Annotated in this window: 83 protein-coding genes; 36 read left to right on the top strand and 47 right to left on the bottom strand. The window is 54.8% G+C overall.

The genetic code is table 11. The features are described from left to right. Positions 1–197: hypothetical protein (locus tag BC440_RS23065; protein ID WP_175484458.1), on the top strand; the 197-nt coding region annotated here is incomplete at its 5' end. Between the two features lie 671 nt (positions 198–868). Here the strand turns inward: BC440_RS23065 and BC440_RS03545 are convergent. Both BC440_RS03545 and BC440_RS22335 read right to left on the bottom strand, forming a co-directional pair. After that, the gene (locus BC440_RS03545; protein WP_278360419.1) at positions 869–2,809 is read right to left on the bottom strand and encodes a propionyl-CoA synthetase; all 1,941 of its coding nucleotides are present in this window, start codon (positions 2,807–2,809) and stop codon (positions 869–871) included. A gap of 405 nt (positions 2,810–3,214) precedes the next feature. Next, positions 3,215–3,379, bottom strand: coding sequence for a DUF465 domain-containing protein (locus BC440_RS22335; RefSeq protein WP_007091085.1), 165 nt, complete (start codon positions 3,377–3,379; stop codon positions 3,215–3,217). A 115-nt stretch (positions 3,380–3,494) separates the two neighbouring features. Here BC440_RS22335 and BC440_RS03535 point away from each other — a divergent pair, with 115 nt between their 5' ends. Next, entirely contained in the window at positions 3,495–4,112 is a 618-nt protein-coding gene (locus BC440_RS03535) for a UbiX family flavin prenyltransferase (protein ID WP_071239520.1), read from the top strand. A gap of 16 nt (positions 4,113–4,128) precedes the next feature. Here the strand turns inward: BC440_RS03535 and BC440_RS03530 are convergent, their stop codons facing one another. Both BC440_RS03530 and BC440_RS03525 read right to left on the bottom strand, forming a co-directional pair. Beyond that, on the bottom strand, positions 4,129–4,602 hold the full coding sequence (locus BC440_RS03530; protein WP_071239519.1) for a TIGR02444 family protein: 474 nt from the start codon (positions 4,600–4,602) through the stop codon (positions 4,129–4,131). A 46-nt stretch (positions 4,603–4,648) separates the two neighbouring features. Next, positions 4,649–5,755, bottom strand: coding sequence for an ATP-dependent 6-phosphofructokinase (locus tag BC440_RS03525; RefSeq protein WP_071239518.1), 1,107 nt, complete (start codon positions 5,753–5,755; stop codon positions 4,649–4,651). 119 nt (positions 5,756–5,874) lie between these two features. On the opposite strand from BC440_RS03525, the gene BC440_RS03520 reads away from it, so the two are divergent. After that, the gene (locus BC440_RS03520) at positions 5,875–6,081 is read left to right on the top strand and encodes a DUF465 domain-containing protein (RefSeq protein ID WP_007091089.1); all 207 of its coding nucleotides are present in this window, start codon (positions 5,875–5,877) and stop codon (positions 6,079–6,081) included. A 75-nt stretch (positions 6,082–6,156) separates the two neighbouring features. On the opposite strand, the gene BC440_RS03515 is transcribed toward BC440_RS03520, so the two are convergent. Further along, complete coding sequence (locus BC440_RS03515) at positions 6,157–6,999, bottom strand: diguanylate cyclase (RefSeq protein ID WP_071239517.1); 843 nt, start codon at positions 6,997–6,999, stop codon at positions 6,157–6,159. Positions 7,000–7,263: 264 nt separating this feature from the next. On the opposite strand from BC440_RS03515, the gene purE reads away from it, so the two are divergent. The 3 genes from purE to BC440_RS03495 all read left to right on the top strand — a co-directional run bounded on the left by purE (position 7,264) and on the right by BC440_RS03495 (position 9,770). Then, on the top strand, positions 7,264–7,764 hold the full coding sequence (purE, locus tag BC440_RS03505; protein WP_071239515.1) for a 5-(carboxyamino)imidazole ribonucleotide mutase: 501 nt from the start codon (positions 7,264–7,266) through the stop codon (positions 7,762–7,764). 98 nt (positions 7,765–7,862) lie between these two features. After that, positions 7,863–8,957, top strand: a complete 1,095-nt coding sequence (locus BC440_RS03500) for a 5-(carboxyamino)imidazole ribonucleotide synthase (RefSeq protein ID WP_071239514.1) — start codon at positions 7,863–7,865, stop codon at positions 8,955–8,957. A 165-nt stretch (positions 8,958–9,122) separates the two neighbouring features. Beyond that, positions 9,123–9,770, top strand: a complete 648-nt coding sequence (locus tag BC440_RS03495; RefSeq protein WP_071239513.1) for a thermonuclease family protein — start codon at positions 9,123–9,125, stop codon at positions 9,768–9,770. 98 nt (positions 9,771–9,868) lie between these two features. Here BC440_RS03495 and BC440_RS03490 read toward each other — a convergent pair whose 3' ends face one another. Genes BC440_RS03490 through BC440_RS03475 form a run of 4 tightly spaced genes read right to left on the bottom strand, consistent with a single transcriptional unit; the run spans position 9,869 to position 12,897 of the window. After that, the gene (locus BC440_RS03490) at positions 9,869–10,564 is read right to left on the bottom strand and encodes a COQ9 family protein (RefSeq protein WP_071239512.1); all 696 of its coding nucleotides are present in this window, start codon (positions 10,562–10,564) and stop codon (positions 9,869–9,871) included. A gap of 1 nt (position 10,565) precedes the next feature. After that, entirely contained in the window at positions 10,566–11,168 is a 603-nt protein-coding gene (gene def / locus BC440_RS03485) for a peptide deformylase (RefSeq protein WP_071239511.1), read from the bottom strand. A gap of 57 nt (positions 11,169–11,225) precedes the next feature. Continuing rightward, positions 11,226–12,458, bottom strand: a complete 1,233-nt coding sequence (locus BC440_RS03480; RefSeq protein ID WP_071239510.1) for a biotin/lipoyl-binding protein — start codon at positions 12,456–12,458, stop codon at positions 11,226–11,228. Further along, positions 12,451–12,897 (bottom strand): hypothetical protein, encoded by a 447-nt coding sequence (locus BC440_RS03475; protein WP_007091097.1) that lies wholly within the window; start codon positions 12,895–12,897, stop codon positions 12,451–12,453. Before BC440_RS03475 ends, BC440_RS03480 begins: the two co-directional genes overlap by 8 nt. A 367-nt stretch (positions 12,898–13,264) precedes the next feature. On the opposite strand from BC440_RS03475, the gene rpsU reads away from it, so the two are divergent. Together rpsU and BC440_RS03465 are read left to right on the top strand one after the other, a co-directional pair. Next, complete coding sequence (gene rpsU, locus BC440_RS03470) at positions 13,265–13,468, top strand: 30S ribosomal protein S21 (RefSeq protein WP_007091098.1); 204 nt, start codon at positions 13,265–13,267, stop codon at positions 13,466–13,468. Between the two features lie 271 nt (positions 13,469–13,739). Then, on the top strand, positions 13,740–15,221 hold the full coding sequence (locus tag BC440_RS03465) for a Na+/H+ antiporter NhaC family protein (protein WP_083379293.1): 1,482 nt from the start codon (positions 13,740–13,742) through the stop codon (positions 15,219–15,221). A gap of 89 nt (positions 15,222–15,310) precedes the next feature. On the opposite strand, the gene BC440_RS23470 is transcribed toward BC440_RS03465, so the two are convergent. The 7 genes from BC440_RS23470 to BC440_RS03435 form a co-directional block, all read right to left on the bottom strand. Continuing rightward, positions 15,311–15,526, bottom strand: coding sequence for a hypothetical protein (locus BC440_RS23470; RefSeq protein ID WP_247643522.1), 216 nt, complete (start codon positions 15,524–15,526; stop codon positions 15,311–15,313). Next, positions 15,477–15,794 (bottom strand): hypothetical protein, encoded by a 318-nt coding sequence (locus tag BC440_RS03460; protein WP_071239509.1) that lies wholly within the window; start codon positions 15,792–15,794, stop codon positions 15,477–15,479. Before BC440_RS03460 ends, BC440_RS23470 begins: the two co-directional genes overlap by 50 nt. 113 nt (positions 15,795–15,907) lie before the next feature. After that, positions 15,908–17,305 (bottom strand): NAD(P)(+) transhydrogenase (Re/Si-specific) subunit beta, encoded by a 1,398-nt coding sequence (locus BC440_RS03455; RefSeq protein ID WP_007091102.1) that lies wholly within the window; start codon positions 17,303–17,305, stop codon positions 15,908–15,910. A 12-nt stretch (positions 17,306–17,317) separates the two neighbouring features. After that, positions 17,318–17,773: an NAD(P) transhydrogenase subunit alpha gene (locus BC440_RS03450; RefSeq protein WP_007091103.1), complete on the bottom strand. Its 456-nt coding sequence runs from the start codon at positions 17,771–17,773 to the stop codon at positions 17,318–17,320. After that, entirely contained in the window at positions 17,766–18,926 is a 1,161-nt protein-coding gene (locus tag BC440_RS03445) for a Re/Si-specific NAD(P)(+) transhydrogenase subunit alpha (RefSeq protein WP_071239508.1), read from the bottom strand. The genes BC440_RS03450 and BC440_RS03445 overlap by 8 nt, the downstream gene beginning before the upstream one ends. Before the next feature lie 719 nt (positions 18,927–19,645). Next, entirely contained in the window at positions 19,646–21,025 is a 1,380-nt protein-coding gene (locus BC440_RS03440) for an AarF/ABC1/UbiB kinase family protein (protein ID WP_071239507.1), read from the bottom strand. 1 nt (position 21,026) lies between these two features. Then, positions 21,027–22,802 (bottom strand): M3 family oligoendopeptidase, encoded by a 1,776-nt coding sequence (locus BC440_RS03435; protein WP_063092380.1) that lies wholly within the window; start codon positions 22,800–22,802, stop codon positions 21,027–21,029. 435 nt (positions 22,803–23,237) lie between these two features. Between BC440_RS03435 and BC440_RS03430 the strand changes: the two genes are divergently transcribed. Together BC440_RS03430 and BC440_RS03425 are read left to right on the top strand one after the other, a co-directional pair. Next, positions 23,238–25,058 carry a long-chain fatty acid--CoA ligase gene (locus BC440_RS03430; RefSeq protein ID WP_063092379.1) on the top strand — a complete coding sequence of 607 codons (1,821 nt, stop codon included), beginning with the start codon at positions 23,238–23,240 and terminating at the stop codon, positions 25,056–25,058. A gap of 9 nt (positions 25,059–25,067) precedes the next feature. Next, positions 25,068–25,490, top strand: coding sequence for an ATP-binding protein (locus BC440_RS03425; protein ID WP_082822644.1), 423 nt, complete (start codon positions 25,068–25,070; stop codon positions 25,488–25,490). A gap of 5 nt (positions 25,491–25,495) precedes the next feature. On the opposite strand, the gene BC440_RS03420 is transcribed toward BC440_RS03425, so the two are convergent. Both BC440_RS03420 and clpB read right to left on the bottom strand, forming a co-directional pair. Further along, positions 25,496–26,299: a DUF4197 domain-containing protein gene (locus BC440_RS03420; protein WP_223305190.1), complete on the bottom strand. Its 804-nt coding sequence runs from the start codon at positions 26,297–26,299 to the stop codon at positions 25,496–25,498. A 112-nt stretch (positions 26,300–26,411) separates the two neighbouring features. Then, a complete protein-coding gene (gene clpB / locus BC440_RS03415) occupies positions 26,412–29,003 on the bottom strand; it encodes an ATP-dependent chaperone ClpB (RefSeq protein WP_063092377.1) in 2,592 nt (863 codons plus the stop codon). A 386-nt stretch (positions 29,004–29,389) separates the two neighbouring features. Here clpB and BC440_RS03410 point away from each other — a divergent pair, with 386 nt between their 5' ends. Next, on the top strand, positions 29,390–30,154 hold the full coding sequence (locus BC440_RS03410) for an MOSC N-terminal beta barrel domain-containing protein (RefSeq protein ID WP_007091112.1): 765 nt from the start codon (positions 29,390–29,392) through the stop codon (positions 30,152–30,154). Between the two features lie 2 nt (positions 30,155–30,156). Here BC440_RS03410 and BC440_RS03405 read toward each other — a convergent pair whose 3' ends face one another. The 11 genes from BC440_RS03405 to BC440_RS03355 all read right to left on the bottom strand — a co-directional run bounded on the left by BC440_RS03405 (position 30,157) and on the right by BC440_RS03355 (position 45,172). Beyond that, on the bottom strand, positions 30,157–31,740 hold the full coding sequence (locus BC440_RS03405; RefSeq protein WP_223305192.1) for a type IV secretory system conjugative DNA transfer family protein: 1,584 nt from the start codon (positions 31,738–31,740) through the stop codon (positions 30,157–30,159). 281 nt (positions 31,741–32,021) lie between these two features. After that, positions 32,022–32,858 carry a DUF4167 domain-containing protein gene (locus tag BC440_RS03400; RefSeq protein WP_037990215.1) on the bottom strand — a complete coding sequence of 279 codons (837 nt, stop codon included), beginning with the start codon at positions 32,856–32,858 and terminating at the stop codon, positions 32,022–32,024. Positions 32,859–33,148: 290 nt separating this feature from the next. Next, positions 33,149–34,069, bottom strand: a complete 921-nt coding sequence (gene prmC / locus BC440_RS03395) for a peptide chain release factor N(5)-glutamine methyltransferase (protein ID WP_007091115.1) — start codon at positions 34,067–34,069, stop codon at positions 33,149–33,151. A gap of 4 nt (positions 34,070–34,073) precedes the next feature. Continuing rightward, positions 34,074–35,156: a peptide chain release factor 1 gene (prfA, locus tag BC440_RS03390; RefSeq protein WP_007091116.1), complete on the bottom strand. Its 1,083-nt coding sequence runs from the start codon at positions 35,154–35,156 to the stop codon at positions 34,074–34,076. After that, positions 35,153–36,502: a glutamyl-tRNA reductase gene (gene hemA / locus BC440_RS03385; RefSeq protein WP_063092374.1), complete on the bottom strand. Its 1,350-nt coding sequence runs from the start codon at positions 36,500–36,502 to the stop codon at positions 35,153–35,155. Before hemA ends, prfA begins: the two co-directional genes overlap by 4 nt. A 7-nt stretch (positions 36,503–36,509) precedes the next feature. Beyond that, positions 36,510–37,751, bottom strand: coding sequence for a histidine--tRNA ligase (gene hisS / locus BC440_RS03380; RefSeq protein WP_063092373.1), 1,242 nt, complete (start codon positions 37,749–37,751; stop codon positions 36,510–36,512). Positions 37,752–37,878: 127 nt separating this feature from the next. After that, entirely contained in the window at positions 37,879–39,003 is a 1,125-nt protein-coding gene (gene ispG / locus BC440_RS03375) for a flavodoxin-dependent (E)-4-hydroxy-3-methylbut-2-enyl-diphosphate synthase (RefSeq protein ID WP_063092372.1), read from the bottom strand. Between the two features lie 182 nt (positions 39,004–39,185). Then, positions 39,186–40,313: a RodZ domain-containing protein gene (locus BC440_RS03370; protein WP_063092371.1), complete on the bottom strand. Its 1,128-nt coding sequence runs from the start codon at positions 40,311–40,313 to the stop codon at positions 39,186–39,188. Between the two features lie 167 nt (positions 40,314–40,480). Beyond that, complete coding sequence (gene ptsP / locus BC440_RS03365; RefSeq protein WP_007091121.1) at positions 40,481–42,763, bottom strand: phosphoenolpyruvate--protein phosphotransferase; 2,283 nt, start codon at positions 42,761–42,763, stop codon at positions 40,481–40,483. A 5-nt stretch (positions 42,764–42,768) separates the two neighbouring features. Continuing rightward, entirely contained in the window at positions 42,769–43,797 is a 1,029-nt protein-coding gene (locus tag BC440_RS03360; RefSeq protein WP_037991039.1) for a nitronate monooxygenase, read from the bottom strand. 154 nt (positions 43,798–43,951) lie between these two features. Beyond that, positions 43,952–45,172: an aspartate kinase gene (locus BC440_RS03355; protein WP_063092370.1), complete on the bottom strand. Its 1,221-nt coding sequence runs from the start codon at positions 45,170–45,172 to the stop codon at positions 43,952–43,954. Between the two features lie 430 nt (positions 45,173–45,602). Between BC440_RS03355 and ubiG the strand changes: the two genes are divergently transcribed. Next, positions 45,603–46,367: a bifunctional 2-polyprenyl-6-hydroxyphenol methylase/3-demethylubiquinol 3-O-methyltransferase UbiG gene (gene ubiG / locus BC440_RS03350; RefSeq protein WP_063092369.1), complete on the top strand. Its 765-nt coding sequence runs from the start codon at positions 45,603–45,605 to the stop codon at positions 46,365–46,367. A gap of 68 nt (positions 46,368–46,435) precedes the next feature. On the opposite strand, the gene BC440_RS03345 is transcribed toward ubiG, so the two are convergent. Further along, positions 46,436–46,870, bottom strand: coding sequence for a DUF1178 family protein (locus tag BC440_RS03345; RefSeq protein WP_037991038.1), 435 nt, complete (start codon positions 46,868–46,870; stop codon positions 46,436–46,438). 121 nt (positions 46,871–46,991) lie between these two features. On the opposite strand from BC440_RS03345, the gene BC440_RS03340 reads away from it, so the two are divergent. The 6 genes from BC440_RS03340 to BC440_RS03315 all read left to right on the top strand — a co-directional run bounded on the left by BC440_RS03340 (position 46,992) and on the right by BC440_RS03315 (position 53,932). Further along, positions 46,992–47,513, top strand: coding sequence for a class I SAM-dependent methyltransferase (locus BC440_RS03340; protein WP_223305194.1), 522 nt, complete (start codon positions 46,992–46,994; stop codon positions 47,511–47,513). 133 nt (positions 47,514–47,646) lie between these two features. After that, positions 47,647–49,560 carry a PhoX family phosphatase gene (locus BC440_RS03335; protein WP_063094876.1) on the top strand — a complete coding sequence of 638 codons (1,914 nt, stop codon included), beginning with the start codon at positions 47,647–47,649 and terminating at the stop codon, positions 49,558–49,560. 326 nt (positions 49,561–49,886) lie between these two features. Further along, positions 49,887–51,377 carry an alkaline phosphatase gene (locus tag BC440_RS03330; RefSeq protein WP_063094874.1) on the top strand — a complete coding sequence of 497 codons (1,491 nt, stop codon included), beginning with the start codon at positions 49,887–49,889 and terminating at the stop codon, positions 51,375–51,377. Positions 51,378–51,442: 65 nt separating this feature from the next. Beyond that, on the top strand, positions 51,443–51,883 hold the full coding sequence (locus tag BC440_RS03325; RefSeq protein WP_063094872.1) for a hypothetical protein: 441 nt from the start codon (positions 51,443–51,445) through the stop codon (positions 51,881–51,883). Continuing rightward, positions 51,861–52,598, top strand: coding sequence for an ATP-binding cassette domain-containing protein (locus tag BC440_RS03320; protein WP_063094870.1), 738 nt, complete (start codon positions 51,861–51,863; stop codon positions 52,596–52,598). The genes BC440_RS03325 and BC440_RS03320 overlap by 23 nt, the downstream gene beginning before the upstream one ends. After that, positions 52,595–53,932, top strand: a complete 1,338-nt coding sequence (locus BC440_RS03315; protein WP_063094868.1) for an ABC transporter permease — start codon at positions 52,595–52,597, stop codon at positions 53,930–53,932. The genes BC440_RS03320 and BC440_RS03315 overlap by 4 nt, the downstream gene beginning before the upstream one ends. A gap of 53 nt (positions 53,933–53,985) precedes the next feature. Here the strand turns inward: BC440_RS03315 and BC440_RS03310 are convergent, their stop codons facing one another. Further along, entirely contained in the window at positions 53,986–54,525 is a 540-nt protein-coding gene (locus BC440_RS03310) for a YHS domain-containing (seleno)protein (RefSeq protein ID WP_223305196.1), read from the bottom strand. 206 nt (positions 54,526–54,731) lie between these two features. Here BC440_RS03310 and BC440_RS03305 point away from each other — a divergent pair, with 206 nt between their 5' ends. Further along, complete coding sequence (locus tag BC440_RS03305; RefSeq protein WP_063094864.1) at positions 54,732–55,115, top strand: VOC family protein; 384 nt, start codon at positions 54,732–54,734, stop codon at positions 55,113–55,115. Between the two features lie 22 nt (positions 55,116–55,137). Here the strand turns inward: BC440_RS03305 and BC440_RS03300 are convergent, their stop codons facing one another. Continuing rightward, complete coding sequence (locus BC440_RS03300; protein ID WP_063094862.1) at positions 55,138–55,962, bottom strand: carbon-nitrogen hydrolase family protein; 825 nt, start codon at positions 55,960–55,962, stop codon at positions 55,138–55,140. Positions 55,963–56,160: 198 nt separating this feature from the next. Between BC440_RS03300 and BC440_RS03295 the strand changes: the two genes are divergently transcribed. From BC440_RS03295 to BC440_RS03285, 3 genes are all read left to right on the top strand, one after another. Further along, positions 56,161–56,832: a GntR family transcriptional regulator gene (locus tag BC440_RS03295; RefSeq protein ID WP_063094860.1), complete on the top strand. Its 672-nt coding sequence runs from the start codon at positions 56,161–56,163 to the stop codon at positions 56,830–56,832. 80 nt (positions 56,833–56,912) lie between these two features. Beyond that, the gene (locus tag BC440_RS03290; protein WP_063094858.1) at positions 56,913–57,722 is read left to right on the top strand and encodes a phytanoyl-CoA dioxygenase family protein; all 810 of its coding nucleotides are present in this window, start codon (positions 56,913–56,915) and stop codon (positions 57,720–57,722) included. Between the two features lie 24 nt (positions 57,723–57,746). Then, the gene (locus tag BC440_RS03285; RefSeq protein ID WP_063094856.1) at positions 57,747–59,084 is read left to right on the top strand and encodes a flagellar biosynthesis protein FlgA; all 1,338 of its coding nucleotides are present in this window, start codon (positions 57,747–57,749) and stop codon (positions 59,082–59,084) included. 81 nt (positions 59,085–59,165) lie between these two features. Here the strand turns inward: BC440_RS03285 and grxC are convergent, their stop codons facing one another. The 3 genes from grxC to BC440_RS03270 all read right to left on the bottom strand — a co-directional run bounded on the left by grxC (position 59,166) and on the right by BC440_RS03270 (position 61,293). Beyond that, positions 59,166–59,423 carry a glutaredoxin 3 gene (gene grxC / locus BC440_RS03280; protein WP_037991032.1) on the bottom strand — a complete coding sequence of 86 codons (258 nt, stop codon included), beginning with the start codon at positions 59,421–59,423 and terminating at the stop codon, positions 59,166–59,168. A gap of 126 nt (positions 59,424–59,549) precedes the next feature. Next, positions 59,550–60,341, bottom strand: a complete 792-nt coding sequence (locus BC440_RS03275; protein ID WP_065702107.1) for a ComF family protein — start codon at positions 60,339–60,341, stop codon at positions 59,550–59,552. A 55-nt stretch (positions 60,342–60,396) separates the two neighbouring features. Next, entirely contained in the window at positions 60,397–61,293 is an 897-nt protein-coding gene (locus tag BC440_RS03270) for a LysR family transcriptional regulator (RefSeq protein ID WP_063094854.1), read from the bottom strand. 141 nt (positions 61,294–61,434) lie between these two features. Here BC440_RS03270 and BC440_RS03265 point away from each other — a divergent pair, with 141 nt between their 5' ends. The 7 genes from BC440_RS03265 to BC440_RS03235 all read left to right on the top strand — a co-directional run bounded on the left by BC440_RS03265 (position 61,435) and on the right by BC440_RS03235 (position 68,253). After that, positions 61,435–61,869, top strand: coding sequence for a glutathione S-transferase (locus BC440_RS03265; RefSeq protein WP_348769611.1), 435 nt, complete (start codon positions 61,435–61,437; stop codon positions 61,867–61,869). 293 nt (positions 61,870–62,162) lie between these two features. Next, complete coding sequence (locus tag BC440_RS03260) at positions 62,163–64,289, top strand: pyridoxamine 5'-phosphate oxidase family protein (protein ID WP_063094850.1); 2,127 nt, start codon at positions 62,163–62,165, stop codon at positions 64,287–64,289. 84 nt (positions 64,290–64,373) lie between these two features. Beyond that, on the top strand, positions 64,374–65,291 hold the full coding sequence (locus BC440_RS03255) for a methyltransferase domain-containing protein (protein WP_063094848.1): 918 nt from the start codon (positions 64,374–64,376) through the stop codon (positions 65,289–65,291). A 51-nt stretch (positions 65,292–65,342) separates the two neighbouring features. Beyond that, complete coding sequence (gene sfsA / locus BC440_RS03250) at positions 65,343–66,071, top strand: DNA/RNA nuclease SfsA (RefSeq protein ID WP_063094846.1); 729 nt, start codon at positions 65,343–65,345, stop codon at positions 66,069–66,071. Positions 66,072–66,168: 97 nt separating this feature from the next. Continuing rightward, positions 66,169–66,975: a type I methionyl aminopeptidase gene (gene map / locus BC440_RS03245; RefSeq protein ID WP_007091145.1), complete on the top strand. Its 807-nt coding sequence runs from the start codon at positions 66,169–66,171 to the stop codon at positions 66,973–66,975. A gap of 28 nt (positions 66,976–67,003) precedes the next feature. Further along, positions 67,004–67,837, top strand: coding sequence for a DNA repair protein RadC (gene radC / locus BC440_RS03240; RefSeq protein ID WP_063094878.1), 834 nt, complete (start codon positions 67,004–67,006; stop codon positions 67,835–67,837). Between the two features lie 23 nt (positions 67,838–67,860). Beyond that, positions 67,861–68,253: a VOC family protein gene (locus tag BC440_RS03235; protein ID WP_063094844.1), complete on the top strand. Its 393-nt coding sequence runs from the start codon at positions 67,861–67,863 to the stop codon at positions 68,251–68,253. 261 nt (positions 68,254–68,514) lie between these two features. Here the strand turns inward: BC440_RS03235 and BC440_RS03230 are convergent, their stop codons facing one another. The 5 genes from BC440_RS03230 to BC440_RS22330 all read right to left on the bottom strand — a co-directional run bounded on the left by BC440_RS03230 (position 68,515) and on the right by BC440_RS22330 (position 73,500). After that, positions 68,515–69,369, bottom strand: a complete 855-nt coding sequence (locus tag BC440_RS03230) for a MipA/OmpV family protein (protein ID WP_063094842.1) — start codon at positions 69,367–69,369, stop codon at positions 68,515–68,517. Between the two features lie 129 nt (positions 69,370–69,498). After that, on the bottom strand, positions 69,499–70,692 hold the full coding sequence (locus tag BC440_RS03225; protein ID WP_065702108.1) for a helix-turn-helix domain-containing protein: 1,194 nt from the start codon (positions 70,690–70,692) through the stop codon (positions 69,499–69,501). A 72-nt stretch (positions 70,693–70,764) separates the two neighbouring features. Beyond that, entirely contained in the window at positions 70,765–71,985 is a 1,221-nt protein-coding gene (locus tag BC440_RS03220; RefSeq protein WP_065702109.1) for a helix-turn-helix domain-containing protein, read from the bottom strand. 83 nt (positions 71,986–72,068) lie between these two features. Next, positions 72,069–73,292: a helix-turn-helix domain-containing protein gene (locus tag BC440_RS03215; protein ID WP_063094915.1), complete on the bottom strand. Its 1,224-nt coding sequence runs from the start codon at positions 73,290–73,292 to the stop codon at positions 72,069–72,071. Between the two features lie 28 nt (positions 73,293–73,320). Next, complete coding sequence (locus BC440_RS22330; protein ID WP_223305197.1) at positions 73,321–73,500, bottom strand: helix-turn-helix domain-containing protein; 180 nt, start codon at positions 73,498–73,500, stop codon at positions 73,321–73,323. Between the two features lie 640 nt (positions 73,501–74,140). On the opposite strand from BC440_RS22330, the gene BC440_RS03205 reads away from it, so the two are divergent. The 5 genes from BC440_RS03205 to BC440_RS03185 all read left to right on the top strand — a co-directional run bounded on the left by BC440_RS03205 (position 74,141) and on the right by BC440_RS03185 (position 79,662). Further along, positions 74,141–75,775, top strand: a complete 1,635-nt coding sequence (locus tag BC440_RS03205; protein WP_063094911.1) for a peptide ABC transporter substrate-binding protein — start codon at positions 74,141–74,143, stop codon at positions 75,773–75,775. A 78-nt stretch (positions 75,776–75,853) separates the two neighbouring features. Further along, positions 75,854–76,780 carry an oligopeptide ABC transporter permease OppB gene (gene oppB / locus BC440_RS03200; protein WP_037989890.1) on the top strand — a complete coding sequence of 309 codons (927 nt, stop codon included), beginning with the start codon at positions 75,854–75,856 and terminating at the stop codon, positions 76,778–76,780. Further along, positions 76,777–77,685, top strand: a complete 909-nt coding sequence (locus BC440_RS03195; RefSeq protein ID WP_110252834.1) for an ABC transporter permease subunit — start codon at positions 76,777–76,779, stop codon at positions 77,683–77,685. Before oppB ends, BC440_RS03195 begins: the two co-directional genes overlap by 4 nt. 4 nt (positions 77,686–77,689) lie before the next feature. After that, positions 77,690–78,661 (top strand): oligopeptide/dipeptide ABC transporter ATP-binding protein, encoded by a 972-nt coding sequence (locus BC440_RS03190; protein ID WP_037989888.1) that lies wholly within the window; start codon positions 77,690–77,692, stop codon positions 78,659–78,661. Then, on the top strand, positions 78,658–79,662 hold the full coding sequence (locus BC440_RS03185) for a dipeptide ABC transporter ATP-binding protein (protein ID WP_063094908.1): 1,005 nt from the start codon (positions 78,658–78,660) through the stop codon (positions 79,660–79,662). The genes BC440_RS03190 and BC440_RS03185 overlap by 4 nt, the downstream gene beginning before the upstream one ends. A 74-nt stretch (positions 79,663–79,736) precedes the next feature. On the opposite strand, the gene BC440_RS03180 is transcribed toward BC440_RS03185, so the two are convergent. The 6 genes from BC440_RS03180 to ada all read right to left on the bottom strand — a co-directional run bounded on the left by BC440_RS03180 (position 79,737) and on the right by ada (position 87,944). After that, positions 79,737–81,290, bottom strand: coding sequence for a trypsin-like peptidase domain-containing protein (locus BC440_RS03180; protein WP_063094906.1), 1,554 nt, complete (start codon positions 81,288–81,290; stop codon positions 79,737–79,739). Between the two features lie 62 nt (positions 81,291–81,352). Then, a complete protein-coding gene (locus tag BC440_RS03175) occupies positions 81,353–84,124 on the bottom strand; it encodes a TonB-dependent receptor (RefSeq protein WP_065702110.1) in 2,772 nt (923 codons plus the stop codon). 282 nt (positions 84,125–84,406) lie between these two features. Then, positions 84,407–85,492: a FecR domain-containing protein gene (locus BC440_RS03170; protein ID WP_082822642.1), complete on the bottom strand. Its 1,086-nt coding sequence runs from the start codon at positions 85,490–85,492 to the stop codon at positions 84,407–84,409. Continuing rightward, on the bottom strand, positions 85,485–86,018 hold the full coding sequence (locus BC440_RS03165) for an RNA polymerase sigma factor (protein ID WP_082822641.1): 534 nt from the start codon (positions 86,016–86,018) through the stop codon (positions 85,485–85,487). Before BC440_RS03165 ends, BC440_RS03170 begins: the two co-directional genes overlap by 8 nt. A 127-nt stretch (positions 86,019–86,145) precedes the next feature. Then, on the bottom strand, positions 86,146–86,859 hold the full coding sequence (locus BC440_RS03160; RefSeq protein WP_063094900.1) for a 2OG-Fe(II) oxygenase: 714 nt from the start codon (positions 86,857–86,859) through the stop codon (positions 86,146–86,148). Then, positions 86,856–87,944: a bifunctional DNA-binding transcriptional regulator/O6-methylguanine-DNA methyltransferase Ada gene (gene ada / locus BC440_RS03155; protein WP_063094898.1), complete on the bottom strand. Its 1,089-nt coding sequence runs from the start codon at positions 87,942–87,944 to the stop codon at positions 86,856–86,858. Before ada ends, BC440_RS03160 begins: the two co-directional genes overlap by 4 nt. A 235-nt stretch (positions 87,945–88,179) precedes the next feature. Here ada and BC440_RS03150 point away from each other — a divergent pair, with 235 nt between their 5' ends. Next, the gene (locus BC440_RS03150) at positions 88,180–88,950 is read left to right on the top strand and encodes an SDR family oxidoreductase (RefSeq protein ID WP_063094896.1); all 771 of its coding nucleotides are present in this window, start codon (positions 88,180–88,182) and stop codon (positions 88,948–88,950) included. A 37-nt stretch (positions 88,951–88,987) separates the two neighbouring features. On the opposite strand, the gene BC440_RS03145 is transcribed toward BC440_RS03150, so the two are convergent. Continuing rightward, positions 88,988–90,718 carry an HD domain-containing phosphohydrolase gene (locus BC440_RS03145; protein ID WP_306460234.1) on the bottom strand — a complete coding sequence of 577 codons (1,731 nt, stop codon included), beginning with the start codon at positions 90,716–90,718 and terminating at the stop codon, positions 88,988–88,990. 330 nt (positions 90,719–91,048) lie between these two features. On the opposite strand from BC440_RS03145, the gene purB reads away from it, so the two are divergent. Continuing rightward, complete coding sequence (purB, locus tag BC440_RS03140) at positions 91,049–92,359, top strand: adenylosuccinate lyase (protein WP_063094892.1); 1,311 nt, start codon at positions 91,049–91,051, stop codon at positions 92,357–92,359. Positions 92,360–92,523: the final 164 nt, after the last annotated feature.

Here is a 92,523-nt window from a genome sequence, read left to right as displayed (position 1 = left end):
GGGTTGGGTTGGGCTGGGCTGGGCTGGGTTGGGTCGGATCGGCTCTGCTATGCTCGGTTCTGGCCCTGCCATGCCTGCCCCGCCATTCCGATGCCGCCCTTGCCACACTGACCGGGCTTGGCGGACGTGATGCAGGACGGGCAAATCTCCTGCCCGGCGTTCGCATGGCTTGGCGGTCTGGCAGTCTCGCGGCCTGACGGTTTCGTAGCTCCGCCGTCTGGCGATCTGGCAATCGACGGAGCTGTCGCACCTGCCGATCTGATCCAGTCGCAATTCGGCCCTGCTGCAACCATCACCGTCACCATCGCCCCCCTTTCGGGTTTGCCTCTTTCGCCTTCCCGACACTTCCGGCACGTCCCCCTGCCCGAAGGACACATTTCTCCCGTCATGACTAACAACCGTTTTTCGCCAATGCTCCCCGAAACTTATCGAGGCTGTCGGGCATCACCGCCCGGACGCACGTCCCCCGTAATGACTTTTCCATCCGCCATCAATACCCCTGTGGCAACGTCGTCGTCGCCCTCTCAGCCATTCATATCGCTGAACAATCATCGTCACTTTCCTGTCTTTCCGGCCCGAAACGCAAAAACCCGCAAAAGCGCATCACGCTTTGCGGGTTTTTGATCCGGGTGCATTTGTCCCGTTGACTTTGTCTTTATGGCACAGACAAAGGAACAAATCAAGAACATTTTACCGAAAACTCGAAAAAACTTCCGGTGAAAACTCACTCTCCAGAAAATGATTTGTTTTTCAATATGTTATGAACCGCATCCCCGGCCCCAATAAAAGCCGCCCGCAGGATAAATCCGGCGGGCGGTCAAGTTGGCCCGTGCTTATCCGGGCATCAGGAGTTTGCGTTACTCGCTGCTTACGCCGATTTGGCGTAACCGATATCTTTCAGGGCTTCGGCAATTTCCGGCAAAATGCCCGGATCATCAATGGTTGCCGGGGCGTTATATGCCTCCCCATCCGCGATGGATCGCATGGTTTTACGAAGGATTTTGCCAGACCGGGTTTTGGGCAGGCGGTCCACGATGGTGGCCTGCTTAAACGCCGCAACCGGCCCGATCTGATCGCGCACCATCGCAACCACTTCCTTGATGATCGCCTCATGCGGGCGGTCCACCCCGGATTTCAGAACCACAAAGCCAAGCGGTAATTGTCCCTTAAGGTCATCATGCACCCCGATCACCGCACATTCGGCGACATCGGGATGCCCCGAAAGCACTTCTTCCATTGCCCCGGTCGACAATCGATGCCCTGCGACATTGATGATGTCATCCGTCCGCGACATCACATAGACATAGCCGTCCTCATCGATAAAACCGGCATCCCCGGTGGCGTAATAGCCCGGAAATTCTTCAAGATAGGCCGATTTGAACCGATAATCATTCTGCCAAAGGGTCGGAAGCGTCCCCGGCGGCAGGGGCAGCTTGGCGACCAGTGCGCCGATCTTGCCGCGTTCAAGCGGCTTGCCGCCCTCATCCACCACCTGCACGTCCCAGCCACAGGCTGCGACCGTCGGCGAACCATATTTGATCGGCAGCATTTCAATACCGCGCGGATTGGCACAGATCGACCAGCCGGTTTCGGTCTGCCACCAATGGTCAATCACCGGTACGCCAAGGCTGTCTTCGGCCCAGTGCAGCGTATCGGGGTCGGACCGTTCGCCCGCAAGATAAAGCGCCTTCAGGCATGAAAGATCATAATTGGCCATCAACGCGGCCTTGGGATCATCGCGCTTGATCGCGCGAAACGCGGTTGGTGCGGTAAACAGGACCTTGACGCGATGCTGCGATATCACCCGCCAGAAGGCCCCGGCATCCGGCGTTCCGACCGGTTTGCCTTCATACATCACCGTCGTGCATCCGGCCAGAAGCGGCGCATAAACGATATAGGAATGCCCAACAACCCAGCCGACATCGGATGCCGCCCAATAGACATCACCCGCCTCGACGTCATAGATATTTTTCATCGACCAGTTAAGCGCCACCATATGGCCGCCATTGTCGCGCACGACCCCTTTGGGCTGGCCGGTGGTGCCCGATGTATAAAGGATATAAAGCGGGTCGGTCGCGGCCACCGGCACACAATCAGCCGGGGCGGCCTTGGCGCATTCCGCCATCCAGTCAAAATCACGCCCGTCAATCAGCGGGGCCGAACATTGCGCGCGCTGGAACATCAGGACCGTTTCGACCTTGTGCTTCGCCTGATCAATCGCCCGATCCAGAAGCGGCTTGTATTCGATCACCCGCGATCCCTCGATACCGCAACTGGCACTCAGGATCAACTTGGGCTTTGCATCATTGATCCGGGTCGCAAGCTCGTTGGATGCAAATCCACCAAACACGACGGAATGGATCGCGCCAATGCGCGCACAGGCCAGCATCGCCATCGCCGCCTGCGGGATCATCGGCATATAGATGATCACCCGGTCGCCCTTGGTCACTCCCTTGGCATGCAACGCCCCGGCAAGGCGCGCAACCTCATCACGCAACCGGTTATAGGTGAATGTTTCGACCGTATCGGTGACCGGGCTGTCATAAATCAGGGCTGCCTGCTCACCGCGACCGTTTTCGATATGACGATCCAGCGCGTTAAAACAGGTATTGACCATTCCGCCTTCGAACCAGCGATAAAATGGCGCGTTGCTGTCATCAAGCACCCGGTCCCATTTCTTGTACCAGGACAGACTTTCCGCAGCTTCTGCCCAGAAACCTTCCTTGTCCGCGATCGAACGATCATAGATTTCCTGATAGCGACCCGTCATTTGTGAAACTTCCTCCCGCGCGTCTGGATCTTTGCCCAAATATACGCGTCTGGCTTGTGTGCTGCGTTACCGCGACATCATCATCCGCAAATGTTGTGACATCGCCTGCCCGATCTGCGTCAAGGACCGGATCAAAGACCGGACCTTAATTCGGCATCATAATACCGATTTAAGTTTCCAATGCCCCTTAGACATTGGTAGAGGGCAGAAAACCGGGGTTTTGCGGATTTAAATCAATCCAGAAAACATCTTTCCACGTATGCTGCTTTATGAAGGTCGGAACGCAGAAGGATGCTTACAAGAATGCCGCCTCTCGTTGTGGGCGACAAGCGGAGGCGGCAAAAAATGAAGGAACTGATCCTGTCGTCAGGAGATGCATTTTTCAGGCAATCGGCGCAGCCTTACCATCACGCTATGCGGATTTTGCCAGCATCCTCTTGACGGCTAATGGGTTATTCGACTTATCTCGTCCTTGATTTCGAGCTTGCGGCGTTTAATGTCTGCGACACGGGAATTGTCTGGCGCCGGGCGGCGCTGCTCGTAATGGAGTTCCTGCTCAAGTGCAGCATGTTTGGCAGTGAGAGCTTCGACATGGGATTGAACACTCATTCGCCTACTCCTCAGTTCTGACTTTGCCCACACAAAGATGGTAGTAATTCTGTAATATGATTTCCAGTCTTTCGACGACGCAATCGTTCAAATAGTGACCCGGATAACACATAAAATGTCTCAAAAGGATCGACTTATCATTGGCATAACCGGCGCGTCCGGGGTGATTTATGGCATCCGTTTTTTACAGCTGCTGAAAAATTCGCCAATCGAGACTCACCTGATCCTTTCAAAGGCGGCAGAGCGCACAATCGCTTATGAAACCGATTTTAAAATCCGCGATATCAAAGAGTTGGCAGATGTTGTCCATGACAATCCGGATATCGGTGCCTCAATCGCATCCGGTTCTTTTCGCGCACGCGGCATGGTCATCGCCCCCTGCTCGATGAAGTCCCTGGCCGAGGTCGCAAGCGGAGTCGCAGACAACCTGATCGCACGCGCCGCCGATGTGATGCTCAAGGAACGGCGCCGACTGGTTTTGATGGCACGTGAAACGCCGTTGCATGCCGGCCATATCCGCAATATGGCACTGGCAACTGAAAACGGTGCGATCATCGCGCCGCCGGTGCCCGCCTTCTATGCGCGCCCGCAATCACTTGATGAAATGGTCACGCAAAGCTGCGGCCGGATCCTTGATCTGTTTGATATCGATCTTCCGGAAACCGCACGCTGGGGTGATCCGGATGCCAAAAACCACATTCCCGTCACCGGCAAACCGCGCAAAATGGATTAATATCCGCTGCCTGCGCCTACGTACCTTGATTTAACATCATAAGACCGCACAGCCGATCCAGCGTTGCATCGCATTCTGACTGGCTCAGTTTGAAACGTGTCGGCGATAGATAAGCCCGTGCCGGCGCCATCGGATCACCGGCCGGGATGGTTTCAACCGCCTTGCAAAGCAGTTCCTGTTCGATACGTTCGGCTGCAAGCTCGTCATTCTTGACCTTGCCACGCAGTTTTTGCGCACTATCCCAATCGGCATTGCGCAAAAAGCGGCGCGTATTGCGCAACGGTACGATCACCTGTTCACGCCAGTCCCGCACCGCATTTTCAAGGGCGGATATGCTATGCGGTGCCTGCCCCTTCTGGCCAAGATAGAACATGAACAGCAACATGTTCACATCCAGATCACAACGTTCCTGCAATTCCAGACAAAGCGGCGCAACGCCGTCCCGCCCATACATCTCGACCGTAAAGGCCCAGACTTCCTCTGCATTCATATCCAACCTGTCTGTTTTTCGTTTTTCTAAGCATGCGATCTTTTGATCAGACCGTCTTTGCCGTCCGCGCTGTTTTTGGCGGGTGGCCCAGGTAGGCACCAAGCCCTTTTGCGGTCGATACCATGGTTCCATTGGTATCAACAAGTCGCGGCCCGACAATCACATCGGCCATCGCAACATCGATCACCTTGCGCTTTGACCAGGCGACGACACGGTCAAAACTTTTCTGCGCAATCAGGTCCACCGCATGCACCCCGAAGGCCGATGCAATGACCCGGTCGCGCGGCGATGGAATCCCGCCGCGCTGCACATGGCCCAGCACGGTCACACGGGTTTCCCAGCCGGTTCGTGCGCCCAACTCATCGGCCAGCCAATGACCGATCCCGCCATAACGTATTTTCTGGCCATCATCGCCTTGCGTTACCGCCGCACCGTCATCACGCTTGACCGCCTCGGCAACGATCACCAGCGCATGATTGCGTCCACGCTTGCGAATGTTCAGGCAATGCTCGGTCAGGGCATCCAGATCATAATCCATTTCCGGGATAAGGATAGCATCCGCCCCACCGGCAACCCCGGCAAAAAGGGCAATATGCCCGGCATCGCGCCCCATGACTTCCAGGATCATGATACGGTCATGCGACGCGGCTGTCGGCTGCAACCGATCCAATGCCTCGACCGCAACATTGACCGCCGTGGTAAAGCCGACCGAATATTCCGTCAGAGCCAGATCGTTATCGATGGTTTTGGGAATCCCCACCAGATTGATGCCACCCATTTCGGCCAACCGATGCAGGATCGCCATACTGCCATCCCCGCCAACCCCGATCAGGGCATCAAGGCCAAGCTTGCGATACCCGGCAATCACTTCGGCCGAACGGTCGGCAAAACTGCCATCGGGCATCGGATAATGGAACGGATCACCCTTATTCACGGTGCCAAGAATCGTACCACCCAAACGCAACATTCCGTCATTATTGACGTAATCGTTCAGATCAATCGCCTGCGGCGGGTCCTGCATCAAACCGTGTGTTCCCTGCCGGATGCCAACCACGTCCCAGCCATAACCAAGTACCGCACGGCGCACAACCGCCAGAATAACCGCATTCAGGCCCGCACAATCGCCACCACTGGTCAGAATTCCGATCCGCATCCGTATCCTCCGTCCTGTCAGATCTTATTCACTCGTCAGATTACAAATCATATGGGTTGCCAACCCGAATTCTGATAGTATTACAGGCTCTTCGCGTCGCTAACCAAGCTGGATCAAAAATGGACGAAATCAATCAGATCGCAGTCGAAAAAAGACTGCTGTTTCTGCGCGAGGAACATCGTGATCTCGATATCGCAATCGAACAACTGGCCCACGGGGCCCATCACGATCAATTGCGTCTGGGCCGCATGAAAAAGCGCAAACTCGCCCTTAAGGACGAGATTCTCTATCTCGAGTCGCAACTCGTCCCCGACATTATCGCCTGATAGACAATCCGGCGTTTCCGGCAGAACAACCCTTTTGGAAAGACACGAGGGGCGCGGCAGGACGCCGTTATCGCCTCAAAGGCCACTTGGAATACGTTGCAGCTGTGCTGACTTCATTTCTTTTTCAGCACGCAGGGCATAATCGACAGATGCCAGCGCTTCTTCGGCGGTTTCCCCCGATTTGACGTGATAAATGCCAAATACCGGAACGATGGTGATGTATTTTCCGTTCCAGAAATAGGGATGCTTTTTCAGCCGACGCGTAATCGCGTCTGCCCGCTGCCAGGCATCCTGTTCATCCATGTTGTAAAGCAGCGCAATGAAATCGTTGCACCCAAGATAACCGACCTGATGGGGCGGCATGATGAATTCGGTAATCGTGCGATACAAAAAGGTAAACACACCTTCCTTGCAGCCATGCCCGTGACGCTGCAATACATCGTCAAGATTGGCTATCTCGCACAGCAAAAGTGCGCGCGTCGTCCGATCCGACCCAACCAGCACCATTTCATTTTCAACGATCTGCATGAAACTGTTGCGGCTGAGCGCGCCGGTAAACGGATCACGTCCCTCTGCGCGGGCCAGTTCGACCTGATGGCGCTGCAATTCGCTCAGATGGTCCGAAAGCCCGTTCACACGCAGCATCAAACGCGAAATCGCCCGCTCCACCGCCGGGGTAACCTGTTCATCCGGTATACCCAACACATCGGCTATGTCATGAATATTGGGCGTCACCGCCGGTTCGGCGATCAGGATATCGCGATTGATGATGTCAACCTTATGCTGATCGGCGTCGGACGCACCCTTCTTGCGCACCTGCTTGCCATAGGTGTACGCAGCATAAGGATTGGATGGATACCGTCCATCGCCCGCCCCCATGGAAGATGGGGTTGCGGAACCGGGTCTCGTGACTTTCATGTCTGCCCTCTCTTGTGCTACCTGCACAGAGATAAAAATTAAGATGAATAACTATAAACCCAAAATACTTATACTTCACTCAAATTATCAACTGTAAGCAAGGATAACATCCCTACCCTTATAGCTACCTGCACGCAATATTGCGGGTCATGCAAAATGATGTCCGGAATGGCGTCGTGTCGGGCCACTGGCGGGCTTGCATGATCACCCTTCCTGCCTATAATGCGGGCCTTCTGATAACGCCCGAAAAACGGAGCCGCCAGCATGAGCGATCAACGCCCGGTCATCGGCATTATCATGGGCAGCCAGTCCGACTGGGAAACCATGAAAAATGCAGCAGATGTCCTCGATGCGCTGCAAGTCCCCTACGAAACCAAAATCGTATCGGCCCATCGCACCCCGGATCGCCTGTATGACTATGCCAAATCCGCAAAGTCGCGTGGCCTCAAGGTGATTATCGCCGGTGCCGGTGGTGCGGCCCACCTTCCGGGCATGGCTGCGGCCATGACCCCGCTTCCGGTTCTGGGTGTTCCGGTACAAAGCCGTACACTTAAAGGCCTTGATAGCCTTCTGTCGATCGTTCAGATGCCGGGCGGCGTTCCTGTCGGAACACTGGCAATCGGTTCGGCCGGGGCAAAGAATGCCGGTCTGATGGCCGCCGGGATCATGGCGCTGATCGATAATGCGCTGGCCGGGCGTCTTGATGACTGGCGCGCACAGCAGACTGACGCAGTCGCCGAAGAACCGGTTGATCCCGCACCGTAATGCATCAGGCGCGCCCGAATGGGCGCGTTTTTCTTTGGCATCGTCCAAATCAACGGTGCCCGTCCCACTTGGGGAATGAAAAGGAATTCGAGGAATAAATGACGCAGGATTTCGCGACACGCATCATCGCACCGGGCAGCACGATTGGCATCATGGGTAATGGCCAGCTTGGCCGTATGGCTGCCCTTTGCGCTGCCGAACTCGGCTATAAGGTCCATGTTTTCGGCCCCGGAACCGACAGCCCGACCGAACAGGTCTGTGCCAAGGCAACGGTGGCTGATTACACCGATCTGGATGCGCTTCGTGCCTTTGCCGCCGATGTTGATGTCGTGACGTTTGAATTTGAAAACGTGCCCCATGACAGCGTGAAACTGCTATCCGAACTGGTGCCGGTCCGTCCGGGCTGGAAATGCCTGCATCTGTCGCAGAACCGCCTGCGTGAAAAGACCTTCTGCAATAAAAACGATATCGGCACGGCACCTTTTGCCGCCGTCCGCTCACTTGCCGATCTTGAAGCCGCCGTTGCCAAACTTGGCCGCCCATCCGTGCTTAAAACCACCGAAATGGGTTATGACGGCAAGGGTCAAGTCAAAATCACCGGTGAAACCAGCCTTACCGACGCATGGGCGGAAATGAACGGTGCCGAAGCCATCCTCGAAGGCTTCATTTCGTTCGAACGCGAAATCTCGGTCATTGTCGCACGCGGGGTCAAGGGGGACACCGCCTGCTTCTGCCCGGTTGAAAATGTGCATACCAATCACATTCTTGATGTCACCATCGCCCCGGCGAAAATTCCCGCCGATCTTGCCCGAAAGGCCGAGGACATCGCCACCCGTCTGGTCGAGGCGATGGAATTTGTCGGCTTGCTGGCGGTCGAGATGTTTGTGACCACCGATGGCGACGTTCTGGTCAACGAAGTCGCCCCACGTCCGCACAATTCCGGCCACTGGACGATTGATGCCTGTGTCACCAGCCAGTTTGAACAGTTCATCCGTGCTGTTTGCGGATTGCCACTGGGCAATCCGGCCCACCATTCAAATGCCCGGATGAAGAACCTTCTGGGCCATGATATTGATGACTGGCAGGCAATTTTGGCCGAGCCGGATGCAAAACTGCACCTTTATGGCAAGGCCGAAGCCAAAGCCGGTCGCAAGATGGGTCACGTCACCTGGGTCCTCCCCAAAAAGGACTGATATCCATCCGAATGCAATTTATGCCAATGCCCCGAACCATGCTGGTTTCGGGGCATTTTTCATTGGATCACAGACACTTCGCCCGACAGGCAGTTTCTTCCTGCCAAACTGGCATTGCGCTTGCTGATTATCCCTTCAGGAAATACTTTTCGGGTAACAGGCGTGATGAAAAAACTTCTTCTCATCCTTGCAGTCATAACCGGCTTTGCATCAGCCACCGGCACAAACAATGCTGCCCATGCCGCACCGGGGGCCGCCGGCTTCCCGGATGTACTGCAAGGCGACCAGCTTCGGTTTGGCAATATGATTGTCGAACTGTTTGGCATCCGCGCCCCGCGACCGGGCATGATCTGCCGGGCGGGCAGTGTCGAGTTTCAATGCGGGGCCGCCGCCGCACAGGCGCTTGACCGCATCATTGAAAATTATGCTGTCGCCTGCCAGCAGGTCTCAGACTCCCAGCTGTTCCCGATGCTGACCGAATGCCGCATGGGGCAGACCGACATCAACCGTTTGCTGCTGCGTGCCGGTTGGGCGATTGTCGACATGAACAGCTGCGATGGCAACCCGAACTGCCTGACCTATTTGGCCGACCAGGCCCATGCCCAGGAAAACCGCAAAGGCATGTGGATGGGTGACCTGCCCTACGAACTGGTTGCATTGGCCGCCAAACCAAAGCCGATTGATATCGACAACGCCAATGGCGAAACGGAAGTCGCCAACAACAACGGTGCACCGTTCAGCATCAATCTTGCCGCCGAAATGGAACAGGCGAACAAGCCCGATGAAACGCTGCTAAGCTTCCTGATGCGCTAAACGCAATCGCGCCAGCTTCGTCAAGAACTCCTCCCCAACGCAAAACGCCGCCCGATGCAGGGCGGCGTTTTGTCTTTGAAATATAAATCTGTATCGAGCTATGCGCCGAACTGGCGACGAACACGCCCCGGGGTTGGCATGCATTTGGCCAGCTTCGCACCAAGCTTGAACGGGGTTGCGGCGAATTTCCCGGCCTTTTTGACCGTTCCGGTGATTTTCGGGATCTGCATGACATTGCCGATCCGGCGATCCAGAAAGGCCCAGCTGTCCGCGTGGCCTTCGGATTTGTCATCCAGCCAGTAGGCAAGGGTTGAACCATAAACCCCCGCCAGCAACATCCGTTTGGTGTACCAATTGTGATCTGTCGATGTATCACCGGCCGCAACCCACATCTTGTCCACCGTGCCATGCGTCAGCTTAAGGCTAAGCGGTACGTTTTGCGGCAGGGTCAGATAGGAAAGGGCGGCGCGCACCGTATCCTTTTCGTGCTCCACCAGCGACAGACGGGTTTTGACCGCAGTCGCGATCCGTTCACGGATTTTCATCGATGGCAGATCAAGCTTGTCGAGTTCCTCGACCATTTTGCAATCCGTCATCTCGACATAGGTAATGATGGCCTGACGAATGCCGCCGGGCAAAAGACGATCCACCTCGCCCGGTGCAAGTTCAAGGTTCTCGGCACCGCTGCGAAGGGCGGCCATGCTCCAGCCGTCAAACGGGATATGTTGAAGTGCCGCCGCAACCAGCGCCTCGCGCTGCGTACGCAGGCGGTTCATGCTTTCGGAAACGGTCATTTCAGGCCTCCTTGCTTTCGTCATTGGCACCATCATCGGAACTTTCAGCAGATGATGCCCCCTGTCTAAGGGGCGTCTCGGGCGGGTTGTCGCGCAACTCGTCGGCAAAGCCCAGCAACGTCATGTCTTCCATACGTTCGGGATACATCACCCCGATCAAATGATCATATTCATGCTGAACCACGCGCGCATGGAATCCACCGGCAATGCGTTCAACGTCCTTGCCATATTCATCTAACCCGCGGTAACGGATTTTGTTCCAGCGCGGCACCACGCCCTGCAACCCGGGAATCGAAAGGCATCCTTCCCAGCCATCAACGATTTCATCGCCAATCGCCTCTATTTCCGGATTGATCAGCACGCTTAACGGCACTTCCGCATCATCGGGATCATCGCTTTTGCGAAAGGCCGGGACATAAAAAACCATGATCGCCTTTGACTGAAACACCTGTGGCGCCGCAAGGCCTACGCCTCCGGCATCCTTCATGGTTTCCTTCATATCCGCGATCAAACGCTGGATTTCGGGATCAAGCGGGTTTTCGACCCGGTCCGCGACCCTGCGCAAAACCGGGTGGCCCATCCGGGCAATTTTAAGGATCGACATGGCTCTATATCCAACCAAAACGCCCCGACTGTAAAGCCCCTACGCATGATCCGCCGCCTAATGAGCCGACAAAACCAGCGTCTGTAGCGGCCAGAGCAGCGCCTGAATACGCAGGAGTAAGGCATGCACGATCCCGACCGTCTGTACCATATGCAGGAACAACCATTCGCCCGTACCGATTTCCGGGTTTTCAAGCTGATCATGGGTATTGGTATAGGCATTGGCAACGCACTGGCTGCCCCTTGGCACATCCTTGATCTGCTCAGGATAAAGCGGGATCATTTTGGCAAGGAACGTACCCGGTACGGCCCGTTCCGAGATATCTAGCAATCTGTCTGTCGGGCGGAACTGACCGGCAGCAATCACCGGTTGCACGCTGGTTACCAACATCGGGATGACTTCAAACGGCAGCGACGCACACGACATTTCCGCAAGAATCCCGGCTTTGACAACCTGGGCGGAAACCTGCTGAAAACCGGCTTGGAATATGACCTCCTCGGGTTCGGCTGGTATAAGGATACCGGCCGGGCGTAACAACGGATTGACGATATCACCGATCTGCAATGCAAATTGCTGTATCTCGCCATCGACACCAGCCCGGACAACGGTTTTGCCAAGGGCAACCTCGGCCGAACGAAGCGACGCTTCCGCGCTGGCAAGCTGGGCTGGCAGAAGGGTTTCCATTCTGGTTTCGACGGCATTGACATTGGCCTTGGCCGCATTGACTGATCCCTGACGCGTCGTCAGTGCAACTTCAAGCCGTTCGACCTCTCGCCGGGAAACCGCATTGGTGCCGCGTGACAAAAGATCAGCCTTGACCGCCAATTCCTCGCGCACCTGCTCATAGGCCCCTTGCGCTTCTTCAAGATTGCCGTTCGCCACCGCAAGATCAGCCTGCGTTACCGCCATCTGCGCACGGATTTCCTGTACCTGTTGCTGGGCAATTTCAACCGCTTCGGTTTCCGTGCGATCATCAAGGCGGAATAACGGTTCGCCCGATTTTACCTGGTCATCATTATCGACATAGATTTCGACCACCCGGCCATTTTTCTCCGGCAAGATGGTCAGGGTCCGATAGAAGGACGCAACGTTCTGGCTTGATGGGTGGTAATAAAAAATCAGCGTGATCAACGAAATTGTCAGGATCGCACAGCCGACAATCCCGTAGCGCAGCTCATACCAGACCGAAAACAGCGTAATTTCCTTGCCAATGCGCTTGCCTTGCCGATATCGGCGAATCAAGTAATCAGGCAGGATCGTAAAAATGGAACATAGCATAAGTTCAAACATCTTTACGGCCCTCCTGCACATTCATATCGGCGGAGATCGTCGATGCGTCACCATCGGTGACCGGCTTTGGCCCGGTGGATTCGCTCATTACCCCCTTTTCCCGTGCCATGGCCTTCACGGCATCAGCAATCGCATTAATCGGGGTGTAAAAATCGGGAACCTGAACCACGGCAATCACCAAAGCCGCCAGCCAGAACAGGTTGTTATGGGTAAACAGCGCCAGAAGCGTCAGGATACTGATAAGCTGGATCTGGGTGTGATTGGCATGATGGGCCAACCGTTCAGGCAGGGCATGCAGGCTCAGATAAAGAGCCCCCAACCCAAACACCCCCAGAACGACAGACCAGACAACAATCATGAACAACACATCCGACTGTCCGGGCCCGGTAATGAAGAACGGCGCATGTGCAATTGCCGTCTCTCGCAATGAGCTTTCCATGTGCAAATATCCCACCGTTATGAGGGCTCTGCGCGGATGCAAACCTACGCCACCGGCGGCATACCCAAACTCACCCCCAGCGATAAGCCCAATTTTGTCAAAGCATTATATCAACTTTTGAGATTTTTTCGGCCATACAATTCGCGCAAAGCGCAACACCACAAACCCAGAGTCTGGAAATGCGGGTTTTGCCTTGGCGTTTTGCGCCTTTGGCTCAACAAACGCCAAAGGCGAATATCTCCTTCCCTCTTTTCTTTTGCACCGCTTTACACTATATAAAGCCCACGGTCATACAGGCCGTGTAACCAACCGGAAAGCATGATGCTCTTCCGGGTGTTTTTGTTTTTTTGAAAGGAGCGTGGTTTCCGTGCAGGTAATCGTTCGCGACAACAATGTCGATCAGGCTCTGAAAGCGCTTAAGAAAAAGATGCAGCGCGAGGGCATTTTTCGTGAGATGAAACTCCGCCGCCACTTTGAAAAGCCGTCGGAGAAGAAAGCTCGCGAAGGGGCGGAAGCAGTCCGCCGTTCCCGCAAGCTGGAGCGCAAGCGCATCGAGCGCGAAGGCTTCTAGTCTTTTTCACTTTCGGGGTTCCTCGAACGTGACTGTACGATCGGTTTTGGCTTGCTAAAACCGGACCCGTGCGCCAAGCCCGCCTCGGAGCAATCCGGGCGGGTTTGGTTTTTTATACCCCTTTTCCAAATGTCTCCCCGGATCGCATAGCTGTCATTCCTGCTAAGTTTTTTGCCTTGGCATCGGATTGTTTTAAACAATTCCCCGGCAGGTCTTCACCCGCCATGCGCAAACACCTTTGCGCCACCACCAACCAGTCAATCGGGGAGACATGACTGTGAACACACAAACCGATACCGGCAACGCCCCCGCCGGATCCGACTTCAATGGATATTACCGACTGACCCGCGTTTTGCCTGTCATCGCTGTGATGGCCGCGATCTATGGCATTGCCGCACTGGTCGATTACCACATCAATGCTGTCTTGCTGACCATCGTTGTCATGATCGCGCTGTGTCTTTTGCGCGTGCCCGTACCTATCGCATTGATTTCCGCAGCCTTACTGGGTGCACTGCATGCCGGGATGGATACAACTACCGCCATCGGCGCGCTTAATGACAACCTTCTGGTCGGTGCCCAGGTCGGCATGACCTATGTGATGATCGGTGCCTTTGCGGTTGCGATTGCGCGTTCGGGCATTCTTGATCTGTTTGCCCAAAAGATCGCCGCCCGTGTCGGAAGCGATGCGCAAAGTACCTCAAAGGGCCTTAAGTGGTTCCTGTTTGCGATCTTCATTTTCTGTTCGTTGATTTCACAGAACCTGGTGCCGGTTCATATCGCCTTTATCCCGGTGATGATCCCGCCGCTTCTGGCGGTATTCAATCGCCTGCGGATTGACCGCCGCGCCATTGCCTGCATCCTCGCCTGCTCGATCAGCTTTTCCTATCTTCTGCTGCCGACCGGCTTTGGGGCGATTTACCTTAATGAAATCCTGATGGCCAATGTCAACGACGTTGGTGCGGCCTATGACCTTTCCATGACGGCCGATATGGCGCCCAAGGCTATGTTCCTGCCGGTTATGGGGATTGTCGCCGGGATGCTGGTTGCGGTCTTCATCACCTATCGCAAACCGCGCGATTATGTGACTGATCCGTCTTCGGAAAGCCATATCAATCCAGCAAAGCCCGTGTCGATCAATCCGCTTCAACTGCTGGCAACCGTTGCGGCCCTTGCCGTTGCGCTGATCTGCCAGTTGCAGTTTGACAGCCTTCTGGTCGGGGCAATGATCGGCTTTGTCATTCTGGCGGCGGCGGGCATTTTCCGGTGGCGGGCACAGGATGATGTCTTCACCGAAGGCATGCGGATGATGGCCCAGATTGCCGTGATCATCACCATAGCATCGGGCTTTGCCGGGGTGCTTGATGCCACCGGCGAAATTGCTCCGCTGGTGCAGGCCAGTGCCGAACTGATCGGCGATAACAAGGCACTTGGCGCGCTGATCATGCTTCTGGTCGGCCTGTTCATCACAATCGGCTTTGGCGACAGCTTCGCCAGTGTGCCGATCCTGGCTCCGATCTATATCCCGCTTGCACTGGCCCTTGGTTTCTCGCCCATGGCGACCATCGCGCTTCTGGGGGCGTCGGCTGCCCTTGGCGATGCCGGATCACCGGCATCCACCATCACGCTTGGCGCAACATCGGGCCTTAATGCCGACGGGCAGCATGACCATGTCAAGGATTCAGTGATCCCGACCTTCATCCACGCCAATTTCGGCATGGTTCTGTTTGCGTGGATTGCGGCGATGATCCTTTGATCAAATCGGCTCAATAAAGCCGGGGACAAACAACAAACCCGTCCGACGAATATCGGACGGGTTTTAATTTGCCGACTGAAACCCGGGTATCATTTCGCCCCGAACAACCAGTCAAACACCCCACCAACAGCTCCCTTTCTGGCGTCATTCGACTGTGTAACGTCTTCGCGCACCAAAAGCCCGAACTGGCTTTTATAGACCGTATAAGTATTGGCGACCGCAATATCGGTAAAAGTCGAACTGCCATATTCGGCATCAATCAGGAAATTCCAGTCGCACCAGCTTGTACCGGGAATCCACGCCAAGAATATTGGCCCACGGCTTGATCTTCACAAACTCCGCGTCAATCCGCCACTGATCGCCGTAAATCACGTATTTGCCAGGGATGTCGTTGCCCGGTAATGTCAGATAAGCGTTGTATTCCTGATCCCCGACTTCCTCGAACGTAATTCGCGCCACCGGCTCCTCGGCGGTCAGCCGGAAATAGGTGATGAAAATACCCGAAACCGACGCCACTAGCGCGAGCGACAACAGGACAATCGTAAAGACGGATACTTTCAGAAGTCGGAACACTTAGCCCTCGGATATGATTTCTGACTAAAAGACAGCAAAAGTCATGTTTCGTTTCACATAGAAAAAGGGCGACCAAATGGCCGCCCCTCTCCCGTTTCAACAGTGAAGCCAAATCACTCGTCGAGATGCATCACAATCTCTTCGCACATCTTTTTGGCGTCACCGAACAGCATCATCGTGTTGTCCTTGAAGAACAGCTCGTTCTGGATACCGGCGTAGCCTGCCGACATTGAACGCTTGATGAACAGAACGGTTTTGGCTTTTTCGACCTCAAGGATCGGCATGCCAAAAATCGGCGATGACGGGTCGGTTTTGGCTGCCGGGTTGGTGATGTCGTTGGCACCAATCACAAAGGCCACATCCGCCGTGCCGAAATCGCGGTTGATTTCTTCCATTTCAAGCACGTCGTCATAGGGGACATTCGCCTCGGCCAGAAGCACGTTCATGTGGCCTGGCATACGCCCCGCTACCGGATGGATGGCATAGCGAACGTTAACGCCCTCGGCCTTGAGGATATCGCCCATTTCACGAAGCGCATGCTGGGCCTGTGCGACCGCCATGCCGTAACCCGGTACGATGATCACGCTCGACGCGTTTTTCATGATGAAGGCCGCATCGTCGCTTGAGCCCGATTTGACCGAACGGTCGCCATCGGTTCCGACCGCCGGGCCTGCATCGCCCTCGGTCCCGAAGCCGCCAAAGATGACGTTAAAGATCGACCGGTTCATGCCCTTGCACATGATGTAGGACAGGATCGCACCCGATGCACCAACCAGTGCGCCGGTGATGATCAGGGCATTGTTCTGAAGCGTAAAGCCGATGCCGCATGCCGCCCACCCCGAATAGGAGTTCAGCATCGAAACAACAACCGGCATGTCCGCCCCGCCAATCGGAATGATCAGCGTCACGCCAAGCACCAGAGCAAGCACCACCAGAATCCAGAAAGCCGTGTGGCTTTCGGTGGTCACAACGATGATGCCAAACACCAGTATACCGATTGCGATTGCAAGATTGAGCATATGCTGCCCGGTAAAGCGAACCGGCGTACCCGATACGATCCCCTGCAACTTGCCAAAGGCAACAAGCGAGCCGGTGAAGGTAATGGCACCGATGGCAACGCCAAGGCCCATTTCAATCAGGCTGGCCGCCCCGATATTACCCGCCGTGCCAATGCCATAGGCACCCGGCGAATAAAGGGCGGCGGCGGCAACAAACACCGCTGCCAGACCCACCAGCGAGTGGAAGGCGGCAACAAGTTGCGGCAATGCGGTCATCTTGATCTTGAGCGCGATGACCGTACCAATGGCCCCGCCAAGCAAAATGCCGACAATGATAGTGGTATAAGAAACGACTTCGGGTGATGCCAGGGTGGTCAGAATGGCAATCGCCATCCCCACCATGCCAAGGATATTCCCGTTACGTGCCGTTTCCGGTGAAGACAGACCGCGCAGCGACAGAATGAAGCAGACGGACGCCACCAGATACAGGAAAGCCGACAGGTTTTCCGACATTGTGTGTTCCCCCTACTTCTTTTTCTTGAACATGTGCAGCATGCGCTGTGCGACGATGAAACCGCCAAAGATGTTGACCGACGCCAGCACCACGGCAATGAAGCCCATCGCCTTGGACAGGTTCATATCAATCGGGCCAGCCGCCAGAAGCGCACCAACAATGATCACCGATGAAATGGCATTGGTCACCGCCATCAACGGTGAATGAAGGGCCGGGGTGACTTTCCACACAACGTAATAGCCAACAAAGCAGGCCAGAACAAACACCGTCAGGCCAAGCACCGTAGGGCTGACACCGCTTGTATGGACAACCGTGTTGGCCGAGCTGGCCATATCGCCCGCCTGATTGGCAAGGCTATCGGCAAGCTTTGCGGCCTTTTCGGCCAGACCAAGGGCCGCATCGCGCAGCTCGTTGGCATTCTCGGCGGCATTCTGGGCCGCATTTTGGGTTACGGATTGATCAGCCATTTGCGACCTCCTCACCACCGAATTTCGGATGAACAACCTTGCCATCACGGGTCAGCATGGTTTCGGCAATAATCTGGTCTTCGGCATTGAAGGCCAACGTGCCTTTTTCCTTGTCAACGGACAGCGTGATGAAATTCAGAAGGTTTTTGGCATACATCGCCGTTGCATCGGTTGCGACGGAACTGGTGATGTTTTCAGGGCCAATGATTTTCACACCATTATCGGTCACAACCGTTTCACCAAGTTTCGCACCCGCAACGTTGCCACCGCGTTCAGCCGCAAGATCAATGATGACCGATCCCGGCTTCATGCCCGCGACCATGTCGGCGGTAACGATTTCCGGTGCCGGACGGCCCGGAATCAATGCTGTTGTGATGACGATGTCGGTCTTTGCCAGAACTTCCTTAAGCTTGGCGGCCTGTTTGGCCTTGTATTCGTCCGACATTTCCTTGGCATAACCGCCTGCGGTTTCGCCGTCGGCTGCGTCGTCTTCGACCTCGATAAACGTCCCGCCAAGTGACTGAACCTGTTCCTTGACCGCCGGGCGCACATCAAACGCGGAAACCACCGCACCAAGGCGCTTGGCAGTCGCAATCGCCTGAAGCCCGGCAACACCGGCCCCGACGATAACAACGCGTGCGGGTGGCAACGTCCCGGCGGCTGTCATCATCATCGGATAAATCCGGCCAAATTCATGGGCGGCATCAAGCACCGCACGATACCCCGCCAGGTTGGATTGTGACGATAGCACATCCATAGACTGGGCACGCGAAATGCGCGGCATCAGTTCCATCGCAAAGGACGAAACCCCCGCCGCCGCCATTTTTTCAATAATATCCTTGCGATCATACGGATCAAGCAAGGCAATGATGGCGGCGCCCTTTTTATAGGCGGCAAGCTCGTCGGTTTTGCCATCAACAACCGGTGGACGCACCTTCAGGATGACATCGGCATCCTTGACGGTGGTTTTCATTGTTTTGGCAATGGTTGCACCGGCATCGGCAAAGCGATCATCCGGTATCGCGGCGTTAATTCCGGCACCAGCTTCGATTGCAACGTCAAACCCAAGACCAATCAGTTTCTTGACGGTATCTGGTGTAACGGCAACGCGCCTTTCCCCGGGCCATATTTCCTTTGGAACGGCCAGTTTCATCGCGTTCAACCTCCTTCCCTACAATTATGAATAAGCACGGCATTTTTGTTTTTATAAAACGCGGTCCGCGTCCGGTGCCTGCGCATCAGACTGGCCACGATTACCCTTGCCCGGCAAGAAAAAAGGCGGTTCTTCCGCTTTAACAGAAGAAACCGCCCACTTTCCCACCACGCATTCCGAGGCAAAAAGCCTTGGCGACAAGTCAGGTCCCACCCGCCATTGGTGCTCAGGACAAACAATCAATGACGCCCTGCCTTGTCTGCGTTGAATGCAAGATGCGATTTCTTCCGGCCTGCGACAACATCAAAACCCTATAAAAAATCACTTTAACTTAATTTCAGTTTATATTATCTCAAAACACATATGAGCGGATTTTCGCACATATTATTTCCACCCTGTAACAGGTCCTTATCCCGAACAGATAGAATCAATCCCTTGATTTATGGAAGTTTCCCCTATTTCACGCCATCGCGGTAAGTGAATATTATTTGAAAAACACACCCGCAGGTTTTCACCAAACCCATCACAACGCAAGCAAAGAAAGGAAAAAGTTTTCAACACCCAGGGTCGTTCAAGTAGGGAAATTTCGGATTAAATAGCCGAAAAAGGATCATGCAAAACCGTATTGTTCCGAAATAGCCGATCAATTAGCAAATCGACCCAACCGATTCTTTCGATCCGGAACGTCAAAAATAAAATTATAAAACAGGGAAATCGGATCAGTTTTCTGGACGATCCAGCCCGACTTTGGAAAGGGCAGCATCCTGATTGCGGGCCAATATGTCCGCATCAAAGTTTCCGACCAGATCGTTGAATATCTGATACCAGTTCAGATGCGCATCAAGGCGCAGGAACACTGCACCAAGCCCAACGGCCGCACGATCCACCAGAACAAATTCGCGCGGCGGCTTGACCCCACCGACGCGGCGCAACTCACGGTGCACCCTGCCCGCGACCTCCGCCCCATAGGCCACCGAATTGGTTTCATCCATCCGGCGTTCGCGATCATCAAGGATCGGGCCATAGACAAAACCAGCCCAGATATTAAGAACATCAATCAGTTCTCGTGACGGGTTATCGAATCCCCAGCTTTGATAGGCATGAACCGCCTTTTCCTCGTCCTTATCCCGCAATGCTTCATAAAGCGTGATGACGGCATTGACGAAAGCAGGCGGGAAAATACGGATACAGCCAAAATCAAGCAGATTGACCGACAGATCGTCGCGCAGCGAATAGTTCCCCAGATGCGGATCACCATGAATCACGCCATAACGATAAAATGGCACATACCACGCGCGAAACATGTTCAGCGCCACCTGATTGCGTGCTTCCTGCGACGGATCACTATCAAGGAATTTCTGGAATTTCTGCCCAGTCTGCCACGTCATGGTCAGAAGCCGCTTGGTCGTAAGGTCCATCACCGGTTCGGGCACATGCACGCAATTTTCATCCGCCACCATATGGCGATAAAGCTGCATGTTGCGGGCTTCGCGTTCGTAATCAAGCTCCTCGCGCAGGCGCGCGGTCAGTTCCAACTGGATATTTTCGGCATCAATCGCGCTGTCATACCGGCGATAGATCGCAAAGGCAGCGCGAAGCTGCTTAAGATCGGCTTCCACTGTCGCCGACATATCGGGATATTGCAGCTTGCAGGCCACCGTTCGACCATCATCAAGTGTGGCACGATGAACCTGCCCAAGCGATGCCGCGGCCACCGCATCACGGCTGAAATCGGTGAATTTTTCCTGCCATCCCGCCCCCAATTCGGTGCGCATCCGGCGTTTGACAAACAGCCATCCCATACTGGGGGCGTCCGCCTGAAGCGTTGCCAGTGCCTGGGTATATTCCTTTGGCAGGGCATCGGGAATGGTCGACAGGATTTGCGCAACCTTCATCAACGGGCCCTTAAGCCCGCCCAAGGCGGATGTCAGTTCGGCGGCATATTTCGAATGATCGATATCACCGCCGAACATTTTTCCCGTGGCAAGGCGTGCAGCCAGCTTTCCAGCCGACGCCCCCACCTTCGCATAACGACGAACCCTCCCGCCGAACCGATTGCTCTCGTTTTGGGCGGTGAAATCTTCGTCGTCATTGCTCATCTCAGGAAAGTTCCTCCAACTCGTCGATCATGCGTTTGATCATGTTAAGGCCGCGCTGCCAGAATGCCGGATCGGAGGCGTCCAAACCGAACGGTGCCAGCAGTTCCTGATGGCGTTTGGTGCCACCGGCTTTCAGCATTTCGAAATATTTCTGCTGGAAACCGTCTTCGGCATTTTCATAAACGTCATACAGCGAATTCACGAGGCAATCGCCAAACGCATAGGCGTAAACATAAAACGGCGAATGGATGAAATGCGGGATATAGGACCAGTAATATTTGTACTCGTCCTCGTACCGGATCGCATCACCCAGACTTTCATGTTGTACGGCAAGCCAGATCTCGCAGATCTCATCGACCGTCAATTCTCCTTCGCGGCGTTTGGTATGAACGCGTTTTTCAAATTCAAAGAACGCGATCTGGCGCACGACGGTGTTGAGCATATCCTCGACCTTGCCAGCCAGCATGATGCGTTTCATCTTCGGATCGGTTTCCGCACGCAGCATCGACTGGAAGGTCAGCATTTCACCAAAAACAGACGCGGTTTCCGCCAAGGTCAGCGGCGTGTCAGACAGGAAATAGCCCTGCTCCCCGGCAAGAACCTGATGAACCCCATGGCCAAGTTCGTGCGCCAGCGTCATCACGTCGCGCGTTTTGCCGTGATAGTTCAGCAGAAGGTACGGGTGGGCTGACGGCACGGTCGGATGAGCAAAGGCCCCAGATGATTTGCCGGCACGCGGCGGCACATCAATCCACGGATTATCAAAGAATTTCTGACCGACTTCAGCGAGCTCGGGCGAAAATTCACCATATGCCTTAAGGACGGTTTTACGCGCCGTGTCCCAATCGATATGGCGATCATCATCATCTGGAAGCGGCGCATTGCGATCCCAGTAATCAAGCTGATCAACGCCAAACCATTTGGCTTTGAGGCGGTAATACCGATGCGACAGATCGGCATGACTGCTGGCGACTGCGGAATTCAGCGCCTCGACAACATCGTCTTCGACCTGGTTTGACAGGTTGCGCGCCGACACGGGGGTTGCGAATTTACGCAGCCGGTCGTCAATTTCCTTGTCCTTGGCCAGCGTATTGGTGATATGGGCCAGAAGCTTGATGTTTTTGCCCAGGACATCGCCAATCGATTTTGCCGCTGCCTTGCGTTCCGCCACCTTGGTCGAAGACAGCATATTGGCGACATCCGACATGGTCAGTTCTTCGCCATTCATCGGGAAACGCAGATCGGCCATCGTCTGATCGAACAAACGCACCCATGCACTTGAACCGGCAACGCGGCGTTCATGCAGGACCTGCTCGACCTCGTCCGAAAGTTGGTGCGGACGGAAAGCACGGTTTTCATCAAGCCACGGGCGATAACGGCAAAGGGCGGCACTTTCGTTATATTTTGTCGAAAGCACCTCTTCCTCAATCCGGTTGATTTCAAGCCCGAAGAACAGCGACAGGCTGGAAATGCTGGTCATTTCTTCCTGAACGGATTGGTAGAATTGGCCAATCGCCGCGTCCGAGCTATCACCTGCATACAGCAGCTGCGCGAACGATCCGATCCGGCCACAGACTTCGCTGACGGCTTCATATTCGGCAATTGCGGCGGCAAGTTCATTCCCCGAAAGACCGGCAAGCTTGCCCTGATAGTTTTTCTGGAAGGCGTCCGAGCGGGCTTTGGCATCATCAAGATCACGCCGGATGGCCGGGTCTTTGGGATCGTTATAGAGATCGGACAGATCCCAGGTCGGCAAATTCTTGTCGGTCGCGTTCATTTGTCCTCCAGACAGTCGATTATGTCATCATGCCTTTTGCATTCAGGCCCGAAACATCCATGCCCCGATATATGCTGGCCGGGGGGCCTGCGCCAGTGCCGATCACAGCTTTGTCTGTGCGCGCACATCAAACGGGGCGAATTTCAGTACCGACAATAGCGTTTTGAACCCGGCTTGTGAAATCGCTATCATCGATGGAACCCAACGATTTTTTCCTAAGGTGTGAAGTCGCACGCATTTGAACGGTTCAAAGATCATTTTCCGGCTGCGTAATGCCGCAATCCCTGATAACAAAAGCAATGTGGCCCCGTGCATCTGTGATGGAAGCGCCGAACTTTTGATAGTTTGCGATCACAATGCGGTGACAGACGTAAACAGTGACACCAAGATCACTGTATGAAGGTAAGAGAAACGACAACAAGGCAAGGAAGCGTCATGACGAATTTGCAGGATTATGCCGATTGGCAGAACTTGCCGTCGATGTTTTTCAAACAGGCTGAAAAATACGGGGATGCACCGTTCTTATGGACCAAGGATGGTGAGACAGATGAGTTTGTCCCGACCAGCTGGAATGACGCCGCCGATCAGGTGCGCGCATTGGCGCGCTCACTTTATAAAATCGGGGTTCGCCCCGGCGATCGGGTTTTGCTGGTGTCGGAAAACCGCACCGAATGGGGTATTGCCGATCTGGCGATCATGTGTGTTGGTGCCCTGACCGTTCCCGCCTATACCACCAATACCGAACGCGATCATCTGCACGCGATCGAAGACAGCGGTGCAGGCATTGCCATCATATCGACCAAAAAACTCGCCCAGCCGTTCCTGCATGCTGCCCTTGATAGCGGGCGCTGCCGCCATGCGATCATGATGGAAGACTGGGGCCAAAGCTTTGTCGGTGACATCACCATCACCCGCTGGGAAGATATGATTTCGCAGGGGCGTGGACTGACTGATGATGTCGATGCATGGGTTGCCAATATTGAACGCGATCAGCTTGCCTGCCTGATATACACATCCGGCACGGGCGGCGCGCCCAAGGGCGTTATGCTCAGCCACGGGGCGATCCTGTCAAACTGCATGGGGGCGTTTGATATCATCGAAACGCTGGGGATCGAGGAAGAGGTCTTCCTGTCCTTCCTGCCGCTGTCGCATTCCTACGAACATACCGCGGGCCTTTATTTTCCGATGAGCATCGGCGCACAGATCTATTACGCCGAAAGCCTTGATCGGCTCGCGGCAAACCTTGCCGAAGTTCGTCCGACCATCATGACGGCGGTGCCGCGCCTTTATGAAATGCTCTATCAGCGCATGAGCCGCATGGTCGAAAAAGAAGGCGGCTTCAAGCAGAAGCTGTTTAATCTGACGCTCAAGCTTGGTCGCAAGACTTACGAAAAACAATCCCTCAGCCTGATTGAAAAAATCCAGAATTTCGTTTGCGAGATTCTGTTGCGCCGTAAATTACGCCAGCGTTTCGGCGGCCGGATCAAGGCCATGGTATCGGGTGGCGGTCCGCTGAACTACGAACTTGGCGTTCTGTTTGTTTCGTGCGGCATTCGTATCCTTCAGGGATATGGCCAAACCGAATTTGCCCCAGTCGTTTCGTGCAACCGTGCCGAAAACAACAAATTGCGTACTGTTGGCCCGCCGATGGTCGGAGCCGAAGCAAAAATTGCCGATGACGGTGAAATCCTGCTGCGCGGCGAAAGCATGATGAAGGGGTACTGGAACCTGCCCGAAGTCACTGCTGCCACCATCATAGATGGCTGGCTGCATACCGGGGATATCGGCAAGTTCGACGAAGAAGGCAGCCTTGTCATCACGGACCGCAAAAAGGATATCATCGTCAATTCCGGGGGCGACAATATCTCGCCCCAACGGATCGAGGGTCTTCTGACGCTGGAAACCGAAATTTCCCAGGCGATGGTTTACGGCGACGACAAACCTTATCTGGTTGCTGTCCTGTGGCCGGACGAGGATTTCATGCGCGAATTCGCCAAGGAAAACGGGATCGAGAACAATATTGATCTCCTTGGCGAGAACGAGGAATTCCGCAAAAAAATCCGCACCGCGGTTGATCATGTCAATCGCCGTCTTTCGACGATTGAAAAGGTCAGAAGCTTTACCTTCGCCGAAAGCCCGTTCTCGATTGATAACGAGATGCTGACGCCATCAATGAAAATCCGCCGCCACAAGATCAAGGCAGCCTATGGTCAGGCTCTTGATGCCCTGTATCAGCGCAAGCGTGGTGGGCAGTAACAGGAACCAATGGCAAATCATTTGGCGGACAAACCGATATTAACCCTGATCCGGGGCCTTCCCGGATCAGGAAAATCAACCCTTGCCGCCGCGATTTGCCAGATAACCGATGCAGTCCATCTCGAAGCCGATCAGTTCATGATCGACCGCAGCGGCAATTACCGGTTTGATAGCCGCAAACTGCGTGACGTTCATGCACGCTGCGAAGCCGAATGCGACGGGCATCTATCAGCCGGGCAAAGCGTCGTTGTTTCCAACACATTTAGTGAAATCTGGGAAATGCAGGCCTATCTCGACATGGCGGAACGCCACCATGCCGCATTGCAGATCATCGAATGCCATGGACGATTTGGCAATATCCATGGCGTCCCCGATGATAAAATCAACGCCATGCGCAAACGCTGGCAACAGCTTCCCGAACGTTATAGCTAAGCCGTTCAGTTCACAGTCGAAAAGACCTTTTTCAACACATCCGTTGTCCAACGCGCCGGGTCGTTGCGGATATCGGCTTCCTGTTTTGCGATGTAATAAAACAGGCCATCCATCGCCTTGTCGGTGGCATGATCGGAAAGTGATGCCTTGATATCGGGCACCATCGGCAATGTGTCGTACTGCCCCATCATCTGATCATAAAGCTGCAACGCGCCGGTTTCGGCCAATGCTTCGCCAATTACCGGCCGCAATCTGCTTTCGATATCCCCGCCCGATACACGGCGCAGATATTTCGTCGCGGCATCTTCCGGCCCGTCCAGAATGCCTTTGGCGTCTTCAAGCGTCATGCGGCTGACAGCATCGGCGAGAATATCACCGGCATCCCGCATGGTCTGTTCGGCCGCACGGTTCATTCGCAATTCAATTTCCTCGCCATAACTGCCAAGCCCGGCAGCACTTAGCAGGGATTGCGCATGCTTGACGCTATCAGGCAGCGGAATATGCGCCACCGGATCGGCATTGAAGCCATCCGTCACGCCAAGATCGGTGGTGACAACCTCAACCCCCTTATCAAGCGCCTGACGCAGGGCATCGGAAACCGTTTCATCGGACACCCCCGCCATCGACGCCGAACTGCTGCCCGATCCGCTGCCAGTCGTGTTCCCTGTCACGCTGCCAAGTGCTTCCTTAGCCTTGTCAAAAAACGATTGCGCAGATGCATCGACCGATAGTCCGGCCATCAGGGCCAGAAACGACGCGGACACAATCAATCGGGTAAAGGTCTTGGGTTTTGGTGGCAGTGATCGCATGGATGTCCCCTTGGATTTGGTATTTTCATCATCCTGCAGGCAGATCATAGCCTTGAAAAGACAAAACCCCGATCCGGGACCGGGGTTTTGCAAGATTTCAAATCTGCGATGATCAGTCGACCAGTTCGACCTTCTTGCCGTTCAGAAGTAACTGACCGCCTTCAGCAGAAACCGGGATGGTATCGCCATCCTTGATCCCACCTTCAAGGATTTGCATTGCAAGCGGGTTTTGCAGATAGCGCTGAACAACCCGTTTAAGCGGACGCGCACCATAGACCGGGTCATACCCCTTATCGGCCAGCCAGCTTTTGGCGAACTCGTCAAGCTGCAGGGTGATTTTGCGATCAAACAGCAGCTTTTCAAGACGACCCAACTGGATATCGACAATCGTATCCATCTGGGCACGTTTCAGGCGATGGAAAAGAAGCACTTCGTCCAACCGGTTCAGGAACTCCGGGCGGAACGACGCCCGCACGACTTCCATCACCTGGCTGCGCAATTCGCTGCTGTCATGGCCTTCTTCCTGATTGGCCAGAATGTCGGCCCCCAGGTTCGACGTCAGGATGATCAACGTATTACGGAAGTCGACCGTGCGTCCCTGCCCGTCGGTCAAACGACCTTCGTCAAGAACCTGCAACAGAACGTTGAACACATCGGGATGGGCTTTTTCAACTTCGTCAAACAGCACCACCTGATAAGGACGCCGCCGCACAGCTTCGGTCAGCGAACCGCCTTCTTCGTACCCGACATAGCCCGGAGGCGCACCGATAAGCCGCGACACCGCATGTTTTTCCATGAATTCCGACATATCAATGCGAACCATGGCCTGTTCATCATCAAACAGGAACTGTGCAAGCGCCTTGGTCAATTCGGTTTTACCAACCCCTGTCGGACCAAGGAACAGGAACGATCCCATCGGCCGGTTCGGGTCCTGCAACCCGGCACGCGCACGGCGCACCGCATTCGAAATCGACCGCACCGCTTCATCCTGACCGACGACGCGTTTGCGCAGGATATCTTCCATCCCAAGCAGTTTTTCACGTTCGCCTTCCAGCATCTTGTCAACCGGAATACCCGTCCAGCGCGACACGACCGAAGCGATGTGCTTTTCGGTCACCGCTTCTTCTTTCATGCCGTCGGCCTGATCGTCTTCGGCCTTTTCAAGCAACCGTTCCAGTGCCGGGATTTCTTCGTATTGAAGCTGCCCGGCACGGTCCAGACGCCCGTCACGCATCGCGCGTTCAAGTTCGCCGCGTGCCTGGTCAAGCTGTTCCTTGATATGGGTCGATGCCGCCAGTTCCTTTTTCTGGGCTTCCCATTTCGCGGTCAGCTCCGCCGATTTGCCCTCAAGTTCGGCCAATTCCTTATCAAGGCGTCCTAGACGATCTTTCGATGCCCGGTCTTCCTCCTTCTTAAGGGCTTCGCGCTCGATCTTCAGCTGAATGATGCGGCGATCAAGTTCGTCGATTTCTTCGGGCTTGGAATCAAGTTCCATCCGAAGACGCGACGCCGACTCATCCATAAGGTCAATCGCCTTATCGGGAAGGAAACGGTCGGTAATGTACCGGTTCGAAAGCGTTGCCGCCGCTACCAGCGCATTATCGGCAATACGCACCCCGTGATGGAGTTCGTATTTTTCCTTGATGCCACGCAGGATCGAAACCGTGTCGGAAACACTGGGTTCTGAAACAAAGACCGGCTGGAAACGACGGGCAAGAGCCGCGTCCTTTTCAATATGCTGCCGGTATTCGTCCAGGGTCGTTGCCCCGACACAGTGAAGCTCACCGCGCGCCAGTGCCGGTTTCAAAAGGTTGGAGGCATCCATCGATCCCTCTGCCTTTCCGGCTCCGACCAGCGTGTGTAATTCATCGATGAACAGAACAATCTGCCCTGCTTCGGCCTCGATCTCGGACATAACCGCTTTCAGGCGTTCTTCAAACTCGCCGCGGAACTTGGCACCGGCAATCAGCGCACCAAGATCAAGCGACAGAAGCTTTTTGTCCTTAAGCGTTTCAGGCACGTCACCCTTGACGATGCGCAACGCCAAACCCTCGGCAATGGCGGTTTTACCCACGCCGGGCTCGCCGATCAGAACCGGGTTGTTTTTTGTCCGGCGCGACAGCACCTGAATCGCGCGCCGAATTTCTTCATCACGGCCAATCACCGGATCAAGTTTGCCTTCTCGTGCCGCCGCGGTCAGATCACGCGCGTATTTCTTAAGCGCGTCATACTGGCTTTCCGCACCGGAACTATCGGCCGTGCGGCCTTTGCGGATATCGTTAATCGCCCCGTTAAGAGCCTGTGCGGTCAATCCTGCATCGGCCAGAACCTTGCCCGCAACCGATTTCGGATCAAGTGCAATGGTCAGCAACAACCGTTCAGCGGTGACATAGCTGTCACCGGCTTTCTTGGCGACTTCCTGTGCCTGATCAATCAACCGGGCAAAGTCGGACGACAGATAAATCTGGCCATTGCCGCCCGATACCTTGGGCAGTTTTGCCAATTCCTGCGCACAGCGATCCTGTGCCGTTTTCGGCTTTCCGCCCGCCGCCTTGATAAGATTGGCTGCCAGACCTTCTTCGTCGTCAAGCAGCACTTTCAGAAGGTGGATCGGCACAAACTGCTGATGGTTTTCACGCAGCGCCAATGATTGCGCCGCCTGAAGAAAGCCTTTGGACCGGTCCGTAAATTTTTCGAATTCCATGCCTGTCACTCCTTGAGCCAACAGTATCGTAACATGCGGACCTTCTTGGAAGCATCCGCGACCTTAAGTGGTTTTATCCACAATGGAAATTATCACCCTTTCCATTGCCGACGTCTTTGATATGTCTCAGTTTCAGGGCTTTGCAAGACGATACCCCTACAAAAGTTGCAAGAATTAATTGTGCATCGCAAAACCGTTTTCTGGCATCATTCAAGATTGCGACGAAAAGCACTGTCATTCCCGGCAAATCCGTTGCGCAAGACCGCACAGGAAGTCTTGCCCTTGGGAATGCAAGGCATTAACGTCGCCCTTCATATTTTTACGGCTTGCAACCCGGCCCGCCCCGTTTGCCGATATGCATATTATGCCACACAGGATCGAATGCCATGACTGTCCAGCTTAAAGCCATCAAACGTTACCCCGTCAAAGGGCTCAGCGGCATTGAAATGCCTGCCGCCGACATCACTGCACACAAGATGCTGCAAGATGATCGTCGCTTCATCATCGCCACCCAATCATCGGTTGGTCAGGACGGTGTGCATGAATGGGCGCGCAAAAGCAATTTCCTGCAACTGGTTAACACGCCCAAGCTGGCCGAACTTGGCATCGAATATGACGATGCAACCACGACGTTGGCAATCCTTCGCAATGGTCGCGTGATCTGCAAAGGCAATCTTGAAGACAAGATGGGCCGCACCGTGGTCGAGGATTTCCTCTCGGCATTCCTGAAAAACGAGATCGCCGGAACGCCCAGAATTTATTCTGTCCCCGATGTCAGCTTCGGCGACATGAAGGAACCCTATATCTCGATCATCAATCTGGCATCGGTGCGCGATTTCGGCGACCGTGTCGCCCAGACAGAAATCGATCCGATGCGCTTCCGCGGTAATCTGCTGATTGACGGGCTTGAACCATGGGCGGAACTGAAATGGGAAGAAGGCCAGATCATTCAGATTAATGGCGTAGATTTCCGCGTTATCCACCCGATCACGCGCTGCAAAGCAACCAGCGTCAACCCCGGCACGGCAGAGTCCGACATCAATGTGCCCCTGCTGCTGCGTAAAGGTATGAACCACCTTTATATGGGGGTTTATGTCGAAGCACTCGGTTCCGGTGCCATCCATCCGGAGGATGTAGTCACAGTTGCATAACGCTAGCTGAATGTCGGGGCATGTACGGCCATGCCCTGAAACATCTCGTCATGGTACCAGTCGATCCGGTACGCCCGGATCGGCGGGGTTCCTTTACGAAACAGGATCTGTTCTTCGACCGGGAAGCGCGCAACTTCGGTTGATCGCAGGATTGGCTGATTGTCCTGGGGTCGCAGATGCACCGGGCGATCACCGCTTACACCACCCCCGGTATCGTCAAATTTCGACATCGCAGTCAGTCCGGCAACCCAATCCAGGTTGAAAGCCCCATCCTGGCTCAGCACCGAAATCGCATCCGCCTTCCCGACAACATTTTCCCAATTCAGGCAAACATCCATCAGGCCGCTAACACCGGAAAAACCGGGCCAGATGATCATGCCATCGCCAAACCCGCCACCCAAAAGACGTTCAAACAACGGCATCCGGCCAACGGCCTCGATACCGTCCAGCAACACCAGAAATTCTGCATCCCCGCTTTTCCAGTCCCGGCGGGCAATCAGCTGCATCATCGCACCAATCATCACCCGGCTGAATGCGGTTTGGGTGGCCGGTGTGTCACCTCCCATTTGACCGACAATGAAAATGGATACCGGTCGCCCCGTCAGATCATCCATACCAAATGTGCTATTGCTGACGACACGTGCAATCGCCGGATTGTCAAAATCGGCCGTTGCCATCCGGCACGCCTTGATAATCGACATCCGCTGATCTTCGGTCATATCAAGGATCGTCAGGGCAATATCAGAAATCCTGCCATCTGCGGATTCAATCCCCATCAGATCCTCAAGTATTTTATAGAAACGGTGCGATGGCATGACCAGGTTGCGGCGAACTTCGGCAAGGCTTCTGCTTTCTTTCAGGCTGGTTTGCATTGTGTAAACAATGAACCCCTGCAAAAGGGTGCGTGCCGCGCGTGTTTCCTGCTCGTCCAGTTCCTGTACAAATGCCGGTGCCAACAATGTATCGGCAATCAAACCGGCATCGGCAATTAATCCTTCGCCCTGCTGGCGTATAAAATCGCATGGATTGAACTGATCGGTTTCTGCGCCGGCCTGACCATGCGGATCAATCACGATGATCCGCTGCCCAAGTTTTTTGCGGCGCTCATGCACCGCACGATAGATGCTGCCATAACGTTCATAAACAAACAGCGCACCAGTATGGAGCAAGGCGTTTGGCTCCGCCGAAGCGCGATAATATTCTTCCGGCTTGCTGGCGAATGTTATCACTCGGCGCAATCCCGATGCCCCGATCAGGCGCTTTTCAGCCCCCCAGCGTCCCAGAACGATTGACGGCTTGGGATCAAGAAGCTTTCGCGCTTCCAGGTCTTCGGCCTTGGCCCATTGGCCCTCGGCTTTCATCTTGGCCGCTACCATTGGTGATACAGATTGTTTTTTCTTCGACGGGGATGATTGCGCACGATTAAGCACGATCACAACCAGCGGCAGGAACATCGGAATGATAAAACAAACCGCCCCTAACAAAGCCAGCTCATAATCACCGTTAAAAACGCCAAGCGCGACAACCATAGCGCCAAGCGCCCACAGCAGTACCATGATGACGCGGAACAAGCCTGCCCCCATCATTCACCCCCCAAGAATGTTTACCTGTCTTTTAGCGAAGAGACCCCAATGCATTAAAATGCCTTTCGATCCTCCAGCAGGTCATACTTCCATCAAGTGATAGCAGTTAAAATCTGCAGTTGCATCATATTAACTATTTATGGATGCGGGGTTTCACATCAAGAAGTCCAATTGACAGCACCGTAAATAAAGCTGTGGCAACGTGGCACTTCGAGGGCCCGGAAACAACAAACCCCGCGGGATTTCTCCGGCGGGGTCTGTTGTAATCGTGACAAGCCAAATGATCAGGCGGAAACCGGTTCCGCTGATTTGTCTTCGCTTGTACCTTCATCGCCATCTTCGCGACCGGCAGCACGGCTGCGGCCACGACGCGCTGTCGGATGACGGCCACGTGTGCGGCTTGTTCCGGCAGCAGCTTTGCGCGGTTTCTTTTCTTCGCCGTCCGCCGACGTATCGGTATCAGCATCGGCATTATCAGCTGGGCCAATATCCAAAGATGGCTGATCGCTGTCTTCGGATGCGGCTTTTGGCGGGCGACCACGCGGCGCAGCACGGCGTGCACGCGGTGCACGTTTTACCGGTGCAGCATCACCATCGTTGTTGTCCGTGGAAGAAGCAGCAGAAGAAGCTGCAACATCATTGCTATCGGCCGAATTGGTGCCGGTATCATTGGACGTATTATCTGCCGACGCCGCAACATCATCCTGATTGACAGAATTGTCGCTGCTGTCGTCCCCATTCTGGTTCTCGCTGCGCTCGTCACGGTTCGGGCGGTTGTTGCCCCGATCGTTACGGTCATTGCGATCATTTCGCTGCGGACGCGGGCTGTTATTGTCGCCACGCTCTTCACGACGCTGGTTTTCCCAGTCAATCGCGGCTTGCAGAATACGATGATAGTGTTCCGCATGCTGGTAATAGTTTTCAGCAAGGACCGGATCGTCAGTACAATCCTTCGCCAGCGAAACGTATTTTTCGTAAACCTGCTGGGCGTTTCCACGAACGCGCCCGTCCGGACCGTTACTGTCAAAAGTCTGAAATTTCGGATTTACAGGACGTTTATTCGGCTGCTGCCGACCGCGCGGACGCTTATTGTTGTTGTTGTTGTTGTTGTTATTTCTCATATCAACATGTCTTTGGTGTTGAAGGACAAATCCGGATTCATAAAGGAATCCCGGAACCACTCCGTCTGAAAAACATATTTCCCGCTAAACAGCACCGATTGAACGGCACTACGACAAACCTGCCGAAAACCTTAAAGGGAACGGAGATTCATTACTGTTTACAGGGGAACACGGCGCTTTCATAGCGCGTCGGGCACCCGGCCCGTAAAAACAACCTATATGGCTTGACGCCTTATTCCAACTGTTTTTTTCAATGCCCGTATTTTTTTTGCAATGACGTGGCAGATCGGTCAGATCACACAGCGCCCGACAGAACAGCGGGTCTTTTTGGCTGCAACGCAGCGCACGATGCCCCCCAAATCCTCCCGATATTCCACGCCGACAAATCCGGCCTCGACCAAAAGACGGGCAACGTCTTCTTCCTGCCCTTGCCCGATTTCAAAAATCACGAACCCGGCCGGTTTGACGAGTGAAAATGCAACCTGTGACAGAATGCGATACGCGCCAAGCCCGTCACCTTCATCGGTCAGCGCCATACGCGGATCATATTCGCGTACTTCAGGCGATAATATTTCCATATCTGCCCGTGTGATATAGGGCGGGTTGGACACCACCAGATCAAAACCTTCCTGGCGTTCCTCGTCCGTAATCGCACTGTCCCAGTCCGACACACGAAACTCAACCTGATCGCCAAGATCAAGGCGGTCGGCATTTTCGCGTGCGCAGGAAACTGCCCCCGCACTGATATCAACGCCAAGCCCACGGGCATTTTGCAGATCGCCGACGATGGATAACAACAGACATCCCGTGCCGGTTCCGAAATCAATAACCGTCGGCGCGTCGCGGTCTTCAAGCCAGTCCAAAGCCAGTTCGACAAGCGTCTCGCTATCGGGGCGTGGATCAAGGGTTTCGGGGGACAGCTTGAAACTGTGACGCCAGAAATCCCGTTGCCCCAAAATGCGTGATACCGGTTCGCGCTTCAAACGGCGTGCGACCATGTCCCGGAATTTTGCTGCACGGTCATTGGCAACCACATCCTCGGGCCGTGCCGCAATCCGGCTGCCATCGACTTCTGCTGCGTCGGATAAAAGAATACGGGCATCCATTCGGGCATTTTCGATACCAGCATCACGCAATGCGCCAACCGCCTCGGCCATCAGCGCGCCAAGGGTTACCGAGTTGTCGGTCGTGGTGGCATGGTCTGCCGTCATGGGATCAATTCTCGATCTCGGCCAGTTTCTGGGCCTGATCTTCCGCAATCAGGGCATCAATCATTTCATCAACCGACGGTCCGCCCGTAATGAAATCATCCAGTCGATAAAGGGTCAGGTTGATACGATGATCCGATACACGCCCCTGCGGGAAGTTATAGGTGCGGATGCGTTCAGAACGATCCCCGGAACCGACCTGCGATTTGCGGTCGGCTGCGCGCGCGCTGTCCTTGCTTTCACGCTCCTGATCATACAGACGCGAAAGCAGCATCTTCATCGCCTTTTCCTTGTTCTTGTGCTGCGACTTTGCTTCCTGGCTGGCGGCGACCACACCGGTCGGAATATGGGTGATACGCACCGCACTGTCCGTGGTGTTAACGTGCTGGCCACCCGCCCCTTGCGAACGATAGGTATCGATACGCAAATCTTTTGGATCGATATGGATGTCGACCTCCTCGGCTTCGGGCAGAACGGCAACGGTTGCCGCCGAGGTATGAATGCGCCCGCCACCTTCGGTCACGGGCACACGCTGCACCCGATGCACGCCACTTTCAAATTTCAGGCGCGCAAACACGCCCGAACCCGATACGTTGACGATGACTTCCTTGTATCCGCCAAGATCGTTTTCATTGGCGTCCATCTGCTCGAACTTCCAGCCGCGGTTTTCCGCGTAACGCTGATACATGCGATACAGATCGGCGGCAAACAGGGCAGCTTCCTCGCCACCGGTACCGGCGCGAATTTCAAGGATGGCGTTCTTTTCGTCCGCATCATCCTTGGGCAGAAGCATCAGCTTCACGTCATGCTCGGCCTTCGGCAGCGCGTCGAGGATTTCATATTTCTCGGCTTCGGCCATTTCGCGCATATCGCGATCAGAACCCGCATCGTCAAGAATTTCCTGCGCACCTTCCAGATCAACGCGAAGCTTTTTGACCTTTTCGACCGCTTCGACAATCGGGGACAGCTCGGCATATTCGCGCGACAGTTTGGCAAACGAGTCACCATCCACCGCTCCACCTGACAGCAGGGATTTGAGCTCGTCGAACCGGCGTACAACGCCATCAAGTTTACCGGGGTCCAGACTCACTCTTTTTCCTCCTTCGGGGGTTCATAATTCTGTTCGGCTTTGGTGCCATTCGGTTCGGACTGCAACGCGAACAAACGCGTCAAAAGCTTTTGCGCCTTCATCCATTCGACCGTTCCCGCACCATCCGTGGTTGCCGCAAGGTCTTTAAGCGCTTGGGTCGGTGCATGCAACAACCTATTGATCAAAAGCCGGGTTGCCTTTTCAGCATCACCGTGGCTCTCGCGCAGCGCATCATCACGCACCGTTTCGAAATGCGTTCTTAAATCCGCCATCGCCGGGATCGCGGCACGCTCGGCCCGGACACGGACGAAATGTTCAACCTCTTCCTCGATCAGCGCCCAGGCTTCGTCGGCCTTTTCTTCACGCCCGCCACGCCCTTCGGCGGCAATTTTTTCAAGATCATCCAGCCGGTAAAAGAACACTTCGTCGATTTCGTCAACCTGCGGGTCGATATCACCGGGAACGGCGGTATCGATCATCAGAACCGGCCGATATCGTCTGCGTTTGATTGCGGCAAGGGCGCGCGTTTTGTCAATAATATAGCGGCGTGATCCACCCGCGGTCAGAACCATGTCCGCCTCGGCCAACAAGCGATCCAGATCATCAAGTTCCGACCAGTGGCAATCAAGACGGCGCGCCACAAGACGTGCCCGTGCCGCCAGTCTATCGGTCACAAGAACCCGACCCATACCTCGTTCGGCAAGGGATGCGGCAATCAGTTCGCCCATGTCCCCCGCACCCGCCAAAAGCAATGTGCAGTTGGCAATATCACCATGCAGGTCACGCGCAACAGACTGTGCCGCCGCGGCAATCGAAACCGCCCCCTGCCCGATCCCCGTCCGGCTGCGCACCTTTTTGGAAATGGCATAGGCCGTCTGATAAACCAGTTCCAGTTCGCGTCCGACAAGCTGATGCTGCCGTGCGATCCGGTGGGCATCCTTGACCTGTCCGAAGACTTCCGGTTCGCCAATCACCAGACTGTCTAGCGACGCGGCAACCGCAAACACATGGCGCAACGCATCGCGCCCGGAACGGATATAAAGCTCGCTTGCCAGCTTGTCGCGATCAATATCCGCCCAAAGCGCCAAAAGATCGATCAATCGTTCCCGGCCGCGTTCGGCTTCGGACGCAAGCAAATGGATTTCAGTGCGGTTGCAGGTCGAAACTACGATAGCCTGACCCAAACGGGCCTGCAAAATCGCCGACAGGAACTGCGGCAGGCGGGCTTCGTCGATGAACAGACGGTCACGCGTATCCTCGCTGGAGCGCCGATGATTGGTCCCGATCACCATCAGGCGATCCAGTGGCCAGTCTCCGGCTTCTTCACGCGCGAATGCGTCTGTCACCCTGCACTTACCTTTTGCCGATTACGCCTGCAAGCTGATCAAGTGCGATTTCCTGCTGCTCGCCACTGTCAAGGTCGCGCAACTGTGCAATCCCCTTGGCCAACTCGTCATCGCCAAGAATAACCGCAAGATGCGCATTGGCCTTGTCCGCACGCTTCATGCGCTTTTTCATGTTACCGGCATAGCCAAGCTCGACCGCGATCCCCGCCTCACGCAAAGTCTGCGCCAGCGTGCGGCATCGTGCCTCGGCAGCATCCCCCATCGGGATCAGCGCAACCGGGCGTGGTGCTGCCGGGGCTTCACCGACCATCAATGCCAGACGTTCAACACCTGCAGCCCAGCCAACGCCAGCCGTCTGCGGGCCACCCATGGTCGAAATCAGGCCATCGTAACGGCCACCGGCCATCACGGTTCCCTGTGCACCAAGGGTGTTGGTCGTGAACTCGAAACAGGTATGACAATAGTAATCCAGACCACGCACCAGACGCGGGTTCAACTCATACCCGATCCCGATATCACCAAGTCCACCAGTCAGCGACTTGAAGAATTCCTGACTGTGTTCATTCAGATATTCGGCAAATAGCGGTGCATTGGCCACAAGTTCCCTGTCGCCTTTATCCTTGGAATCAAGGATACGCAGCGGGTTCTTTTCAAGACGCGCCCGGCTATCTTCCGACAGCCTGTCGAAATGTCCCTTGAAATAATCGACCAGAACGTCGCGATATGCCGCCCTACTTTCCGGATCACCAAGGGTGTTAAGCTCAAGCGTTATGCTTTCCCAAAGACCAAGGCTTTTAAGGATATGCGCGCCGTATGCGATCATTTCGATATCGCCCGCGACCTGCTCGACGCCCAGAAGCTCCGCACCGATCTGGTGGAACTGACGCTGGCGGCCTTTCTGCGGGCGTTCATAACGGAACATCGGCCCATAGTAGGAAACCTTGACCGGCGACATCTGCTGCATCCCGTTCGAGATGTAGGCGCGCGCGATGCCGGCCGTCCCTTCGGGGCGTAGCGTGATCTGTTCACCTCCGCGATCCTCGAACGTATACATTTCCTTTGTCACGACATCGGACGTATCGCCAAGGGTCCGTGCAAAGACATCGGTAAATTCGAAGATCGGCGTGGTCATGCGGTGGTAACCATACAACTCGCCAATGTCGCGCGCGACCTGCGCGATATGATCCTGCAGACGGTTCTGTTCAGGCAGAAGGTCATGCGTGCCACGGACGGGTTGAAGCGATGCCACTTTGGGGTCTCCGATCTAACTTGAATTCCAGATATTTGCGCCAAAATGATCGGCTCAAATTCATGTGAACATGAAAATAGCTTTCCACCCGGACGGCGGAAAGCCAAAATTCGTCAATTCTGCTACGCTATTCTGCCGCGGCCAGCTTTGCCGCTTCTTCGGCTTCGATCTTGGCGGCGCGTTCCTCGACCAGTTCGACGATATGGTCGACCATTTTTTCGGTGCTGATATTGTGATCCGGGCGACCGGAAATATACATCTTGTGGTTTCCACCACCGCCACCGGTAAGCCCGATATCGGTTTCACGTGCCTCGCCCGGGCCATTGACGATACAGCCAATGATCGACAGCGAAATCGGCGTCGAAATGTGCGCCAGACGTTTTTCAAGCTCCGCCACGGTATCGACAACGTTAAAGCCCTGACGTGCACAGGACGGGCAGGAAATGATCTGCACACCGCGGGTCCGAAGGCCCAGAGATTTCAGAATGTCATAACCAACGTGGATTTCCTCGACCGGGTCTGCCGAAAGCGACACACGCAACGTATCGCCGATACCGGCCCACAGCAGGTTGCCCATGCCAATCGCCGATTTAACGGTACCACCGCGAAGGCCACCAGCCTCGGTAATCCCCAGATGCAAAGGATAATCGCATGCCTCGGCCAAACCGTAATAGGCGGCAACCGCAAGGAATACATCCGATGCCTTGACCGAAATCTTGAACTCGTAGAAATCCTGATCTTCAAGGATTTTGGCGTGGTTCAACGCACTTTCGACCATCGCCTCCGGGCAGGGCTCGCCATAACGTTCCAGCAATTCCTTTTCAAGCGATCCGGCATTGACCCCGATACGCATCGAACAGCCGTGATCCTTTGCCGCCTTCACGACTTCACGTACACGATCGGTCGATCCGATATTGCCCGGGTTGATCCGCAGGCACGCTGCACCGGCTTCGGCGGCTTCGATGGCACGTTTGTAATGGAAATGTATATCGGCGACGATCGGGACATGCACCTGCTTGATGATGTCCTTAAGCACCGCGGTCGACTCCCGATCCGGGCAGGAAACGCGAACAATATCGGCACCTGCTTCTTCAAGGCGCAGGATCTGATCCACGGTCGCAGCAACATCGGTGGTCAGGGTATTGGTCATCGACTGCACCGAAATCGGCGCGTCTCCACCAACTTCCACATTACCAACGCGGATCTTGCGGCTTTTGCGGCGTTCAATATCTCGATAAGGGCGGACGCTCATTTCCGGTTCCAAGCAAATCTGTGTCTCTAGGCCGACTATATAGCTTATCAAGTGCCAATTAGAAACCGTTGCCTTACGGTTTTTCCGTCAGATTTTGCAAAGCTGTCATAAAAAAAGCGGCCTGATATGGCCGCTTTCTTCAAAATCTTTGGGGCCCTCATGATAACGAGAGGGCATCGGCACTACTGTGCCGGTGCCACACCGGCCCCTTCAAGGGCCTCAACATCAAGAGAGAAGTCCGAAATCACCGCACCATATTCACCGACCGGCAAGGCTTCCTTGCCATCAATGCTGTAGGTAAGTGCCCCGGCATTACCGACTTCAAGCATCAGCCCGTTTTTATTGGGCACGCGATAGGTATCCCCCGCACTCAGCATCCGGGTCAGCAGGATGTTGCCATCACCTTCGCGAATGCGAACCCAGCTGGTTTCGACCGCCTCAATGGTAACACGGCTGTCAAGATTGACCGCACCAAACACACGCCCGCCACCAACTTCGTCAACAGCCGGTGCTGCCGGAACAGAAGCTGTTTCCGCCGCTGGTGCAACTGGTGCCGATGACGGCGACTGTGCGGTTGATTGTTCCGGTGCTTGCGCTGCCGGGGCAGGCGCTTCAGCAACTTCGTTCTGTGCCGCAGGTGTTTCTGCCGGTACCGTATCAGCCACTTGCGGGGCTTCTGCGGTTTCCGCCACCGGTTCCTGTTCTGTCACGACAGATGCAGGTGCATTTGAATCATCCGCTGGCGCTTCCGCCGTTTCGGCAGGTTGCTCTGCCGATGCGGATGGCTCGACTTCTGCCGCACGGGCATCCGCCGCATTTTCAAGATTGCGTTCCGGAACGGCCTGCTCACCACCCGACGTATAACTTGCAAGACGTTCAGGCAGCGGATCAACGAGATCAGCAATCGTTTTGCCCTGGCTCGACAAGTAATACCAGCCACCATAGGCACCGATACCAAGCAATGCCGCAATCAGAAGAACCGCTCCACCGGGAACGCGACTTTCCTGAACAGGTTTTGGGAAACTAAGCTCGCTTCGGGCTGCGGGCGCATTGCTTTCCACGCGGAAACGCCGCACGATTTCTGCCCCGTCAAGTCCGAGATGTTCGGCATAGGCTTTAACAAAGCCCAAACCATACGGGCCACCGGGCAACACCGAATAATCGCTGTTCTCGATCGCCTCGATATAAATCTTGCGGATACGCAATAACTGACAAACGTCTTCCACGCTCTGACCAAGGCCGTTCCTGGTATGGCGCAAAAGGCGTCCTACCTCGGTCTGGTCAGCGGAATTACCGGTATCTGCTTCCATCTTAATGTCATTTGACGGCCCATTTCCAGGCAAAGGCCTGAAACGCAAGCGCCCCCCGGATTGCTCGTCCAAATGATCTTCCTTTCGCTTTCCGATCGCCAACTCCGCACCCCCACGTTACGATCTAGCAATAAAAATAGCAGAATCCCCACCAAAAGCGATTGTTTTTAAAGTTTTACACCGTGATCTATTGCGAAAGCCTTAAGACGTGATCGCAATGACTTGGTCGAACTTCCCATCACCGACAGGACATATCCTTCAACGCTTCTCACATTCAGGCTCCGGACCATTTCCTTTACAGGACCGATAGAAGCCGGTGCCATGGACAAGCGGCGAATACCCAATCCGATCAGGGCCATCGCTTCAAGTGGTCGCCCGGCCATCTCGCCGCAGATGGTCAGACGCACATTCCGTTCGTCACACAATGTGACAAGCTGCCGCATAAATGCAAACACACTTGGCGAAAGTGTATCATATCGCCCTTCCAACCGCGGGTTTCCGCGATCAGCAGCGAACATGAACTGCAGCAGGTCGTTGGTTCCAACCGACAAAAAGTCGACACGCTCCAGAAGCGCCGGTGCTTGCCATATCAGCGCCGGAACCTCCAGCATCGCCCCAACCTCGACCCGGTTCGGTACATAGCCGCGTTCTGCTTCGCGTTTCAACTGCTGATCCAGAAGCGCCCTTGCCTGGTCGAACTCTGCGACTTCGGCAATCATCGGGAACATGACATACAGATCCCGCTCATGGGCGGCCCGGATCAACGCGCGCAATTGATGAACAAGCACTGCAGGCCGATCCAGCGTAATGCGGATCGAGCGCCAGCCCATCGCCGGGTTCTCTTCTGTCATATCCTCCCAATAGGGCAACAATTTGTCACCCCCGACATCAAGCGTCCGAAACACGACCGGACGACCTTCCGCCTGTTCAAATATCCGGGTGTACAGCCGGGTCTGATCGCCAATATCTGGCATGGCCGATCTGACCATAAATGGAATTTCCGTCCGATAAAGCCCGATCCCGTCCGCGCCGCTTTCAATCACATGGGGTACATCGATCAAAAGCCCCGCATTGACGTTCAGCGAAATATCAATCTCGTCGCATGTCCGGGACGGCATATCGCGCATCTGCGCATAAAGCGCCTTGCGCTCGGCCCGCGCACGAAGCGCACCGTCAATAACCGAACGGACATCTTCACTTGGCCGGACGAACAATTGTGCATTGTCGGCATCGACAATCAGCGGATCACCGGTTTCGACCTTGTCGAGAACCCCTTTAACCCCGCCCAGCACCGGAATATCCAGCGCACGCGCAACAATTGCCACATGTGACGTATGCGACCCTTCTTCAAGGGCAAGGCCGCGCAGGCGGGTATGATCATAATCCAGAAGTTCCGCCGGGCCGATATTTCGCGCCACCAGAATGATATCGTCGGGCAACTCGCCAAAGGCCGGGGACTGATACTGCCCCGAAAGATGCTGCAGCAGACGGTTCGCCAGATCTTCAAGATCATGCAAACGTTCGCGCAGATACGGATCGCTGACCTGGGCCATGCGCGCACGGGTATCATCATGAACCTTCTGAACCGCTGCTTCCGCCGTAAGGCCGGTATGGACCGCCTCGGTAATGCGGTTAAGCCACCCGGTATCCTGCGCAATCATTTTATAGGCTTCAAGAATATCGCCCGGATCATCATCGCCGCCACTGCTATCCATTCCCGCAACAGCTTCAAGCATTTTGTCGAGATGGTCCTGAAGCCCGCGCATGGCGTCTCGAAGCCGGGTCAGTTCCTCGTCCGGATCATCGGACACCATCCGGTCGATGACAATGCGCGGCTCATGAAGAACCGCAACGCCCTTGCCAATCCCCGGTGCCAGACGCGCCCCGCCAAGCCGCAAAGGCAAAAGCGCAATCCCGTCGGTCGGAATCAGTTCATCGCGGCTGACCAGCTCGCCACCGGCGACCATTTCGGCCAGCACCATGGCAACGTTTTCAAGCGCTTCCTGCTCGTCCTCTGAATAAAGACGTTCGGTCCGGTTCTGCACGGCAAGGACGCCAATGATACGGCCCCCACGCAGGATCGGCACACCGATCATGGAATGATAGATTTCCTCGCCGGTTTCCGGACGATAGGCAAAGTTCGGATGGCCTTGCGCATCTTTAAGGTTAAGGGGCCGCGCATGGGCCGCCACATAACCGACAATCCCCTCGCCCACCCGAAGGCGGGTCATATGAACCGCCGCCGGTGCCAGACCGCAGGTCGCGAAAAGTTCCAGCACCTCGCCCGCGCGCATCACATAGACCGAACATACCTCCGCCACCATATCGGCGGCGATGATGGTCACGATCTGCCCAAGGCGCTCTTCTGCCGTCCCCGGACCAGCCATGACGTCGCGAACGCGCTTTAACAGGCGTCGCGGACCAGTGACTGCGGCGGACGGCATGCTCATCGGGTTTAACTGTCTCTTCTAACGAGGGACTGAACGGCCTGTTCGACCAGTTCTTCCAGAATTTCGGATACCGGTTGTTCTTTCTTTACCATACCAACCGACTGTCCTGCCATAACCGATCCGCCATCGACATCACCATCGATAACAGCCCGGCGAAGCGCACCGGCCCAGAAATGTTCGATCTCAAGCTGGGCTTCACCCTGATCAACCTCACCGGCGCGGAATTTGGCAATTACCTTGCGCTGGGTTTCAAGGAATTCATCTGTTCCCTTATTGGCGAGGGCACGTACCGGAATAACCGGGAAACGTTCATCAAGCTGAACCGTGGTGACCGCATCGCGTGCGCTGGCACGAATGAAGGCCTTTTTGAAATCGGGATGCGCAATACATTCGGTTGCGCATACCAGTCGCGTACCGATCTGAACACCGGCCGCCCCCTGTTCAAGCAATCCGGTAATGGCTTCGCCGCGCGCGATGCCTCCGGCACAGAACACCGGAACATCGCGCATTTCCGGCAGGATTTCCTGCGCCAGAACCGTCAGGGAAACCGGGCCGATATGACCACCAGCTTCGCTGCCTTCGATCACCAGCGCATCCGCACCCGAGCGCACCAGTTTTTTGGCCAAAACCAGTGCCGGAGCAAAACAGATGACCTTGGCAAATTCCTTGGCTTTCTTGATCGCTGCCGATGACGGTAGACCACCGGCCAGAACGACATGACCGACTTCATGCTCACGGCAAACCTCGATCAGGTCATCAAGCATCGGGTGCATGGTGATCAGATTGACGCCAAACGGCTTTTTGGTCAGGGCCTTGGTCCCGGCGATTTCAGCCGACAGCAATTCCGGGGTCATCGACCCGCACGCAATCACACCAAAGCCACCGGCATTTGAAACCGCCGCCACAAGGTGACGTTCTGAAACCCAGGACATTGCACCCGCCATGATGGCGTAATCCGTTCCCAGAAATTCCTTGCCCGCCGCCCACAATTTTTCAAGGCGGGCGCGTGCGACATCGAATTTCGGATCTCTCATATCATTCTGTACCCCAAAGCAGAAATGCAGGAAACCAAGGGTTCCCTGCCATTTCATCATAAAGGCCGAAACCGATAGTTCCAGCTAGTATGTAATAATTGACGCAATTTAACAGTGACTTAATCACAGGCCATGCAAGTCACATTATATTAAATTACTCGGCATCAAGACCATAAGCGGTATGAAGCGCGCGAACTGCCAGTTCGGTATATTCTTCGGCAATCAGAACGCTTACCTTGATTTCCGAGGTCGAAATGACCTGGATATTGATGCCTTTTTCCGCAAGCGTTTCGAACATCTTGCGCGCAACGCCAACGTGCGAACGCATGCCCACACCAATGATCGAAACCTTGGTCACATCTGATGTGCTCAGCAATTCCTTATAGCCGATCTTGGCCGAATTGCCCTCAATCACCGACAGCGCACGTTTGAATTCGCCGCGCGGCACGGTAAAGGTCATGTCGGTGCTTTTACCGTCTTCTGAAACGTTCTGCACGATCATGTCGACATTGATATTGGCCTCGGCCAGCGGGCCGAAGATAGAAGCAGCGATTCCCGGTTTGTCGGCGACTTTCACCAAGGTGATCTTGGCTTCGTCACGGCTATAGGCAATCCCGCTGACGACTTCCTGTTCCACGATTTCGTCCTCGTCTACAACAAGTGTTCCTTCCGCATCACTAAAGGAGGAGCGGACCTGTACCCGGACGCGATGGTTCATGGCCATCTCGACAGAACGGGTCTGAAGGACCTTCGCACCAAGCGATGCCAGTTCCAGCATTTCTTCGTAGGTAATCTTTTCGATCTTGCGCGCCTTGGGCACGATGCGCGGATCGGTCGTGTAAACCCCGTCAACATCGGTATAGATATCGCAACGATCCGCCTTCAGAGCCGCGGCAAGCGCCACCGCAGAAGTATCCGAACCGCCACGGCCCAGCGTGGTAATGCGGTTGTCAGGTGCGATCCCCTGGAAACCGGCAACACAGACAACCTCGCCGCTATTCATGCGCTTGTCGAGTTCGGTTGTATCGATTTCCTTGATACGTGCCTTGGCATGCGCGCCATCGGTCTTGATCGGAATCTGCCAGCCAAGCCATGAACGTGCAGGCACGTCCATGCTTTGCAGCGCCATGGCGATCAGGCCAACTGTCACCTGCTCGCCCGATGATACGATCACGTCATATTCGCGCGCGTCATACATCGGCGAAATTTCATCAGCCCAGCCAACCAGTTCGTTAGTCTTGCCCGACATTGCCGAAACAACAACCGCCACCTGATTGCCGGCATCGACCTCGGATTTGACCCGACGGGCGACGTTCTTGATCTTTTCGACATCGGCGACCGATGTGCCGCCGAATTTCATGACAATACGGGCCATGAAGTATCCCCGCTAAGCTTGCCATCCATCGGTGTTCCGAAGAAGACGGCATGTGATCCGGCCCTCGATCGATTGGCGCAGGCCATCAATGCGGCGCGCCACCTGACCCGGGCGGCGTTATCAATACTGCCATACTCTTTTGGAAACAAGCATCAACGCAGGAGAAAATTGCATCGATTCATTTTTTATTCGGGTTTGATGCGCCAGATGCCTCCCCAAGGGCGCAAACCGCGAAATATCCTGCGAATTCTTACCTGAAAACCCTGACAACACATGCGATTGGCGCAAGGCACGTTTCGATTTCCCTCATGCTGGTAACGCCCTCATTCGCCCGGCGTCAGGACCTTGATGCCCGGCAAACTATTGCCTTGCCGGACGCGCCCGCGTAAACAGGGCAAAGAAAATCAACGTCACGCCATCGGAGCCGTCCATGTCGCACGCATCCGCCAATAACAGCCGCACCGCCAATGCCGAGGAAATCGCACGCTTTTCCGCAATGGCCGAAAAATGGTGGGACCCGAACGGCGCGATGAAGCCCCTGCACAAGTTCAATCCGATCCGCTTGCAGCTTCTGCGCGACAATATCGCTGCCCATCTCGGACGCGATGCCAACCAGCTTGACGTCCTGAAAGATGTCGAAATCATCGATATCGGTTGCGGTGCCGGTCTTCTGTCCGAACCGCTGGCACGCATGGGCGCAAAAATGACGTCAATCGACGCAGCCGAAAACAATATCGAAGTCGCAAAGGTCCACGCTGCGCAGTCGGGCCCTGCCATTGATTATCGCAATTGCACCCCGGAAATGCTGGTCGACGAGGGCAAGCAGTTCGATATCGTTCTGAATATGGAAGTCATCGAACATGTCGATGACCCGCAATTCTTCATGCAGGCCTGTGCGGCGTTACTCAAACCCGGCGGGTTGATGTTTGTTGCCACCCTGAATCGGACGATCAAATCGCTGGCTCTGGCAAAATTCGGCGCTGAATACATCCTGCGCTGGTTGCCTGCTGGCACTCATGACTGGCGCAAATTCGTCAAACCATCCGAAATGTCGGGCTTGCTGCGCGGTGCCGGTCTTGATCTCGTGGATATCACCGGTGTGACCTACAACCCGATCACCGATAAATGGTCAGCCGCCCCGCGCGATCTTGACATCAATTACATGGTGATCGCGCAAAAACCCGCCAAAGCCTGATCCTATAGCTGACAACGTATTTTAGGACGGCACATCAGGCATGAAGGGAGCAAAGCGGGATCGAGCCCCTAATTCTTCTTGCTCTCATCAAGCCATGGCAACGCCTGAACATCAATGCCTTCATCGATCAGTTCGGCTGTTTCTTTAAGCGATGCCTCGCCATAAATGCCGCGCTTTTCGGTTTCGCCGTAATGGATTTTGCGGGCTTCCTCGGCAAACTTAGTGCCAACATGCTCGCAGTTTTCCTCGACCTGCTTGCGGATTTCGGCCATCGCCGTGCGGGTTGCTTCTGCCATGGCAACCTGGCGGGTCTTTTCGGCTGCCTCCTCTTTCTGGCGCGACGTCCGAAGACGCGGTGCCATCAACGCCTTTCCCACATTCGCCGTCCCACAAAACGGGCATGACAATTCACCGCTGGCAGCCTGGGTGTCATATGTTGCACCGTCTTTGAACCAGCCTTCAAATTCGTGATCATGTTCGCATTTAAGCTGAAAGAGGATCATGGTGTTGTTTTGTTCAAGCAAACCGTAACAATTGCAAGGTGTTTTGATATCAATGATATAGCGACACCCTGCCCGAAACGCCAGTTTCAGGCGGCTCCTTCAATAACCAAGATTTTTGAAAATGTCATCATTAATGCCATCGGACTGGGTTACCCGTCATTGCCCACCCTGCCACGCGACCGGCGGAACCGCACTTGATCTTGCCTGCGGCAAGGGGCGTCACAGTTTCTGGCTGGCGGATCAGGGATGGCAGGTCACAGCCCTTGATCGCGATCTGTCAGATACGGGAACCGGTGAAAATACCGGAATTGAGTGGATCGAAGCAAATCTTGAATCAGGTCCCTGGCCGCTTGGGGACCGGCAGTTTGACCTGGTGGTGGTCGTCAATTACCTGCACCGACCACTGTTTGAAAATCTTCGCGATGCGGTCAAATCCGGTGGCACTTTGCTTTATGAAACCTTCATGATCGGCAACGAAGCGTTCGGCCGCCCCCGATCACCAGAATTCCTTCTGCACCCTGGCGAACTGCCAAACGCCTTTTCCGGCTGGAAAATCAACGCATTCGAACAGGGCCCTCAATACAAACCAGCCGCAGCTGTTCCCTTCGCTGTGAAACAATTCCAGTCGGCCTGCAAACCATAGGCAAAGCAGACCGCAACAATTCCGTAACACACTAGAATAACAATAAAAATAAACACAAGTGTCATAATTCAAACGGCGTGTTTCTGGCATCTTCCTCGGCGCTAGTTTTAGCATTTGGCAGAGAGAGAAAACCATGACCGAACAATTTGAAATCGTCGAGGATCGCGATGACATTCCGTCGAACCCGACAAACAACCCACGTGTAGCCGACCTGATCAATGCCCGCCTTTCCCGCCGCGGCTTTTTCAAGGGGCTGATGGCAACGTCGGCCGTCGCCGGTGCCGGTATCGCCACCTCGGGCATGGCCCGTGCGCAAAACGCATCGACCCTGACCTTCAAATCGATCCCGCAGAAAATCACCGAAACCCATGCGGTAGCCGACGGTTACGATGCCGACGTCCTGATTCGCTGGGGCGACAAGGTTGCTGCCGATGCCCCGGCATTTGTGCCAGGTGCCGTCGATGCCACCGCCCAGAACAAGCAGTTCGGCTATAACTGCGACTATATCGGCTATATGCCGCTGCCGGTCGGCTCGGATAATTCCGAACACGGCCTTCTGTGTGTCAGCCATGAATACACCAACGCGGAAATGATGTGGCCGGGACTCAAGGATGCCATGGGCGCTTCACAGGAACAGGCCCTGCACGAAATTGCCGCCCACGGCCATTCCATCGTCGAAGTCAAAAAGACCAATGGCAAATGGCAGGTCATCGACGGGTCAAATTATGCGCGCCGCATTTCGGCCCTTGATACCGACATGGTCATCACCGGCCCGGCAGCAGGCCATGACCGCCTGAAAACCAGTTCTGACCCGACCGGCACGCGCGTCATCGGCACGCTGAACAACTGTGCAGGCGGCAAAACCCCGTGGGGCACCATCCTGATCGCCGAAGAAAACTTCAACGGCTATTTCGGGGGCGACATCGCCAAAACCAGCGAAGAACGCAACTACAAGCGCCTCGGCATCGAGCCGGACAGCTGGTATTCATGGGTCAAATATTTCGACCGTTTCAATGTCGAAAAAGAACCGAACGAACCGAACAAGTTCGGCTGGATGGTCGAAATCGATCCCTACGATCCGACATCAATGCCCAAAAAACGCACCGCCCTTGGCCGCTTCAAACACGAAGGCGCAACCGTTATCGTCAACAAGGATAACTCGGTTGTTGCCTATTCCGGCGACGATCAGCGTTTCGACTATCTTTATAAATTCGTCGCGTCGAAAAAATACAATCCGAACGACCGCGCAGCTAACATGGACATCCTCGAAGACGGCACGCTTTATGTCGCCAAATTCAATGAGGACGGCACAGTAAACTGGATGCCGTTGGTCCATGGTGATGGCCCGCTGACCGCCGAAAACGATTTCCATAGCAAGGCCGACGTTCTGATTGAAACCCGTCGCGCCGCCGACCTTTTGGGTGCGACCCAGATGGACCGCCCCGAAGACGTCGAACCGAACCCGGTCAACGGCAAGGTTTACGTCATGCTGACCAACAACTCGAAGCGCAAGGAACCGAACATCGTCAACCCGCGCGCCTCGAACATCCATGGCCATGTTCTTGAGCTCACCCCTCCGGGCGGCATGGGTAAGGATGCCGATCACACCGCAGATACCTTCAAGTGGGACATCTTCCTGCTTGGTGGTAACCCGGCGAATGCCGATGACCGTGCAGTTTACCATCCAGGGGCTGAAAGCTGGGTATCCTGCCCGGATAACCTTGCGATTGACCATAAAGGCCGCCTGTGGATTTCGACCGATGGTGCGCCGAACTCGGATATTCCAGATGGCATGCATGCCGCAGACGTTGAAGGCGCCGGTCGTGCACTGACCAAATTCTTCTTTGCCTGCCCGGAAGGTGCCGAAATGTGCGGCCCGGAATTCACCCCGGATGGAACAACCCTGTTTGTCGCGGTTCAGCACCCGGCAGATGGTTCGACCTATGACGCACCCAGCACCCGCTGGCCGGACTTCAAGGACGGCGTTCCGGCGCGTCCGTCGGTGGTTGCGATCACCAAGCAGGGCGGCGGCGAAATCGCAAGCTAAGGCCACGAAACACACCTGATGGACCACACGCTGGTCCTGAAGAAAATGGCGGCGGGCAAGGATGTATTTCCGGTCCGCCGTCCTTGTTTTACCTGCTATGTCGGTTCATTCGCACATCGGAATATTGGTCAAATTGTTCAAGGCTTTAGTTTGGAATAAATCCAGTTCTTGAAGATTCGAGCTCCAAAAGTACATTCACCCGAACATTGTAACCTATCAATCACATTAGCTTCACCAAACCGCCCCTTATCGATCTTAAAATGAGAACCATTCGCTGCATAGCAGAGTGCAGCCGAATATTCCGTTCGATAAGGGAGAACATCGAAATGAAACGCCTTCTTGTCGCTTCCGCACTGGCTGGTGCCATGTGTGCGAACGTTGCTGTTGCCGCTGACATGCTGCCGCAGGCCAATGATCCGTATTTCGTCGCCGCCCAGCAGACCCTGCAGCAGAAACTGCAACAGCAGGCCAACACCAACCGCGCCAAGAACATCATCCTGTTCGTTGGCGACGGCATGAGCATCCCGACCGTTACCGCAGCCCGCATCTATGAAGGCCAGAAGCGCGGTGTCGACGGCGAAAGCAACAGCCTCGTTTTCGGCCAGTTCCCGAACGTTGCCCTGTCCAAAACCTACACCCATGACGCCCAGATCGCTGACTCGGCCCCGACCGCATCGGCCATGATGGCTGGCGTCAAAATGAATAACGGCACCATCGGCGTCAGCTCGGACGTTGCGCGCGGCGACTGCAAGGCGCAGCTTGCCCATCCGGTCAAAAGCCTTGCCGCACAGGCCGAAGAACAGGGCATGTCGACCGGTGTGATTTCCACCGCACGCCTGACCCATGCAACCCCGGCGGCAACTTATGTTCACACATCCGACCGTGACTGGGAAAGTGACAGCGACCTCTCTGACGCTGCCAAAGCGGATGGCTGCAAAGACATCGCAGCCCAGCTGATTGAATGGTCGGCGGGCAACGGGTTGGAAGTTGCCTTTGGTGGCGGTCGCCGCATGTTCATGGACAAAACCATGGAAGACCCGGAAGACAAGGGCAAGATGGGCCAGCGTTCCGACGGTCGCGATCTGACCAAGGAATGGGTTGATGCCAAGGGTAAAGGCGCGTCCTACATCTGGAACAAAGAACAGTTTGATGCGATCGACGTTGCATCGGCAAAGCATGTTCTGGGTCTGTTTGACCGCTCGCACATGGAATATGAAGCCGACCGCGCCAAAGATGCGGCTGGCGAACCGAGCCTGGCCGAAATGACCGGCAAGGCAATTGATATTCTGTCGAAAAATGACAAGGGTTACTTCCTGATGGTTGAAGCTGGTCGTATCGACCATGCCCATCACGAAGGCAATGCGGCCCGCGCGCTTGAAGACACCGTCGCACTGAACGACGCGGTCAAGGAAGCCATGGGCAAGGTCAATCTTGACGATACCCTGATCATCGTCACGGCCGATCACTCGCACACCATGACCATTTCCGGCTATTCCAGCCGTGGCAACCCGATCCTTGGCGTTTCCGAGGAAAAGGGCGACGACGGCAAACCTTACACTACCCTTGGCTATATGAACGGCCCGGGTGCGCTTAAGGACGAAGTCCGTGCCGACCTGACCAATGTCGACACCACCGACATTGACTTCCTTCAGCAGGCACTGGTCCCGATGAGCAGCGAAACCCATGCTGGCGATGATGTTGCCATCTTTGCCAACGGCCCGTGGTCGCACCTGTTCAGCGGTGTCGTTGAACAGAACTTCATCTATCACGTCATGTCCTATGCCTCGAAAATCGAAGACCGCATGGCTTCGAAATAAGGCTTGCGTCTGATACCGCCGACCGCAGCGAACTGCGGTCGGCATTTTCTTTGATGGAGATTTCCATGATCGTCGGACGCCGCACATTCATTGCAGGTGCAGCCGCCACCGCCGGGATGCTGATCGCCCCGCCGGCTTTTGCACGCGACCGGATCAAAATTCCCGATATTTACAAAACCCAGAACGAATTTTCCGTTCAGGCCAAGACATTCGCCAAAGATAAAAGTCGCATCGAAATTACCGGCTTCATGGCTCCGCCACTTAAGGCGGAGGCATCCTTTTTCGTACTGACCCGTCGCCCGATGTCAGTTTGCCCGTTCTGCGAAACATCCGCCGACTGGCCGGTCGATATTGTCTTTGTCAGAACCCGCGAAAGGGTCGACGCCGTCGCCTTTAACCGCATGATCGTCACGAGCGGCATTCTCGAGCTCGGCGAAGCCAAAGATGAGGAAACCGGATTTGTCAGCCTTGTCCGACTTGTCGATGCAGAGTTCGAAGTCCTCTAAGCCCGGCGCAGATCAAAGCGCGTCGGACCTGTTGCGGATTTCGGATCTTCAACTGCGCTATCATCGCAATACAGCCCCGGTCATCAGCCTGCCATCCCTTGCCATCCATCAGGGCGAGGTCGTTGGCATTTCCGGCCCGTCGGGATCGGGGAAGTCCAGCCTGCTTTATCTGATCAGCGGCCTTTTGCGTCCGACAGGCGGCAATATCATCTGGAACGGAACCGATATCACCAGCCTGTCCGAAGGCGCATCTGATCGCTGGCGCCGCCAATCGATCGGTTTTGTCTTTCAGGATTTCCACCTGATCGATGAAGTCAGCCCGCTTGAAAATGTTCTGATCCCGGCAAGCTTTGCCGGATGGCGCATTTCACCAGAAACCCGTAAACGCGCCTATGATCTTCTTGATCAGGTCGGCGTTCCGATGGCGCGTAAAAGCACATCGGACCTGTCGCGCGGCGAACAGCAACGCGTGGCGATTGCACGTGCCCTTCTGTTCGATCCGCCGATCATCCTTGCTGATGAACCAACCGCAAGCTTGGATGACGCAGCAAGCCAGATCGCAACTGACATTCTGTTTTCGCTTGCCGGATCAAACCGCACCCTGATCACCGTCAGCCACGACCGCGACGTGATTGATCGCTGCGCGCGCATCCTGAAATTCGACAAGGGCCATCTTGTGGATGATGCGACCACCAACCGGGCGGAGGGCGCATGAACCCGTTTCCCATCGTCATTGCAAGCCTGCGCCGCCACTGGATCATGAATATTCTGTTCGTGCTGCTGATCGCGGTTGCGGTTGCCATTGGTGTCGGCATTACCGCACAGGAACGTGCACTGCGCCAAGGTAGCGCCAAGGCCGCCGACAAATTCGACATCCTTATCGCCGCCCCCGGCAGCCAGACCGAAATCGTCATGAACACGATTTTCCTGCGCCATAGCGCGATCAATCTACTCGATGGTCAACACTGGGCCAGCTTGATGACCGACCCGCGGGTTGAAATCGCCGCCCCGCTTGCCTTTGGCGATAGCTGGCAGGATTACAGCATTGTCGGATCGACCCCGCAATTCGTTGCCTATCTGTCGGACGGACTGGCAAGCGGCCATATATTTGAAAACATCGAACAGGCCGTTATCGGTGCTGCCGTCCCACTTGAAATAGGCGATGAATTCGAGCCCAGCCACGGTCATGGTGCCGAAGCCGAGCTTGAACATCATCACGGCGTTCATCTACAAGTCGTCGGCAAGATGAAGCCCACCGGAACCCCGTGGGATAGTGCGATCATCGTTGCCGTCGAGCAGGTCTGGGATATCCATGCCCTGCCAACCGGCCATGATGAAGACGAAGATCACGACCATAGCGGTGCCGCAGAAGAACATCATGACGAACATGAAGATCATGATCATGACGAAGCAGCGGAACATCACGACGAGGATCACGAGCACGAACACGAACACGAACACGAACATCAGGTGATGGACCATATCGGCCCGCCCTTTGATGCCGATGCCCTGCCCGGTGTTCCGGCACTGGTTGTCCGCCCCAAAAGCGTTGCAGCCGCCTATACGCTGCGTGCCGATTACCGGACAGACCACAGCACCGCCTTCTTCCCGGCCGAGGTTCTGGTGGAAATGTATCGCCTGCTGGGCAATGCCGGTTCGGTGATGCGTGCCATGGCACTGGGATCACAGGGACTGGTCGTTGCCGCCATTCTGGCCGCGATCCTGGCCATGATGCAGCTTTATCGCAAACAATTCGCTGTCCTGCGCGCTCTTGGCGCACCGCGCAGCTATGTGTTTGGCGCGATCTGGTCCTATGTCTCGATCCTTGTCGTGATCGGTGCCATTGCCGGTCTTGGACTTGGCTGGTTTGTTGCCCAATCGGTTTCTACCGTCTTTACGGCCGAAACCGGTATGGCGTTACAGGCAACAATTTCAGGCTCAGAACTATCGCTTGCCGGTGGCTTTGTCCTGATTGGTCTGATCCTTGCCACGGTTCCGGCCTTCCTGCTTTATCGGCGACCAGTCGTCGAGGCCTTGCGCAACTCATAAAAAACGCCCCCGACAGACCAAATCTGCCGGGGGCGTTTCATCCTGAGGTCACCTTACTTCACCGGGGCTGTCCCGTCATAGGTGCCGTCATTATCGCTGATCGCCTTCCAGCTTTTATCCGACGCGTCCTTGGCTTCAAGCGACGTCCAATTACCTTCGGACTTGTTGATATTCCCACTGATATCGCTGGCCCAGAAACCAGCCACCGTCGGCGTGATGTTCAGATAAAGCGCCCCGTCGACAATCCGCCAAAGGTTCGGGTTTGCCGGAACCTTGCCCCCCTGTGCGATGCCATAGGCACAATGCCCGTCATATTTCGGCGCATATTTTGCTGGATTGGCAACGAACATTTCGCGATGCTCCTCGGATGCAAACGCCCATGTCGCACCATTGTAATTGGCGGTAATATCGGCACGACCCGGCACCGCACGTGGCTGTGCCCCGCCCGGCTCCGCCTGTTTCAGATCGAAATAGGCCACCGGATCATACCCGCTGATCGCAAAGCCGGTTTCATCAACATATTGCTCCCCGGCAAAAGCCGCCCCTGACGCCGCTACCATCACGCACGAGGCCAGTAAAATACGCTTAAGCATGACCATAAAACTCCGTTTGCTGTCTTGATGATCACAGACTGCAAAAAGCGCCCCCAAAGGTAAAATGACGTTGCGACACTGTTTCGTGAAGCCGCGTGACCAATGGCGTCCAAAATCGAGCTGATCACGAATTTTCCTATTGACCTCAACTTAAGTTAAGGAATTACACAGAAAACAGTTGAGAGAAAAACATAAAGGAGATCACCATGAGTGATGCATTTTTGGAACATGTGAATTTCACCGTCGCTGATCCGGCCAAAACGGCTGCACAATTATGCAACTGGTTTGGCTGGCATGTGCGCTGGAACGGTCCGGCAAAGGATAACGGCATCAGCTATCATGTCGGCAGTGATACAAGCTATGTCGCCGTCTATTCCGGCGGAACACCGGTAAGTTCGGACGAAAATTCCTATCGCACGCTGGGTGGGATGAACCATGTCGCCATCGTGGTTGACGACCTTGATGCCACCGAAAAGAAAATCCTCGCCAGCGGCCTTAAAACCCACAATCACGCAGATTACGAGCCCGGCCGCCGGTTCTATTTCCACGATGAAAACGGCATCGAGTTCGAGGTGGTCAGCTATAGCTGACCACCTACCAGACGCGCTTAAATCAGCAAGGTTTATACGCCCGGTCATTATGAAGCGACGGCACCATCCGCCGAATGTCTTCGACCCGGTCCAGATCGATCTCGGCGGTAACAAAGCCGGGATCGGTCCCCGCATCGGCAAGAACCTCGCCCCACGGATCGATAATAAGCGAATGGCCGAATGTCTGCCGGTTGCCCGGATGATCGCCGCACTGTGCGGCTGCAATCACATAACAACCATTTTCAATCGCGCGTGACCGCAACAGATTGTGCCAGTGCGCCTGCCCGGTCGTGCGCGTAAACGCCGCCGGGATCGACAGAATCTTTGCCCCCGCCTTGGCATAATCACGGAAAAGCTGCGGGAACCGGACGTCATAGCAAATTGCGATGCCGATATCGCCGATATTGGTTTTGGCAAGCCGTGCCAGATCGCCGGGGCGGAATGTTTTACTTTCGCGGTAACTTTCCCCATTCGCCAGATCGACATCAAACATATGGATCTTGTCATAGGATGTGATCACCGCCCCGTCCGGGCCGATCACAAAGCAGCGATTGGCAACCCGGTCTTCGCCCGGCACCTTCACATGCAATGACCCGACAATCAGGGTCGATTTCAGTTCTTCGGCCAGATCGCAGAAAAATGTAAGGGCCGGATGATCGGCCTCGTCAAAGGCGGCTGTCCGCACCTTTTCCCCGCCAAACGACATCATCGAAACATTTTCCGGAAACGCAATAAGCGTCGCCCCCGCCGCATGGGCATCGCGCGCATAGGTCGCGGCACGTGCAAGGTTGTCGCTCATATTGTCACGCGCATTCACCTGGACACAGGCAGCAATGAAACGGGCCATGACATCGTCTCCTTATCGTTGTTCTGCGATAATCATGGAACGCGATCGGAGCACGGACAATACACAATTGGGCTATCGCGCCACCAAAACAGTGTTTTAATCTGAGCACGCAACCACAGAGTCATTTTTTGCCGATTTGATCTTCCAATGGTTAAATTTAGTGTATACAGTATTCCACATGCGAAAGAAGGATTGAAGATGGAACCGCTTTCCGGTCGTAAAAGTCTGACTGACGAAGTGCATGATCGCTTGGTCGATGCCTTGTGTTCCGGTGCTCTCCCTCCCGGAACGCCTTTGCGTCAGGAAGCCTTGGCCGAGGAGCTCAATGTCTCGCGGCAGCCAGTGTTGCAAGCTCTGGGGTTGCTGCGTCGTGATGGACTGGTGGTACCGATGGGACGGCGCGGATACCGCGTTGCGCCGGTCGATGCCAAACTGGTCGAGCACGTTTATGACTTGCGCGAAGCGTTTGACGGGCTTGCCGCCCGTCTGGCGTCAAAATCCCCGGAAGACGAACGGAAATCGGCCCTGCGGGCTGCCATCCAACAGGGACACCACGCCCTGGACAGCAATACCACCGCAGACCTTGTTGCAGCCGACGTCGCGTTTCATCAAACGATCTATCGCTTGTCGGGCAACCCCCTGTTGCCCGAGGCATCAGCCGCAATCTGGCTGCAGGTCCGGCGCGTCATGCACGCCGACCTGCAAACCGGAACCGGTCGGGACCCTGTCTGGACCGAACATCAAGCCATCGCCGACGCGATCTGCGCCGGCGATGGCGCGGCGGCCCAACAATTGGCAATTGCACATACACGCAATGCCGCAAACCGCCTGATCACGCACATGAAAGAAACTGCAAAGAAAAACAATTGAATCGCCTGGCGCATAAACCGCCCGAACCGGGCACAAGGTCGCACAACAAAAACCAAAATCTTGCGACACGGAGGAACGTCATGAAACTCAATGAAGCGGCACTTGCCGAATTTCGCGAACAGGGCTTTGTCTTTCTACCGGAACTTTTCTCTCGCGAAGAAGCCGCCCTTCTTCTGTCCGAAGCCCGCCAGATTTATGCATCCGACCGCGAAGAAGTCTGGCGCGAAACATCGGGCGTCGCCCGCACGGCTTTTGCCGCCCACACCTATAACGAAGCCCATCGCCGCCTTGGTGCTCATCCCCGCCTGATCGAACCTGTGGAACAGTTCCTTGATGAACAGGTTTACATGCATCAATACAAAATCAACGCCAAGGCTGCCTTTGATGGCGCCGTCTGGCAATGGCATCAGGATTACGGCACCTGGCAGCGCGACGATGAAATGCCCGAACCGCGCGCGTTCAACATCGCCCTGTTCCTCGAAGACGTCACCCCGGCAAACGGCCCGTTGCTATTCATCCCCAAAAGCCACAAGGCCGGCGTACTCAAAGCCGGTCACGATCTTGAAACCACCTCCTATCCGCTTTGGACCCTGGATCGAGAAACCGTGACAAAACTTGCTGCCGAAGGCGGCTGTGAAGCCCCGATTGGGCCTGCCGGATCGGTTGTGATGTTCCACGGCAACCTTGTCCATGCAAGCCCGCCCAATATCAGCCCGTTTGACCGCACCATTGTTTACCTTAGCCTGTGCGCGGTTTCGAACCATATCCGGGCGTTTAATCGCAAACCTTGGATCGCCCATCGCGACTTCACCCCGATCACACCGCTTGCCGATGATTGCCTTGACGAACTGGTTGCCAAACAATCGTCCGCCAAAAGTTCCGCGGCCTGATCGCCCGGCGACGGAGTATTTCAAATGAACCTTGATGCAAAGCTGCGCAAACGTGCCGCAGACGGCAATCCCGTTCGCGTCGGCATTATCGGTGCAGGTAAATTCGGCTCGATGTTTTTAAGTCAGGCCGGACACCATCCGGGCTATCACGTTCTCGGGGTCGCAGACCTGAGCGCGACCCGCGCCAAAGAGGCTCTCGACCGTGTCGGCTGGCCAAAGGAACGCTATCAGGCCACCGATCCGGACAATGCGCTTGCAAACGGCACCACCTGGATCACCGAGGATGCCGATGCCCTGATCGAAGCCAACGGCATCGAAGTCATCATCGATGCCACCGGCAGCCCCGCAGCCGGTATCCGCTATGGCCTGAAGGCCATTGAATATGGCCGCCACCTTGTCATGGTCAATGTCGAGGCCGACGTTCTTGCTGGCCCCCTTCTGGCCCACAAAGCCGAACAGGCAGGCCTTGTCTATTCCATGGCCTATGGCGATCAGCCCGCCCTGATTTCGGAAATGGTTGATTGGGCGCGTGCCGTCGGCCTTGATGTCATCTGTGCGGGTAAAGGCACCAAATATCTGCCCGCCTATCACCATGTCACGCCTGATGATGTCTGGACCCATTATGGCCTGACACCGCAACAGGCAAAGGCGGGCGGCATGAACCCGCAGATTTTCAACAGCTTCCTTGACGGCACCAAATCCGCCATCGAAATGGCTGCTGTTGCCAATGCCTGTGATCTGGTGCCACAGGATATCGGCCTTCGCTTCCCGGCCTGCGGGGTCGATGATCTGCCACGTCTGCTCTCACCACGCGAAACCGGCGGATTGCTGGATCGCAAGGGCACGGTTGAAGTGGTTTCAAGCCTTGAACGCGACACCCGCCCGGTGTTTCGCGATCTGCGCTGGGGCGTTTATGTCACGTTTGAAGCCCCCAGTGACTATGTCAAACGCTGCTTCTCGGAATATGGTCTTCTGACCGATCCGACCGGGCAATATTCCGCGATGTATAAACCCTATCACTTGATCGGGCTGGAACTGGGCATTTCGGTCGCCTCTGCCGCCCTGCGCCACGAGGCCACCGGCGCACCGCGCGCATGGTCGGGCGATGCGGTTGCCTTTGCCAAACGCGACCTTCGCGTCGGTGAAAAGCTCGACGGGGAAGGCGGTTACACGGTCTATGGCAAACTGATGCCCGCCCGCATGTCAAAGGCCCAAAATGCCCTGCCCATAGGCCTTGCGCACCACCTGACACTCAACCGCAATGTCGCAATTGATCATGTCGTGACATGGAACGATGTCGATTTCGACCCTACCGATCCCGCCATCCGCTTCCGCAAGGAAATGGAAGATACCTTTGGCTAACGAACTCTCTCTGTCGCGTCACCAAAACGAAAACCCCGGCCACATGGACCGGGGTTTTCAATGTGCAGGGCGATGCCCCAATCAGGCCGACAGCTTGCTGTCCAGGCCGCCCTTGGCGTTCAGCGCCATCAACTCGTCGCAACCGCCAATATGTTCGTCATTGATGAAAATCTGCGGCACGGTGTGTTTGCCATTCGCACGATCCATCATTTCCTTTTTGCGACGCGGTTCCATCATCACATCGATCAATTCGTACTTCGCACCCTTTTCTTCAAGAAGCTTGCGGGCACGCTTGCAATAGGGGCACCATTCGGTGGCATAAACTTCGACTTTTGCCATCTGGCCATGTTCCTTTTTCATCGGGTCGTTATCGGCGCTATGGCGCATATTTTCACGGCCTTGTACCAGAATACGACCGGCAATCCGTCCTGTATGGGCGTTCTATAACAGATATTTTGCGACGCGTCATCGGACCACCCGTGCAACTGTGATCACGTCGACGTGCATGGCTCCGGCGCGCTTTAAAATCCGCGCGCATGCATTGGCCGTCGCCCCGGTGGTCAGCACATCATCAATCAAAACCACGCGCGCCCCCGAAAGCCCGATCCGCTGTGCGATCCTGTCATCCACGCCGAACGCACCGCCGACTTCGCGCTTGCGCGACGACGGCCCCAAACCGCCCAGACTGCGCGTTTTTCGCAACCGCCGCAGCACCGTGCCATGCCATCCAATGCCGGTCTGGCGCGACAAACTGGCGGCCAACAACCCAGACTGATTATATCGCCGCATCAAAAGCCGGGTACGATGCAACGGTACCGGAAGAATGATATCCGCATCTACCCAGAAATCCCGCCCGGCCTGCACCAGCCAGCGACTTAAAAGCGGCGTCAGATCCGTGCGATCCCCGTGCTTGAACCGTAAAAGGTAATCACGACTGGCGTCGTCATAAATCAGTGCCGCACGGGCCCGATCAAACGCAGGCTTTTTACGTAAACATTCTCCGCACAGGATGCCATCGCCCTCATTGTCGTCAGCGGCAAGCTCGAACGGATAGCCGCAACACGCGCACAGTGGATCGGAAATAAACCGAAGCCCGATCCAGCAATCAGCACAGACCGCATGTACCGTATCGGTAACCGCACCGCATCCACCACAACGCGGCGGCAAAACGGTGCGCAAACCGATCTGCATCACATTGCCGACAATACGACCAATCTGTGCCGATAAAATCCCCACCCGATCATCCTGCTTATGCATCGTCACCGATTACAAAACATCCGATCCTATCACGCGTGATGATTGAAACGATGCGCTAATTGATACGCTTATCCGCACGCAGACGATCCACCGCCAGATCGATAAAAGCCCGGACCTTGGCAGGAGCATGGCGACCTTCGGGATGGACGATATGGATGGGGATCGGTTCGGGCTCATAATCACGCAGAACCACTTCAAGCGATCCATTCTCGATAAAAGGTGCTGCCTGATATGACATCATCCGAACCAATCCCCATCCGTCAATCGCCGCCTTGCGGGCCGCTTCAATCGAATTGGTTTGCAGTCGTGCATTGACCGAAAGACTGATCTTCTGATCCCCTCCGAACTGCCAATCCAATGGTGCGGATGATCCGGTTGATGCGACAACCCTGTGCATCCCGATATCTGCCGGCACCGCCGGCCTACTATGGCGGTCCAAATAGCCAGGGGCCCCGCAAATGATACGCCGCACGGTCCCGACCTTGATCGCACTCATCGATGTATCGGCCATATGTCCGATACGGATGGCAAGATCGATGCCTTCCTCGACAATATTGACGATGCGATCAAACAACAGCACCCGGCCGCGCATGTCGGGATACAGGTCAAGAAACTCGGTCATCACCGCAAAGACATACATCTGACCGAACAGAACCGGGGCCGTGATGGTCAATGTGCCGCTGGGTCGGGCATAGGCACCGCCTGCGGCGGCTTCGGCTTCTTCCAGATCACCAAGCAATCGTTTGCAGTCATCATAATAATTTGCCCCTGGCTCTGTCAGGGTGACGGACCGGGTTGTCCGTGTCAAAAGCCGGGCACCGGTGATTTCTTCCAGGAACGCGACTGCACGTGTGACGGCGGGCGGGCTTGATCCCAACTCCCGGGCCGCCGCGGCAAAGCTTTGCGCCTCGACAACGCGCACAAAAATCTTCATCGCCTGAAACCGGTCCATGGTGCTTGCCCTGCACTGCCAACTTATCATTCCATTTTACGGAATAATGAATTCCCCGGAAACAATATTCTGCGGAATTTCGGAAACAGTCATAGTCAGTGGCATCACCTCAATCTTTTGCTGGAAGAAGAATCTGGAACAATGAAGCTGTATTATTTCCCCCTCTCGGGCCATGCCCATCGCGCCCACGTGTTTCTCAGCCTTCTGGGCGTTGACCATCATGTCGTCACGGTCGATCTGCCAAATGGCGCCCACAAATCCCCTGAATTCCTGAAACTGAACCCGCTGGGTCAGGTTCCCGTACTTGAAGACGGCGACGTGGTGATTGCCGATTCCATCGCCATCATGACCTATGTCGCGAAGAAATACGGTGCGACCGACTGGTTGCCCGAAGATGCAGAAAGTGCCGCCAAGGTCCAGAAATGGCTTTCGATCGCGGCAGGCCAGATTGCCTATGGCGTCTGTGCTGCCCGTCTGGTCACGGTTTTTAATGCCCCGTTCAATGCTGACGAGGTCATTGCACGCGCGCATGCCATTCTGGCCCATATTGAGGCCGCGCTTTCCGGCAAAGACTAGCTCGAACTGGACCACCCGACCATCGCCGATGTCGCGCTTTACAGCTATATCGCCAATGCGCCCGAAGGCAATGTTGATCTTGCCCCCTATGGCAATGTGCGCGCCTGGCTGAAACGGGTCGAAGCCCTGCCCGGTTTCGTGCCGTTCGAACAGACTGTCGCTGGCCTGCGCAAGTCGGCCTGACAGGTCGGGCCGGTCTTTCGCCTTGTCCAGGCTCCCCCTGCACGGACACAGCGATCACCCCGCCCGACCGGCCCTTCCCCGACTTCCCTTGTGTCGCAAAGGAAATTGCCATGAACACGCCCGTTACGTCATCTGCCCCCGTAAAATTCACCCCGTCTGGCACCGACACCAACGGTCCGTGGCACGAAGGTGAAATTCACATGCAGAAGCTGGTCGGGGTCGATGAACGTATGGCCGAAGTTGGCAAACGTGTTCTGCGCGACCATCTGATCGACCAGCATCGCCAGTTTTACCCGCAACTGCCCTTTGCCGTATTTGGTGCAGTTGATAACAACGGCGATGTTTGGGCAACCCTTCGCGCCAATCACCCCGGCTTTCTGCATGCCCCCAATCCCTATCAGCTTGCCGTCGATATCCCACGCGATCCAGCCGATCCGGCTGATGCCGGGATGGATGACGGCAAGGCCATCGGCATGATCGGGATCGAGTTGCACACAAGACGCCGCAACCGCCTGAATGGCACCATCGCACGTTCTTCTGATGATGGTTTCGCGATCCGGGTCGGGCACAGCTATGGCAACTGCCCACAATATATCCAGTTACGTGATTTCGAGTTCACCCGCGATCCACTGGCCCCAACTTCGTCAGAAATCAAATTGCATGAGGATTTCGAAAGTACATTGAATGATCAGGCCCGCGCGATGATTGCTGCGGCTGACACCTTCTTTGTCGCAACCTATGTTGATCGCCCCGATGAGAACCGCGAGGTCGATGTTTCACACCGTGGCGGCAAACCCGGATTTGTCCGCATTGATGCCGATGGCAGCCTGACCATCCCCGATTTTGCCGGAAACCTGTTTTTCAATACGCTGGGAAATATCCTCGCCAATCCCAAGGCCGGCCTTGTTTTTACCGATTTTGCCACAGGCGATGTCCTGCAAATCACAGGTGATGCCGACGTCATCATCGAGGGGCCGGAAATTGCCGCCTTTCAGGGGGCGGAACGTTTGTGGCGGGTTTTCCCGCGTAAGGTCATCTTGCGCAAAGCCACCCTTCCGATCCGCTGGCGCGATCAAATCGATGGGGCCTCCCCCAACAGCCTTCTAACCGGCGACTGGGAAACGGCGGAACGTAAAATTGCGGCGATGAAAAATGCGATTATTTGGAAAAATTTCAAAATCGCGCGGATTGTGAAGGAAAACAGAATAATCAAATCCTTCCACCTTGAACCACTCGACGGGACTGGAACCCTGCCGCACAAAGCCGGACAGCATCTGCCGATCCGGGTAATGGTGCCCGGCCATGACAAACCGCTGATCCGCACCTATACGCTTTCAAGCAGCCCATCAGATAACCGTTATCGGATCAGTGTGAAGCGCGAAGGCGCGGTTTCAAGCCATTTGCACGATAACCTTGCCGAGGGCGATGTGATCGAGGCCCGCGCGCCTGCAGGCGATTTTTCAATCGATGCCCATGTCAAACGCCCGGCAGTTCTGATCGCGGGTGGCATCGGTATCACACCGATGATCTCGATGCTGCGCCATATCGTCTATGAGGGACTTCGCACTCGCGGTTTCCGGCCGACATGGCTGTTTTATGCCGCGCGAACCCTTGAAGACCGGGCGTTTGATGACGAGCTGGTCGAACTGGTCAAAGCAGCCCAAGGCAGCATTCGCCTTGTCCGCGTGCTTGCTGATCCGACCGACGCCGAACCGCGCAAGGATTACGAAGCATCCGGGCATATCGATATGGATTTGCTGCGCTCCCTGCTGCCGTTTGACGATTTCGATTTTTATCTGTGCGGTCCGCCACCTTTTATGCAGGCGATATATGACGGTTTGCGCGGCCTTAACATTACCGATACCCGCATCCATGCCGAGGCCTTCGGCCCCGCATCGCTGCAACGCAGCCACGACAGCCAGCCCGATCTGCCTGAACTGGCACCGGCAAGCAGCACGGATACAAAAGTTGATTTTTCAGGTTCGGACAAAAGTGCGATCTGGAAGCCAGATGATGGCAAAACCTTGCTGGAACTGGCCGAAGATGCCGGATTGGCACCAGAGGCAAGCTGCCGCGGCGGGAATTGCGGCACCTGCCGGACTAAAATCCTGCAAGGGAACGTCACCTATAAAACCCGGCCCTCGGCTAAAACCGCCCAGGACGAGGCATTGATCTGCTGTGCGGTACCTGCGGCTGCGGAAGATGGTAGCGATGAATCGCTTGTTCTGGCGCTTTGATCCGGTCTTGGATTGCAAGGGAGGGCGCGACGTTCTATCTAGGTCGTAACTTTTAAAACGACTTTTGACGGAGCTTCCCGCCCCATGGCCGATCCGATCACCGTTTTTGATCGCCACATCCTGAAACTGCGCCGCGACCGCGCGGCAAAACGTGCCAGCGAGTTCAATTTCCTGTTTGCCGAAACTGCCGAACGGCTTGCCGACCGGCTTGACGACACCACGCGCAAATTCCCGATAGCGGTTGATCTTGGCTGTCACAATGGCGAGCTTGGCCAGATCATCGGTGCACGTGGCGGGATCGAAACCCTGCATCAATGCGACATTTCATATGGTTATGCGCAGTCAGCCAAAATGCGCAACGACCGCACGACATTCGTTGCCGATGAAGAATTCCTGCCGTTTGGCGACGGGTCGCTTGATCTGATCCTTTCGAACCTGTCGCTGCATTGGGTCAATGACCTGCCCGGTATGCTGCTTCAGGCACGGCGCGCGCTTAAACCCGACGGCCTGTTTCTGGCATGCCTTCTGGGCGGTGATACGCTGCGCGACCTGCGCGAGGCATTGATGACCGCCGAGGCCGAAGAAGAAGGCGGCGTATCCCCTCGCGTATCCCCCTTTGTCGATGTTCGCGATGCAGGGTCGCTGTTACAGCGCAGCGGCTTTGCCCTGCCGGTGGTTGATAGCGACGATATCACCATCGATTATCCAGACGCCCTGAAACTGATGCGCGATCTTTCGGGGATGGGCGAAAGCAACCTTGTCGCCATCCGGTCCAAGAAATTCACCAAACGCAGCACATTGGCCCGTGCGGCGGCAATTTATCACGAACGTCACGGTCGCCCGGATGGCCGCGTTCATGCCAAATTTCAGGTGATCTACCTTACCGCCTGGGCGCCCGATGAAAGCCAGCCCAAGCCGCTTAGACGTGGTACCGGTCAGGTCAGCCTTGTCGATTTTCTGGGTGACGCCCCGGACAAGCCCGATCCGGCGAAAAGCAATTAGTCATACTTTTTGATTTAACCGATCAAAAGCAAACAGTTACCGGAATTTGACATGCTCCTTCCCTCTCCCCTGATCCGGGGCAAGCTGATCAAACGTTACAAACGTTTTCTGGCCGATATCGAGCTGGAAAACGGCGATATGATCACCGCCCATTGCGCCAATCCGGGCGGGATGATCGGGTTGAAGGAGGCCGGGATCGATGTCTGGCTGTCGCAATCGGACAATCCGAAACGCAAACTGAAATACAGTTGGGAACTGTGCCGGGTTGGCGGTGCGATGGTTGGCATCAATACTGCCCATCCCAACGCAATCGTCGAAGAAGCCATCTTGTCGGGCAAGGTGCCGGAGCTGGCCGGATATGAAACGCTGAAGCGTGAAGTCAAATATGGCAAGAATTCAAGGATCGATATCCTGCTTTCTGATCCGGAACGTGGGCTTTGCTATGTCGAAGTCAAGAATGTGCATCTTAAACGCGATGATGCTGTTCCGGGGCTGGCGGAGTTTCCCGATGCGGTTACCGCGCGCGGGGCAAAGCATCTTGACGAAATGGCCGACATGGTCGCAGAAGGTCACCGTGCCGTGATGTTCTATCTGATCCAGCGCGATGATTGCGACCGTTTTGCCCTGGCATCCGATATCGATCCGCACTATGCCGCGCGCTTTTCCGCGGCGACCAGCGCCGGGGTCGAGGCATTGGCCTATGACTGCATCATTGATGTCAAGACACCATCGGTAACCGTAAACAAGGCCGTTCCGATCCGGAACATCAGCGCAAAGTGACGGCATCCTTGCCAATTTCGCCCTGTCCGATTATGTCATTGAACTATGTTGCGACACAGCGACCATCGAATTTACTGCCGAACCAAGGAGATTTCGGGTGGCGAACGGAAAAGTAAAACTGCACGGACCCGAAGCATTCGAAGGGATGCGCGCCGCCGGACGGCTGGCTGCGGAAGTCCTTGATTACATTACGCCCTTCGTTGTTCCGGGCGAAACGACCGGCAGGCTGGATCAATTGTGCGATGAATATATTCGAGATCATAATGCGGTTTCGGCCTGCCTTGGATATCGCGGTTTTCCGAAATCGATTTGCACCTCGATCAACCATGTTGTCTGTCACGGGATTCCCGGCGACAAGAAACTGATGAATGGCGACATCATGAATATCGATGTCACGGTCATTCTCGATGGTTGGTATGGCGATACGTCGCGCATGTATATCGCGGGCACGCCCAAGGTAATGGCGCAGCGCCTTGTCGATGTGACGTACGAAGCATTGTGGCGCGGGATCAATGCGGTCAAGCCGGGGGCGACCCTTGGCGATATTGGCCATGCGATCCAGAGCTATGCCGAAAGCGAACGTTTTTCGGTTGTACGCGATTTCTGCGGTCACGGCCTTGGTCAGGTGTTCCATGATGCGCCCAATATCCTGCATTATGGCCGCCCGGGCGAAGGGCTGGTTCTGGAACCCGGCATGATTTTCACCATCGAACCGATGATCAACCAGGGCACTTATACCTGCAAAATCCTGCCTGATGGCTGGACAGCGGTGACGCGGGACCGCAAACTGTCGGCACAGTTCGAACATTCACTTGGCGTCACCGATGACGGGTTTGAAATCTTTACCCGTTCACCGGCCGGGCTTGAAAAACCACCATACGACATTAGTGCTGCCGCCGAATAAGGCCGCAAACAAAAAGGGGGAAGCGGATTTGAGCGAAACAGAAGATCGCAAGGCTGCTTCCCGTCCTGACGCATCAATAGATGTACAGATTGATGACGGCACGCGCGTCTTTTTCGATCAGACGCGCGCTGCGGTTCCGGTCGGACAAAGTACCAGTTTCCAGCCATCGCCGAGCGACGCAAAACCGCCCAAACCCCATTATCACGGCCACCGTCAACGCCTGCGCGAACGGTTCCTTAAAGGCGGGGCCAATGCTCTTGCCGATTATGAATTGCTTGAACTTCTGCTGTGCATGGCCATGCCGCGTGGCGATGTCAAACCGCTGGCAAAATCGCTGATTACGCAGTTTGGCAGCTTTGCCAATGTTCTTGCCGCACGGCCCGAAGATTTGCAAAAGGCCAAGGGGCTTGGCGATGCCGGAATTGCCGCGATCAAGGTGGCCGAGGCAAGCGCGCAATATCTGGCCCGTGAACGCGCGATGGAATTGCCCGTGATCGCCAGTTGGGAACAGCTGATTGATTACTGCCGGGTGCGTCTGGGCCATCGCAAGACCGAAGAACTACATCTGCTGTTTCTGGACCGCAAGAACCGGTTGATTGCCGATGAATGCCATCAGACCGGCACGGTCGATCACACCCCGGTTTACCCGCGCGAAGTGATCAAGCGCGCCCTTGAATTGCACGCCAGCGCGATCATTCTGGTCCATAACCATCCCAGCGGCGATGCCACCCCATCGCGCGGCGATATAGACATGACGCGCAAGATTGTCGAGGCCGCAAAGGCGATGGAAATCACCATCCACGACCACATCATTATCAGTCAGGCCGGGTATAATTCGTTTAAAACCCTTGGCCTGATCTAATCATCTGCTCCCGGATTATCACCATGCCCCATATCGGACTGGTATCACTTGTCGTGGCAGATTACGACGATGCCATTGATTTCTATGTCAACAAGGTCGGGTTCGAACTGATCGAGGATACCGACATGGGCAACGGCAAACGCTGGGTAATTGTCGGCCCGAGGGGTGCGCGTGAAAGCCGTCTTTTGCTGGCACAGGCATCGGGGGAAACACAAACCGCTGCCATCGGCAATCAGACCGGCGGGCGGGTCGGATTTTTCCTGAATACTGATGATTTTGCCCGCGACCATGCCCTGATGAAAAAGGCGGGGGTTCAGTTTCTTGAAGAACCGCGATACGAGCCATATGGCACCGTTGCCGTCTTTGCCGACCTTTATGGCAACAAGTGGGATTTGCTGGAACTCAACGCCCCCTGACGACCACGATCAAAGGGCAGCGTAGTCATAAAAGCACCGCATACCGGCTGAAACAATCAGAAATCCGCTACAAATGCCGATGACCAGCAAAGCCACAAGCGTCATGCCCATACAAAAACGCTTAAACCAGACCATTATCCTCCGCGGGGTTTCATTTCGGCTGAAAACAAAGGGCGGGTCGGTCCACTGGAAATGACCAACCCGCCAGAAACCGGCCGCCTGGATTGGGGCGGGCAGGAGACCGGTATATGATGATCAGGATCAGAAGTTGTAAACCAGCCCCAGACCGATGCTGTAGACATAATCCTCGTCAATCAGGGGACTATCGGTATAGCTGTCAGGCAGGAACTGGATACCGCTGGTGCCCAGCAAAATAAGGCTTTCGGTAATCGGGTAGGTTACTGAAAGATCAAGATGCGGGATGAATGCCGCGTCCGCGTCATAGGCACTGCGGTCGCTACGGACTTCATTGCCACTAACCCCGACATGGTAGTTTGCCAGTTTCTCGCTTTGCCAGAGCACCCCGCCACTCCAGTCGAACGTCACATCCTGCCAGTCCATCGGAATGGTATATGTCAGGTCAACTTCATGACCGTCATGGGCATCATTGACGTCCGTCAGATAGGAAGCCGTCAGTTCCCCGCGCCACAGACGGCTGCTGAATTCGCCACCAACTTCATAAGCCATATCACGTTCATGCATACCGCGTAGATAGGCACTATCGTCATCATCAAATGGCTTCATGCGCAAGTCGCCAATCACGGAAAAACTGGCATAGTCGTTTTCCCAGGCCGTTACCGAAATACCGTCGGTCCCGATATGCAACCTGTCCGCATCATAAGCCAGAAGCGGCAGCCCCCCTATATCAATGGTGTCGGCACCACGATAGGGATTGCTCTCAATCTGGCCAAACGCCCCGAACTGCCAAACGCCACCAAGCCAAGGATCAGCGACTTCGTCCTGTTTGTAATTGGCCTCTTTGCGCGGGATATCCGTTGCGCTTTGCTGCGCATTGGCCGACGTACTGATGACGAGCATAAGCGCACTTGCACACAATCCGGCCCCCAACAGGATCAAACCGTTCCCGACCAGATTTGAAACTTTATAAAAATTCATTTTGTCAGATCACCCTTGTATCAGTTTTGGTGACCCGACAATGCAATGTCGTTCTGTGTCTGGCGTCCGGCTCTGTATCTTCGAACCTGATCTATGCGATCAAAAGGTACGAATGCGCATTCGGACGCGTTAAGTATTTGTATTTAATGAATTCTCATCTCGGTACGCACTGGGCGTTTTGCCGATGATTTTCTTGAAGGCCAGATTGAAAGTCGATTTGGAATTAAACCCGACACTGATGGCGATATCGAGGATCGTGCGATCCGCCTCCTCGATCAGAAGGCGGGATGCCTCGTATGTACGGACCTCGTTGACGAAATCAAAGAAGCTTTTGCCTAGATGCTGGTTCAGGACATAGGAAAGCTGGTTGGGTGTCACGCCGACCGCATTGGCAAGTTTCGGCATAGTCAAAAGCGGATCGAACATCAATTCGCGTGCGGCGACAATACGATCCAATTTTGCCCGTATCCGGCTTACATCGTTAGGATCAACCACACTGCGCACCAGACCTGATCTGGGCTTTTTTTCGTCGCTTTCACGGGTGTTTTCAACCTCGTCACGTTCGGGCTGAACGAACAATGCCGGGTTCACTGCGATCACGTGACACATCCGGAAGAACACTAGAACGAAGGTCGCCTTCACGCCGAGCTGTAACCATTCGCTGCGTGAAACGATGGTATCAAAAAGATTGATCAGCGTGAAAAGGGTAAAAATCACACTTAACCCGACCAGCAGTTCCTGCACCCAACGCCGGAGTCCTTTCCGGTCCACTTCAAGCTGCCGACTGACATCCTGTAGATACCGAACCACAACACGCCAAATACGGAACATGTAACTTGCAAACTGAAGACAGAATGTCATTATTAGCAAAATCAGCAGCATATTGAAGATCTTACCTAGCCGGAAATCCAGATCGACATTGATCTCCTCAATGGTCACCCCAGACAAAGAAGTATCAGGACCGAGCAGGTACACCACCCCCATCATCACCACCGACACAGGAAGCATAACCGCAAAATGCCATGTCGGCCTGGCAGAAGGTTTCCCCGATATTTCCAGAAAATACAGATAGATGGCCGGGATGAAGGCAAAATAGAAAGGGGTAAAGACGGGGGCCAGATACAGATTTACAAGCGGACTGACCATTGTATCGATAATGTCATCCGCAAAGCTCATTCCCACAGCCACCGCGAATATCATCAGCCAGCGATTGGCCCTAAATGCGCGCCGGCCCTCGCCCCGCAGAAGAACAACCAGAAAAATGGTCTGGGCCGCACCGAGTGCCGAAATCAGCAACAGCAACAAGTCAATCGGTTCCAACATTCATGCGTCCGTGATTTGCGGTGATACGGGAGGGATATCTGAATTCCGGCCAAGACTAGTCAGGATATCAGGCTACTGACCAGTGCTACACTGCGAAAGGGTCTCCGATCGATAAACACTTGGCGTTTTGCCGGTAATTTTCTTGAAAGCCAGATTGAAGGTGGATTTGGAATTGAACCCCACACTGATTGCGATATCGAGGATCGTGCGATCCGGCTCCTCGATCAGAAGGCGGGATGCCTCGTTTGTTCGAACCTCGTTGACGAAATCAAAGAAGCTTTTGCCTAGATGCTGGTTCAGGACATAGGAAAGCTGGTTGGGTGTCACGCCGACCGCATTGGCAAGTTTCGGCATGGTCAAAAGCGGATCAAGCATCATATTCCGATCTGTGACAATCCTTTCAAGCCGGGTTCGAATGCGTTCTATATTGGAAACGTCTACAATTGCACGTGACATTGGGGCGTCTTGGTCATCAAGCTCTTGCGCGGAACCATGAGGCACAGATAGATCGTCAAAAACGCCGCCTTCGGTTTCCCGCTGCACAAAAAGCGCAGGATTCTGCGCAATCACCTGGCACATCCGGAAAAAGACAAGCACAAACCCCACCTTGACACCAAGCGACAGCCACTCCGCCCGCGACACAAACAGATCGAACAGATTGGTCAGGGTAAAAACAGTAAACAACACGGTCATGCCGACAAGAAGTTCCGTCACCCACCGGCGCAGCCGTTCACTATCGGCCTGAAGCTGCCAGTCGGCCTGTTGCAGATAACGCCGCGCACACCGCCAAATGCCCGTCATGTAAACGGCAAACAGGACACAAAACAGAATCACGATGGCCAGCAACACCATATCGGCAAGCCCCGTTGCCGAGAACTCGATCTGCAAACCGGCATCACGAATATGACCATCGTCGGCGATCATACGCGCACGTTTCAGGTAGACCATAAGCCCGATGGCCGCAGTAACCGGCAACAGCACCAGAAAATGCCGATATGGTCGTGGAGCCGGATCGCCGGAAATCTCCCGGAAATACAGATAGATCGACGGGATCAAGGCAAAAAAGAATGGCGCAAAAACCGGGACAAGATACAGGTTCGTCAGCGGGCTGATCATCGGATCGAACGTATCATCGATAAAACTCATGCCGACAGAAAATCCGAATACCATCAGCCATCGATTGGCCGTAAATGCCCGTTTCCCTTCATCCATCAGCAGGACAATAAGGAAAATCGCCTGTGCAGTTCCAAGAACCGAAACGATCAGAAAAAGAAGATCAAGTGTTTCAAACATTCATGTGTCCGTCGCTTGCGACGATAAAGGTTACAACAGCGATATCATACCCACGCTCCCCCGCTGAAAAGCAGAAAATAGCCCTATGGTGCCGTGTTACGCTGCGACATGGTTTCTGATCGGTAAACACTGGGTGTTCTGCCGGTGATTTTCTTGAAGGCAAGATTGAAGGTCGATTTCGAATTGAAACCAACACTGGTCGCGATATCAAGGATCGTGCGATCCGGTTCATTGACCAGCAACCGGGATGCCTCGCCGGTTCGGACTTCGTTGATGAAGTCAAAGAAGCTTTTGCCAAGATGCTGGTTCAGCACATAGGAAAGCTGGTTGGAGGTTGCACCGACTGCATTTGCAAGCTTTGGCAGGCTGATAAGAGGATCAAAAAGCAGGTCGCTTCTGGTCCTGATGGCGTCAAGCCGTTTACAAATTCTGCTGATTTCATCGGCATCCACCAAGTTGCGAGGCGCAAACCGGGTTTGCCTGGACCCGGTTGCCGTGAAATCACGGGCATCTTCATCCATTGCCATCTCTTGCGCCCCGTCCCATTCCGCCTGAACGAACAAAGCCGGGTTGTGCGCAATCACGTGGCACATACGAAAGAATACGAGCGCGAACGCCCCCTGTACAAGGGTCGTTAGCCATTCGCTATCGGTAATGAAAATATCAACAATCGTCGTCGCGGTAAAAATCAGGAAAATCAGGCTAATGCCAGTCAGCAGTTCCGTGACCCAGCGGCGCAGAACGCGCTGATCCGCACCGAGCTGTTCACTCGCCTGCCGCAGATAGCCAATCGCAACCCGCCAGATTTTGACCATATAGCCAAATAACTGCACATAAAGCGCAATAATGATTGTCAGCAGGATCACAGCCACAGGCAAATGACTTTCAATATCGGTATCCAGTTCGAAATCGATTTCTCCGCCAATGTCGCCCGGAAGTATACGGGTGCGCATTATGTGTACCGCGACCGCCGTCAGGATGGCGACCGGCACCAGAATGACGAAATGCCCCCACGGATAGCGCACGGGACGGTCAGCAATTTCGCAAAAATACAAGTAGATAGATGGTAAAAAGGCAAATGTGACCGGTACAAAAATAATCGCCAGATATAGAATATAAAGCGGCGAGAGGAAGACATCGCTGATGTCTTCGACAAAGCTTGCGCAGGCGGTCAGCGAGAACACCAGCAACCAGCGATTCGCACGAAATGCGCGTTTGCCCTCGTGCCGCAACAGCAGCATCAGGAATGCGGCCTGTGCAAGGCCGACTGCAGCAATAAGCAAAAGAACGATTTCGGACGTATCCATTCTTTATCCTGATGGTCGCTGTCTGTTGTTAACCGGGGCCGACGAGAGCATCCCCAACAATTCCGGGGGCGGTCGCGTGCGTATCTGCAGCAACTCGGTATTTGCTTGGTGTTGTACCGGTTACACGCCTAAACGCAAGATTGAAGGTGGATTTTGAATTGAACCCGACGGCCATGGCAATATCAAGAACCGGCCTGAGAAATGCCAAGTATGGCAACCATCAGGGCCGCCAGATCAAACGGGCTTAAAGGCATCTTTCGGTCGCATTTGTTGATAAAGGAAATCTGCAAAACAGCGTACGCAAAAACCCGTAGCCTGAATGACGATGTTTCTCAACGGCAATTTTTTGAATTCACGCTTGTTTCATCAAGCTGCCATGACGCGATACCGGGTTTGTATTCCGAAATCTTTTCACGCGCGAAAATGTAATCAGAGAACGCCCATTTTCGCGCCAAGATATTGAAATCGCCTGAATTGCCGAAAAATAATGCAGAAAATCACAAAGCCCGATTCGTGATCACCGAATTTGGCGGCCAACCCTTTGAATGTGAACTGTTTCACTTTTTGCGCATATAGCCGCAAGGCGCGACGCGACAATCACCGTTACATGCAAAACGTTTTACAGGCGAAAGTTGCAGGCTTCCTCAGCCGTAGAACAATCTGTTATTTCCGAATAATACGCAAAATAATACCAAAAAATGACCATAATCACGCAAAAAAACACCATTTGTTTCAAATTTGTGGAATCGTGACTTGCAGATCACGCATGTCAGTCTCAGTATTTTTGCGTACGTACTTTCAGGGAGTACGTCGGCAACAAAGCAAAATAGATGAGGGAGACATTACAGATGTCACAAAACGCGAAGACCGCAAATGGTCTCGTGAAGGGATTGCTTAATTCCTCGCGGGCCTTTGTGCTGGGTACGGCATTGCTTGCCGGTTCCATGACCATGCTGTCCACCACACATGCACAGGCTGAAAAAATCCTGCGCGTCGGCAATGACGGCGAACCGCAATCAATGGACCCGCATTTCATTTCGACGGTTCAGACCAGCCGCCTGTCGGATGATATGTTTCTGGGTCTTCTGACATATGGCCCGGATGGTGAACCGGTGCCAGGTGCAGCTGAAAGCTGGACCGTTTCTGACGACGGCATGACCTATACCTTTAAAATTCGCGATCACAACTGGTCGGACGGCGTGCCGGTAACTGCCGGTGATTTTGTCGCGGGCTGGAACCGCCTGCTTGACCCGGCGACCGGTGCGGAATACGCATCCCTGCTTTATATCATCGAGGGTGCCGAGGCTGTTAACAGTGGCAAGGAAGGCGCGAAACTCGCGGCCACCGCCCTGGATGATAAAACCTTGCAGGTCAAACTGACTGCGCCAGCCCCTTATTTCCTGGCACAACTTACCCACCAGACCGCCTTCCCGATCCCGCAGCATGCGATTGCCAAATTTGGCAAAGACTGGGTGAAACCGGAAAATATCGTGGTGAACGGTCCGTACAAACTGACCGAATGGCTGCCGAACGTTCATTCCAAACTTGAAAAGAACGCGGAATTCTATGACGCCGCCAATGTGCCGATCGACGAGGTGATCTATTACACCTATGAAGATCGCACCGCGATGCAGAACCGTTTCCGTGCAGGCGAACTTGACGTCGCACGCGACATCGCGTCCGAACAGATTTCCTGGCTGCGCGATAACCTTGCCGATAGCCTGCGCATCGCACCGTATGCCGGTATCTATTACTATGCGATCCGTACCGACAAGGACATGTTCAAGGATGTCCGTGTCCGCAAAGCCCTGTCGATGGCGATCAACCGCGAAGCCATTACGGACTCGGTTCTGAAAACCGGTGAACTTCCGGCCTATTCCTTTGTCCCGCCCGGAACCGGTAATTACGGCGAGCCAGCATACATTTCGTGGAAAGACCTTTCCTATAATGAAAAGCTCGAAGAAGCCAAAAAGCTTCTGGCCGAGGCCGGTTATGGCCCTGACAATCCGCTTAAATTCACCCTGCGCTACAACACGTCTGAAAACCACAAGCGCATCGCGATTGCGGCCCAGAACATGTGGAAGCAGATCGGCGTTCAGGCCGAACTGTTCAACACCGAAGGCAAAATCCACTATGCCGATCTGAAGGTCGGTAACTTTGAAGTGGCACGTGCGGGCTGGATTGCCGATTACAACGACGCGCAGAACTTCCTGTTCCTCGGCGAAGAACGGACCGGGCCGCTGAACTACGCGGCTTTTGATAACCCGCGTTACAACGAACTGATGCTGGAAGCCGAAAAGGAAGGCGACCTTAAAAAGCGTGCCAGCCTGATGAAGCAGGCCGAAGCCATCATGATGGAAGCACAGCCTTACATCCCGATTTACTACTATGTCTCGAAACAGCTCGTCTCACCGAAGATCGAAGGCTGGATCGATAACGCCCCGGATCGCCACCTGACCCGCTGGCTCGACATCAAAGAGTAAACGCCGGAGACTTTGCCGCAGGTCTGGATCACGGACCTGCGGCAACCTATCGGCCCCCAATGGGGATGAGAGAGAATTATGTTATCTTACGCCATCCGGCGCCTGATGATCGCGATCCCGACGCTGTTCATCGTGATCACGGTTGCCTTTTTCATGATGCGCATTGCACCAGGCGGACCGTTCGATCAGGAACGTGCCCTGCCCCCGGAAATCGAAAAAAACATCAAGGCCGCCTATGACCTTGATAAGCCGCTGCTTGAACAATACACGATCTATATCGGCAAAATCCTGCGTGGTGACTTTGGCCCGTCGATCAAAATTCGCGATTTTTCCGTCGCCGAACTAATCATGGCTGGCGCCCCGGCATCGATGCAGCTTGGCCTGTCGGCGATCTTTCTGGCGCTGATATTCGGGGTTGGCTTTGGCACCTATGCCGCCCTTCGACAGAACAGTGCGGTTGATTTTGCGGTAATGGGCGTTGCCATGGTCGGCATTGCCATCCCGAACTTTGTCATGGCACCGCTTCTGTCGCTGGTGTTTGGCCTGTATCTTTCGATCCTGCCAACGGCAGGTTGGGGAGACGGCGAAATTCAATACAAGATATTGCCGATCATCGCCCTTGCCCTGCCACAAGTCGCCTATATCGCGCGCCTGACGCGCGGATCGATGGTCGAAGTCCTCCATTCCAATTACATCCGCACCGCACGCGCCAAAGGTTTGCGTGAAAAGCTTGTCGTCAACCGGCATGCGATCCGCGGCGCGCTTTTGCCTGTCGTATCCTATCTCGGCCCGGCGACGGCGGCGGTGATGACCGGTTCTGTGGTCATCGAAACCATCTTTGGCGTGCCTGGTATCGGGACCTATTTCGTCAAGGCAGCATTGAACCGCGACTACCCGCTGGTGATGGGTGTGGTCATTGTCTATGCGGTGATGATCATCCTTCTGAATTTCCTGGTCGACATGGTCTATGGCCTGCTCGATCCCAAGCTGAAGTCACGCTCATGATGAACAAGGATCAAAAAACAGCGATGCTTCAGGCGGCAGACGCCGCCGGAGAGATCGAGGGTCGCAGCCTGTGGCGCGATGCCCGTATTCGCCTGTTTCGTAACAAGGCCGCCGTCGGGTCGATGATCATTCTGGCCATCATTACCCTGATGGCAATTTTCGCCCCGCTGCTCAGCCCGTTTGAATACGACCAGATCGACTGGGGCTATATCCAGGAAGGTCCGAACTGGGAAAACGGCCATATCCTTGGCACGGATGGCAATGGCCGCGATATTTTCATCCGCATCCTTTATGGCGCGCGTGTATCCCTTGCGGTTGGTTTACTGGCAACGGCTGTGTCGCTTGTGATCGGCGTTACCTATGGCGCGGTCGCCGGCTATTTCGGCGGACGGATCGACAACATCATGATGCGGTTCGTCGATGTGCTTTATTCCCTGCCCTTCATGTTCTTTGTGATCATGCTGATGGTGGTGTTTGGCCGAAACATTTTCCTGATTTTCGTCGCCCTTGGCGCGGTTGAATGGCTGACCATGGCGCGGATTGTACGCGGTCAGACGCTTTCGATCCGGCGGCGCGAATTTATCGAAGCCGCCCATGCCACGGGTGTTTCGAACTTCAAGATCATTTTCCGCCATGTGATCCCCAACGTTCTTGGGCCGGTTATTGTTTACATGACGCTGACCATTCCGCAGGTGATCCTGACCGAGAGTTTCCTGTCGTTCCTGGGCCTTGGCGTTCAGGAGCCGCTGACAAGCTGGGGCGTTCTGATTTCCGAAGGGGCGAAAGTGATCGAAGCAGCGACCTGGATGCTGATTTATCCGGCGATCTTCCTGGCACTGACGCTGTTCTGTTTCAACTTCATCGGCGACGGATTGCGCGACGCCCTTGATCCGAAGGACAGATAGACACATGACAAACCATATTCTGACTGTTGAAAACCTGCGTGCCCGCTTCCAGACCCCCGACGGCGAGGTCGAGGCTGTCAACGATGTCAACTTCCATATCGATCCGGGCGAAACACTTGGCGTTGTTGGGGAGTCCGGATCGGGCAAAACCCAGATTTTCCTTGCCGTGATGGGTCTTCTTGCCAAGAACGGTAAGGCCACGGGTACGGTGCGCTACAAGGATAAGGATATCCTCAATATCCCGTCACGCCAGCTTAACAAAATCCGCGGTGTGACGATGTCGATGATCTTTCAGGATCCGATGACGTCGCTTAACCCGTTCCTCAAAATATCCAGACAGATGACCGAGGTACTGGTGGAACATCGCGGCATGTCCGAGGGTGATGCGCTTAAACGCGCGATCAACATGCTTGACCGTGTCGGTATTCCCGGTGCGGCACAACGCGTGCATATGTATCCGCATGAATTTTCCGGCGGCATGCGCCAGCGCGTGATGATTGCCATGGCGTTGCTGTGCGACCCCGAAGTCCTGATTGCGGATGAACCAACCACCGCCCTTGATGTGACGGTGCAGGCACAGATCCTTGATCTGCTGCGCGATCTTAAAAAGGATTTCAATACGGCCATTGTCATGATCACCCATGATCTTGGCGTGGTGGCAGGCCTGTGTGACCGGGTGATGGTAATGTATGGCGGGCGGATTGTCGAAACCGGTTCGGTGCGTGACATTTTCTATGACAGCCATCATCCCTATACCGAGGGGCTTTTGAAATCGATGCCGCGCATCGACACGGCAAGCGAAGAACACATGTTTGCCATCCCCGGACAACCGCCTAACCTGCAGAACCTGCCAAAGGGATGTGCCTATCAGGAACGCTGCGCCTATGTGATGGATCGATGCTGTGTTTCCCGCCCAAGCCTGTTTGGCTTTGACGATGGCCGCGCCAGTGCCTGCTTCCGGGAGGACGGTCAATGAATGCGATCCGTAAAAAGAAAAACGTCCCGATCCTGTCGGTTCGTGACCTTAAGGTTCACTTTTCCCTGCCGGGCAAGGGATTTTTTGGGGCAGAACGCCAGCTTAAGGCCGTCGACGGGATCGATTTCGATCTGTATCCCGGCGAAACGCTTGGCATTGTGGGCGAATCCGGTTGTGGAAAATCGACCCTTGGCCGTGCGATCCTGCAACTGATCCCGCCGACCAACGGGCAGGTCGTGTGGCTGGGGCGGGATATTGTCGGCGCCCCCCATCGCGAAATGCAGCCGCTACGCCGGGACCTGCAGATCATTTTTCAGGACCCGCTGGCCAGCCTGAACCCGCGCATGACGATTGGCGAGATCATCGCCGAGCCGCTTGTGACCCACAAATCCGAACTGGGTAAGGACGAAATCAAGGCGCGCGTTAAACGCATGATGGCGCGTGTCGGGCTTTTGCCACAGATGATCAACCGCTATCCGCATGAATTTTCGGGCGGCCAGTGCCAGCGTATCGGCATTGCACGCGCGATGATCCTCGAACCGAAACTGATCATTTGTGACGAGCCGGTTTCAGCACTTGATGTATCGATACAGGCGCAGATCGTAAACCTGTTGCAGGAATTGCAGCGCGAATTTGATCTGTCGATGATTTTCATCAGCCACGATCTTTCTATCGTGCGCCATATCTGCCACCGCATATTGGTGCTGTATCTCGGCAATCTTATGGAGCTGGCCGACCGCGACAGCATCTATGCCAACCCAAAACATCCCTACACCAAGGCGCTGATTTCCGCAGTTCCGATCCCGGATCCTGAGATAGAACGCACTAAGGAACGCATCGTGCTGACCGGTGATTTGCCCAGCCCGATCAACCCGCCATCGGGTTGCGTGTTCCGCACCAGATGTCCGTTTGCCAAGGATGTCTGCGCGACCGATGTCCCGACCGTTGACACCGTCAACGATCACCATCAGGTGGCCTGCCATTTCCACGAACGGATGTAGGAGGGCAACCTCCCTTTGCACCACCCAAACTTAGTCGGGCCGTCTTGCGACGGCCCGTTTTTTTTGTGGATCGCTCAGTAGTCTTCAAGATCAACCATGCTCAGCGTATCGATGATCTTTGTGCGATCCTGACCATCACGTTTGAAATAGACAAGCGCATAGGGTGCGTTGCTTTCAAGCGCCTGCCCAATCACGGCTTCGAAATCCTCGGGTGTGGAAATCTCGGTATCATTGATCCGGGTAATGAAATCACCCTTTGTAAATCCAGCCTGATCGCCTTGCCCCATCTTTTCCATCCGATCAACGACAAGCCCCTTCGTGCCAACGGGTAAATCCAGTTTTTCCCATGCCTTTTCATTAGCCGGAACCAGTTCGAGGCCCATGACTTTCTTCCGACCATCATCCTTCGGCGTTTTACCAAGAATCTTGTCGCGTTCGGCCTGACGACGGCGGCTTTTGGCTTCGTCCATATCGCCGGGGATCATCGTAAAGCTTTTAAATCCACCATCGCGCCAGACGGTAACGGTCGTTTCACCTTTTGCCTCCGCCGCCTGCATGCGGAAATGCAGGCGCGATGTGACCGTTTCGCCATTCACCGCAACAATCACATCTCCTGCACGAATACCTGCTTGATAGGCCGGTTCGTCATCGGGGGCCCGGTGGATCAACATTCCCTCGTCATGGTCCATCCCCAGAAGCTTGCCGATGCCCGGCTTGACTTCAGAATAGGCAATCCCGAACCATCCGCGTTTGATTTCACCATCTTTGACAAGCAGATCAATGATCCCCTGCGCATGTTCAGCCGGGATGGAGAAGGCCAGCCCCTCATTCCCGCCAGAGCGGGTATAAAGCGCGGAGTTAACGCCAACGACCTTGCCATCCATCGACAGAAGCGGCCCGCCGGAATTGCCCTTGTTTACCGCGGTATCGGTTTGCAAATACGGGTTATATTCCCCTTTGGATAGCTGGCGCTGCTTGCCCGAAATCACCCCGGTGGTCAGACTTTGATCAAAGCCATAGGGATAACCAAGCGCAAAAACCGGATCGCCGATGCGGATCGCATGCGAGTTGCCCCATGAAAGCGGCTTAACATTTTCAGGCATTTCAACACGAAGGACGGCGAGGTCGGTCAGAAAATCCTTCCCCACCAGATCAGCACGAACACGACGACCATCTTTTAAAACAACGACAAAACGCGCACCATCGCGGACCACATGCTCGTTGGTAACAATCAGGCCGTCATCGGTAATGAAAAAACCAGTCCCGGTCGACGCATTGCGCTTCTTTTTCTGCCAGTCGTATTTCGGTTCTTCACCCTTTTCACTTTCCTTGTTCTTTTCATCGCGATCATTGCGATCTTCATCCTCGTCCTGATCGCCACGTTCGTTTGGCGGCAGATAGAAATCCTCGCCGTTTTCCTTTTTCTCCCGTTCTTCGGCGACGATCTCGGCATAGCTTTTCTTGATGACATTGATGCGAACAACGCCAAGTGAAACAGCGTCATAAACTTCGGCAAGGTTTTTGTCGGACAATGCCATGCTTGCCTGTTCTGCCATTGCATGAACGGGGACAAGGCTTGATGTGGCAAGCATCGCGGCAAACAGGGTCGCGGTCAGGGTTCTTTTCATATTATCGATCTCACAAGCAGGTTTGGCCGGGGCTAAGCCCCGGCAGGATTAACGCGGAATTTTCAGTAGGTGTAAGTCAGTCCAAGCCAAACTGTCCGGCCCTTGCGGTAGGGGGTAGATGACGCAAGCGTATGGGCGCCGCCGCGGTTCAGAACATTCTCGATGGAAGCATTAAGGGTCAGAACACCCTTTTCCCGGCTGATAATGTCGTAATCAAGCGTCATATCCAGATCGAAACGCGCCTTGGCGTCGCCGTCCTCATAGACATCATAGGTCGAGCCATTGATGGTGGTATTCGATCCGCTGTCATCTATCGTGGAATAGGACAAGGTGTAGCGCCCGGTTAGTCCGGTACGCAGGCGATTGTCATCAAAACTCGAAAACAGGCTGGCGTTAAAGAAGATCGGCTCGTCCAGATTACCGGTCAGGATCGACAGATCCGTGGTCGATATGATCTTGCCGTTATAGACCACACTTTCGCTGTCATCACTGGTCAGGAAGTAACTGTTGTTGGAAGTTCTGCGTTCGGAATATTGGCCATTGATATTGAACACATGACGCCCGCCGAACGGCCCGGAACCAATTCCCCTGCTCCATTCTGCGGAATAGGAGGTGTAGAGGCTGGAGCCCTCATTCGACAGATTATATTCGGTTGTTCCGGTGTCATCGATGGCACGCGAAAACTGGTCACGGCCTTTTCTTTCCAGCCATTTCAACCGTGTCACCCCGCCAAGAAACGGCAGAGGGAATGAAACGGACGCTGTCTGTTCGTCGGAAAAGGGGGTGCTCAAACCTGAACCGGAAAATGACCGCTTTATCCCCGATGAAGACGCCGCCCAGTCATCATAGAAAATAGATGAACCCGGTGTCGTGGTAGTATCGGCAGTTCGCGTTTCACTGATGGTTGCCGGCGTTGCATCCTGAAAGGCGTAACTCAGCATGTTTGCTGCGTAATAGCGGTTCCACCCCGCATTGAAGCTGATATCCCAATCCGTGTAATAGGTCGCGTTGAAACGCGGGGCGAAGTTGGTATTACCAAGATAGGTATCGTGTTCAAGCCGTGCACCCGGCCTGATTTCCAGTTCGCCAAAAGGAACATGATCAAAGACAAGCGTATATTCATTATAAAGGGCTGTGCTTACGAAACTGACACTTCCTTCAAACGCTTGGTATTTTGTCCGCCGCCGGTTTGCCTGATCACCGTCATCGCAGAAGATGTCATCGGCACTGGCGCAAACGACGTTGGTTCCTGTGGTACGCGTTGTTGCATAATATGCATCTGCGCTACGTTCACGGGTTCCACTGAGACGATGGATATCCGCCCCCAGAAGGAAGTTCGTTCCAAAGATATCGCCGGTAAGGTCGGCTGTATAACCGATATCCTGCTGTGTCTGGGACAAATCCCCGTACCAGCCGGTCACACATGTGCTGGAATCACACAAATCGGCATATTTTGATCCGGCCACCGTCGTGCTGATCTGACGACGCACATTGCTTTCAGAATCACGTGCATTTTCAGATGTATTAAAGGAAAGCTTGGTATCCAGAAACAGATTGGAAACCCCATAGCCATCATATTCAAACGGCTTTTCGAGACCAACATAGGTGGTCAATCCATTGCCGATGATATCCATCTTGCTGTTATAGTTTTCTGATGCTTCCCATTCCTGGGCATAGGGCGCATAAACGATCTGGGCCGTGATCGCAGCACCCGTATCGCTTTCGTAGCGCAGTTTTCCCAAAACGTTGTCGGCTTCGGTACTGGTCGTTACCTGACGACCGTAATAATCGTCGCCCGCCGTCTTGGTCGTTTCGGCAGTACGCCGACCTGCCGAAACCAGCATTCCCCAATTATCACTGATCGGTGTGCTCGCAGACGCGGAATAAAACCATTTTTCATAAACCGGTTCTTTGGCGTCAGTGTCGGGGGTTTCCTCGGATTTCAGATGATAGTCGTTCCAGTTCGATCCACCCCGTTTAATGCTTGCGCCAAATGTTGGTTCGCTTGACGGGTTTTTGACCTTGTAGTTGACAACGCCGCCTTGAAATCCGCCGTATTTAGCCGACACGTTGCTGTCGATGATCTCGGCCTGCTCGAGAATATTTGCATCGACATAGACGGTTTGAGGATGCAAACCATGAAGTGTGTCTGCATTGATCGTATTGTCGTCATCTTCTGGCATGTTTGAGTCGTTATAATTCGACTCAGTTCCGCCAAAGGAATTGATCCCGACACCGTCGAGCATAAAGTTGTTCTGATCAACCGCTGCGCCGGATATGCTGATATTTTGCGGACGCAAATCCTGCTCGGCTGTTGCAGTTGCACCTTCTTCGCCGCGTTGCCCCGCAATCACATACTGAACATTCGGATTGGCGCGAAAAATCTTGTTCGGGTCACTGTCACCCTGAACCACCGCACCGATCATCTCTTCGCCATACACAGTTGACCCGCTGGCCGCACCGGTTCCGAGTTGGAAGATCGTTGTGCGATTTGCACTGACAGAAACGGGGGCGGTAACGATTTCTTCGTCAGATGACTGGTTGGATAGCTTGGGGGAAATAACCAAAACACCGTCGGTAACGGCAAAGGTAACTTCCGTCCCCTCAAGCATTTGAAACAAGGCGTTTTCAATGCTGAGCTGACCAACCACGGCCTGACCATTCATCGCAAGGTTGGTGCCATCCTGGACCGAAAACGGAATACCGGCCTGCTGCGACAATAGCTCCAAAGCGCGCATCAGCGGCACGGAGGGAATGTCAAAGCTGTAAAGTCGTGATGCGACCGGCTTATCGACAACCGCACGTTCCTGTGCATGCAGAAAATTCGACGACATCCCCCCCAGCAAGGCAGAAGACGCAACAGCGCAGAACAGCAAATCCTTCCATGCCCGCCCCTTTGAGGTTTCGAAGAGGTTGCGGACTGTGTCCTGTTGTCTGGTAGGCTTCATTCGGCACGACCCAATGCAAGTTATTGCGTATCACTCGCACTTAAGGACGGAAGGCCCGACAGTAACCGGACATCTTTTTTTAATATTTTTGTTCAAATAGGGAATTCATCGAGGAGTTCAGGCTAAATCCGCACCATTTTCAGGCCGAACCAATCTGGAACCGTGATTTCAGCGCACCAGAAGATACTGATCAAACGGCAGTTCAATCATTCTTGTTCCGGTTGTCCGCGCAATCAGATCAAGTGACACCATTGCATCGGCAACATTGAACCGCCCACGGATTTCGAGATCGGCAATGCCGGGATCAAGCCAGATTTCCATGCCACTCTGCCGACTTACGGCATGTATCACATCAGACAGCTTTGCTGGCGAAAACACCCGCCAACCTTCAAGGATTTGCGTAATATTGTCGCCATTGAAGTCATGCCGCCGGACATCGCCCCCGCTGGATACAGTCACCCCTTCACCTGCATGAAGGGTGACTTCACGGGCAGGCGGCGATTGTTGTTGTTGTACCCGGACGGTTCCTTCGGCGACGCCGACTTCGCTGGTTTGATCATCACCGATCACAACAAAACGTGTCCCGACAACAACAACCCGACTTTGTGGCGTGGTTACCACAAGCGGGCGGTCCTTATTCGGTGCAGCCGAAATCACTACCGCCCCATCCTCAAGAACGATATGGCGTTCGCGTTCGGTAAATTCCCAATAAAGCCGGGTACCAGGTGCCAATTGCAATTCGCTGCCGTCCGGCAAAAACTGACGAACCGGTGCCATGTTCGCCGCGATATACCCCGGATGACCAGAATGGTCTGCCGGGGACAACGTCAGGACGGCAACAAGAATCGCCACGCACATTGCAACACCGCCCCAGATTGCTTTTCGCACATTTGTTAGCCTTGGCGGGGTCGAACGTCGCGGCTTACCGAAAGGAATCGATATTTGCCGCGTGCTTGATGGCGCATGGTTTCGCGCACCGGTGCCTTTCTCAGTATCGAATTTCCGCAAGATATCATCGAAATCACGGTCACTGAGAAAGGCCCGAACCGCGCGCGCCGCCTGTTCATGATCCGCACTTTGGCCGCACCACTTCTGAAATGCGACATGCGTATCTGTGCCCTCAATATCCGCACCATCGCGAGCAAGCCATTGCATTGCCTGATCAACAAGGCGGCTTTGCAGATCTTTCTGTTCTGTGGTCTCCGGTTTATGGCCGGTATGGCGGTTGCCGCTCATAAGCAATGGCCTAGTCATAGTGTTTCATCAGATCACGACACGTTGTCATGGCACGATAAAGATGCTTCTCGATCGCGGCCTTTGACAATCCGGTCGCTGCGGCAATTTCATCATGGGTCTTACCATGCAACTTACGCAAGATGAAGACTTCTCTGGATCGCGTCGGCAAGGATGAAAGTGCCTGCTCAAACGCCTGAAGACGCTGACGATGGTATATAACATTGTCTGCAAGCGGGCGGTCCTCCGCTGTCCATTCCAGCGGATCAAGCCCGGATTTAAGTTCGACAATATGACCGGCATTGCGACGTCTTTGATGATCCCGGATCAGATTAAGAACCACGGTCCGAAGGAATGCAGGTGGATCGCTGATCGGTTCTTGCCTGTCTTTTGCCCCGGCAATCCTTACAAAGGCATCTTGGACAATGTCCTTTGCCTCATCAGGATTTCCCAACTTCCGCATAGCCAAACGCAACAGGGACGCACGTTCCTTTTCAAAGGCGCGGACAAGATTTGCCGTTATGTGATGGGGCGCAAAAAAGTTCATGAAAACAGACAGGAACGTGAATTTGTTCCTGCTGACATACACCAGCAGCACCCAATTGCAAATAGTTATTAATAACTTTTTCTGAACATCACAGCAGCTAGAATAACATCAGCCAGACCGGGATCAGCTATTTGGCGTCATGGAAAATGATGCCAAGCGTATGCCGTGTCCCGGCGCGCAGGCGCGAAACGCCGTGGCGCATATTCACCAGATACGTGCCGCGCGTTCCCGCGACCGGACGATGATGAACCGGGAAAATCACGGCGTCACCTTGCGTTAGCGGTACGACCTCGGCGCGGGACTGCATGCGTGGACGCTGCTCGGTCAGGACAAATTCGCCGCCTCCGAAATCGGTTTCCGGATCGCTTAGAAGGATCGCGACCTGTAATGGAAACACGCAATCACCGTAAACATCCTGATGCAGGCAATTGTAATCCCCCATCCCATAACGCAGCAAAAGCGGCGTCGGTCGGGTTTGGCCTGCGCCATGGCATTCGACAACAAACCGGGCATGATCGCCGGGGAAATGCCGATCCAGCCCCATCGCCCGGTTCCACCGGTTGGCAATTTCGGCCAATGGCGGATAAAGCGATTGCCGCAGATCCGCAATAATATCGGGCAGGGGATAGGCAAAATATTTGTATTCGCCGCGCCCGAAACCGTGCCGGGCCATATGGATGTGACTGCGAAATGCATCCGGGTCGTCATAGTGTGCGATCAATGCCCGGCAGGTGTCTGGATCGATCAGTTTTTCAAGGATTGTGCAGCCATATGCGTCAAGCTCCCGGGAATGTTTTTCCCAATCAAGCGATCCGATCCTGTCACGGGTCATCTCGTTCATTGCCCGGCCTCCCCGCTTTCAAGGTCCAGCAGGGTTTGCTTGCGCTCCACGCCCCAGCGATATCCGGAAAGATCACCATCCTTGCGCACCACCCGGTGGCAGGGAATGGCAACCGCGATGCTGTTAGCCCCGCAGGCCTGTGCGACAGCACGGGTAGCGCGCGGCGATCCGATTTTTGCAGCAATTTCGGCATAGCTTGCCTTTGTCCCGACCGGAATTTCCGAAAGTGCCTGCCAGACGCGTTGCTGAAAGGCAGTACCGCGGATATCGAGCGGCAGGTTATGGCCAAGTTGCGGGGCTTCAACCAGACCGATGACCTGCGCCATCCAGTCTTCGAACGCCGGATCACCACCAATCAGTTCCGCCTTGGGAAAGGCGTCCTCTAACTGACGCACCAGCGCATCGGGGTCATCGCCCAGAAGGATCGTGCAAACCCCCTTGGCACTTGCCGCGCCAAGGATCGCGCCAAGTGTGCATTGCGCCACGGCAAACCGGATTTTTTCGCCCTTGCCTCCCGCGCGATAGCTGCTTGGCGTCATGCCTAGCATCTTGTGAGAGCGTTCATAAAACCGGCTGTTGGAATTGTAACCCGCGTCATAGATCGCCTCGGTCACGGTATTACTGTTGCGCAATTCCTCACGCACGCGCCCGGCCCGATATGCACTGGCATAGGCCTTTGGCGTCACCCCGGTTACCGATTTAAACACCCGGTGGAAGTGAAAGCGGCTCATCCCGGCCTGTGCGGCCAGATCATCAAGGCTTGGCATTTCTTCAGCATTGCGGATGGTTTCGCATGCCTTTGCCACCGCATCGGCATTGCGTTCAGCAATCGATGCGCTGTTCGGAAGGCACCGTTTGCACGGGCGAAAACCCGCCTGCTCGGCATCGTCGCAACTGGCATGGAACGCGACATTTTCCCGGCGCGCCAACCGTGCGCCGCAAGACGGGCGGCAATAAACCCCGGTGGTTGCCACCGAATAATAAAACTTCCCATCGGCTTTGCCATCGCGTTTTGCCACGGCCTGCCATTTGTCTTCGTCACTGATCCAGCGGATCGTTTTGTTCAATCTCGTCTCCGTCAGCATGGGATGACTCCTTTATCAGAATACAGGGATGCCAAATGCATCCGTTTGACCGGCATTCTGATCGTCCATTCCGTTGACCGCACTCCGTTCCTTGCTTTCGAATTCGCACCCCACGAAAACCCGTCACATTTACGAATTCAATGCCAATAACCGGAGTGATCCGTTTCCGTTCGCAATCTAGCGTCATGACATTCGGCCTTGCTGGCCATCCTATCATGACACAGGAGACGGAAATATGTTCACACTGGACGGTAAAACTGCAATCATCACCGGGGCTAGTTCCGGCATCGGTCACGCCGTGGCCGAACTTTTTGCAAAGCAGGGCGCACAACTTGTCCTTAATGCGCGGCGCGCCGATCTGCTTGACGATATGGTCGCCGATATTCGCGATGCCGGTGGCATGGCGGTTTCGGTTCCCGGCAACATCACGGACGAAGCAATTTCAAAACAGCTGGTCGAGGCCACCCTTGATCATTTCGGCAAGCTTGATATCGCGGTCAATAATGCCGGGATGGTCGGGGAATCGGTTTCAATCCCCGATATGGCAACCGAAAACTGGCATGAAATGATCGAAACCAACCTCACATCAGCGTTTTTCGGGGCGAAATATCAATTGCCCGCGATGCTTGCCAATGGTTCGGGATCAATGATTCTGACATCCAGTTTTGTCGGTCATACAGTCGGGATGCCCGGCATGGGGGCCTATGCCGCCAGCAAGGCAGGCATGATCGGATTGATGAAGTCGCTGGCAGCCGAATACGGACCACAGGGCATTCGGGTCAATGCGCTTCTGCCCGGCGGGACCGATACCCCGGCCAGCATCACCAACAAACCTGGTGCCGGGCCGGAGGTCGAACAGTTCGTCAACAGCCTGCATGCATTAAAACGTATGGCACAACCGTCCGAAATGGCGCAGGCCGCCCTGTTTCTGGCATCCGACGCGGCAAGCTTTGTGACCGGGGTGCCATTCCTTGCCGATGGCGGGGTTTCGATCAACCGAACCTGATCCAAGGCGGGCCGGGTGCAATGCGTCCGGCCCGTTTTTACCTGCGCAAGAACTGCGTAATATCGACTGCGTCACATTGATCGGGTTGCAAATATTTGCGGCCATATTCGATATAAACGCCAGATGACAACAGCAGATCGAACAGGTCGCCATCAATCTGTCCTTTGTCTCGCATGTCGGCCAGGATCGCGATGCATTCCGATAACATTTTGGGCCGTTTATAGGGACGATCAACCGCAGTAAGTGCCTCGAAGATGTCGGCAATCACCATCACCTTTTCGAGAATGCCCATATCTTCGCCAAGCAATCCGTTGGGATAGCCCGAACCATCCATTTTTTCGTGATGGTTGCCCGCAATTGCCGGAATGCGTTGCAATTCCTTGGGATAGGGCAATTGTGCGAGCATTTCCTGTGTCACCACAACATGATCATTGATGATCTTGCGCTCTTCGGATGTCAGGGTGCCGCGCGGAACCGAAAGGTTATAAAGTTCGCCGCGGTTAATGCCCAGATAGGCCTGATCGCGGCGGTCATCCAGAAGCTTTTCAACGCCGGGCTGGCTGAATTTGGCACGGTCATCTTCGGTCAGGCGTTGATTTTCGGCCCATGAAAGCCCGATGGTACGGTCAAAATGTCGCACCCATTCCTGCGCCCCGATTTCATGCAGGGCAAAGACCGCGTCGGTATCGAGTTCCTCGTCACCAATATTGCTGTGCGCAACCATTGAAAACTGGCTTTCAAGTTCGGCAACCCGGGCGTTGAAATCGGCATCGCAACGTTGGGCATCCTCGCCCGCGAGCTTGCGTTTGAGCATCTCGATTTCGGCATCGCGGCGAAGCACTTCGAACCGGGTGCGGATTTCGTGAATACGGTTATGGATGGTTTCAAGTTTGGTGGCCTTTTCCACCACATGATCGGGTGTGGTGATCTTGCCGCAATCATGGAGCCACGCCGCCAGATCAAGCTCGTACCATTCCATATCCGTCAGATAGAAATTGGAAAATGTTCCCCGTTTTTCATCGACGGCGGCCTTGGCCAACATGCGGGCAATGATGGGTACTTTTTCACAATGATGGGCTGTATGGGGGGATTTGGCATCAATTGCCTGCCCCAGAACACGCACGAAACTCTCCATCAGGTCGCGCTGCGCCATCAAAAGGCGGCTATTTTCAAGTGCCACCGCCGCCTGACTTGCCAGCGCATTGATGATTGGTTCGATTGCCGGATCAAAGGCAATAATATCGCCCGCGTTGTTGCGCGCATTGATCAACTGCAACACGCCGATCACATTGCCGCGCGTATTTTTAAGCGGTACCGTCAGGAATGATTTCGACCGATAACCGGTTTTGGCATCAAAGGCGCGCGTGCCGGAAAAATCGAACCCGTCGGCGAAATAGGCATCCTCGATATTGATCGATTCACCACTTAACGCGACATAGGTGGCGATGTTTTTGTGATTGGGGTTGCCCGCTGCATCATAAAGCGGCAGGGGTGGAAAAGGTTTCTCGTTTTCGCGGCCAGATACGAAGAACGTATCAAGCGTATCGTTCATCAGAATACGAAATTGAAGTTCCGTCTCGTCCTTGTTGACCAGATACAGCGACCCGCCATCGGCATTGGTAAACTGTCGGGCTGCCATCAGGATTTTCTGATGAAGCTCTTCGCGGCCCTGTTCAGCCGACAGGGCAATGCCAAGATCGACCAACTGCGCAAGGTAATGCGCATCGGCGTCTACGCTCTCGGTTATGCCGTTCGGACGATTTTTCAAATCATCCCCGATACGCATCACAAGTACGAGTCATAGGTACGGGCCATTATCTGTGTCCACTCTCTATCAGAACGGTTTGCCGTCCTTGTTCTGAAATGTTCGTTCTGCAAACTATATCCATCGGGAGATTGAGATAATCTTAGCAGATGGCAAGTTCCATACGGATAAAAACGCGATAACAAACCTGTCATGACCCGATGCAGGGTTGCCAATCGCGGCAATTTGGACTATCCGACGCGTTGAAAGCGTGCCGGAACCAGCATCGCACTTCGCTGATCACGCAATCTGGTCATGACCCGGCACCCAACCATCCTGCCCGGAGGCGACTGCATGATCCCCCGTTATTCCCGTCCGCAGATGACATCAATCTGGGAACCGGCGAACAAATTCCGTATCTGGTTTGAAATCGAAGCACACGCTGCCGACAAACTGGCCGAGCTGGGCGTCATTCCGGCTGCCTCTGCCAAACTGGTCTGGGAAAAAGGCAACAAACCCTATACCCAGGACCGTATTGATCGCATTGATGCTGTCGAAGCCGAAGTCAAACACGACGTGATCGCCTTCCTGACCGAACTGGCAGAACAGGTCGGCGAAGAAGCCCGCTTCGTTCATCAGGGCATGACCAGCTCCGACGTTCTCGATACCTGCTTTAACGTGCAGCTCGTTCAGGCAACCGACATCCTGCTTGAAGATATGGACAAGCTTCTGGCCGCCCTTAAAAAGCGCGCCTATGAAACCAAGGACGTCGCCTGCATGGGCCGTTCGCACGGCATCCACGCGGAGCCCGTGACCTTTGGCCTGAAACTGGCAACCTTCTATGCCGAATTCAAACGTAACCGCGACCGTCTGGTCGTCGCGCGTGAAGAAATCGCGACCTGTGCGATTTCCGGTGCGGTCGGCACATTTGCCAATATCGACCCGCAGGTCGAAGAACATGTTGCAGCCAAGCTTGGCCTGAAACCCGAACCGGTTTCAACCCAGGTGATCCCGCGCGACCGTCATGCAGCTTATTTCGCAGCCCTTGGCGTTATCGCATCCTCGGTCGAGCATCTCGCCACCGAAATCCGCCACCTGCAGCGCACCGAAGTTCGTGAAGTTGAAGAATTCTTCTCAAAGGGGCAGAAGGGTTCGTCGGCAATGCCGCACAAACGCAACCCGGTTCTGACCGAAAACCTGACCGGCCTTGCACGTCTTGTCCGTTCGATGGCGATCCCGGCCATGGAAAACGTCGCCCTGTGGCATGAACGCGATATTTCGCATTCATCGGTCGAACGCAATATCGGCCCGGATGCGACCGTAACCCTCGACTTTGCTTTGATGCGCCTGACCAATGTGGTTGAAAACCTTGTCGTTTATCCGGAACGAATGGACGAAATCCTCAATCAGATGGGCGGTCTGGTCTTCTCGCAGCGCGTGCTCCTCATCCTGACCCAGCATGGCGTCTCGCGCGAGGATTCGTACCGTATCGTTCAGCGTAACGCGATGAAGGTCTGGAACCGCGAAGGCGATCTGTTGTCGCTTCTGAAGACCGACGCAGACGTTACCGCGAAAATCCCGATGGAAACGCTCGAAAGCCTGTTTGACCTTGGTTACCACACCAAGCATGTCGACACGATTTTCGCCCGCGTGTTTGCCGACTGACTTTAGCACCGCACACTAAAATCAAAGCCCCGGTCAATTTGCCGGGGCTTTCAGACTGCTGACAAAGTCCTCGCCATTGGCGGGGATTTTTGATTCAATGGGGAATGCTTAAGAAACCCAGCCCACATCAAACCGAACTTGAGATGGTGACACTCGACAGTTTG

This window comes from Thalassospira sp. MIT1004 (assembly GCF_001858545.1).
In the GTDB taxonomy this organism is placed as follows: Bacteria; Pseudomonadota; Alphaproteobacteria; order Rhodospirillales; family Thalassospiraceae; genus Thalassospira; species Thalassospira xiamenensis.
This window is presented reverse-complemented; position numbering and strand designations above follow the sequence as displayed.

Bases quoted from the DNA above. Each gene is read 5' to 3' on its own strand.
- BC440_RS03220 (WP_065702109.1), bottom strand. From the start codon at position 71,985: ATGTTTGAAACACTTGATCTTCTTTTTCTGATCGTTTCGGTTCTTGGA.
- BC440_RS03335 (WP_063094876.1), top strand. From the start codon at position 47,647: ATGACCGAACAATTTGAAATCGTCGAGGATCGCGATGACATTCCGTCG.
- BC440_RS03170 (WP_082822642.1), bottom strand. From the start codon at position 85,492: ATGACTAGGCCATTGCTTATGAGCGGCAACCGCCATACCGGCCATAAA.
- BC440_RS03285 (WP_063094856.1), top strand. From the start codon at position 57,747: ATGAACCTTGATGCAAAGCTGCGCAAACGTGCCGCAGACGGCAATCCC.
- BC440_RS03255 (WP_063094848.1), top strand. From the start codon at position 64,374: ATGGCCGATCCGATCACCGTTTTTGATCGCCACATCCTGAAACTGCGC.
- BC440_RS03530 (WP_071239519.1), bottom strand. From the start codon at position 4,602: ATGAATGCAGAGGAAGTCTGGGCCTTTACGGTCGAGATGTATGGGCGG.
- BC440_RS03515 (WP_071239517.1), bottom strand. From the start codon at position 6,999: ATGAAAGTCACGAGACCCGGTTCCGCAACCCCATCTTCCATGGGGGCG.
- sfsA (WP_063094846.1), top strand. From the start codon at position 65,343: ATGCTCCTTCCCTCTCCCCTGATCCGGGGCAAGCTGATCAAACGTTAC.
- BC440_RS03355 (WP_063092370.1), bottom strand. From the start codon at position 45,172: ATGGCCCGTATTGTCATGAAATTCGGCGGCACATCGGTCGCCGATGTC.
- BC440_RS03425 (WP_082822644.1), top strand. From the start codon at position 25,068: ATGGCAAATCATTTGGCGGACAAACCGATATTAACCCTGATCCGGGGC.
- BC440_RS03405 (WP_223305192.1), bottom strand. From the start codon at position 31,740: ATGATGGGGGCAGGCTTGTTCCGCGTCATCATGGTACTGCTGTGGGCG.
- BC440_RS03400 (WP_037990215.1), bottom strand. From the start codon at position 32,858: ATGAGAAATAACAACAACAACAACAACAACAATAAGCGTCCGCGCGGT.
- BC440_RS03520 (WP_007091089.1), top strand. From the start codon at position 5,875: ATGGACGAAATCAATCAGATCGCAGTCGAAAAAAGACTGCTGTTTCTG.
- BC440_RS03475 (WP_007091097.1), bottom strand. From the start codon at position 12,897: ATGGAAAGCTCATTGCGAGAGACGGCAATTGCACATGCGCCGTTCTTC.
- BC440_RS03455 (WP_007091102.1), bottom strand. From the start codon at position 17,305: ATGTCGGAAAACCTGTCGGCTTTCCTGTATCTGGTGGCGTCCGTCTGC.
- BC440_RS03320 (WP_063094870.1), top strand. From the start codon at position 51,861: ATGCAGAGTTCGAAGTCCTCTAAGCCCGGCGCAGATCAAAGCGCGTCG.
- BC440_RS03330 (WP_063094874.1), top strand. From the start codon at position 49,887: ATGAAACGCCTTCTTGTCGCTTCCGCACTGGCTGGTGCCATGTGTGCG.
- BC440_RS03265 (WP_348769611.1), top strand. From the start codon at position 61,435: ATGAAGCTGTATTATTTCCCCCTCTCGGGCCATGCCCATCGCGCCCAC.
- BC440_RS03325 (WP_063094872.1), top strand. From the start codon at position 51,443: ATGATCGTCGGACGCCGCACATTCATTGCAGGTGCAGCCGCCACCGCC.
- clpB (WP_063092377.1), bottom strand. From the start codon at position 29,003: ATGGAATTCGAAAAATTTACGGACCGGTCCAAAGGCTTTCTTCAGGCG.
- BC440_RS03305 (WP_063094864.1), top strand. From the start codon at position 54,732: ATGAGTGATGCATTTTTGGAACATGTGAATTTCACCGTCGCTGATCCG.
- BC440_RS03300 (WP_063094862.1), bottom strand. From the start codon at position 55,962: ATGGCCCGTTTCATTGCTGCCTGTGTCCAGGTGAATGCGCGTGACAAT.
- BC440_RS03440 (WP_071239507.1), bottom strand. From the start codon at position 21,025: ATGAGCAATGACGACGAAGATTTCACCGCCCAAAACGAGAGCAATCGG.
- BC440_RS03490 (WP_071239512.1), bottom strand. From the start codon at position 10,564: ATGACCGTTTCCGAAAGCATGAACCGCCTGCGTACGCAGCGCGAGGCG.
- purB (WP_063094892.1), top strand. From the start codon at position 91,049: ATGATCCCCCGTTATTCCCGTCCGCAGATGACATCAATCTGGGAACCG.
- BC440_RS03420 (WP_223305190.1), bottom strand. From the start codon at position 26,299: ATGCGATCACTGCCACCAAAACCCAAGACCTTTACCCGATTGATTGTG.
- BC440_RS03190 (WP_037989888.1), top strand. From the start codon at position 77,690: ATGACAAACCATATTCTGACTGTTGAAAACCTGCGTGCCCGCTTCCAG.
- BC440_RS03260 (WP_063094850.1), top strand. From the start codon at position 62,163: ATGAACACGCCCGTTACGTCATCTGCCCCCGTAAAATTCACCCCGTCT.
- BC440_RS03195 (WP_110252834.1), top strand. From the start codon at position 76,777: ATGATGAACAAGGATCAAAAAACAGCGATGCTTCAGGCGGCAGACGCC.
- oppB (WP_037989890.1), top strand. From the start codon at position 75,854: ATGTTATCTTACGCCATCCGGCGCCTGATGATCGCGATCCCGACGCTG.
- BC440_RS03465 (WP_083379293.1), top strand. From the start codon at position 13,740: ATGACTGTGAACACACAAACCGATACCGGCAACGCCCCCGCCGGATCC.
- BC440_RS03500 (WP_071239514.1), top strand. From the start codon at position 7,863: ATGACGCAGGATTTCGCGACACGCATCATCGCACCGGGCAGCACGATT.
- purE (WP_071239515.1), top strand. From the start codon at position 7,264: ATGAGCGATCAACGCCCGGTCATCGGCATTATCATGGGCAGCCAGTCC.
- prmC (WP_007091115.1), bottom strand. From the start codon at position 34,069: ATGACGGCAGACCATGCCACCACGACCGACAACTCGGTAACCCTTGGC.
- BC440_RS03150 (WP_063094896.1), top strand. From the start codon at position 88,180: ATGTTCACACTGGACGGTAAAACTGCAATCATCACCGGGGCTAGTTCC.
- BC440_RS03290 (WP_063094858.1), top strand. From the start codon at position 56,913: ATGAAACTCAATGAAGCGGCACTTGCCGAATTTCGCGAACAGGGCTTT.
- ada (WP_063094898.1), bottom strand. From the start codon at position 87,944: ATGCTGACGGAGACGAGATTGAACAAAACGATCCGCTGGATCAGTGAC.
- ptsP (WP_007091121.1), bottom strand. From the start codon at position 42,763: ATGAGCATGCCGTCCGCCGCAGTCACTGGTCCGCGACGCCTGTTAAAG.
- BC440_RS03215 (WP_063094915.1), bottom strand. From the start codon at position 73,292: ATGGATACGTCCGAAATCGTTCTTTTGCTTATTGCTGCAGTCGGCCTT.
- def (WP_071239511.1), bottom strand. From the start codon at position 11,168: ATGTCGATCCTTAAAATTGCCCGGATGGGCCACCCGGTTTTGCGCAGG.
- BC440_RS03370 (WP_063092371.1), bottom strand. From the start codon at position 40,313: ATGGAAGCAGATACCGGTAATTCCGCTGACCAGACCGAGGTAGGACGC.
- BC440_RS03480 (WP_071239510.1), bottom strand. From the start codon at position 12,458: ATGTTTGAACTTATGCTATGTTCCATTTTTACGATCCTGCCTGATTAC.
- BC440_RS03430 (WP_063092379.1), top strand. From the start codon at position 23,238: ATGACGAATTTGCAGGATTATGCCGATTGGCAGAACTTGCCGTCGATG.
- BC440_RS03535 (WP_071239520.1), top strand. From the start codon at position 3,495: ATGTCTCAAAAGGATCGACTTATCATTGGCATAACCGGCGCGTCCGGG.
- BC440_RS03225 (WP_065702108.1), bottom strand. From the start codon at position 70,692: ATGTTGGAACCGATTGACTTGTTGCTGTTGCTGATTTCGGCACTCGGT.
- ubiG (WP_063092369.1), top strand. From the start codon at position 45,603: ATGTCGCACGCATCCGCCAATAACAGCCGCACCGCCAATGCCGAGGAA.
- BC440_RS22335 (WP_007091085.1), bottom strand. From the start codon at position 3,379: ATGAGTGTTCAATCCCATGTCGAAGCTCTCACTGCCAAACATGCTGCA.
- BC440_RS03270 (WP_063094854.1), bottom strand. From the start codon at position 61,293: ATGGACCGGTTTCAGGCGATGAAGATTTTTGTGCGCGTTGTCGAGGCG.
- BC440_RS03275 (WP_065702107.1), bottom strand. From the start codon at position 60,341: ATGCATAAGCAGGATGATCGGGTGGGGATTTTATCGGCACAGATTGGT.
- BC440_RS03160 (WP_063094900.1), bottom strand. From the start codon at position 86,859: ATGAACGAGATGACCCGTGACAGGATCGGATCGCTTGATTGGGAAAAA.
- BC440_RS03345 (WP_037991038.1), bottom strand. From the start codon at position 46,870: ATGATCCTCTTTCAGCTTAAATGCGAACATGATCACGAATTTGAAGGC.
- BC440_RS03410 (WP_007091112.1), top strand. From the start codon at position 29,390: ATGACTGTCCAGCTTAAAGCCATCAAACGTTACCCCGTCAAAGGGCTC.
- grxC (WP_037991032.1), bottom strand. From the start codon at position 59,423: ATGGCAAAAGTCGAAGTTTATGCCACCGAATGGTGCCCCTATTGCAAG.
- BC440_RS03295 (WP_063094860.1), top strand. From the start codon at position 56,161: ATGGAACCGCTTTCCGGTCGTAAAAGTCTGACTGACGAAGTGCATGAT.
- BC440_RS03495 (WP_071239513.1), top strand. From the start codon at position 9,123: ATGAAAAAACTTCTTCTCATCCTTGCAGTCATAACCGGCTTTGCATCA.
- ispG (WP_063092372.1), bottom strand. From the start codon at position 39,003: ATGAGCGTCCGCCCTTATCGAGATATTGAACGCCGCAAAAGCCGCAAG.
- BC440_RS03235 (WP_063094844.1), top strand. From the start codon at position 67,861: ATGCCCCATATCGGACTGGTATCACTTGTCGTGGCAGATTACGACGAT.
- BC440_RS03435 (WP_063092380.1), bottom strand. From the start codon at position 22,802: ATGAACGCGACCGACAAGAATTTGCCGACCTGGGATCTGTCCGATCTC.
- BC440_RS03360 (WP_037991039.1), bottom strand. From the start codon at position 43,797: ATGAGAGATCCGAAATTCGATGTCGCACGCGCCCGCCTTGAAAAATTG.
- BC440_RS03175 (WP_065702110.1), bottom strand. From the start codon at position 84,124: ATGTCGTCGAATTTTCTGCATGCACAGGAACGTGCGGTTGTCGATAAG.
- BC440_RS03205 (WP_063094911.1), top strand. From the start codon at position 74,141: ATGTCACAAAACGCGAAGACCGCAAATGGTCTCGTGAAGGGATTGCTT.
- BC440_RS03340 (WP_223305194.1), top strand. From the start codon at position 46,992: ATGTCATCATTAATGCCATCGGACTGGGTTACCCGTCATTGCCCACCC.
- BC440_RS03525 (WP_071239518.1), bottom strand. From the start codon at position 5,755: ATGCGGATCGGAATTCTGACCAGTGGTGGCGATTGTGCGGGCCTGAAT.
- BC440_RS03450 (WP_007091103.1), bottom strand. From the start codon at position 17,773: ATGGCTGATCAATCCGTAACCCAAAATGCGGCCCAGAATGCCGCCGAG.
- BC440_RS03180 (WP_063094906.1), bottom strand. From the start codon at position 81,290: ATGAAAAGAACCCTGACCGCGACCCTGTTTGCCGCGATGCTTGCCACA.
- BC440_RS03310 (WP_223305196.1), bottom strand. From the start codon at position 54,525: ATGCTTAAGCGTATTTTACTGGCCTCGTGCGTGATGGTAGCGGCGTCA.
- BC440_RS03185 (WP_063094908.1), top strand. From the start codon at position 78,658: ATGAATGCGATCCGTAAAAAGAAAAACGTCCCGATCCTGTCGGTTCGT.
- BC440_RS03230 (WP_063094842.1), bottom strand. From the start codon at position 69,369: ATGAATTTTTATAAAGTTTCAAATCTGGTCGGGAACGGTTTGATCCTG.
- BC440_RS03445 (WP_071239508.1), bottom strand. From the start codon at position 18,926: ATGAAACTGGCCGTTCCAAAGGAAATATGGCCCGGGGAAAGGCGCGTT.
- BC440_RS03315 (WP_063094868.1), top strand. From the start codon at position 52,595: ATGAACCCGTTTCCCATCGTCATTGCAAGCCTGCGCCGCCACTGGATC.
- BC440_RS03165 (WP_082822641.1), bottom strand. From the start codon at position 86,018: ATGAACTTTTTTGCGCCCCATCACATAACGGCAAATCTTGTCCGCGCC.